The sequence below is a fragment of the Pseudacidovorax sp. DMC4 genome (assembly GCF_056314265.1).
The window spans coordinates 224537-334692 of the sequence record NZ_JBQUYR010000004.1; the positions used below are offsets into that span (position 1 = coordinate 224537).

Genomic DNA, 110156 nt, shown 5'->3' on the forward strand with positions numbered 1-110156 from the left:
CCTGGCCGAGCGCTTCGAGCTGGTCGTCAACGAGGACGATTCGATTCTTTCTGCCGAACAGATCTCAGCGCGTGCGCAGGGCTGCCACCTGCTCTTCGTGACGGCCACCGAGCCGGTGACGGCGGAGGTCATGGCCGCGTTGTCGCCCACGCTGGCCGTGGTGGCCACGCTGTCGGTGGGCCACGACCACATCGACCTGGTCGCCGCCCGCGCCCAAGGCGTGCAGGTGCTGCACACGCCCGACGTGCTCAGCGATGCCTGCGCCGAGATCGCGCTGATGCTGCTGCTCAATGCCTGCCGCCGCGGCTTCGAGGCCGACCGGCTGGTGCGCAGCGGCGCCTGGCAGGGCTGGGCACCCACCCAGCTGCTGGGCATGGGGCTGGTCGGGCGGCGCCTGGGCATCTTCGGCATGGGCCGCATCGGCCGCGCCATCGCCGAACGCGCGCGGGCCTTCGGCCTGACCATCCACTATCACAACCGCTCGCGTCTCGTGCCCGACCTGGAGGCGGGTGCCACCTACCACCAGACGCTGGAAGCCATGCTTCCGGACATCGACATCCTCATGATCGCGGCGCCGGGTTCGCCGGCGCTCAAGGGCGTCCTCGATGCGGAGCGCCTGGCACGTCTGCCGGCGGGCGCGGTGGTGGTCAACATCTCCCGCGGCGATCTGATCGATGACGAGGCGCTGATCGATGCGCTGCGCCGTGGCCACATTCGCGGCGCGGGGCTCGACGTGTTCGCCAACGAGCCCCACGTGCATCCCGGCTACCGCGGGCTCGACAACGTCTTCCTCTCGCCGCACATCGGCAGCGCGACCCACGAAACGCGCGACGCCATGGGCTGGCTGCTCATCGACGGCATCGAGGCGCTGCGCGCCGGCCGCACGCCCGACAACCTTCTGCGCTGATCCCTTTCATTCCAAGCACGCCCCATGAAGCTCCAACACACTCAACTCTTCCGCCAGCAATGCCTCGTCGGCGGCCGCTGGGTCGACGCCACCGACGGCGCCACGCTGACGGTCACCAATCCGGCGGACGACAGCACGCTTGGCACGGTGCCGCGACTTGCCAACACCGACGTTCGTGCGGCCATCGATGCGGCCAACCAGGCCCTGCCCGCGTGGCGCGAGACCAGTGCCAAGGAGCGCTCGCGCCTGATGCGACGCTGGTTCGACCTGTGCATGGCGCACCAGGACGACCTGGCCATGATCCTCACGCTGGAGCAGGGCAAGCCGCTGGCCGAGGCCAAGGGCGAGATCGCCTATGGCGCCAGTTTCATCGAATGGTTTGCCGAAGAGGCCAAGCGCGTCTACGGCGACGTGATCCCGGCCGCCAGCATGGACCGGCGCATCGTGGTGCTCAAGCAGCCGGTGGGTGTGGTGGCGGCCATCACGCCGTGGAACTTTCCCAACGCGATGATCACGCGCAAGGCCGGCGCCGCGCTGGCGGCCGGCTGCACCATCGTCATCAAGCCCGCTTCGGCCACGCCCTACTCGGCGCTGGCCCTGGCCCAACTGGCCATGGAGGCGGGCATTCCGCCGGGCGTGCTCAACGTGGTGACCGGCTCGGCCTCGACCGTGGGCGGCGAGCTGACGGCCAACCCAGTGGTGCGCAAGCTCTCCTTCACTGGCTCCACCGAAGTCGGCAAGACCCTGATGGCGCAGTGTGCGGGCACGGTCAAGAAGGTGTCGATGGAGCTGGGCGGCAATGCGCCCTTCATCGTCTTCGACGACGCGGACCTGGACGCCGCGGTGGCCGGCGTGATGGCCTCCAAGTTCCGCAACGCGGGGCAGACCTGCGTGTGCGCCAACCGCATCTTCGTGCAGTCGGGCATCTACGAGCGCTTCACCGCCCTGCTGCGAAAGGCGGTGGAAGCGCAGGTGGTGGGCAACGGCCTGACGCCCGGCGTTCAGCTGGGGCCGCTGATCGACGACGCCGCCGTGGCCAAGGTGCGCGAGCACATCGACGATGCCGTGGCCCTGGGCGCGAGCATCGTCACGGGCGGCACGGCGCACCCGCTCGGTGGGCGCTTCTTCACGCCCACCATCCTGGCCGAGGTGTCGCCGAAATCCCGGCTGATGCAGGAAGAGACCTTCGGCCCGGTGGCACCGCTGATCCGCTTCGAGACCGACGAAGAAGCCGTGGCCATGGCCAACGACACGCCCTTCGGCCTGGCCGCCTACTTCTACACGCAGGACTACGCCCGCGCCTGGCGCGTGGCCGAGGCGCTGGAGGTGGGCATCGTGGGCCTCAACGAAGGCCTGATCTCCACCGAGCTGGCGCCCTTCGGCGGCATCAAGGAATCGGGCGTGGGCCGCGAAGGCTCCAAGTACGGCGTGGACGACTACGTCGAGATCAAGTACGTGTGCGCCGGCGGCTTGGGCCGGCCGCTGCCGCGCTGAGCATGACTCCACATCGCATCGACAACCAAGGAGACATCCAATGAGCGACAGGAAGATCGGCCTGATCGGCGTGGGCCTGATGGGCCACGGCATCGCCACCAACATCGTGCGTCATGGCCATTCGCTGGCCGTGCTGGCGCATGCGGGAAACCAACCGCTGGACGCCCTCGAGGCGGCAGGGGTGCGCATCGTGGGCAGCGCACGGCAGCTGGCGGCCGAGGTCGACGTGCTGCTGCTGTGCGTCACCGGCTCGCCGCAGGTGGAGGCCGTGCTGCTGGGCGACGACGGCGTGCTGCAGGGGCTGCGGCCCGGCGGCATCGTCATCGACTGCTCCACCGCCATCCCGTCGTCCACCGAGCGTCTGGCCGGCGTGGTGGCCGAAGCCGGCGGGCGCTTCATGGACGCCGCCATGACCCGCACGCCCAAGGAGGCTGCGGAAGGCCGGCTCAACCTGCTGGTGGGCGCGGAGACCGCACTGTTCGACGAATGCCGCCCGCTGCTGGCCTGCTTCGCCGAGAACATCACGCACTGCGGGCCGGTCGGGTCCGGCCACCGCATGAAGCTGCTGCACAACTATGTCTCGCTGGGCTCGGTGGCGCTGATCGCCGAGGCAGCGGCCTGCGCGCAACGCGCGGGTGTGGCGGCCGAGGTGTTCATCGACGTGCTGGCCAAAGGCGGCGGTGGCGGCACGGCGCTGGAGCGGCTGCGCCCCTTTCTGTTGTCGCAAGACCCGAGCGGGCTGCGCTTCAGCATGGCCAACGCCTTCAAGGACCTGGGCTACTACGCCACCATGGCCCGCGACAGCGGCGCTGCCGGAACGATTGCCGAAGGCGTGCGGCAGACGCTGGAGGCGGCCGTGGCGCATGCCGGCGGTGAGCGGCTGCTGCCCGAACTGGTGGCCGTGCTGGCCAAGCGCGAATCGACCTGACTTCAAAGGAGAACGAGAACCCATGTCCCCCTATCGGATCGCCACCATCGACGGCGACGGCATCGGCCCCGAGGTGTGCCAGTCGGCCACCCGCATTCTTTCGGAAGCCTGCGGCAGTGCACTGCTGGACTTCGTGCGCTGCGACGGTGGCGCGGCCCATTACGCACGCACCGGCCAGGTGCTGCCCGACGACACCTTCGCGCTGTGCCGCGATTCCGCGGCCATCCTGCATGGCGCTGCAGGGCTGCCCGGTGTGACCTATCCCGACGGCACCGAGGTCGGCAACGACCTGCACCTGCAGCTGCGCTTCCGGCTCGACCTGTATGCCAACGTGCGGCCCGTTCGGCTCTGGCAGGGCGTGAAGTCGCCGCTGGCCGGCTGGCAGGCCGGGCAGATCGACTACGTGATCGTGCGCGAGAACACCGAGGGCCTGTACGCCAGCCGCGGCGGCGGCATCAACCTGCGCGGGGAGGTGGCCACCGACACCATCGTGGTCACCCGCAAGGGCGTGGAGCGCGTGGCCCGCTTCAGCTTCGGCCTGAGCCGCAAGCGCCAGGGCGCGCCGCGCGACGGCAAGCGGCGGGTGACCGTCTGCGACAAGGCCAACATCCTGCGCAGCTATGCCTTCTTCCGGGCGGTGTGCGAGGAGGTGGCCCGCGAGCATGAGGACGTCGAGATCGACTACGCCTATGCCGACGCGATGACGGTCCACCTGGTCAAGCGGCCCGACTTCTACGACGTGATCGTGGCCGAGAACATGTTCGGCGACATCATCTCGGACCTGGGGGCCGCCACCATCGGTGGCATGGGGCTGTCGCCCTCCGCCGAGCTGGGCGAGCACCATGGCCTGTTCCAGGGTGCCCATGGCTCGGCACCCGACATCGCGGGGCAGAACCTGGCCAGTCCGCTGGCCACCATCCTCTCGGGCACGCTGATGCTGCACTGGCTCTCGGAGCGCCATGGCGACGAGCGGCTGGCCGTCGCGGCCCGCCGTGTCGAGACGGCCGTCGGCGAGGTGCTGGCCCATGGCGACGCGGTGCCGCGCGACCTGGGCGGCACCGCAAGCTGTACCGAGGTGACCGAGGCCGTGCTGCGCCGCATGGCGCGGGCGCTCGACTGAGCCATCGCCTTTCACTGTCAAAACAAGAACGGAGACCTTTCATGCGCAAGACCCCCATCCTTTTCCTGGCCGCGGCCCTGACCTGCCTGGCGAGCGCACCGACGCGCGCGGAGGGCGCGCCCATCACCATGATCGTGACCGTGCCGCCCGGCGGCTCGTCCGACGCGTTGGCGCGGCTGGCCGCGACCGCGCTGGGCAACCGGCTCAAGCAGTCCGTGGTCGTCGAGAACGTCACGGGCGCGGGCGGACTGGTCGGCATGCAGCGCTTCCTCAAGGCCAGGCCCGACGGCAGCACGCTGCTGTTCATCAACCAGTCGCTCACCATCCTGCCGCACCTGTACAAGCAGGCCGGCTACTCGGCCGTCGCCGACGTGGCGCCGGTCGGCATCGTGGCCAAGGTGCCGATGGTGCTGTCGGTCAGCAATGCCAGCGGCATCCAGGACCTGTCCAGTCTGATCGGCAAGATGAAGAGTGCGCCCGGCACGCTCAACTTCGGCTCGGGCGGACCTGGCACCACGGCCCACTTCGCGGAGGCGCTGTTCCTGCAGCAGGCGGGCGTCCAGGGGCAGCTCGTCCAGTACCGCGGCACCGGGCCTGCGCTGACCGACCTGATGGCCGGCACCATCCATGCCGTGATCGACCAGACCGTGACGATGCTGCCGCTGCACAAGGACGGCCGCGTGCGCGCCCTGGCGGTCTCGTCGGCGGCGCGGGTACCCCAGGCGCCCGACGTTCCCACCTTCGCCGAGGCAGGCCTGCCTGCCTTCGATCTGGCGATCTGGAACGGCGTGGTGGCGCCCAAGGGCACGCCGCCCTCGACGCTGCGGCGCATCGAGCAGGCACTGTCCGACGCGGTGGCCGAGCCCGAACTGCGTGCCCGCCTGGAAAGCCTGGGTGCGCAGGCCCCCACGGCCCAGGAGCGCGGGCCCCAGCACCTGCGCCAGTTGATCGAGCAGGATGCGGGCCGCGTGGAGGCCCTGGCGAAGACGGGCGTCTTCGTGGCCAACTGAGGGCATCCACCCGGCGCTCGAAACGAAAAAAGCCCCGCGGCGTCTGACCGCGGGGCCGTGGGTCCGCTGCCGCAAGGGCAGCGGATGCCTGTCGGGGAGGTCTATTCCTCGACGAAGGCCTCTTCGCGCTTGGCCTTCACCGCCGGCAGCAGCACGATCACCAGCAGCAGGGCGGATGCCGCCAGCAGGCTGGCCGAGATGGGCCGCGTGACCAGCACGCCCCAGTCGCCGCGCGACAGCAGCAGGGCGCGGCGCAGGTTCTCTTCCATCATCGGCCCCAGGATGAAGCCCAGCAGCAGTGGCGCCGGCTCGCACTTGAGCTTGAGGAAGGCATAGCCCACCACGCCGAACACCGCCACCATCCAGACGTCGAAGGTGTTGTTGTTCTCCGAGTACACGCCCACCGCGCAGAACAGCACGATGGCCGGGAAGAGCCACTTGTAGGGAATGGTCAGCAGCTTGATCCACACGCCGATCAGCGGCAGGTTCAGGATGATCAGCATCAGGTTGCCGATCCACATCGAGGCGATCAGGCCCCAGAACAGTTCCGGGTTGCTGGTCATCACCTGCGGGCCGGGCTGGATGTTGTGGATGGTCATGGCGCCCACCATCAGCGCCATCACCGGGTTGGGCGGAATGCCCAGCGTCAGCAGTGGGATGAAGGAGGTCTGCGCACCGGCGTTGTTGGCCGACTCAGGGCCCGCCACGCCGCGGATGTTGCCCTTGCCGAAGGCCACCTCGCCCGGGGCGCGGCGCATCTTCTTCTCCAGCGTGTACGACGCGAAGGAGGACAGCAGCGCGCCGCCGCCCGGCAGGATGCCCAGCGCCGAGCCCAGCGCGGTGCCGCGCAGCACGGCGGGCGTCATGCGCTTGAAGTCGGCCGCCGTGGGCCACAGGCCCTTGACCTTGGCCGTGAACACCTCGCGCTGCTCGGCCGGCTGCGACAGGTTGCCGATGATCTCGCCATAGCCGAACACGCCCATGGCGATGGCGATGAAGCCGATGCCGTCGGTCAATTCCGGAATGTCGAAGCTGTAGCGGGCCACGCCCGAGTTGACGTCGGTACCCACCAGGCCCAGGGCCAGGCCCAGCAGGATCATGGTGATGGCCTTGAGCAGGGAACCGGAGGCCAGCACCACGGCACCGATCAGGCCCAGGATCATCAGGCTGAAGTATTCGGCCGGGCCAAACTTGAAGGCCAGCTCGGTCAGCGGCGGCGCGAAGGCGGCCAGGATGATGGTGCCCACGCAGCCCGCGAAGAAGGAGCCCAGGCCCGCGGCCGCCAGTGCCGGCCCGGCCCGTCCCTGCCTGGCCATCTGGTAGCCGTCGATCACCGTGACCACGGACGACGATTCGCCCGGCAGGTTGACCAGGATGGCCGTGGTCGAGCCGCCGTACTGCGCCCCGTAGTAGATGCCCGCCAGCATGATCAGCGCCGACACCGGTGGCAGCGCATAGGTGGCCGGCAGCAGCATGGCGATGGTGGCGACGGGGCCGATGCCCGGCAGAACCCCGATCAGCGTGCCCAGCAGGCAGCCGACGAAGGCGTAGACGAGGTTCTGGAAGGTGAAGGCGACGCCGAAGCCGATCGCCAGGTTGTTGAAGAGGTCCATGAGGCCCGTGTTCTTGTATGTCTCTGGAGAAAGGGGATCAGGCGATGAACGTGGGCCAGACCGGGAACTGCAGCTTGAGCGCGACGACGAAGGCGAGGTAGCTGCCCACCGCCAGGATGGTGGCCAGCACCAGCGAGGACTTCACGCTGAAGTGGTCGCCCGCGAGGTTGGCGATGAAGGTGAGCGCATAGATGGCCACGATCAGCCCCATGGGCGGCAGGCCGATGCTGGGCAGGCCGCCCAGCAGCACGCCGAAGGCCAGGTTGGCGCCGATGATGAAGACGAGCGGCCGCCAGGCGATGCGGCCGATGGGCTCGCCGTCCTCGGTGTCCACCGTCATCGCCTTGAGCGTGATCAGCGTGCCCATGATGGCGATGAGCACGCCGACGATGAGCGGAAAGTAGCCCGGGCCCATGCGGGCGCCGTCGCCCACCGTGTACGAGGTGGCGCCCCAGGCGAACGCCACGCCGAAGGCGCAGAACAGCGCGCCCGAAAAGAAATCTCTCTGACTCTTGATCTTCACCCTGCAGGTCTCCTTGATCGTTGATGAGCAATCCGCGCACGGCGGAGGGCCCGCCACAGAGGGCGGGAAAGCGCGGGCGATCGTAGGAAAGGGGGCGTGCGCCGTGGGTTACCGAAACATTGCCATTCAGCAATGTGGGCGCGGGGAAAGGGCCGCTGGCTGAGCCGTCTGGGCTTCAGACGTGCAGGATGCGGTCGCTGTAGAGCGCCACGAGCGGGTCGTGCGTCAGCAGGTGCATGGGTTCGACCAGGGCCTGAGCCACCAGCAGTCGGTCGAACGGGTCTTTGTGGTGAGAGGGCAGCGTCTCCACCTCGATGATGTGCTCGGGCTTGATCGGCAGGAGCTGATAGCCCGCGTCACGGAAGTAGGCCCATGCCTCCTCGCTGCTGACCGGCATGTCGCCTCGGCCGAGCGAATGCTTGATTGCGATCTCCCACAGCGATGCAACGCTCACCCAGACGGTGGCGCGGGGTGACACGATTCGCTCGCGCGCAGCGGGAGAAAGGCGCGGGCTGTCGGCGATGGCCCACAACGCAATGTGGGTGTCCAACAGCAGGTTCAAAGCTTGGTCTCGCCAGCGAACAAAGCGGCCACTTCGGCGTTGTGCGCATCGATCGAGTCCGGCACCTCGAACTTGCCCTTCGCGACACCGATGCGCTTTTGCACGATGGGCTGGTCCACGGGAACGAGCTTGGCGACCGGCCGCCCATGGCGAGCGATGACGATCTCGCTTTCCGCGCCGGCCTCGATGGCCTCGACCAGCCGCGACAGCGACGATTTGGCTTCGAACATGTTGACGGGCTGCATAGGGTGGGTTCCTGGTTAGCTAACCTTAGTCTAAATTGCCGTTTGGCGCTCTACAAGCGCCGATCATTCGTGGTGCAGCGGCTGGACCGGCAACACCAGCCGCATCCGCAACCCCGGCTGCGCGCCCTCGGCCACCAGACGCCCGCCGTGCAGGGTGGCGACGGCGCGCACGTTGGCCAGGCCCAGGCCGTGGCCGGGGAGCTCGGGCTGCAGGCGGGTGAAGCGCTCGCCGATGCGGGCCAGGTCGGCCTCGGGCACGCCGGGGCCGTCGTCCTGCACGTCGACGATGGCCTGGCCGGCGGCCATCGCGGTGCCGAGGCGCACGGTGCAGCCGGGGCCGCCGTACTTCAGCGCGTTGTCGACCAGGTTGGCGATGGCACCGGCCAGCAGGTCGCGGTCGCCGTCCACCCAGGCTTCTTCCGTGGGTTCGCGCAGCAGCCGTGCGCCCTGGCTGTCGGCGACGGCCTCGTACAGCTCCGCGACGTCGTCGGCGATGGTGTGCAGGGCCACGGGCGCGAAGGCGCGGCGGCGGGCGCCGGCCTCGGCCTCGGCGATCTGCAGCAGCTTCTGGAAGACGGTGCCCAGCTCCTGCAATTCGTGCACGGCGCGGTCGATGGCCTCGCGCCGCGCGTCGTCGCCGGTGCCTGGCGCCTGCGCCGCCTGCAGACCCAGCAGGGCGCGCGTGAGCGGCGTGCGCAACTCGTGCGCGATGGTGTTGGAGACATGGCGCACGCCCTCCATCAGTGACTCGATGCGGTCGAGCATGGCGTTGATGTCCTGGCCCAGGCGCGCGAACTCGTCGTCGCCCGATGCCATGTCCACTCGCTCGGCCAGCCGGCCTTCCTCGGCGATGCGCCCGGCCGTGAGGCGTACCCGGCCCACGGCCTGCTCCAGTTCCTGGCGGAACACGAACACGCCGCCCACCAGCAGCAGCAGCGCGATCAGGCCCGCGGCGGCACTGGCGCTGACCACCAGCGATTCAAGCGCCTCCTGGTCGCCCAGGTCGTGGCCGACCACCAGCAGCGCGTCGCCCGGCAGGCGACGGACCGCCAGATAGCCCGTGATGGCGCTGCCGCCGCGCAGGGCGCGCTGCTGGCCGTCGCGGTTGCTGGCGGCATCGGCGGGCGGCGCATCCAGGTTGCCGGCCAGGCGCGTGCCGTCGGGCTGCCACAGGCCGTAGAGCTCGGTGTCGGACTGCCGGCCGTCGGCCAGCGCACGGCCGATGGCGGCAACGACGGCGTCCAGGCCCTCCTGCTCGGCGCGTGCCAGCATCTGCGTGGTGGTGGTGCCCACCTGTCGCGCAATGCGCTGGTGCAGCACGCCCACCGTCTGCAGGTACACGATGGCCAGCGCCGCCATCATGGTGATGGCCACGAGCACGGCGTACTGGAAGGCGAGCCGGAAGCCCACCGAGGCCCACAGGCGGCGCCAGGCGCCCATCAGGCGGAAGACTCCCCGGGCTCTGGCGCCGCCAGGCGGTAGCCCACGCCGCGCTCGGTATGGATCAACGGCGGGCCGCCGGCGCCGTCGAGCTTGGTGCGCAGACGGCTGATCTGCACGTCGATCACATTGGTCTGCGGATCGAACTGGTAGTCCCACACGGCTTCGAGCAGCATGGTGCGGGTCATGACCTGGCCCGCGTTGAGCATCAGGCAGGCGAGCAGGCGGAACTCGCGCGGCTGCAGTGCCACCGGCTTGCCGCCGCGCTCGGCCTTGCGCGTGCCCAGGTCCAGCCGCAGGTCGGCCACCTGCAGCACGCGCTGCTCCGGGCCTGGCCGGGCGCGGCGCACCAGGGCCTCGGCGCGCGCCGCCAGTTCGGAGAAGGCGAAGGGCTTGGCCAGATAGTCGTCGCCGCCGGCCTTGAGGCCGCGCACCCGCTCGTCCAGCGCGCTCAGGGCACTGAGCACCAGCACCGGCGTGCGCAGGCCCAGGTTGCGCAGCGTGCCCAGGATGGCGAGCCCGTCGATGTTGTTGGGCAGCATGCGGTCGAGGATGACCAGGTCCCAGGCCTCGCCCGTGGCGCGCGCCAGCGCATCGGCGCCGTCGCGGCTGATGGCGACGGTGTGGCCCATGCGGCGCAGGCCGTCGGCGATGTAGCGGGCGTTGGCCTCATCGTCCTCGACGAGCAGGCAGCGCCAGGGCAGGGTCTCGCTCATCGGGGCAGCTCGGCGCCTTCGACCATCAACCGCAGCCGGCGCACGCCCTGCCATTCGTCGGCGTCGAGCCGGAAGGCCAGGCGCACGCGGGGCGGCAGCGGCTCGGTCTGGCCGAACCAGATGCCGTCCACGGGCTGGCCGGCCAGGCGCAGCTTGAGCGACAGGTGCTTCTCGCCCACCAGCCGCTGCGAGACGACCTCGACCTCGTCGCTGAAGGTGGGCGGCGCAAAGCCCTGGCCCCATACCTCGCGATGCAGCGTGTCGACCAGCTCCACACGCAGGTACTCGCGGGCGATGGGGCCGTCGGTCTCCAGCCGGCGCGTGAGCGTGGCGGCATCCAGCCATTCGGCCGCGACCTGGGCCAGCGCCCGCTCGAACACCGGGAACTGCTCGCGCGCGATGGTGCAGCCGGCCGCCATGGCATGGCCGCCGAAGCGCAGCAGCACGCCGGGGTGGCGCTTGGCCACCAGGTCCAGCGCATCGCGCAGGTGAAAGCCGGGGATCGAGCGGCCCGAGCCTTTGAGCTCGTGCGACTTGCCCTCGGCGCCGCTGGCCGCGAAGACGAACACCGGCCGGTGGTGCCGGTCCTTCAGGCGCGAGGCCACGATGCCCACCACGCCTTCATGGAACTCGGGGTCGAACACGCTGATGGCGGCGGGCATGCCGGCGGCGGATTGGTCCTGGCCCTCCACGGCCTGCTGCATGCCGAACAGTGACTCGGCCAGCCGGATGGCCTGATCGCGCATGCCGCCCTCGATGTCGCGGCGCTCCCGGTTGATGCCGTCGAGCAGCCTGGCCAGCTCGTCGGCACGGCCGGGGTCGTCGGTCAGCAGGCATTCGATGCCCAGCGTCATGTCGGCCAGCCGGCCGGCGGCGTTGATGCGCGGGCCCAGGGCAAAGCCGAAGTCGAAGGTCGTGGCCACCTCGGGCCGCCGGCCGGCGGCGCGGAAGAGGGCGGCCACACCCGGCGGCATGGCACCGGCGCGGATGCGGCGCAGGCCCTGGGCCACCAGGCGGCGGTTGTTGGCGTCGAGCCGCACGACGTCGGCGACGGTGCCCAGGGCCACCAGCGGCAGCAGAGCATCCAGCTTCGGCTGTTGGACACCCGGAACGTTCCAGGCGCCGCGCGCACGCAGCTCGGCGCGCAGCGCCAGCAACACATAGAACATGACGCCCACGCCGGCGATGCTCTTGCTGGCGAAGTCGCAGCCCGGCTGGTTGGGATTGACCAGCACGTCGGCGGCCGGCAGCTCGGCGCCGGGCAGATGGTGGTCGGTCACCAGCACCGCGAGGCCCAGCGCGCGCGCGCGGGCCACGCCCTCCACGCTGGCGATGCCGTTGTCCACGGTCAGCAGCAGTTCGGCACCGGTGGCGGCCACGCGCTCGGCGATGGGCGGCGTCAGGCCGTAGCCGTCGGTCACGCGATCGGGCACCAGGTACTGCACCTGGCGCGCGCCCAGCAAGCGCAGGCCGCGGATCGCCACCGCACAGGCCGTGGCGCCGTCGCAGTCGTAGTCGGCCACCACGCAGATGCGGCGGTCGGCGGCGATGGCGTCGGCCAGCAGGCGTGCGGCGGCATCGGCGCCGCGCAGGCCGGCGGGCGGCAGCAGGCGGGCCAGGCCGTCGTCCAGCTCGTCGGCCGAGGCCACGCCGCGGGCGGCATACAGGCGCGCCAGCAGCGGATGCAGGCCGGCCTGTTCCAGCGCCCAGGCGGTGCGCGGCGGCACATCGCGGGGAATGATCTTCACAGCGACTCCAGCACGGTGGCGACCTCGGGCGCGCGTTGCAACCAGCGCTGCAGCAGGCCGCGCTGGCCCTGGTAGCGACGGGCGGCGCGGTCGCCGCACAGGGTCAGCGTCACGGGCTCGCCGGCCCGGCTGCGGGCCAGCCATTGCGCGATGGGGCCGGCGTCGAGCGCGGCCCAGGCGGCGGCCCAGGCCTCGCCATGGTCGTCCAGCGCAGCGGGCCGCAGGCGCTCGTCCACGGCGGGCTCGGCGGCCGGCGGATGCACGACCGCCGCGCGGCCGGTGCCGCTGAACCACAGCGAATTGACCAGCAACTGGCGGCGTTCGCCACGCGCGTCGTTGACCGGGTGGTTGTAGAGCAGCATCTGCATCTCGTTCTGCAGCCGCCGCAGCGTGCGGGCGCCGTCGGCCATGGGCAGCCAGGCCTCCAGCGGCTGGCCGATGGCACGGTCGAGCGAGGCCGTGGGCAGCTGGTCGAACACCGGTCCGCTGGCCAGCCAGGTGCCGGGCGCGTCGGTGGCGAAGAGATGGATGTCGTCCTCTTCGAAGAAAGGCCGCACGGCGGCCAGCAGGGCCTGCGATTCGGCCGGCTGCACGCCCAGGTGCGAGGGATCGATCAGCACCACCTCGCTCATGCCGGCCTGCCAGTGGCACAGCGTGACCCAGGCCCAGGCCTGGTCGGTAGCGCCGGGCAGGCCGGCGCGTCGGGCCGCCTGCGCGGCCCAGGGCAGGGTGCCGTCGGCGGCCGGGGGCAGGCCCAGCGCGGCGGCGCGGGCGCGCTCGTGCGGCGGGGTGAGGCTCTGCTCTTCCTGCACATCGGCCGCGGCCTCGGGCAGGCGGGCGAGCAGGGCGGCCAGGTTGGGCAGCTTCAGGCCGGGCAGGGCGGCCTGGCAGGCAGGCGTGCTGCGCCCGGCGAAGGGGACGATCAGGTGCAAGGGGGAGGAGGAAGCGGGATGCGCGTCGGCGGAAGGCGACATGCGCCGTATTGTCGCGTCCGACGCGGGGGCTCGCGGGCCAATGCCACAATGCCCGGCCCGGCTTCCCGGGGGCTTCCGGCGCCATGCGGCGCTGTCTTCGCATCCATGGCTCTTCCCTACGAACTGCAGCTGGGCTGGCGCTACACACGCGCTGGCCGGGCCACCCGCCGCAACGGCTTCATCTCCTTCATCTCGGGCGTTTCGATGGCGGGCATCGCGCTGGGCGTGGCCGCGCTCATCATCGTGCTGTCGGTGATGAACGGCTTCCAGAAGGAGGTGCGCGACCGCATGCTGGGCGTGGTCTCGCACATCGAGATCTTCTCGCGCGACGGCCAGGCGCTGCAGGATCTGCAGCCCATCATGGACGCGGCCCGCAAGAATCCGCAGGTCATCGGCGCTGCGCCCTTCATCGCCAGCCAGGCGCTGGTCGCCCGCGGCGAGGACATGAAGGGCGCACTGGTGCGCGGCATCGAGCCCAGGCTCGAGCCCGAGGTCACCGACTTTTCGAGCACCGCGCAGAAGGGCGCGCTCGACCGGTTGGTGCCTGGCCAGTTCGGCATCGTGCTGGGCGCCGAGCTGGCGCGCCAGCTCTATGTGCGCGACGGCGACCAGGTCACGTTGATCGCCCCGGGCGGCCAGGTCACGCCGGCCGGCGTGGTGCCGCGGCTCAAGCAGTTCACCGTGGTCGGCACCTTCGATTCGGGCCACTACGAGTACGACTCGGCCCTGGCCATGATCCACGAGCAGGACGCGGCCAAGGTCTTCCGCCTCGAAGGGCCCACCGGCATCCGCCTGAAGCTCAAGGACCTGAACCAGGCCCGCGAGGTGGCCGACGAGCTGGCCAAGACGCTGCCGGGGCAGTTCCTCATCCGTGACTGGACGCGCCAGAACAAGACCTGGTTCTCGGCCGTGCAGGTCGAGAAACGCATGATGTTCATCATCCTCACGCTGATCGTGGCCGTGGCCGCCTTCAACCTGGTGAGCACGCTGGTGATGACGGTGACCGACAAGCGCGCCGACATCGCCATCCTGCGCACGCTGGGCGCGAGCCCGAAGAGCATCATGGGCATCTTCGTGGTGCAGGGCGCCATGGTGGGCGTGATCGGCACCTTCGCCGGCCTGGGGCTGGGCCTGCTGGTGGCCTACAACATCGACATCATCGTGCCGGCCATCGAGCGGCTGCTGCACACGCACTTTTTGCCGCAGGACATCTACCTCATCAGCCGCATGCCCAGCGACCCGCAGCGCAGCGACATCATGCCCATCGCCATCATCTCCCTGGTGCTGGCCTTCGTGGCCACGCTCTACCCCAGCTGGCGCGCCAGCCGTGTGAACCCGGCGGAGGCGCTGCGCTATGAGTAAGGCCCCCACGCTTCCTGCTTCGCATGGTGCGCTGCCCCCCGAGGGGGCGCTGCCCGCCTTGGGGCGGCCCGGCGACGGGCACCCCGCCGTCGTGCTCAAGGCCCGCGGCCTGACCAAGCGCTTCCACGAAGGCCGCATCGACCTCACCGTGCTGCACGGCGTGGACCTGGACGTGCGCGCCGGCGAGACCATGGCCATCGTCGGCGCCTCCGGCTCGGGCAAGAGCACGCTGCTGCACCTGCTGGGCGGCCTCGATTCGCCCAGCAGCGGCACGGTGGAGCTCAAGGGCCAGCCCATGGGTCGGCTGGACGCGGCGGCCCAGGGCCGGCTGCGCAACCAGTACCTGGGCTTCGTCTACCAGTTCCACCATCTGCTGCCCGAGTTCAGCGCGTTGGACAACGTGGCCATGCCGCTGAAGATTCGCCGCGAGGCGCCCGAGAAGGCCGCCGAGGCCGCCCGCGCCACGCTGACGGCCGTGGGCCTGGGCCAGCGCCTGTCGCACCGGCCGGCGGAGCTGTCCGGCGGCGAACGCCAGCGCGTGGCCATCGCCCGTGCCCTGGTCACCCAGCCCGCCTGCGTGCTGGCCGACGAGCCCACCGGCAACCTGGACCGCAGCACGGCCGACACCGTGTTCGCGCTGATGCTGCAACTCGCGCGCGAGCGCGGCACCGCCTTCGTGATGGTGACGCACGACGAGACGCTGGCCGCACGCTGCGATCGCGTGCTGCGGCTGGTGCAGGGGCGGTTGGCGGACTGACGGGCGCTCCGGTATGCGCGCGGCTCAGCGGACTTTTAATCCGTTGGTCGCCGGTTCGAATGCGGCTTCCAGGTGAATGCGAAACCGATGGGAAGGCCGCCGCTGTGTGCGCATTTGCGCAAACTTGCGCAATGTTGTGTAGAGTTGCGCGATGTCAAGCGACGCGGTCATCAAACAGCTCACGGCCGATGGTTGGTATCTGGTTAACACGGTCGGATCGCATCGCCAATACAAGCATCCGACGAAGCCGGGCAAGGTCACGGTCCCGCACCCTAAGAAGGACCTGCCGATCGGTACCGTCAAAAGCATATTGAAACAGGCTGGACTTTGAGTCCTGGGACTATCGAAGGAACGACGATGCTCTATCCCGTCTACGTCCACAAGGACAAGGACAGTGCCTTTGGCCTGACCTTCCCCGATCTTCCAGGCTGCTTCGCCGCCGCAGACGAGTCCGCCGACATTCCCAGTGCAGCGCAGGAGGCCGTCGAGGCCCACTACGGCAGCGACGCTGACCCCATTCCCGCGCCCACGGGCGTCGATCAGTGGGCAGGCAGCAAGGCCTTCAAGGGCGGCTTCTGGATGCTGGTGGACATCGACCTCACCAAGGTGCGCGACAAGGCCGTGCGTGTGAACGTGAGCATGTCCGAAGCGCTGCTGCAGCGCATCGACCAGTACGCGAGCCAGCGCCGCATCTCGCGCTCGGCGTTCCTGGCTGCGGCCGCAGAGCATGAGATGGCCGAGCGCGAGAACTGACGGTGGAGTCGGACGCTGTGAGGCACTCAGTCCCTGGCCTTGCTCCGCTCCAGCAGTAAACCCCGCAGCGTCTCCATCAACGGCGACCACGCCGACCCCGGCCGCGACAGCAGCACCACCGCCCGCGGGATGCGCAGGGCCGCCACCGGCAACTGCGTGAAGCGCTCGGCCGGCGCCAGCTGCATCAGCGAGCGCGGCAGCAGCGTCACCAGGTCGGTGGCGGCCAGCACCGTCAGGTTCATCTCCGACGAGAAGGGCACCTCGACCACGATCTGCGGCGCGGGCAGCCCCTGCCGCGCGTAGACGGCCTCCACGGTGCGGTAGGCGAAGGAATGTTCGGGCCCGAGCATCCAGCCGTAGCCGGCCACGTCCTTCAACGTCGGGCGGGCCAGACGTGTCAGCGGATGCCCCACCCGCACCAGCGGCAGCAGCGGATCGCTGTCGACCTTGGTGCGCTCGGCCGGCAGCGGCATGCCTTCGTACGCGGGCACCAGGGCCAGGTCCAGCGTGCCGTCCTGCACCTGGGCGGCGAGGGCGTCGGAGCGGTCCACGCGCATCTTCACGCGCAGGCCCGGCCGCATGACCAGCATGGGCCCGAGCACCGCCGCCATGCGGTTGCCGCCGGTGGTGTCGGTCACGCCCAGGCGCAGCAGGCCGGCCTGGCGGGCGCGCATCTCGTCGGCCAGCAGCACCGTGTCGGCATATTCGGCCTGCAGGCGCCGCATCTGCTCGGCCACGCGCAGGCCGGCCGAGGTCAGCCGCACGCCGCGCACGCTGCGCTCGAAGAGCTGCAGGCCGAACTCGCGCTCCACCCGCTGCATGGCCTTGGTCAGCGCCGACTGCGTCACGCCCTGCTCCTCGGCGGCGGCCGAGAGCTGGCCGTCGCGGGCCACGGCAAGGAAGTAGCGGATGTCCTGGAGGGAGAGATTCATTCCTGGCGTTCATGGCAAGGCGGGGGATCGGGAATGCTAGAAGACGCCGCCGTGTCATGGATTGCAGGCCATCGAATCCCTTCCGCTCCCCATGGCTTCCCACGCTTCTCCCCACATCGTCCTCATCGTGGCCGACAACCTCGGCTGGGGCGAACTCGGCTGCTATGGCGGCGGCGCCCTGCGCGGCGCGCCCACGCCGCGCATCGACGCCCTGGCCCGCCAGGGCCTGCTGCTGCAGAACTTCAACGTCGAGAGCGACTGCGTGCCCACGCGCTCGGCCCTGATGTCGGGCCGGCATCCGATCCGCACCGGCTGCCTGCAGTCCGTGCCGCCGGGCCTGCCGCAGGGCCTCACGCGCTGGGAGGTGACGCTGCCGCAGCTGCTGTCGCAGGTCGGCTACGCCACCGCCCATTTCGGCAAGTGGCACCTGGGCGATGTGGCCGGGCGCTTTCCGTCGGACCGCGGCTTCGACGAGTGGTATGGCATCCCGCGCACCACGGACGAGAGCCAGTTCACTTCTTCCGTGGGCTTCGACCCCAGCGTGGTCGATCTGCCCTACATCATGGAAGGCCGTGCGGGCGAGCCCTCGCGCGAGGTGAAGCTCTACGACCTGGAGGCACGCCGCGGCATCGATGCCGATCTGGTGGACCGCTCCTGCGCCTTCATGCAGCGCCATGTGGCGGCGAACCGGCCCTTCTTCCTGTACCTGCCGCTGGTGCACCTGCACTTTCCGACGCTGCCGCATCCGGACTTTGCCGGGCGCACCGGCAATGGCGACTTTGCCGACTCCATGGCCGAGATGGACCACCGCGTGGGCCAGATCGTCGACGAGGTGGAGCGCCTGGGCATTGCCGACAACACCCTGTTCATCTTCTGCAGCGACAACGGCCCGGAGTTCCGCGCGCCCTACCGCGGCACGGCCGGCCCCTGGCGCGGGACGTATCACACGGCCATGGAAGGCAGCCTGCGCGTGCCCTTCATCGCGCGCTGGCCGGGCCGCATCGAGCCGGGCCGCGTGAGCAACGAGATCGTGCACGTGACCGACATCTTCACCACCCTGGCCGCCGTGGCCGGTGCCGAGTTGCCGCAGGACCGGCCCATCGACGGCGTGGACCAGCGGGCCTTCCTCTTCGGTGAGCAGCCGAAGTCGGCGCGCGAGGGCTTTCTCTTCTACATCAAGCAGGAGTTGCGCGCGGCCAAGTGGCGCGACTGGAAGCTGCACTTCTACTGGGAGCCCGAGGTCAACCAGGGCCAGGGCAAGCTGGAGTCGCCCTACCTGTTCAACATCACGCGCGACCCCAAGGAAGAGACCGATGTGCTGGTCTTCAACACCTGGGTCATGGGCCCGGTGCTGCGCATGATCCGCGACTTCAACGCCAGTGCGGCCGCGCATCCGCACACGCCGCCCGGCCAGCCCGATCGCTGAGCCGCACCCCTCGAACAACTTCCGGAAGCAAGCCCATGACCACCTCCACTGGCCGCCGCCACCTCCTGCGCCTTGCGGCGTTCGCCGCCACCACGGCCCTCGCCCTCGGCGCCCATGCCGAGCAGCCCTGGCCCGAGGCCAAGCCCATCACCTGGATCGTGGGCTTCGTGCCCGGCGGCTCGGTGGACGTGCTCACGCGCGCCTTCGCCAAGGCCGTGTCCGACCAGATCGGCCAGTCCATCGTGGTCGACAACGTGCCGGGTGCCTCGGGCGCGCTGGCGCTCAAGCAGGCGGCGCGCGCCAAGGGCGACGGCTACACGCTGGTGACCGTGCCGGGGCCCGTGCTCTTCGGCCAGAAGCAGCCCGAGGTGGGCCGCGAGCTGCAGGCGGTGGGCCTGCTGTCGCAGGGCCCCATCGTGCTGGTGGGCGGTGCGGGGCTGGCGCCGACGGACCTGACGTCGCTGATCGCCGCGATGAAGAAGAACCCGCAGCAGTGGGACTACGCCAGCTCGGGCATCGGCACCGGCCAGCACCTGGCCGGCGAGCTGTTCAACCAGATGGCCGGCACGCAGATGCTGCATGTGCCGTACAAGGGCGGCGGCCAGGCGGTGGTGGACATCGTCGGTGGTCAGGTCAAGCTGGGCATGCTGGGCGTCACGCCCGTGCTGGCGCAGATCAAGGCGGGCCAACTGCGCGCCTATGCCGTCACCACGCCCTACCGCATCCCCAGCCTGCCCAATGTGCCGACCATGAGCGAGGCCGGGCTCAAGGGCTATGAGGCCACGCAGTACTTCGCCGTCGCTGCAGCCAAGGGTGTGCCCGAGCCGGTGGTGGCGCGGCTCAATGCCGCCATCGCCAAGGCGGCCGAGAACCCCCAGGTGAAGGCGGCTCTGGAAGCCGGCGGCCAGTTGCCGGGCCACATGTCGCCCGCCGAGGCGGAGAAGTTCGTGCAGGACAGCCTGCGCAAGTTCGGCGACGTGGCCACCAAGGCCCACATCGTGCTGAACTGAGTGGGCCGGGCCGCTTGGGGTCGCGCCTCAGCCGCCGACCCAGGCCTGGACCTCGATCTCGACCCGCGCGCCCTGGTAGAGGGCTGCCTGCACGCACGAGCGCGCAGGCAGCCCTTGTGTGAAGTGCCGGGCGTATTCCTGGTTGAACGCGGCGAAGTCGCCGAGGTCGGCCAGCCAGATGGTGGCGCGCACCACATCGGCCATGCGGGCACCGCAGTCGGCCAGGTTCTGGGCCACGCGCTCGAGCACGGCGCGCGTCTGCGCCTGGATGTCGCCTTCGATGATGCGGCCCTGGGCATCCATGGGCAGCACGCCCGAGACGAACAGGAAGCCGCCGGCGCGCACCGCCTTCGAGAAGGGCACCGGCAGCGGGGTGGGAAAGCGTTCGATGGGCATCGTGGTTGCGCAGTGCCTCAGTGGGACGGGGCCGCCTGGCGGCGGATGACCTGACCCTGGCGCGCGTCCGTGTGCCGGCCGCCCTGCCAGGTGATGGCACCGTTGACGATGACCGCCTCGATGCCTTCCGCGGGCCGCGTGGGCTCGGCATAGTCGGCCGCGTCGCGCACGGTGCCGGCATCGAAGACCACGATATCGGCGGCCTGGCCGGCTTCCAGCGTGCCCCGGCCGTGAAGCCCGAAGTTGCGGGCCGTGAGCCCGGTCATCTTCCAGACGGCGGTCTCCAGCGGAAACAGGCCGACGTCGCGGCTGTAATGGCCCAGCACGCGTGGGAAGGTGCCCCAGAGCCGAGGATGCGGCTTGCTGCCGACGGGGATGCCGTCCGAGCCGATCATGGTGTCGTCGAAGGCCAGGATGCGCTGCACATCGCCCTCGTCCATCAGGAAGTAGATGGCGCTGCCCGGCTGCAGCCGGCGCGCGGCCTCCACGCGGTCCACGCCCCAGTCGCGGGCGATGTCGTCCAGGTCGCGGCCGGCGCATTCCGGATGCGGCAGGCTCTCGGCGATCAGCACGCGGCCTTCGAGCATGCCTCGGTCCGCGCGGATCATGGTCGAGCCCGCCGTGTAGGGATAGCAGTCGAGGCAGACGCGCTGGCGCTGCATGGCCTCGCGGATGAAGGGCAGCGTGACCTGCGACTTGCCGAAGTTGGGCGTGTTCTGCACCTTGTGGTGGGAGACGACCACCGGCACGTCCAGCGCGCGGCCGATGCGGAAGGTCTCTTCCAGCGAGGTCATCACCTGGTCGGACTCGTCGCGCATGTGGGTGACGTACAGGCCCCCGGTGGCGGTGAGCGGCCGGCAGACTTCGATGATCTCTTCGGTGGTGGCCTTCACCGCGGGCGGATAGAAGGTGCCGGTGGAGACGCCGATGGCGCCTGCGTCCATCGCTTCCTGCACCAGCGCGCGCATGCGTGCGATCTCCTCGCCGTTCGCTTCGCGGTCCAGTGCCGGCATGGTGACGGCGCGCAGGGTGGAGTGGCCGACCATCGCGGCCACGTTGACCGACGAGGGGCGGGCACGCAGCGCATCCAGGTAGTCGGCGAAGCGGGTGAAGCGCTCCTCGGCGGGCACGTCGATCAGGTTGAGGGGCATGGGCAGGTCCATGTCCCGCCGCAGCGGCGCGGCGCTGATGCCGCAGTTGCCGGCGATCACGGTGGTGACGCCCTGCGAGACCTTGAACGGGATCTGCGGCTGCGACAGCACCGCCTGGTCGTCGTGCGTGTGCGAGTCGATGAAGCCGGGCGCCACGATGCGCCCCGTCGCGTCGATCTCCTGGGCGGCCCGATGGTCCGCCAGATCGCCGATGGCGCTCAGGCGGCCGTCGCGCACCGCCACGTCCGCGCGAAAGCGGGGCGTCCGGCGGCCGTCGATGATGGTGCCGCCGCGGATGATCAGGTCGTGGTCACGGGTGCTGTCGGTCATGGTGTGGGGCAGTGATGGCGGAGGGTCAGCGGAAGTGGCAGGCCACCTGATGGCCGTCGCCACGGGACGTGAGGGCGGGCGCCTGCTCGGCGCACAGCGGCTGGGCCAGTGGACAGCGCGTGTGGAAGCGACAGCCCGACGGCGGATGGGCCGGGCTCGGTGGATCGCCCTGCAGCAGGATGCGCCGTGCCGGCGTGCGCGGGTTGGGCACGGGCACGGCTGACAGCAGGATCTCGGTGTAGGGATGTCGCGGCTGGGAGAAGACGGCATCGCGCGGGCCGATCTCGACGATGCGGCCGAGGTACATCACCGCCACGCGGTGGCTGATGTGGCGCACCACGGCCAGGTCGTGCGCGACGAACAGGTAGGCGATGCCGAATTCCGCCTGCAGGTCCATCAGCAGGTTGACCACCTGCGCCTGCACCGACACGTCGAGTGCCGAGACGGGCTCGTCGCAGACGATGAGCTTGGGGTTGAGGGCCAGCGCGCGGGCGATGCCCAGCCGCTGGCGCTGCCCGCCGGAGAACTCGTGCGGGTACTTGGCCGTGGCCTCCGGCCGCAGCCCCACCTTCTCGAACAGCCAGCGCACCCGCTCTCGCCGCGCGGCGGCGGAGGACATGCCGAAGTTGCGCAGCGGCTCGGCCACGATCTCGCCGGCACGCAGGCGCGGGCTCAGCGAGGCATAGGGGTCCTGGAAGATGATCTGCACGTCCCGCCGCCGCAGGCGCATCTGCTCGGGCGACAGGGCGAGCAGATCCTCGCCGTCCAGTCGCACCGACCCCGAGGTCGGCTCGATCAGGCGCATCACCGACTTGGCGGTGGTGGTCTTGCCGCAGCCCGATTCACCCACCAGCGACAGCGTCTCGCCGCGTGCGATGTCGAACGAGACCTCGTCCACCGCCTGCACGGGCGGTCTGGGGCGCGCCAGCCAGCGCCGCGGCGACACATAGTGCTTGCGCAGGGCATGCACCGACAGAAGAGGCGCTGCGCCGGCGTTCGGAATCGCGCTCGTGGCGGTGGCAGTCATGCGGCGGGCTCCAGGGCATGGGTCGGCAGGCGTGCCTCCTGCACGGCAAAGCAGGCGACGGCGTGATCGCCGCCTTCGCGCATCAGGGGCGGCACCTCGTTGCGGCAGCGGTCGGCGGCCCACGGACAGCGCTCCGCGAAGGCGCAGCCGCGCCTGGGCGCCTGCGGCGAAGGAACCAGCCCGGGGATCTCGGTCAGACGTGCGCTGTGCGTGTTCATCGCGGGCATCGATGCCATGAGCGCACGCGTGTAGGGATGCAGCGGCCGGTCGAAGAGATCGACCACGTCGGCCTCTTCGACGGTGCGGCCGGCATACATCACGACCACGCGGTGGCAGCTCTCGGCCACGACGCCCAGGTCGTGCGTGATCATCACCACGCCCATGCCGAGCTCCTGTTGCAAGCGGCGGATGAGGTCGAGGATCTGGGCCTGGATCGTCACGTCCAGCGCCGTGGTGGGCTCGTCGGCGATCAGCACCTCGGGATTGCAGGCCAGCGCCAGCGCGATCATCACCCGCTGGCGCATGCCGCCCGACAGCTGGTGCGGGTACTCGTGCACGCGGCGTTCGGGCTCGGGAATCTGGACCAGCCGCAGCATCTCCACGGCGCGCGCCAGAGCCTGCGCGCGGCCTGCGCCCTGGTGCAGCTGCACCGTCTCGGCGATCTGCCGGCCCACGCTGAGCACCGGGTTCAGCGAGGTCATCGGCTCCTGGAAGATCATCGAGATGCGGTTGCCGCGGATGGCGCGCATCTGCTTCTCGCTCAGGGTCAGCAGGTCGGTGCCGCGCAGACGCACCTGGCCGCGGATGCGGGCCGGTGGCGTGGCCAGCAGCCGCATGATCGACAGGGCCGTCACGCTCTTGCCGCAGCCCGACTCGCCCACCACGCCCAGGGTCTGGCCGGCGCGCACGGTGTAGCTCACGCCGTCGACGGACCGTGCGGGGCCGGTGAGCGTGTCGAAATGGGTGTGCAGGTCCTGCACTTCCAGCAGGGTCTCGCCCACCGGCAGGCGGGGCTGGGGGGAAGCGGCTGTCATAGCTGGCGGGCCAGGCGGGGGTCCAGCGCGTCGCGCAGGCCGTCGCCCAGCAGGTTGATGGCCAGGACCGTGGCCGCCAGCAGCAGCCCGGGATACAGGATGATGTGGAAGGCCACGGCGACGAAGTTGCGGCCCTCGGCCATCATGTTGCCCCAGCTCGGCGTGGTGGAGGGCACGCCCACGCCCAGGAAGGACAGTGAGGCCTCGATGAGCACGGCAGAGGCTGCGACGAAGGTGGCCTGGACCACCACCGGCGCGACCATGTTGGGCAGCACATGCCGCACCAGGATGGTGGGTAGCCGTGTGCCCACGGCATGGGCGGCCTCGACGAACAGCTGCTCGCGCAGCGTGAGTGCCAGCGATCGCACCAGCCGGACCACGCGCGGAATCTCTGGAACGGTGATGGCGACGATCACCGTCGTCAGGCTGGCGCGCGTGATGGCCATCAGCGCGATGGCCAGCAGGATGCCCGGGATCGCCATCAGCCCGTCCATGACGCGCATCACCGGCCCCTCGGCCCAGCGCACGAAGCCCGCCACCAGGCCCAGGAACACGCCGGCCACCGTCGCCAGCACGGCCACCGACAGCCCGACGAGCAGGGAGACGCGCGCGCCCCACACCGCCCGGCTGTAGACATCGCGGCCCAGGGCATCGGTGCCGAACCAGTGCTCGGCCGACGGCGCCTGCAGCCGCGCCAGCGGATCGATGTCCTGTGGGTCGTAGGTGGCGAGCCATGGCGCCGCGAACGCGAGCATCACCATGGCCACCAGCAACAGCGCCCCCAGGATCAGCGTCGGGTGCTTGCGCGCCCAGCGAAAGCGCGGCACCTTGAAGGGAACGTCGGCACCTGCGTTCGGTGGCGACACGCCCGCGGCGGAAGCCGTGGAGCTCATTTCATTTCTCCTGAGTGCTTCGCATGAAGCCGGCACGCGAACATCCCTCGAATGGCCGCGGAGCAGGCCAAGCCAGGGCGCCCGAGGAACTGGCTTTGCCAGGCCTCTGGGCGCGCCCCCCTCCAAGCCGAAGGCGCAAGAGAGGGGGGAGCCGCGAAGCGGCATGGGGGGTGTCTCATCTCAATACCTGATGCGAGGATCGAAGAGCCGATAGCTCAGATCGATCAGCAGGTTGATCAGCACATACACCCCGGCCGACAGCAGCAACACGCTCTGGATGACCGGGTAGTCGTGCCGCTGCACCGAATCGACCACGAGCCGGCCCACGCCGGGCAGTGCGAACACGGTCTCGGTGACCACCACGCCGCCGATGAGCAGCGCGATGCCCATGCCGACCGTGGTCGCGATGGGCACGGCCGCATTGCGCAGCGCATGCCCCAGCACCGGCAGCACGCCCAGGCCCTTGGCGCGGGCGGTGCGGATGTAGTCCTCCTGCAGCACTTCGAGCACGGTGGCCCGGGTCATGCGCGTGATGAGGGCGATGTACACCAGCGCCAGGTTCAGGCAGGGCAGCGCGAGCGAGCGCAGCCAGGGAAGGACGCCCTCGGAGAGGGGCACATAGCCCTGCACCGGAAACCAGTCCAGCCGCACCGCCAGGCCATAGATGAGCAGGTAGCCGACGAGGAAGGCCGGAACGGAGAAGGACAGCACCGCGAACACCATCACCAGCCGGTCGATGAAGGCACCCGCCTTCCAGGCGGCCAGCGTGCCCAGCGGCACGGCCAGCAGCAGCGTGAGGGTGATCGTGAGCAGCGCGATCGACAGCGTGGGCTCCAGCCGCTGGGCCAGCAGCTGCGTGACCGGCACCTGCGTGAAGATGGAGGTGCCCAGGTCGCCCGTGGCCAGGCGGCCCAGCCACAGCGCGAACTGCCGCCACAGCGGCTGGTCCAGGCCGAGCGCGGCGCGCAGGCGGGCGATGTCGTCCGCCGTGGCCAGGTCGCCGGCGATCAGGGCCGCAGGATCGCCCGGCGACAGGTGGATTAGCAGGAAGACGACCACCGCCACCACCGCCATCACGGGCACGGTGGCCGCCAGGCGCCGCAGGATGTAGCCCATGCCGTATCAGTCCCCGTGCGTCACTTGTCGAGCTGCCAGACCAGCGGCAGACCGCCGCTGAGCTTCTCGACACCCTTGAGCTCCTTGCGGGCCGCGATGGCGGGCGAGTACTGGCCCACGTTCACGTAGGGCAGGGCCTCCCAGGCGCGGGCGTGGAAGGCGTCGAGCGCCTCCTTGCGCCGGGCCGGGTCGGTGGCCTTCAACCAGGCCATGCGCAGTTCGTCCAGCTTCTGATCGCAGGGCCAGCCGGGCAGGCTGTTGCCGCAGGCGGCACTGAGGTAGGCGTTGGTGATCGGCGAATCGGCGTCGAAGCCGCCGGCCACGGTCACGTACATGCTCCAGCCGCCGGCGTCCGGTGCCTCGCGCTTGGCACGCCGGGCGCCGATGGTGGCCCAGTCGGAGGTCTGCACGTCGACGTTCATGCCCAGGCTGCGCAGCGTCTGGACGGCCATCAGGCCTTCGGCATTGAGGTAGGTGACGTCGCTGGGCAGCAGCAGCACCACCTTCTCGCCCTTGTAGCCTGCGTCGGCGAGCATCTTCTTGGCCTGGGCCAGGTCGGGCGTGCGGAAGGGCTCGGCACCGGCGAAGCTCTCGTTGGGCCCGCCGCAGAGGAAGAAGCTCACGCAGCTGGTCAGGCGCATGTCGCGCGGGTAGCCCATCGCCGCCATGAAGCGTTCCTGGTTCACCGCCTTGGCCACCGCCTGGCGCACCTTGGGATTGTTGAAGGGCGGATGCAGCTGGTTCATGACCATCCAGCCCTGCCAGGAGCCCGAGGCCTGCACCTTGACGTTGGCGTCCGCACGCAGCGGCAGGATGTAGTCGGGCGGCACCTGCTCGATGAGGTCGACCTCGCCCTTCTGCAGTGCCGAGATGGCGCTGTTGGCGTCGGGCAGGTACAGCCACTCGACGCGGTCGAAGGCCGACTTCTTGCTGCCCGCGAGGTTGCTGGCGGCCTCGGTGCGTGGCACGTAGTGCGGGTTGCGCACGAACACCGCCTTGTTGCCCGGTACCCATTCATCGCGCTTGAACACATACGGGCCCGAGCCCAGCACCTCGGAGATCGGCGAGGTGGTGGGCAGCTTGGCCAGCCGCTCCGGCATGACGACCGGCGGGAAGCCCGAAGGCTTGGAGAGCCCTTCCAGCACCAGGCCGAAGGGTTCCTTGAGCGTGAGCGTGAAGGTCGTGGCGTCCACCGCCTTCCACTCGGGCGAGGAGATCGCCGTCATCGCGCGGCCGATGCTGTCGCGCCCGGTCCAGCGCTGCATGGAGGCCACCGCGTCGGCGGCGGTCACGGGGCTGCCGTCCGAGAACTTGAGGCCGGGCCGCAGGGTGAAGGTCCAGAGCCGGCCATCCTTCGAGGTGCTGTACTTGTCCACCATCTGCGGCTTCGGCACGCCCTTGTCGTCCAGGCCGAAGAGCATGTCGTAGACCATGTAGCCGAAGTTGCGGGTGATGTAGGCCGTGGTGAAGGTCGGGTCCAGGATCTTCACGTCGGCATGGGCCACGACCTTCAGCGTCTTGGTCTGGGCCAGTGCGGGCAGGCTGCACAGGCTGGCGGCGGCACCCAGGCTCAGGGCGGCGAGAGAGGCAAGCAGTCGTCGTTTCATCGTGGGGACTCCGGAAGGCGGGGAGGACGGGGGAATGCGGACAGGAAGGAGGGACGGGCGCGTCAGTCGAGTGGCCACTTGGGCCGGCGCACCTTGCGGTAGGGCAGGGTGCGCAGATCGAGCGTCACGGCGCCGGGCGCGGCCGCGTAGATCACATGCCGGCCCACCTTCGAGAAGGAGGCCTGGAAGTGCTGCGACGACTTGACCACCACGATCTTCTTGGCGGCCAGGTCGCAGCCGAGCTGGGTGAAGGCATCGGTGCCCATGGCCTGGTTGCGCAGCGTGATCAGCAGGATCTCGATGCCCGCGGTCTCGACCAGCGCGCTGTCTCCGACCGGAAAGGGCGCGCCGCCCAGGCCGGTCATCACCATCTCGGGCATCACGGCCTTGACCGTGCAGTCGAGGTCCAGCGGGTCGCCGGACAGCGGGCCGATCTTGCCGCCGATGCGAAGGGCCAGCCGCGCGCCGGCGCCGGCCTCGAAGGCGATGCGCGCGGCGATGGGGTCCCACATCGGGCCGATGGCCGCGTTGCCGATGCCGCGTTCGAGCATCCGCCGCAGGATGAAGGTGGAATCGCCGGCCGCGCCGCCGCCCGGGTTGTCGGCGCCATCGGCAATGATCACCGGCCCGCCGTCGAAGGCCAGGGCCTCGTCCAGCGCGGCGTCGATGGCCGGATAGGACACGGCGAGCGCCTCGCGCAGGCCGATCAACTCGTCCGCCAGCTGGCGTGCCAATGCCTGGGCCTTGGCGGCGTCCCCATCGGCATAGACCAGCAGCTTGGTGCCCATGTCCGGCACGTCGCCCCAGGCAAAGCCGTGCGACACCGAGATGGACAGGATGCCGTCCCTGCCCTCCAGCGCCTGGATGCGGTCCACGAAGCCGCGCGCCGGCTGCCGCGAGGTGTGCATGGTGACGATCATGTCGCAGTCCACCACCGCGGCCACGGGCCGGACGCGGCCCTGCACCTGGGCGGCGCACAGGTCCACCAGCTCGAAGGCGCGATCGAGCACGTCGGTGTGGGGATATTCCTTGTAGGCGATCAGCAGGTCGGCGTTGTCGACCATGGCTGCGGTGAGATGGTTGTGCGGGTCCAGCTCCGCGCCGACCACCACGCCGGGGCCGACGATGGCCCGAACGCGCGCCAGCAGGTCGCCCTCGCAGTCGTCGTAGCCGTCGGCGACCATGGCGCCGTGCAGGCCCAGCACGACCATGTCCACCGGGAGCGCCGCCTGGAGATCGGCCAGCAGCTCATCGCGGAGGCTTTCGTAGGCCTGGCGCGTGGTGGTGCCGCTGGGCTGGGCTGCGGCCACCATGCCTTCCTTCAGGATCCAGCCGGCCTCCTTGCCGCGCAGCCGCGCGGCCCACAGCGGGCCGGCGAAGAACACCATGGTGTCCGGGTGCTCGCCGGCCTTGAAGTAGCCGCGGTCACGGAACGACGCCATGCCCGTGGGCATGGGGGCGAAGGTGTTGGTCTCGGTCGCCAGGCAGGCGCTGAAGACGCGCAGAGGGGTCATGGCAGTGGGCTTTCAGGCAGTGGACGCGAGGCGCAGGCGCCGGGGAGAGAGCATGTCGGCCGTCAGGCCGAAGGCCGCCAGGTGGGCCGGAATGGGCAGGCCGCGCAGGAGGGCGGCACAGGCCTCGCCCATGGCGGCCGAGGTCTGGATGCCGTAGCCGCCCTGGGCTGCAAGCCAGAAGAAGTCCGGCGCCTCGGCGTCGAAGCCACCCACGAGGTCGCCATCGGGCACGAAGGAGCGCAGCCCGGCCCAGGTTCGGCTGGGCCGCCGGATGTGCAGCGTGGTCATGCGCTCGATGGCGTCGATGGCCAGGGCCACGTCCAGCTCTTCGGGCTGCACGTCGTGCGGAAGCACCGGATCGGCATTGGCGGGCGAGCCCAGCAGCACGCCCGCATCGGGCTTGATGTACCAGGTCTCCGATGCGGCGATGGTCATGGGCCAGTCGTGCACGGTCACGCCCTCGGGCGGTGCGAAGGTGAAGGCGGTCCGGCGCCGCGGCTGCAGGCCCAGGCCCGGCAGCCCGGCAAGCGCCGCCACCTCGTCGGCCCAGGCACCGGCCGCATTGACCAGCACGGGCGCGCTGCACCGGTGGCTGCCCGCCTGGACATGCCAGCCGTCGCCCGTGCGCTCGATGTGCCGCACCGGGGCATCGCAGAGCAGCTGCGCGCCCTGGCGCCGCGCGCCGCGCAGATAGCCCTGGTGGATGGCATGCACGTCCATGTCGGCGGCGTCGGGTTCGAGGACGGCGCCGATGACTTGCTCCGGCCGCAGCACGGGCACCAGCGCACAGGCCTCGCTGGCATCGAGCCTGCGTGCATGCGGGTTGGTGGCGCGCAGCACGTCCCACCATTCCTCCAGCGCGGCTTCGTCGCCATGGGTGCCCAGCACCATGGCGCCGCGCGGCGTGAGCAAGGGGTGCTCGGCGAAACCGGCGGGCGGCGCATCGAAGAAGGGACGGCTGGCCCGCGTGAGCGTGCGCACCTGATGAGTGCCGTAGCTCTCCATGAAAAGCGCAGCCGACCGCCCGGTCGCGTGGTAGCCGGGCTGCGACTCGGCCTCCAGCAACAGCACCCGGCCATGCGGCGCGAGCCAGTAGGCCACCGACGCGCCTGCAATGCCGGCCCCGACCACGATGAAGTCGGCCGTCGAGCAGGCGGCGGTGGAGGGTGAGGTGTCGGACGGCATCGCTGAAGTCTAGGAACAAATTTGCGTATACGCAAAAAGATTCTGGCGCCGTTCCCAAGAAATTGGTGCAGACCCTGATCTCTGATTTGCGCTTACGCAAATTGCGGGCCAAGGGTGAGCCGGCTTGCTGTCACAATCCGCGGCAACCCGCCTTGCCCATGAAAGAGCCGCGCCCTCGCACCCCGGCACCACGTCCTGCCGCCAACACCCTCGATCGCGAAACCTTCGGCCGCCGCCTGCGCGCCGCGCGCAAGCAGCTCGGCTGGACGCTGGCCCAGCTGGCCGAGCGCTCGGGGGTATCGATCCCCACCATCTCGCGTGCAGAGCGGGGGCAGCTCGCGCTGGGCTACGAGAATTTCGCCGCGCTGAGCGAAGCGCTGCAGATGGACATGGGCGAGATGTTCTCCAGCGCCCACACCAAGGCGGCGCAGTTCAGCGGACCTCTGGTCACGCGGGCCGGGGAGGGGGTGGCCTATCGGGGCGAGAGCTTCGTCTACGAATTCCTCAACTCCAGCGCCGTCGGCAAGAAGATGATCCCCGTGCTCGGCACCGTGTGCGCGCGCCGCTTCAACGGACCGGAGGACTTCGCGCGGCATCCGGGAGAGGAGTTCGTCTATGTGCTCAGCGGCTCGGTAGACGTGTACTTCGAGACCGGACAGACGGTGAGCCTGGTCAAGGGCGACTCGCTCTACTTCGACAGCCGCATCGGGCATGCCTATGTCAGCACCAGCCGCCAGCTGGCGCGCACGGTGGGTGCGATGACGGCGGAGAGCGATTCGATGCAGCGCGCACGCAGCCTGACCGTGCTGCCGGACGACGGCGGCGGCGCTACAGCAGCCCGGGAATGAAGCGCCGGGTGCGCTTCATGTACGCGCGGTAGGGCTCGCCGAAATAGGCCAGACATTCCTGCTCGTCGCGCAGCGCAGTGACGATCAGCAACGCGGTGGCCGCCAGGCCCAGGCCCACGGTCAGCGGCGTGAGGTGCTTCAGCGTCGCGCCCCAGGCCAGCATGATCAGCGCGGTGTACATGGGGTGCCGGATGTGGCGGAACAGGCCGGTGGTCACCAGGCGCGAGGTCTTCTCGAAGCCCAGCAGGTGCTCGTCTCGCCGTGCCTCGGTGGGCGCACCCTCGCGGCGCAGCTGCCGCCAGGCGGCCAGCGGCAGGACGATGGAGCCGAACAGCAGCACCCACGACAGCAGCTGCCGCGGCGAGAACGGGTCCACGGCCAACACCGCGCGGTTGAGCAGCGCCACGACCAGCGTGCATTCCCAGGCGAAAAACCGGTAGAAGCCGTGCGAGTGCGGATGCCGCAGCGCGCCGCGCGACACCCAGGCGATGGCGGCGCTGCCGAGGACGAAGACGGTGAGGTCGCGCATCGACTCGAATCTACACGCCGGCCGCGCGCGTTGGGCGGCCGGTGCTCGGCCGTTCAGGGTGCCGAGGAGCCCCGCACCACGAGCGTGCCCGGCAGCAGCAGTTCGCGCGCCGGGCCTTCCAGGCCCTGCATGCGCTCGATCAGGCAGGCGGCCGCGGCGCGGCCGAGTTCGTCGGTGGGCTGCGCCAGCGTGCTGAGGCCCGGGCCCACCAGCGAGGCCCACTCCGGCTCGTCGAAGCCGACGAAGCCCAATTCGGCGCCGAACTCCCATCCCAGTTGCCGAACGGCCTGCGCCACGCGCAACGTGACCACCGAATTGCCCGCCACCACGGCGGCGCGGCGCGGCGTGCGGGCCCGCTTGCGCAGGGCACGCAGCGCATCGCGCAGGGCTTCGTCGCCACCCTCGGCCATCTCGAACACCTCCCCATGCACCCGCGGCGAGGCCTGCGCATGCGCCTCGAGGCAGTCTCGGAAGGCGGCCGTGCGCTCGCGCCGGGTGCTCACGCCCTGCTGCGGCTCGGTCACGTACAGCAGTTCGCGCCAGCCGCTGCCGACCAGGTGGGCGCAGGCCTCGGCCATGGCGGCGCGGTTGTCGATGGAGACGAAGTCGGCCTCCAGCCCGTCGTGCCGGCGGTCCACCAGGACGGCCGGCTTGCCGTGGGCGGCGATGGCCTCGACCACGCCCGCGCCGCGGCCCAGGGTGTTGAGGATGAAGCCATCCACCTGGTAGCCGGCCAGGGCGTCGATGGCTTCGCGCTCGCGGCCCGCCTCGTTGCCGATGTTGAACAGCATCACCAGGTAGCCCGCGTCCTTGCAGGCCTTCTCGGCGCCGCGCAGCACGGCCACCGAGAAGGGGTTGGTGATGTCGGCCACGATCAGCCCGATGAGCCGCGAGCGGCCATGGCTGAGCGCCTGCGCCATCGGGCTGGGCACATAGCCCAGTTCGGCGATGGCGGCCTCGACGCGGGCCGCGATGTCGGGGCTGAGCAGGCGTTCGCGGTGGTTGAAGAAGCGCGACACCGTGGCCTTGGACACGCCCGCCACGCGCGCGACGTCCGAGATGGTGGGGCGGCCCGGCCGCACGGCCGGCGGCGGTGTGTTCATGAAGCCGCAGTGTCGTACACCGCGGCGGGGCGGCGACCCGCCAGCGCATCGAGCAGGTTGCTCACCGCGAGTTCGGCCATGCCATGGCGCGTCTCGTGGGTGGCCGAGCCGATGTGCGGCAGCGGTGTCACCTTGGGGTGGGTGCGCAGCGGCGAATCGAGCGGCAGCGGCTCGCGCGCGAACACGTCCAGGCCGGCGGCGCGCAGGTGGCCGCTGTCCAGCGCCGCCAGCAGGGCCGGCTCGTCCACGGTGGCGCCGCGGCCGCCATTGATGAAGATGGCGCCGGGCTTCATCTGTGCGAGCAGGGCGGCATCGACCATGCCGCGGGTCTGGGGCGTGAGCGGCAGCATGGCGACCACGAAGTCGGCGCGGTCCAGCAGCTGGGGCAGCGGCGTGTGATGCGCGCGGCCCTGCAGCTCGGGCGCCTGCGTGGCCAGGTCGATCGGGCGGCGGGCGTGATAGAGCACCGGCATGCCGAAGCCCAGCGCGGCACGGCGTGCGATGGCCTGCCCGATGCGGCCGAAGCCCAGCAGACCCAGCGTCTTGCCATGCACGTCGAAGCCGAAGAGGTCTTCGCCGATGTTCCTGTCCCAGCGGCCTTCGCGCACCAGCGTGGCGAGTTCGACCACGCGGCGGCTGGTGGCCATCAGCAGGGCGAACACGGTGTCGGCCACGGTCTCGTCCAGCACGCCGGGCGTGTGGGCCAGCACGATGTTGCGGGCGTGAAGGGCGGCCAGGTCGTAGTTGTCCACGCCCACCGACACGCTGGAGACCACCTCCAATTTCGGCGCGGCAGCGATCACGGCGGCGTCGATGGGAAAGCTGGAGCCGATCAGGCCTTGCGCCTCGGGCAGGGCGGCATCGAAGGCGGCACGGTCCTTCTTGGGGTCGGCGAAGCTGACGTCGTGCGCCGCCTGCAGGCGCGCCATCTGGTCGGGCGGCAGCGCGCGGAAGACCAGGACCTTCTTGCGTGCGTCGCTCACAGGCCGGCCTCCTGCAATTGGGCCCGCGTGGGCAGGCCTTCGGTGTCGCCCAGCACCTGCACCGCGCGGGCGCCGATCCAGGCGCCGCGGCGCACCGCCTCGGGCACGCTGCGGCCTTCGAGCAGGGCGCTGACCACGCCGGCCGCGAAGCCGTCGCCGGCGCCCACGGTGTCGATCACTTGGTCGACCGGAAAGCCCGGCACATACGCGCTGCCCGCCGTGGCACTGTCGTAGTAGGCACCGTCGGGGCCGAGCTTGACAACGACCAGCGAGGCGCCAGCCTCACGGTAGGAGCGCGCGATGCCCTCGGGCGTGGCCTCGCCGGTGAGCAGCCGGCCTTCCTCCAGGCCGGGCAGCACCCAGTCGGCCTTGGCGGCCAGCGCATTGATGCACGTGCGCATGCGCTCGGTGCTGCCCCACAGCGTGGGCCGCAGATTGGGGTCGAAGGAGATGCTGCGGCCGGCGGCGCGCATCAGGTCCAGCGTGCGGTGGGCGGTGGGCAGCGTGGTCTCGGAGACGGCGGCGAACACGCCGGTGGCATGCAGGTGCCGCGCGGCGCAGAGCCAGGCCTCGTCGATGTCCTCGGGCCGCATCTGGCTGGCGGCCGAGCCCTTGCGGTGGTATTCGATGGGCGGATCGCTGCCGTCGGTGACGCGGCCCTTGAACTGGAAGCCGGTGCGCTGCGTGGCGTCGCACACCACATGCGAGCAGTCGATGCCTTCGGCCTGCATAGTGGCCAGCAGCGCGCGGCCCATGGAGTCGGTGCCCAGCCGGCTGGCCCAGCCCACCTTCAGGCCCAGGCGCGCCAGGCCGATGGCCACGTTGGTCTCGGCGCCGGCGCTGCGCTTGTGGAAGAGCGTGGCCTGCTCGATGGGGCCGGGCTCGTCGGCCACCAGCAGCAGCATGGCCTCGCCGAAGGTGGCGACGTCGAAGGTGGGGGCGGTGGTCATGCGGGACGGTTCAGCGAAGGCTCGGGCTGGGGTGTTCAAGCGGCGGTGCGCAGCTGGCGCAGGGCAGCGATCTCGGCGCGGGTGACGGCCGTCAGGTCGTCGCCGATCAGCGGGTATTCGATGGCATGCGGCACATCGGCCGGCAGGGCGCGCAGCACGGCGCGCCAGGGTGCGGCCGATTCGGCCAGCGGCACCGCGACCCACTTGTCGGGCCGGCGCTGCACGCCCTTGGCATGCACGTAGCACACGCGGTGGGCCAGGGCGCGGGCGGCCTCCAGCGGGCATTCGCCCAGCCAGTGCCAGTTGCCCATGTCGAAGGTCATGCCCAGGTCCAGGCCGGCGGCCTGCTGGGCGTCGAAGAAGGCGAGCAGCGCGTCGAGTGTGCCGGCGGTGGGCGTCTGGTCGTTCTCGATCACCAGCTCCACCGGCGTGCGGGCCAGGGCCTCGCGCAGTGCGTCGAGGGAGTCGCGGCTGCGCGTGGCGTGGAAGCCGCCGATGGCCATCTTGAGGCGTGGCGCGTCCAGGGCCACCGCGCGGGCCAGACCGGTCTGGAGCGCGGTCGTGTCGAGCTGCCCGTCGGCGGTCCAGAGGCCTTCGGGGCTGGAGTAGACCGCGGCATGGCCCTTGAGCGCCGCCAGTTCCGACGCGGGATTGCGCAGCAGCTCGCCGCGCACCTCGACGCTGTCCACGCCGGCTTCGTAGGCCAGGCCCGTGGCCCAGGCCTGGCCATGGCGGCCCACCTCGGCCGCGCCGAAGGAGGAAAGAGAGATCAGGACGGAGAGCATCGTGTCAGTGACCGGACGTCAGGATCTGGCCCAGGAACTGCCGCGTTTTCTCGTGCTGCGGATTGCCGAAGAAGGCCTCTGGCGTACCCTGTTCGAGGATCTGGCCGCTGGCCATGAAGATCACGCGGTCGGCCACGCTGCGGGCAAAGCCCATCTCGTGGGTGACGCACAGCATGGTCATGCCGTCGTCGGCCAGGCCGATCATGGTGTCCAGCACTTCCTTGACCATCTCCGGATCGAGCGCCGAGGTCGGCTCGTCGAACAGCATGATCTTGGGCGCCATGCACAGCGCCCGGGCGATGGCCACGCGCTGCTGCTGGCCGCCGGAGAGCTGGCTGGGGTACTTGTTGGCCTGCTCGGGAATGCGCACCCGCGTCAGGTACTTCATGGCCACGGCCTCGGCCTCTTCGCGCGACATGCCGCGCGAGCGCATCGGTGCCAGTGTGCAGTTCTGCAGGATCGTGAGGTGCGGGAACAGGTTGAACTGCTGGAACACCATGCCCACTTCCGCGCGCACGGCATCCACGTTCTTGCCGCCGGCCGTCAGCTCGATGCCGTCGACCGTGATGCGGCCCTTCTGCACCGTCTCCAGCCGGTTGATGCAGCGGATCAGCGTGGACTTGCCCGAGCCCGAGGGCCCGCAGATGACGATGCGCTCGCCGGTGCGCACCGACAGGTCCACATCGGTGAGCACCTGGAACTCGCCATACCACTTGCTCACCCCTTCCATGCGGATGATGGGGTCGCCCAGTTCATGGGGCGCGGCCACGCTGCTGTTCATCGTTCGGCTGCCTTGTGCGTTCGGAAGAGGGAAAAACCAATCAGGAGTTGGGCAGGGCCGGGAAGTCGGTGCCCAGCCACTTCTGGTAGAGCTTGTTCAGCTCGCCGTTCTTCCTGTTGCGCTCGACGAACTCGTCCAGCGTCTTCTTCAGCTCGGGCTGGCCCGGGCGCATGGCGATGCCCATGACCTGCTGGCGCAGGTTGAACTTGTTCTCGAAGTTGCTGCCGGCGCGCTTGGCGATCTGCGCCGCCACGGTGGTGGAGCAGCCGATGGCATCGACCTGGCCCGACATCAGTGCCTGCATGGCCGAGGCGTCATCGTCGAAGCGGCGGATCTCGGTGCCCTCGGGCGCCACGGCCGTCAGCGACACGTCCTGCGTGCTGGCGCGGGCCACGCCCACGCGCTTGCCCTTGAGGTCGGCGGGCGACTTCATCTCGACCTTGCTGCTGCCGTACAGCACGATGGTGGCGGCGGCGTAGGGCACCGAGAAGTCCACCTGCTTGGCGCGCTCGGGCGTGACGGCCAGCGATGCGATCAGCAGGTCGACCTTGTTGGTCAGCAGGAAGGGAATGCGGTTGGGACCGGTGACGGGCACGATGTTGGCCTTCACGCCCAGGTCCTTGGCCAGCAGCTTGGCCACGTCGGCGTCGTAGCCGTCGGGCTGGTTCTTGGCGTCGGTGGTGCCGTAGGGTGGAAAGTCCACCAGCATGCCGATGGTGATCTCGCCCTTCTTCTTGATGTCGGCCACGGACTGGGCCGAGGCCAGGGGAGCGAAGGCGGTGGCGCAGGCGGCCAGGCCCAGTGCCAGGGCGGCGCGGCGGTGCAGGCTGAGGTTCATGGAGGTCTCCTTGGGTTGAGCGTGACGGGGGTGAAGAGAGGGGGCGCAGTCAGCGGGCGAGCGCCCGCGCGCGGCGGCGCTCCATGTGCGCGGCCAGCAGCGACAGCGGCCAGCAGATGACGAAGTACAGCGCGGCCACGGTGCTGAACACCTCCAGCGGCTGGAAGGTGGCGTTGTTGATGATCTGGCCGGCGCGGGTGATCTCGGTGAAGCCGATGATGGCCGCGAGCGACGTGCCCTTGATGATCTGCACCACGTAGCCCACCGTGGGAGGCAGCGCGATCTTGAAGGCCTGGGGCAGCACCACGTCGCGCAGCCGGGCGGTGTACGACAGGTTGAGTGCCATGGCCGCTTCCCACTGGCCGCGCGGAATGGCCTGGATGCAGCCGCGCCAGATCTCGCCCAGGAAGGCGGCACTGTTGAGGATGAGCGCCGCGCCCGCGGCGATCCACGGGTTGATGTCCAGCCCCAGCACCGGCGCGCCGAAGAAGATCAAAAACAACTGCAGCAGCAGCGGCGTGCCCTGGAAGACCTGGATGAACACGCCCGAGGCGAAGAGCGCCGCGCGGTTCTCGCTGGTGCGGGCCAGCGCGACGATGAGCCCCAGGATGGCGCCGCCCACGAAGGCGATGGCCGACAGGGCCAGCGTCCATTGGGCCGCTTCGAGGATGAAGAGGAATTCGGGAAAGCCGAAGGTACGCATGGTGGTCGTCTCCTGGTGCTGCCTTCAGCGGCGGTCGGGGTAGTGCAGCACGCGCTGGTAGATCAGCTTGAACAGCAGCGAGAAGAGCAGGGCCAGGCCCAGGTAGATGGCGGCCACGACGATGTAGATCTCGAAGCTGCGGAAGGTCTGCGACTGCAGCGTGGCGGCCACCGAGGTGAGGTCGTCGGCCGAGATCACCGACACCACGGCAGAGCTCAGCATCAGCAGGATGAACTGGCTGGTCAGCGCCGGATAGATGGCCTTGAGCGCGGGCTTGATGATGATGAAGCGGAAGATCTCCCAGCCCTTGAGGTTGAGGGCGCGGCCCGCCTCGATCTGCCCCTTGGGAATGGACTCGATGCCGGCGCGGATGATCTCGGTGGCGTAGGCGCCCAGGTTGACCACCATGGCCGTCAGCGCCGCCATGTACGGCGACCAGCGCACGCCGATGACCGGCAACGCGAAGAAAAAGAAGAACAGCTGCACCAGGAAGGGCGTGTTCCGGATCACCTCGATGTAGGCGTTGATCAGGAAGCGCAGCGGCGCCGGGCCGCTGGTCTTGCCCCAGGCGCACACCACGGCCACGGCAAGACCCAGCAGGGTGGCGGTGAGGGAGAGCTGCACCGTGATCCATGTGCCCTTGAGCAGCAGGGGCCAGGCGGCGAGCACGGCATCGAACTGGAACTGGTAATTCACGGGCGTGGGGCGCGTGGGTGCGCCGGTGTGTCTCCGATGACGGAAATTATGAAACCGGTTTCAGAGATTGTGTTCAGGGTTTGCCCTGAGGCAGCCCGAGTCCAAGTGACCATGCGCCGGCCGCCGTCTGCAGTTGAGCCGACTTCTCCGGTCCCGGCACGGCGGCTAGGATGGCCGCGTGATCTACCGACTCATCTATGCCAGCCGCGCCCGGGCCTTCCGCTCGGACGATGTGGCGGGCATCCTGCGGCAGTCGCGCGACAACAATGCCGCGGCCTCGATCACCGGTGCGCTGTGCCTGCTGGATGGCGTGTACATGCAGTACCTGGAAGGCCCGCAGGCCGCGGTGGAGCGCCTCTACAGCATCATCCTGGCCGACGACCGGCACCAGCAGGTCAAGTTGCTCGATCGCGGCCCGGCCCCGGCGCGGGTGTTCGCCGACTGGTCGATGGCCCTGCTGGATTGGGACGAGCGCATCCGCGCGGTGTTCCTGCTGCACGGCATGCCCCATCCGCTGGACCTCTACGCCACGCCTTCCGATCACGCGGCGGCGCTGTTTGGCGCACTCGCGCGCACGCCGGGCTGGGTGGCGCTGTAGGCAAACTTCCTTGCCGCGTCATCGCTAGATCATCGGCACGCCGCCAGTGACGGCAATCGTGGCGCCCGAGATGTAGCTGGCCTCGTCCGAGGCCAGCATCACGTAGGCCGCTTGCAGTTCCTTGGGCTGCGCGGGGCGCTTCATCGGCGTCTGTTGCCCGAATTTGGCCACCTGCTCGGGCGACATCGTCGAAGAAATGAGCGGCGTCCACACCGGGCCCGGCGCCACGCAGTTCACGCGGATGCCCTTCTCGGCCAGCAACTGGGCCAGCCCGCCGGTGAGGTTCTGGATCGCGCCCTTGGTCGCGGCATAGGCCACCAGCGTGGCATTGGGCTTGTCGGCATTGATCGACGCGGTGTTGATGATCGACGCGCCCGGCTTCATGTGCGGCACCGCGGCCTTGGCCAGGAAGAACATGGCGAAGACGTTGGTGCGGAAGGTGCGGTCGATCTCCTCTTCGGTCAACTCGTCGAGCGACTTGTGGCTCATCTGGAAGGCGGCGTTGTTGACCAGCACGTCCAACCGCCCGAACTGCTGCACGGCCGCATCCACCAGCGAGCGGCAATGCGCCTCGCTGCGGATGTCGCCGGCGATGGCCAGGCATTGACGGCCTTCTTTCTGCACCCACTCGCGGGTGACGCGGGCATCGCTTTCCTCTTCCTCCAGGAAGGAGATCAGCACGTCCGCGCCTTCGCGCGCGAAGGCCAGGGCGACGGCACGGCCGATGCCGCTGTCGCCGCCGGTGATCAGCGCCACCTTGCCCTGCAGCTTGGCGCTGCCGCGGTAGCTGTCGGCGCCGAAGTCGGGCTGCGGCGTCATGCGCGACTCGAGGCCGGGCGGCTGCTGGGGCGGCGTGGAGGCCTGGGGCGTGGGTTCAGTCATTGGAAGGCTCCTGGCGGGGCGGTGGGGAAGGGGAAGGAGAAGGCGGCGCGCCCTCGAAGAGCACGCGCCAGGTGTCCGGCGCCTCGACCTTCCACGTCTCGCGCAGCTGCTGCAGCAGCACCTTGTGCCGTTCCTCGCCCTGCGAGGCCGAGCAGTCCGCAGGCACGATCGGGTTCAGCTCGCGCATGCGCGCGTCCGACACGGACATGAGCACGCACTGGTCGCTGGAGACACCGGCGAGCACCAGCCGTTGAACCTTCAGGTGCTGCAGCAGGAACAGCATGGGGGTGCCATGGAAGATCGAATGCTTGGGCTTGAGCACGAAGTAGTCGTGCACGTGCGGGCGCATCAGTCGCGTGATCTCCGCGCCCGACCCGTCCTGGGCCAGGGCCGCATCGATCAGCGAGCGGAAGTCCGACCGCCAGCGCCCGCGGTTGTCGTTGGCATAGATGACGGGCACACCGCGGTCGCGGCAGGCCTGGGCCAGCGCCGCGATCTCGGTGGCCACGCGCTGGGCATGCGGCAACAGGTGCTCGGCGTCCGGAAAGTCCCAGCCACTGATCATGTCGATGATGACCAGCGCCAGGCCGCCCGGCGCCGGCGCATCCGCGTCGCGGCCCTTGCTCACTTCTTCTTGGCCGCCGGTGGCGGGGTGACGCCGGCGCCCAACTCGGCACCGGTGGTGGGATCGATGTCGGTGCGCGACTGCGTGCGCGTGGCCATGGCACGCACCAGCTCCGCATCGCCCTCGGGCAGTTCGACCGAGGCCCAGCCGGTGCGGCCGTCGACCGGTCCCGAGTCCTGCGTCATCGGCACGAAGTCCCAGTCCGGCCCTTCGTTCCACGGACCCCTGACATCGGCCTCGCCCTTGGACATGCGGAAGTACACGCTGGTGAAGCGCGGGTCGCCCGGCAGCTTGCCCGGCGGGAAGTTGGGCTCGATGCTGTAGAGCGCCTTCTCGAAGGACTTCTGGTGCGCCACCTCGCGCGTCATCAGGAAGGTGAGGGCGTCCTTCACGCCGGGGTCGTCGGTGAGGTTGATGAGCCGCTCGTAGACGATCTTGGCGCGGGCCTCGGCCGCGATGTTGGAGCGCAGATCGGCCGTGGGCTCGCCGATGGTGTCGACATAGGCCGCCGTCCAGGGCACGCCCGCGGAGTTGACCAGCGGCGCGCCGCCACCATAGAGCACCTGCGTGAGATGGCTGTCATTGCCGGCGCCGGTGATCGAGCGATACATCTCGCCCTGCTCGTCGATGCCCTCGGCCAGTCGGCCCTTGGCGCCCTTGTTGAGCATGCACACGATGTTGCCGATCACCTCCAGGTGGCTCAGCTCTTCGGTGGCGATGTCGAACAGCATGTCCTTGCGTCCGGGATCGTCTTCGGCCACGGCCTGGGTGAAGTAGCGGCAGGCCGCAGCCAGCTCGCCCTGTGGGCCGCCAAACTGCTCCAGCATGAGGTTGGCGAGGCCGGGGTTGGGCATGCTGACGTGCACGGTGTATTGCAGACGTTTGTTGTGCGAGAACATGAAGAGGACTCCTGTGGGGGGATGGGTTTGAAAGGGGCCCGCTGATGCAGGGGCTCCAGCGCACAGCGTTCGCGTGCTGCCTCCAGGACCGTGTAGGTGGAGGCTCAGCTCGGGGTGGGAGCGCACAGCCGGGCCTGGAAGGCGTACGCGTCGGGGCGGGCTTGCGGGGCATCTCGCGAGTTCGGCGCGGGGGCAGCCCGAACTCTTCCTACATCGCCAGGGCCCCTGGCGCCCAGAGTGGTGGCATCAACATCCCGCAAGGACGCGCTCTTATGAACCCCGAATCTGGCAAGGCTCCTGGCGTGGACTTGTCACGCGAATCAGCGGCCGGCGAGGAGGACCCGGGTGCCTCCCTCGACGGCTTCGCTGCGGACGGCAGTGCGACGCACGCACCTTCTTCGCCTGCACCCATGAACCTGTCCATGACCTATGCCGCCGAGCACCTGATGGACTGGTTGCGAGATGCCCATGCCATGGAGGAGCAGGCAGAGCTGCTGCTCCAGACGGCGTGCGACCGCCTGGGCAGTCACCCCGTGCTCAAGGCCAGGTTGCAGGCCCATCATCAGCAGACCCGGGAGCAGGCGCGAATGCTGAGCGAGTGCATCCACCGTCGCGGCGGCAGCACTTCCGGGGGCAAGGAGGTGGCAGGCAGGATGAGTGCAATGGTGCAGAGCCTGAGTGCCCGGCCGGCCAGCGACGAGGTGATCAACGTGGCGATGACCTGCTATGCCTTCGAGCACTACGAGGTGGCCACGTACCGTGTGATGGTGGCCGTGGCCGAGATGGCGCAGGACCCCCAGACCCGTCACGTGTGCGAGGAAATTCTGCGCCAGGAGGAAGCGACTTCCGGATGGCTGGCCGAGCACCTCGGGCGTACTCACGCAGGAGTTCCTTGCGCTGTCGAAGAATGCCGGCGGCGACGACAAGCGGTGAATCCGGCAGTCGTGGCGTGGGCCAGGTCCACAGCCGAAGCGCGCGTTCACGGGAGCGCACCGTGTGAGGAGCAGCTCAGCGCGCGGGTGGCGCCTGGCGACCCTTGCGTGTCTTGCCAGGCCACGGCGGTGGTTCGGTGTTGGGATTGGGCCGCATGGATTCGCGCACGCCCCAGGGTGCTGAGCCGTCTTGTTCCGCGGCCTCGGCGTCCTGACGCTTGTCCATCATGCGCTCATGCGGTCCCGGCTTGACGGTGTCTCCATCCGGATAGCCTTTGGCGGGGCCCAGATTGCCCGCGGCGCCGTCGGTGGTCGGTCGGGTGCCCTCGCCGTTGTCGGTGATGCGTGTGGTACTCATGGTCGCAGGCTCCTGGTGTGAATGCGCGCAGGACTCAGCGAAGGCGAAGCGCTGCGCATGTGCAGCGCCTGACCGTTCGGAGATCCGGCGCCCTGAGGAAGCTTCAGGTTGGCCCGCAGCCTCCTCCGGGCGTGTAGGCGCGGGAGGAGCCTGCCGTGCGCCTGGACACCACAACCCTGGAGCGCACACCGCTTTGCGGCGATTCCTACCGCCTGGGTCGACCGGGTGGCACAACCTGCATGGCTCTCCGCTTCGCTCGTCATCCCGTCTTCACGCCGGGCAGACGCTGGAGCGGGCCCGCACCGTTCAAGGACAACGCCATGAATCCCAACGAAGACCGCCGCCGTGCTCCGCCCCAGGGTGTGGGTGAGGATCCCGTCCGCACGCTGGACGGCCATAAGCGCCCCGACGAACAGACGCCGCCAGAGCAGATCCCCATGCCGGTTGCGCCGGTCGTTGGCGACGCACGGCACCCGCCCACCACGCAGCTGGACCAGGACACATCGCCCGCTGGCGACCGCGGCGACGGGGCACATCGCCATGCCGAGGATCTGCGTCAGGTCAGCGGGGTACCGGACGCCTGAGCGTCACACCTCTTCCGTTCGGGCTGAGCTTGTCGAAGTCGCGGCGGTGAGCATCCCAAAAGGCCTTCCCGTCACGCGGGCTTCATCGCGTCTGGGCCGGCTTCGGCGCCTGATTCGTCTCGGTGGTGCGATTGCGCGATTCGGCCGCACGCTGGCCGCCGAGTCCACCCGGCTGTCCCACCCCGATCTCACGGCCATGGCCGCTGCTCGCCTCGGGTTGATCCGGGTTGGTCCGCCGGCCTTCAGTCCCGCTCGTCGGCGCTGCGCTTTGCGGGGGGCGACTGGCCGGCGGAGGCACGGCGCGGCCCGTCGAACCCGGCGTGGCGCTGCCCTGGGGATTGCCGCGCGGGTTGCCGGAGCTCTGCGCCGCCGCTGGCAGGCCGGCCGCCAGCGCCCCCATCGCAACTGCCGCTGCGGCCCAGCGTTCAATGCACGCCATGACCACCGCCCTGGCGCTGCTGTTTCTGGTTGCCACTGCCTGCATGGTCCTCGCGGTCATGGCGGCTCTCGGGCGTACGCCGGCCTTCGTTGCGCGGCGTGGGGCGCTGCTTGCCAGTGGCGTTGTGCTCGGTGTGGCCGGGACGTCCGTTCTGTGAATTCGACATGGAAATGCTCCTTGGGTCGTGGGCCCGCCGTCCGGGGCTCGGGCGCCGCCGACCTCGGCGGCTGGGGGCGGGTCCGTTCAGCTTATGGAGCTGCCAACGGCCCCATGTCGGACAAGGACGGGCCCATCGTCAGCGGGCCGGGGCGAGCTTCGCCTTGCGGCTGCAAGGCTTGCGGCAACACTTGCTGCAAGCGATGAGGCCCGGTCGGCTGCGGGCCCAGCCAGCCGGCCTACATGTCGCCAACACGCAGCTTCTTCTTTCATCCTCAAGCGGATGGCGCGGCATGGGAGTTGCCAGTACACCGTCATGCAGAGCACCCTTCATGCGGCCTCCGCGCCCACTTCCGCCTTTTCGCTGTCTTCCCGCCTCCCGCGCGCCTTGCAGCCGATTCGTGTCGGCGTGGTCGACGACCACCCGGTCGTGCGCACCGGCCTCAAGGCGCTGTTCGGCGCCGAGGACGACCTGCAGATGGTGTGGGAATGTGACCGGGCCCGCGGGCTGGCCCGCGAGCTGATCGCGCAGCAGCTCGATGTGCTGGTGCTCGACCTGGTGATCCCGGGTTCGAACGTGCTCGACGAGGTCGTCCGCTTGCGCATGCAGGCGCCCGATGTGGGCCTGGTGGTGTATACCGGGTTTGCGGCGGAGCAGTACGCCTGCACGCTGGTGCGCGAGGGCGTGCGGGCCCTGGTCGACAAGGAAAGCGATCCGCACGAACTGCTGCGGGCCGTGCGTGCCGTCGCGCGCGGCGAGCGCCACATGTCGCCCACCATGGCCAACCTGCTGCTGGAGCACTGTGTGCCCGCCGAGGGCCGCCACGAGGAGCCGCTCACCCGCCGCGAGCTGCAGGTGCTGCTCAAGCTGGCTCAGGGCTGCGACCTGCAGCAGGCTGCTTCGTCGCTGTGCCTGTCGGTCAAGACGGTGGGCGGCTACCGGACCCGCGTCCTGGAGAAGCTGGGCCTGCGCTCCAACGGCGAGATGACGCTCTATGCCATCCGCCACCAGCTGATGGAGTGAGAACGGCGCCGCTCGGCCGTGCTTCACCGGGCCGTGCGCGCCGCTGGCGAGTCAGATGGGCGGATCGTTGCGTCCCGAGGCCAGGGCGGCCAGCCGGGCCCGGAAGGCCGCGAACAGCTCGTTGAGCTTGCGCACCTGCCGCGCGATCACGCCTCGGGCCTCTTCCTGCAGCACCGGGTCGTCGGTGGCCCCGAGCAGTTCGGTGGCGGCGGCCATGGCGCTCAGCGGTGAACGCGCGTCGTGGTCGAACTCGCGCAGCAGCGCCTGCTGCGGCGACTCCGGCGGCGCAGGTGGGGTGGACGGCGGGGAGCGAGTGGTCATGTCAGTCTTCCATGGCGCTGTGCGCCACCCGCCTCGCATGAAATTGGCGCGGCGACACAAATTGGATGGCCGCGGAGCGGGCCAAGCCAGGGCATCCGAGGAACTGGCTTCGCCAGGCCCCTGGGTGCGCCCCCCTCCAAGCCGAAGGCGCCAGTGAGGGGCTGAGGGCCGCGGCTCCGAGCCTGCCTGCGCCGGCTTGGACGTGCCCGAAGAGCAGCCGCCTCCGGCGGCCGCCCGGAGCATTGGAGCGGCATGGCGGGTGTCCTCACCTGAGCAGCCGACGCTTGGTCGCGTAGTAGGTCAACTCGCTGTTCGAATGGAGGTCCATCTTGGCCATGATGCGGGCCTTGTGGGTGCTGATCGTCTTGGCCGACACGCACAGGGCGTCGGCGATGTGGGCCGGGCTCTCGCCCTGCGCGAGCTTCAGGAAGATCTGGAACTCGCGCGGCGTGAGCGCGTGGTGGGGCGCCGCCTCGCTGGTCTGGATGCTGGAGCGCTGGGCCAGCACGCCCGCCATGTCCGAGGTGATGTAGCGCCGGCCGGCGTATAGCGCGCGGATGGCGGCCAGCACCTCGGAGGGGTCGCAGTCCTTGCCCAGGTAGGCCCGGGCGCCGTCGCGCAGCAGCGCGGGGCCGTAGTGCTCGGCCGGGTAGCCGGTGTAGACCATCACGGCCACCCCCGAGGCGCGTTCGCGCAGGGTGGTCATGAGGTCCAGCGCACTGTAGCCCGGCATCATCAGGTCCATGATCAGCACGTGGGGGCGCACGTCCAGCGCCAGCGCGCGCGTCTCGCGGCCATCGCTCGCCTCGCCCACCACGCTCATGTCGTCGCAGGACGAGAGCAGGGCCCGCAACCCCGAGCGCACCACCGGATGGTCGTCGGCAATGCCGACCCGGATCACGTGGGTGCTCCCGCGCGGCGCGGCCACCGCGCAGGTGCGCAGGGGGTGCCGGGCGAAAAGGCAGAGGGTGGAAGGGGTGTGCCGAAATCGGTGGTTCTGGAAAGTCTCACCCCCAAGACAGCGCAACGGATGTGCCACGCTCGAACGGCGCTTATTTAATAAATAAGTGTTAATTTCTGAGGGATTCTTGGGGTGAATCGGCAGTCCTTGCCGCAATTTCTGCATCCGTCCGACAGCGGGAGGACGCGGGCTGCGATAGCGTGCGGGCCTGCGCGAAGGAGTCCGCGCCGCATCGCCCGTGCCCGACCGCGGGCCGCCGCCAGAAAAGCACATCCGAGGAGTGGAATGGGACGAGCACTGATCGTCGAGGACGATGAGGACGTGGCACGCATGCTGGCGGCCCTGGTGGCGCGCGAGGGTCATCGCGTCTCCACCTGCGGCACCCTCGCCGATGCGCGGCGTGCGCTGGTGGTCTCGCCGCCCGACCTCATGCTGCTGGACGTGCACCTGCCCGACGGCAGCGGCTTCGAGTTGCTCGAAGCGGCCCAGGCCAGCACGCACGACATCGAGGTGGTGCTGATCACCGGGCAGGCCAGCCTGGAGACCTCGATCCGGGCGCTGCGCCTGGGTGCGGCCGACTACCTGGTCAAGCCTGTTCAGGCGCAGCAGCTGCGGCACCTGCTGTCGCGCCTGATGCGGCCCTCGCGGCTGCGGGCCGAGGTGGCAGAACTGACCGAGACCTGGCGAGAGACCGGCCGCTTCGGCGCCCTGATCGGACGTTCCGAGCCCATGCAGAGCGTCTACCTGCAGATCGCGCGTGTCGCGGGCTCGGCGGCGACGGTGTTCATCCAGGGCGAAAGCGGCACCGGCAAGGAACTGGTGGCCCGCGCGGTGCATGACCTGAGCCGCCGCCGCGAGCAGCCCTTTCTGGCCGTCAATTGCGGCGCGCTGTCGCCCCACCTGATCGAGAGCGAGATCTTCGGCCACGAGCGCGGCGCCTTCACCGGGGCCGAGCGCCAGCACCGCGGCTTCTTCGAGCGGGCGCACGGCGGCACGCTCTTCCTCGACGAAGTGACCGAGATGCCGGCCGAGCTGCAGGTCAAGCTGCTGCGCGTGCTGGAGTCGGGCACCTTCATGCGCGTGGGCTCCACCGAGCTGCAGCAGACCGACGTGCGCATCATCGCGGCCACCAACCGCGACCCGCATGCGGCCGTGCGCGCCGGCGTGCTGCGCGAGGACCTGCTCTACCGCCTCAATGTCTTTCCCATCATCCTGCCGCCACTGCGTGCCCGCGGCGACGATGTGGAACTGCTGGCCCTGCACTTTGCGCAGCAACTGCGCGTGCAGGAGGGCCTGGGCCGTCGCTTCACCCCCGAGGCCCTGCGCAAGCTGCGCGCCTACCACTGGCCCGGCAACGTGCGCCAGCTGCGAAATGCCGTGCAGCGCGCCTGGGTGATGAGCGTGGACGGCTGGCTGTCCGACGAATGGATGCCTCCGGGCGCGGCCGACTCGTCGGCCGAGCTGGCGGCGGCCTCGGCGCCCATGCCGCTGGAGCCGCTGCAGGCCCAGGCGCAGGTGCAGGTGGCAGCTGCACCGGGCTGGATATCCGTGCCCGTGGGCACATCGCTGGCCGAGATCGAGCGCCAGGCCATCGTGGCCACCTACCTGCATTGCGACCGCCACAAGGAGCGCGCGGCGGCGGTCCTCGGGATCAGCCTGAAGACGCTCTACAACCGCCTCAAGGCTTACAGCCTCTGAGCCGGCATGGCGGCAGGCTTGGCGGGCCCGCCCCACCATCCACCGAGAGGAACCGCATGGACGAACCTGCCCGCTCCCACGCCCCTCCGCCCGGCCCTCCTGGCCCGCCCGCTGCCACCGGTTCAGCCGATGCGGCCGCGGCCGGCCAGCGCGTGCGCGAGCTGGAGCGCGAGATCGAGGCCCTGCAGCAGAGCCATGGCGAACTGCTCAACCTGCTCGACGCCACCGCCATCGCGACCGTCTTCCTCGACCGCGAGCTGCGCGTGGTGCGCTACACCCCGGCGGCCTGCGCCCTGTTCCGCTTCATTCCCGGCGACCTGGGCCGGCCGCTGTCCGACCTGGCCACGCCGCTGCGCTATGCCGGCCTGATGGCCGACGCCGGCCGCGTGCTGCGGCACCTGACGCCCGTGGAGCGCGAGGTGGAGGCCGGCGCCGGCATCTGGTACCTGGCCCGTGTGCTGCCGCACCGCACCGGCGAGGGCCAGGTGGCCGGCGTGGTGCTGACCTTCGTGGACATCAGCGAGCTGCGGCTGGCGCAGCGGGCCCTGCGCGAGTCCGAGGCGCGTTTCGGCGCCATCGTCAACCAGGCCTCGGTGGGCGTGCTGCAGGCCGACGAGGCGGGCCGCATCTTCTTCGTCAACCGCCACTACGCGCGCATGCTGGGCTACGACGAGGGCGAACTCGTCGGCACCCTGCTGATGGAGCTGATCCACCCCGAGGACCGTGCCGCCAGCATGGAGCGCACCGAGCGGCTGCTGCGCGACCACCAGCCCTTCCAGATCGAGAAGCGCTGCCTGCGCAAGGACGGCTCGGTGCTGTGGATGCACAACAGCGTGGGCCTGCTTGACGCCCAGGGCGACGCCACGCCCTCGCTGGTGGTCGTCAGCACCGACATCGGCGAGCGCCGCCGTGCCGAGGACGCCTTGCGCGCCAGCGAGGAACGGCTGCGCCTGATCGTGGAGAACGCGGTCGAATACGCCATCTTCTCCACCGACCTGCAGGGCCGCATCACCGGCTGGAACACCGGCGCCGAACGTCTGCTGGGCTATTCGGAGCCCGAGGTCGCGGGTCGCTTCGCCGACCTGGTCTTCACCGAGGAGGACCGCGCCTCGGGCGCGCCGCGGCTGGAGCTGCAGGCCGCGGTGCGCGAGGGCCATGCCATGGACGACCGCTGGCATGTGCGCAAGGACGGCTCGCGCTTCTGGGCCAGCGGCGCGCTCATGCCCATGCGCGGGCCCGATGGCCTGGTGGGTTTCGTCAAGATCCTGCGCGACCAGAGCCAGCAGCGCGCCGCGCAGCAGGCCCTGGAGGCGGCCAACCGCAGCAAGGACCGCTTCCTGGCGGTGCTGTCGCACGAGCTGCGCAATCCGCTCGCCTCCATCCATGCGGCGGGCACGGCACTGGCCGAGCCGGACCTGCCCGCGCCGGAGCGCGGCCGTGCCACCGACATCGTGCGGCGCCAGGCACAGACCATGAAGGTGCTGCTCGACGACCTGCTGGATGTCTCCAGCCTGCGCCTGGGCCGTATGAACCTGCGCAAGCGCTGGGTGCCGGTGCGCGTGCTGGTGGAGGCCGCGGTGGAGTCGACGCGCCACGGGCTGGACGATGCGGCCCATGCGCTGGCGGTGTCGGTTCCCGAGCCGGAGCTGCAGCTCTTCGTCGACCCCGTGCGCATGAGCCAGGTGCTGTCGAACCTGCTGACCAATGCCGTCAAGTACACGCCCGACGGCGGACGCATCGCGCTCGACGTCGCGCGGCACGGTGGGGAGCTCGTCTTCTGCGTCAGCGACAACGGCATCGGCATGGAGGCCGGCGTGGTCGAGTCGATGTTCGAGATGTTCGCGCAGCGGCCCTCGGAGCTGCGGCCCGGCGCCGGCGGGCTGGGCATCGGCCTTGCGCTGGTGCGCAGCATCGTGGAGCTGCACGGCGGCCGCGTCAACGGCGACAGCACGGGCCCGGGCCAGGGCTCGCGCTTCACCGTGGCCGTGCCCATCGACGGGCTGCCCGGCGAGGTGCGGCCCGATCCGCAACCGCCCGCGAGTCTCGCGGACGCCGCCGCCGCGGCGCGCCTGCCGCGGGTCCTGCTGGTGGACGACAACGCCGACGCGGTCTGGCCCATCGCGCGGCTGCTGGGGCTGCGGGGCTTCGACGCGCACGTCGCGCTGTCGGGCGGCGAGGCGCTGACCCAGGTGGTCCATGCGCCGCCGGACGTGCTGGTGCTGGACATCGGCATGCCCTCGCCCGACGGCTACGAGGTGGCGCGGGCGGTCAAGGCCATGCCCGACGCGCAGGACGTGCGGCTGATCGCCGCTACGGGATGGGGGCAGCCCGACGATGTGGAGCGCACGCGCCGCGCGGGCTTCGATGCCCACCTGGTCAAGCCGCTGGACCTGGACGAACTCGTGGCGGCGCTGCGGCGGCTGTGCCCCGGCACCTGAGCCGCGCGGCACCTGCGGCGCGCGGCCGACAAGGGCGGCTGTTGCGCGCCGACGCGGTGCGCGTGCCTGCGCACGCAGGATGGGTGTCCTGGCCGCCTTTGCTGCGGACCGCAAGGAAACACTCGGATGGATTGGATCGGTCTGCTTCAATGGCCCGCGTTCGCGGCCTCGGTGATCTCGGCCTGGCTCGTGGCTTCGAACGACAAGCGTCGGCGCAACACCGGCTTCTGGATCTTCCTGGCCAGCAACGTGATGTGGGCAGCCTGGGGCCTGCACACGCAGGCCTGGGCCCTCATCGCGCTCCAGCTGTGCCTGGCCGTGATGAACGTGCGCGGCCTGCGCAAGACCGAGACGGGCGGCAAGGACGATTGAGCGGCCGGGCGGCGAGGGCGGTGGTGGCCCGGCCCGTCCGGCCCGTTCAGCGCGAAGGCGCGGCGGAGGCCTCGATGAACTGCAGTTCGACAGCCGGCTCGCCGGGCCGCACGCCCAGCGACTGGTTGGCGGCCTCCTGCGCGCAGAGCAGGACGTCGATGGCCAGGTCCTCGGCCTCGCTGAGCGGGCAGTCGCCAGTGGCGCCCGACTGCTCCCAGTCGGCCAGCTTTTCCATGGCCTGCCAGGCGAACTGCGGCGCCACCCGTGTCACACGAAAGACGTCATGTGCGGCCTCCAACGCCGTGCTGTGCTGGGCCAGCGTGCCGTCGGGCACGAGGACCTGCATCATCACGGCGGGGCGGGTGGTGGCGGCGGTGCTTCGGGCGTCCATCCCCGTATTGAAGCACGAGCGGCTGAACGTCAGGCGACTTCCTGTAGCGCCTCGCCCACGGCGTTGATCAGGCGGTCGATCTCTGCACGCTCGGTGATGAAGGGCGGCGCCAGCTGGATGGTGTCGGCGCCGTAGCGCACGTAGAAGCCCTTCTTCCAGCAGGCCATGGCGATTTCATAGGGCCGCTTGGCCGGCTCACCGGGCACCGGCGCGATGGTGATGCCCGCGGCCAGACCGAAGTTGCGGATATCGGCCACATGCTTTGCGCCCTTGAGGCTGTGCACCGCGGTCTCGAAATAGGGCGCCAGTGCCTTCACGCGACCGGGGCCGTCCTCGGCGATCAGCAGGTCCAGCGCGGCGATGCCGGCGGCGCAGGCCACCGGGTGGGCCGAGTAGGTGTAGCCATGCGGGAACTCCACCAGGTAGTCGGGGCCGCCCGCCGCCATGAAGGTGTCGTAGATCTCCTTGGTGGCCACCACGCCGCCCAGCGGCTGCACGCCGTTGGTCACCTGCTTGGCGAAGTTCAGGATGTCGGGCGTCACGCCGAAGGCCTCGGCACCGGTCATGGCGCCGGCACGGCCGAAGCCGGTGATGACCTCGTCGAAGATCAGCAGGATGTTGTTCTGCGTGCAGATCTCGCGCAGGCGCTGCAGGTAGCCAACGGGCGGGATCACGACGCCGGCCGAGCCGGAGAAGGGCTCGACGATCACGGCGGCGATGTTCGACGCGTCGTGCAGGGCGATCACGTCCAGCAGGCGGTTGGCCAGCTCCACGCCGCCCACCTCGGGCATGCCCTTGGCGAAGGTGCCCATGGCGGGCTGGGTGTGGGGCAGATGGTCGGCCTCGACGCCCTGGCCGAAGGTTTTGCGGTTGCCGCCGATGCCGCCGACGGAAATGCCGCCGAAGTTGACGCCGTGGTAGCCCTTCTCGCGACCGATCAGGCGGGTCTTGGTGCCCTGGCCCTTGGCGCGCCAGTAGGCCCGGGCCAGCTTGAGCGAGGTGTCCGCCGACTCGGAGCCCGAATCGGTGAAGAAGACGTAGTCCAGGCCCTTCGGCATCAGGTCCTTGACCTTGTTGGCCAGCTCGAAGGACAGCGGATGCCCGAACTGGAAGGCCGGCGAGTAGTCCAGCGTGGCCACCTGGCGGGCCACGGCCTCGCTGATCTCGTTGCGGCAGTGGCCCAGGCCCGTGCACCACAGGCCCGACAGGCCGTCGAAGATCCTGCGGCCGTCGGCGTCGGTGAAGTACGCGCCCTTGCCGCTCACGATGATGCGCGGGTCGGCCTTGAACTGGCGGTTGCCGGTGAAGGGCATCCAGTGGGCTTCGAGCCAGGCGGCGTCGGTGCGTACGGCGGAGGCCGGGGCGGGAGAGGCGAGGGTGGAGCTCATGGTGGCGGTGGGAAAAGTTCGGGGATGGGCGTGATTGTGGCGATGCCGATACTGGCGAAAATGGACATTCATCACTGTTCACTTGACGATCCATGCAAGCAAGAAAGTCGCGTGCCGCCGCTCCCGCTGCATCGCCGCCGCCCGTGAGCAAGGTCAAGCCGAGGCCGACAGCCGCGCCGGCTGCTGCCGCCGCCGACGAGGCCCGGCCGCGCGGCCGGGCCGTGCTCGGCCAGGTCAGCGACATGGATCTGCGCCTGCTGCGCGTGTTCAAGGCGGTGGTCGACTGCGGCGGCATGACGGCGGCCGAGCTGGAACTGAACATCGGCACCTCCACCGTCAGCCGCCACGTCAAGGACCTGGAGACGCGCCTGGGCCTGACGCTGTGCCGGCGCGGGCGCACCGGCTTCGCGCTGACGCCCGAAGGGCAGAAGGTCTACGAGCAGACGCTGGGCCTGCTGGCGGCGGTGGACACCTTCCGCGGCGGCATCGACGAGATCCACGGCCGCATGGGCGGCGAGCTGGAGGTGGCGCTGTTCGACAAGACGGCCAGCAACCCGCAGGCCCGCATCGGCGAGGCGATGGCACTCTTTGCGGAACGCGCGCCCAGCGTGTCGCTGAACGTGCACGTGGCTTCGCTCAACGCCATCGAGCGCGGCGTGATCGACGGCCGCTTCCATGTGGGGGTGGTGCCGGCGCACCGGGCCTCGCAGAGCCTGGCCTATGCCGACCTGTTCGGCGAGACGATGCAGCTCTACGCCGGCCTCGGCCATCCGCTGTTCGAGGCCGACACCGCCGCGCTGGACTGGGCCGACCTGCGCCGCCATGCCTTCGCCGGCCTGGGCTACCACTCGCCCAACATGGAGCTGAGCCACCGCGCGCGCCTGACGCGCCGGGCCACGGGCTACGACCAGGAGGCGATCGCGCTGCTGCTGCTGTCGGGCCGCTACCTGGGCTTTCTGCCGGACCATTACGCGGCCGGCTTCGAGCGCGAGGGCCGGCTGCGGGCACTGGCGCCGCAGCGTCTCGTCTACGACTGCCGCTTCGTCGGCGTGTGGCGCCGCTCGCCGCAGCCGGCGCGGGCCACCGCGCTCTTCGCGCAATGCCTGCAGGAGGCGCACGCGGCGGCGGGCTCGCCCCAATGAAAAAGCCGGCCACGCGGGACGGCTTGCTCAGCCGTGCGGGACGGGCCCGCGCCGTCCCTTATTCGGGCTTGACGCCCGCGCTGCGCAGGCTGTCGCCCCAGCGCTGGGTCTCGCGCTGCACGAAGCTGCGCACTTCGGCCGGCGTCATGTTGCCGGCCGTCACGCCCTGCTCGGCGAAGCGCGTCTTGACCTCGGGGTTGGCCAGCACGGTGCGCAGTTCCTTCTGCATGCGCTCCTGCACGGCGGCGGGGGTGTTGTGCGGGGCCATGAGCGCGAACCAGGTCGTCATCTCGTAGCCCGGCACGCCGGCTTCGGCCAGGGGCGGCAGGTTGGGGAAGATGGGCGAGCGGGCGGCCGAGGTCACGGCCAGGGCACGCACCTTGTCGGCCTTGATGTGGGGCGAGGCCGAGGGGCTGGTCTCCAGCGCCATCTGGATGTTGCCGGCCAGCAGGTCGGCCATCATGGGCGCGCCGCCCTTGTAGGGCACGTGTGTGATGTCGGTCTTGGTGATGGCACGGAACAGTTCGCCGGCCAGGTGCTCGGTGCTGCCGGGGCCGGCCGAGCCGTAGTTGAGCTTGCCCGGATTCGCCTTGGCATAGGCGATCAGTTCCGGCACGGTCTTGGCCGGCACCGACGGGTTGACGATCAGCACGTTCGGCGTGGTGCCGATCAGGCCGATGGGGTCGAAGTCGCGGCCGAAGTCGTAGGGCAGGCTCTTGTACAGCGCCGGTGCCACAGCGTGGGCGATGGCGGCCATCAGGAAGGTGTTGCCGTCCGGCGTGGCGCGGGCGGCGATGCCGGCGCCCAGGGTGCCGCCGGCACCGCCGCGGTTGTCCACCACCACCGGCACGCCCAGTTGCGTCGACAGTTTCTGGCCCACGATGCGTGCCAGGATGTCGTTGGTACCGCCGGCCGCGAAGGGCACGATGAGGGTGATCGGCTTGGAGGGCCAGTCGGCCGCCGCGGCAATGCCGGCAGCGCCGGTCAGGGTGGAAAAGGCCAGGGCGCTCAGCACGGCGCGGCGGGAGATCGATCGCATGGTCGGCGGGTCCGGAGAGGAGAGAGGGAGAGAGAAGGAAAGGCGCCGGCGCAGACAAGCACGGCGCGGGCCGGGCCACCGCGTGCGGCGGCCGAGCCTGGGAATGCTCAGCGCGCGCCGCCCTTGGTCATCGGCACCAGGCCGGTGGAGCGGATGACCTCGGCGTTCTCGGGCGTGGCCAGGAAGCGCAGGAAGCGCGTGGCCTCCTCGCGGCGCGGGCTGCTGGCGACGATGGCGGCGGAGAACTCGGTCACGTACTGCACGTCGGCGGGCAGGTCGCCCACGATGTCGATGCCATGCACCGGCAGCAGTTCGCTGCGCTGCTGGCAGCCGAAATCGGCCTCCTTGGACGCGATGATCTCGCCCACCGGCGTGGCGGGGATCTTGCGGCCCTTGCCGCGCATCTGCTCGGCGATGCCCAGCTTGGGCAGCATCTCGCGCTCGATGTATTCGCCGCTGGCGCTGTCGGACCAGGCCACCGAACGGGCATTCAGCAGCGTCTGGCGCAGCTTGTCGACGGTGCCGATGTCGGGGCGCGGTGCGCCCTGGGGCACGGCGCAGGCGATGGTGGAATCGGCCAGCACGACCTTGGAGCCCGGCACCAGCTGGCCGGTGGCCATCAGCTTGTCGAGCGCATCGCCGACCATGATGACGACGTCGATGGGTTCCTTGCGGTCCAGGCGCTGGGGAATGGCGTTCTTGGTGGCGCCCATCGACGGGCCCCACTGCGAGTCGACCGCGTGGTCGGGCTGCTTCTGCCACTCGGCCACCAGCTTCTTGTAGGCCGCCGCGAAGCCACCGGAGGAGACGACGGTCAGGGGTTCGGCCAGGGCCGTGCCGGTGAAGGCGAGGAAGAGGGCGGCGCAGGCGAAGCTTCGCTTCAGGCTTGTCTCGGTCATGTTCTTGGAGGATGGGTTGAAACCGGCCGGCATCGTCGGCGTCCCGCGTTGTTACGACAAGTGCAACGTTCAATACACTTGTTGCGTGCCACGCATCAATTTCGATCTCCAGCAGCTGCAGGCCTTCGTGGCGGTCGCCGACCGAAGCGGCTTTCGGGCAGCAGCAGAAGACCTTCACCTCTCGCCCGCCGCGCTCAGCCGCCGCGTGGACCGGCTTGAGCAGCTGCTCGGCGCACGTCTCTTCGAGCGCACCACGCGCGACGTGCGTTTGACTCGGGTGGGCGAATCCTTCCTGTCGCGGGCACGCCTGGTGCTTGACGACCTGGAGGCCGCGGTGCTCGGCGTGCACGAGATCGCCGCGCGCCATGCCGGCCGCCTCTCCATCGCCTGCGTGCCGACGGTGGCGACGGCGCGCATGCCGCAACTGATCGATGGCTTCAGCCGCCGGCTGCCGCAGGTACGGGTGCGGCTGATGGACGGCGGCATGGACGAAGTGGCGGCCGCCGTGCGCACCGGCGAGGCCGATTTCGGCCTGGGCTTCAGCGGCGTGACCGACCCCGCGCTGAACTTCGAGCCCCTGCTGGAAGAGCGCTACGTGCTGGCCGTGCGCCGCGACCATCCGCTCGCGCGCAAGCGCTCGCCCAACCTGGCGATGTTCTCGGGCGAGCGATGGGTGGCGGTGGCGCGCACCAGTGGCAACCGGCGCCTGCTCGATGCCGGCCTGGGTGCCGACCAGCGTCCTCCGCCGGCCTGGCTGGAAGTTGGCCATGTGAGCGCGCTGCTTGCAATGGTGGAGGCCGGCCTTGGCGTCGGCCTGGTGCCCGAGCTGGCCCTGCCCGTGCGCGATCCCAGGCTCAAGGGACTGCACCTGGCGGACGTGCCCTTGACCCGGCGCATGGGGGTGCTGACGCTGGCGGGTGCCACGCCGTCGCCGCTGGCGCAGCGCTTCCTGTCGCACCTGCGTACGGCTTGGTGCGAAGCGCCGGCGCGCGCCGCGAAGGCTGGCGACTCGGCCTCCGGTTGATCCAACTCAAACAGGCGGCGAAAGCAGCGGGCGCCGCATCGACATGCGGTGGACTCAGGTCAAGAATCCTCCGTTCCTCGTCTTCCGCGCCCCGGCGCCGGCCCCGTGCCCATCGAGCTCTACCGCGACGCGCAGCATGCCTGCCTGATGTTCACCGACCTGGTCCGCGACGGCGGCGAGGCGGTGCAGTGCAACCAGTTCCTGCTGATCGACCAGGGCGTGGGCGCGATCATCGACCCGGGCGGCAACATCGCCTTCAATGAGCTCTTCCTGGGCATGACGCGGCACTTCCAGCCGAGCCGACTGAGCTACCTGATCGCCTCGCATGCCGATCCCGACATCATTGCCTCGCTCGACCGCTGGCTGACGACCACCTCGGCGCAGTTGGTCATCTCGCGAATCTGGGCACGCTTCGCGCCGCATTTCGCCAAGAGTGGGAAGACGGCGGACAGGGTCCTGCCCGTGCCCGACGAGGGCGGCCGGCTGAAGCTTGGCGGCAGCGAACTGTGGCTGCTGCCCGCGCACTTTCTCCATTCCGAGGGCAACTTCCAGTTCTACGACCCGGTCAGCCGCATCCTGTTCTCCGGTGATCTGGGCGCCTCGATGGTGGGCGGTGCCGAAGCGCAGGCGCCGGTCACCGACTTTGCCCGTATCCGCCCGCACATGGAGGCCTTCCACCGCCGCTACATGGTGTCCAACAAGGTGATGCGGCTGTGGGTGCGCATGGCGCGCCAACTGGACATCGCGCTGCTGGTGCCGCAGCACGGGGCGCCGCTTGCCGGGCCGGCCATTGGCGCCTTCCTGGACTGGGCCGAATCCCTGCAGTGTGGGATCGACCTGCTGGGGCAGGACGCCTACCTCATGCCGGTGGGCGTGCTGGGGTAGGCGTCCTGCATCGCGTCAGGCGGCGGCCTGATCGCCTGCCTCGGGGCGGATCTTTCCGGCCTCCACGTACTGGTCGTACTGCAGGCGCGGCATGGCGGTGGTGCCGACGGTGCCGGGCTCGGCTTCCCACGACAGGGTGACGCTGTCGTCGGCTTCCAGGATCTCGACCCGGCCTTCCGGGATCTCGATGGGCGCGCCGTCGCCGGGCGTGAAGGTGACATGGCCATGGATGGTGGCAAATTGGGGCATTCGTTTCTCCTCGGACGATGGTTCGGGCGGGCCTTCCACTGCGACCCGCCTCACTGCGGATTGCATCAGGGCCGGGGCGGGCGGCCGTGTCGGACGGCGGCGCATGCTGCGGCGCGGCAGGGGCGAATTCGCGCGCTGGCGGCCTGCCGCCGATGGGTCTGCCGACGCGGATCAGGCCTCGATGAACAGCGCCGGATCGACCATCGTCCGGTTGAGCATCACGCCCCAGTGCAGGTGCGGCCCCGTCACGCGGCCGGTGGCGCCGACGGCGCAGAAGGCGTCGCCCGTGGCCAGGCGGTCGCCCACCTTGGCGTCGATGCGGCTGAGGTGGCAGTACATGCTCAGCAGACCGCCACCATGGTCCAGCCATACCGTGCCGCCGTTGAAGAAGTAGTCGCCCGTGTCGATCACCCGGCCGGGCAGCGGTGCGCGCACGGGCGTGCCGGTGCCGGCGGCGATGTCCATGCCGCTGTGCGGATTGCGGGCCTGGCCGTTGAAGACGCGGCGCAGGCCGAAGGAGCTGGAACGGCGGCCGGGCACCGGCACCGCCATGGCCAGCTCGGCGGGCAGCGGGTCGCTGAAGGTGGCCATGACGCCGGCCTGGTGGTCGCGCTCGCGTTCGTAGCGGGCCTGGTCCGCGGCGGAGAGGTCGACGGTCTTCGGCGCCACGGTGAGGCGCTGCTCGGCATAGCGCTTGGGCGCGATGGCATAGGGGATGCGGCGGCTGCCGCCCGCCTCGCCGACCCGCACATGGGCCTCGCCGGGCTGCGCGGCCAGCGGAATGCCGACGATGGCCGTCCAGGCGATGGCGTCGCCCACCACCAGCACGGGCAGGCCGGCTTCCGTCGTGACGCGCGGACGCTGATTGGCAGGGCCCAGCGGCAGGCGCGCCACGCCGCCCGGCACCTGCGATGCATGCGGCCACACTCCCGGCTCGGGCCCGGCCGATACAGGCCGCGCGGCGTGCGTCGCAAAGGGAGTGAACAGAGGCAGGGCACACAGGCCCAGCAGCGTGCGGCGGCGGTTCGGGAATCGAAAGTCTTGGATCATGGGCGGGATGGACAGGCGAGCGGCCTGGCGGCCTGGCAGGCATGGAGCCTACCTGTCTGCGATACCCTTGCGGGCGCCTGCGTTCCTTCCTGTGTCCATGTCCACGCCACTTCGCCGGGTTCTGCTGACGGGCTTCGAGCCCTTCGGGGGCGATGCCCTCAATCCTTCGTGGGAAGTGGCCCGCGCGCTCGACCGCGAGGTGCTGGCATCCGGCGTGGTGGTCGAATCCGTCTGCCTGCCCTGCGTCTTCGACGACGCAGTGGCCCGCCTGGACGAGCACCTGGCCGCAGGCGCCCCGCCGCTGTTGGTCGTCGCGCTGGGCCTGGCCGGCGGGCGGGCGGGCATCACGCTGGAGCGCGTCGCCATCAACATCGACGACGCCCGCATTGCCGACAACGCGGGACGCCAGCCGGTGGACCGGCCCGTGGTGCCTGGCGCCCCGGCCGCCTACTTCTCGACCCTGCCGATCAAGGCCATGGTGCGGGCGCTGCAGGCCACGGGCCTTCCTGCCGCGGTGTCGAACACCGCGGGCACCTTCGTCTGCAACCACCTGTTTTTTGCGCTGATGCACCGGCTCGCCACGCGCCTGCCGTTGGCGGGCGTGCGTGGTGGTTTCGCGCACCTGCCCTGGTTGCCTGCGCAACTGGCCGAGCACGCCGGCGAGCCGGCCCTGGCGCTGGGTGAGCAGGTCGAGGGCGTGCGCCTGATGCTGCGCACCGCACTGCACGTCGACACGGACATCGTGGAGGGCGGCGGCACTCTGCATTGAGCCGGCCGGACCGTTGCGCGGCGTTGGATGGACCGCTGTGCCTGCGGTGGTGCGTCGCCGCTCCCGGTCCCTGGCCGCGCTCAGCGCGCCCCGTCGTGGTCCGCCGCGGCCCGCGCCAGGGCCATGGCCCAGAAGCGCGACAGCGCCCGCGTCGGCTGCTTGTGCCGGTGCAGCACCAGGTGACATTGCCGCCGCAGCGGCGGCAGCGCGGTCTGCAGCGCCACGAGCCGGCCGGCGGCCAGCGCCTCCTGCACCACCCAGCGCGAGAGGCAGGCCACGCCCAGCCCTTCCACCGCCGCCTGCTGAATCGCCTCGGAACTGCCCATTTCCAGGCTGCGCGCATGCGCGCCCAGGTGCGGCAGCAGCAGCTGGTCGGTCACCTCGCGGGTGCCGGAGCCGGGCTCGCGCAGCAGCCACAGCGACTCGCGCAGGCGGCGCGTGGGCACGCGCGCTGCATTGTTCGCGGTGCCGAAGGTGCCGGGCGCGGCGACCAGCACCATCTCGTCCTGAAGCCAGGGCGTGCTGGCCAGGGCGGGCAGGCGGTTGGGACCTTCGATCAGGCCCACGTCCAGCTCGAAGGCGGCCACCGCCTCGCAGATGGCCTCGGTGTTGCCGATGCGCACGCGCGCCTGCCAGCCGGCCGGCGCGGCCTGCAGCTGCGCCCCCAGAAAGTCGCGCAGCAGCGCCGGCAGAACATGGTTGCCCAGCGTGGTGCTGGCGCCGATGCGCAGCGCCAGCGCGTCGGCGTCGCCGCCGTCGTGGGCCAGGCGCTCGATGTCGGCCGCGGCGTCCAGCAGCGCCAGGGCGCGCGGCAGCACGCGGCGGCCATCGTCGTTGAGCACCAGGCGCTTGCCGTTGCGGTCGAACAGGCGCAGCCCCAGCAGGCGTTCCAGCTCGTTCAGGGCCGAGCTGGTGGCCGACTGCGACAGCGCGATGGCCTGGGCCGCCGCTGCGGTGCTGCCCGCCTGGGCAACGGCGGCAAAGACGCGCATCTGACGCAGGGTGAGGTGGGGCATGTCCATGGGCGGGGATCTCCATCGAGCGATCCAGTCGCTCGATCCTAGCCAGATTACCCGTTGGACGGGTCGAAGGCCGGTGCCTAGAGTCGATGCCATTCCCACTGACACAGCGGCTTGCCATGAACACCGAGGTCCATCCCCATCCTGCATACGCCTTGCCGGCCGCAGCGCCGGTGTCCTGGGGCGCGCGCCATCTGCCCGGTCTGGCCCTGGCCGGACTGCTGGCCGCCGGGGGCATGGTGCTGGGGCAGATCCCGGCGCTGGCGCACAGCGGTCTGAGCGCGCTCACGCTGGCCATCGTGCTGGGCATGGTCGCCGGCAACGGGGTGCCGGCGCACTGGCATGCCCGGCCCGGGCCGGGCATCGGCATGGCCAAGCAGCAATTGCTGCGGCTGGGCGTGGTGCTCTACGGCCTGCGCCTGACGGTGCAGGACATCGGCCACGTCGGCCTGGCGGGCGTGCTGGTCGACGCGCTGATGCTGGCTTCCACCTTCGGCATCGCCTGCTGGGTGGGCCTGCGCTGGCTGCGCATGGAGCGCGAGACGGTGATGCTGATCGGCGCCGGCAGCGCGATCTGCGGCGCTGCCGCCGTGATGGCGACGGAGCCGGTGGTGCGCGGCCGCCCCGCGCAGGTGACGGTGGCCGTGGCCACGGTGGTGGTCTTCGGCACGCTGGCCATCTTCACGTACCCGGCGCTGTATGCGCTCAACCAGCACTGGGCACTGGTGCCCGGGGGCCAGCACGGCTTCGGCCTCTACGCGGGCGCCACCATCCACGAGGTGGCGCAGGTGGTGGCCGCCGCGCGCGGCATCGGCCCCGAGGCGGCCGACACGGCGGTCATCGCGAAGATGGTGCGCGTGATGATGCTGGCGCCCTTCCTGCTGATGCTTGCCGCCTGGCTGGGCCGGCGGCCCGAAACCCGCCATGCGGGACACGGCGCGAAGCCCGGCGACTGCACGGCCCCCGCCGCACGCCTGGCCGTGCCCTGGTTCGCCTTCGGCTTCGTGGCGGTGGTGCTGCTCAATTCGCTGCACTGGTTGCCGGCCGAGGCCGTGCAGGCGGCCAACGCGCTGGACAACCTGCTGCTCGCCATGGCGATGGGCGCCCTGGGCTTCAGCACGCGGCTGGGCGCCATCCGGCAGGCCGGTCCCCGGCCGCTGCTGCTCGCCGCCGTGCTGGCCCTCTGGCTGGTGGTGGGCGGGGCGGTCATCAGCCGGCTGGTGCTGGGCAGCTGATCCGGTTCGCGGCAGGCGCACCGGCTGCGCCGCGTAGCGCAGGCGACGACGGCTCGTCCGCCGGGCGGGCACACTGGGCGCGGGCTTCGGCATGAAAGCCCGCCGCTCGCCGGGCACGGCCTTCCGGCGGCGGAACGCCAACAACCAGGAGACACGTATGACCCTCCCTTCCTCCCTTCGAATGTCTGCCCTTTGCCTCGCGGCGCTGGGTGGCGCCGCCCAGGCGCAGAACGCCGGCAGCTTCCGCGATTCCGCCCAGTCGGCTTCGCGCTACGCCGAGGCCAGCCTCGCCGCCACCGGCGACTGTGCGCGGCTCGGCCAGCAGGTGACCTCGGTCGAGGGCACGCGGCTGACCGTGCTCAGCGCCACCGTCACGCCGGCCGCGCAGGGCGTGCCGGACTTCTGCCGCATCGTCGCCATGCTCGACCCTGAGGTGCTGGTCGAGGTGGCGCTGCCCCTGCGCTGGAACGGGCGGCTCTACATGCGCGGCAACGGCGGCTATGCCGGCGAGCGCATCGATGCACCCAGCCGCGTGGCCCTGCGCGACGAGGCGCTCAAGCGCGGCTTCGTCGCCGCGCAGACCAACACCGGCCACGATGCCATCGCGCAGCCGCTGGGCAGCTTCGCGCAGAACGACCTGGCCAAGCTGGTCGACTACAGCTTTCGCGCCGTGCACCTGACGGCGCAGGCGTCCAAGGACTTGGCCGCCGCCTTCTACGGACGCAAGCCCGCCAAGTCGTATTTCGACGGCTGCTCCACCGGCGGGCGGCAGGGCCTGATGTCGGCGCAGCGCTATCCGGCCGACTTCGACGGCATCGCCGCGGGTGCGCCGGTGCTCAACTTCACTGGCACGATGTACGACTACGTGTCGTACGCGCCGCTGATCGCCAAGGCCGGCTTCACCGGCGCGCAGCTGTCGCAGATCGGCCGCGCCATCATGGCCAAGTGCGATGCGGTGGACGGCCTGAAGGATGGCGTGATCACCGACCCGCGCCGCTGCGTCATCGACCCAAGGGCGGACTTCCCGGGCCTGAGCGAGGCGCAGGTCGCCGCGCTGGAGGCGGTGCACCGGGACATGCAGCACAAGGGCCAGAGCGTGTTCCCGGCCTGGCCCTGGGGCTCGGAGGCGCCCGACGCCAGAGGCACCAGCGGCTGGGCGGAATGGTTCGTCTCCATGCCGCAGGCCCCGGCCGCGACCTCGGGCGCGCAGGCCCTGCCGCCTGGCGAGACCCGCCAGAGCGCCTATGCCCAGACCTTCCTGCGCTACTTCGCCGACCAACCGGCGAGCCGGCCCGATGCCGACTGGCGCAGCTTCGACCTGGACCAGGGCTTCCGGTCCACCGGGTTCATCAGCACGCTGGTCGATGCGCGCAACCCCGACCTGAGCGCCTTTGCGGCCCGCGGCGGCAAGATGATCACCTACCACGGCTGGGCCGATCCGGCCCTCAATCCGATGATGAGCGTGGGCTACCACGAGGAGGCGGCGCGCGCCACCCCCAAGCTGGACGACAGCTACCGCGTGTTCATGGTGCCCGGCATGCAGCACTGCGGCGGCGGTGACGCCCCGAACGTGCTCGATGCCGTCACTGCCGTGATCGACTGGACCGAGACGGGCCGCGCGCCGGCCGCGCTGCTGGCCACCCAGCGCCGAACCGACGGCAGCGAGCGCAGCCGGCCGGTGTGCGCCTTTCCGCAAGTCGCGCAGTACCTGGGCGGCGATGTGGACAAGGCGGCCAGCTTCGCCTGCCGGTGAGCGTTGGCCAGGGCGCCGCCGATCAGCAGCAGCGCCCCTTGCCCCCGCCGTAGCGCGCCTCCAGCCGTTCGCGGAAGAACTCCTCGTAGCTCATCGGTGCGCGGTCCGGATGGGTCTGCGCCATGTGCGACAGGTAGGTGTCGTAGTCGGGCAGGCCCACCATCAGCCGCAGCGACTGGCGCACCGAGCGGGCGATATAGCGCCCGGTCTCGGGCAGGGTGGCGAGGCTCACCATGGCGCGCACGTGCCGGTCAATGGGCGCCGGCCGCACGCGCGCCCGCGGCCATCGGCTCGTAGGGCGTCTCGTGCACCGTCGGCCGGTTGGCCGCGCGGGCCGACAGGCAGGCGCGCACGGTGTAGACCAGCACGCTCAGCACCACGAACATGAAAAGGGCGCACAGCCCCGCGTCCAGCCGGTCGTTGAACACGATGCGGGCCATGGCCTCGGGCGTCTTGGCGGGCGCGACCAGCACGCCGTTGGCCAGGCCCTCGGTGTAGCGCGCCGCGTGGGCCAGGAAGCCCACCTTGGGGTCGGACGAGAAGATCTTCTGCCAGCCGGCCGTCAGCGTGCAGGCCAGCAGCCACACCGCCGGCGCCGCCGCCACCCAGGCATAGCGCTCGCGCTTCATGCGGAACAGCACGACCACGCCCAGCATCAGCGCCACGGCGGCCAGCATCTGGTTGGAGATGCCGAACAGCGGCCACAGGGTGTTGATGCCGCCCAGCGGATCGACCACGCCCTGGTACAGGAAGTAGCCCCAGGCCGCCACCGTCAGCGCGGTGGCCAGCAGGTTGGCCGGCAGCGAGTCGGTGCGCTTGAGCGCGGGCACGAAGCTGCCCAGCAGGTCCTGCAGCATGAAGCGGCCGGCGCGCGTGCCGGCGTCCACCGCCGTCAGAATGAACAGCGCCTCGAACAGGATCGCGAAGTGGTACCAGAAGGCCATCATGGCCTGGCCGCCGATCACCTGGTGCAGGATGTGCGCCATGCCCACGGCCAGCGTGGGCGCGCCGCCCGCACGGCCCAGGATGGTGTGCTCGCCCACGTCCCGGGCGGTCTGCGCCAGCATGTCGGGCGTGACCACGAAGCCCCAGCCGGAGATGGTGGCCGCCGCTTGCTGGGCGGTGCTGCCCACCAGTGCGGCGGGGCTGTTCATGGCGAAGTAGATACCCGGCTCGATGCAAGAGGCCGCCACCAGCGCCATCACCGCGACGAAGGACTCGGCCAGCATGCCGCCGTAGCCGATGAAGCGCGCATGGCGCTCGTTGTCCAGCATCTTGGGCGTGGTGCCCGAGGAGATCAGGGCATGGAAACCCGACACCGCGCCGCAGGCGATGGTGATGAACAGGAAGGGGAACATCGAGCCCGACCACACCGGGCCGTTGCCATTGGCGAACTGCGTGAGCGCGGGCATCTGCAGCTGCGGCATCACGATCACGATGCCGATGGCCAGCGCCACGATGGTGCCGATCTTGAGGAAGGTCGACAGGTAGTCGCGCGGTGCCAGCAGCAGCCACACCGGCAGGCTGGCGGCCACGAAGCCGTAGCCGATCAGCATCCAGGTCAGGGCCTTGCCGTCGAAGGTGAACATCGCGGCCCAGGTGGCGTTCTCGCTCACCGCCTGGCCGCCGAAGATGGCGGCCATCAGCAGCACGAAGCCGATGGCCGACACCTCGCCGATGCGGCCCGGGCGGATGTAGCGCAGGTACAGGCCCATGAACACCGCCACCGGCACCGTGGCCGCGACCGTGAAGGTGCCCCAGGGCGATTCGGCCAGCGCCTTCACCACGATCAGGGCCAGCACCGCCAGGATGATGATCATGATCATGAAGGTGCCGAAGAGGGCGATCATGCCGGGCACCGCGCCCATCTCCTGCTTGACCAGGTCGCCCAGCGAGCGGCCGTCGCGGCGGGTGGAGATGAACAGCACGATGAAGTCCTGCACCGCGCCGGCGAACACCACGCCCGCCAGCACCCACAGCAGCCCGGGCAGGTAGCCCATCTGCGCCGCCAGCACCGGGCCCACCAGCGGGCCGGCGCCCGCGATGGCCGCGAAGTGGTGGCCGAACAGCACGTTCTTGTCGGTGGGCACGTAGTCGAGCCCGTCGTTGTGCCGGTGCGCAGGCGTCTTGCGCGAGCCGTCTAGCCCCAGCACCTTGTCGGCGATGAAGAGGCTGTAGTAGCGGTAGGCGATCAGGTAAGTGCAGACGGCGGCGGTCACGACCCACAGGGCGTTGACGCTTTCGCCGCGCGTGAGGGCGACGGTGGCCAGCGCGAAGGCGCCGACGACCGCCACCACGAGCCACACGAGGTGGCGGCGGAGGCTTTGCATGTGCGTTGTCTCTCGAGGGTGAAAACCCATCGAGTGTCGGAAGCGGCGCCGGGCGGCGCATCCGTTGCAGTGCGTGGGAAGTCCGCGAGGGATTGCCTAAGGGACAACCCTGGTGCGCTGTGCGAGGCCTTCAGCGGCCGTCCGGGCCGAACTGCCGCGTGTGCTCCACCGCATAGCGGATCAGCTCCGCCTGCCCCTCGATCCCCAGTCGGCGCTTGATGCTCTGTCGGTGCGCGTCCACCGTGCGCACCGACAGGCCCAGCTCGCGGGCGATCTGCTTGCTGGATTCGCCGCGGCCGATGGCCGAGAGGATCTCGCTCTCGCGCGGGGTGAGCAGCGGCCGTGGCGCCTGGTTGCGGAACAGCTTTTTCGACACCGCCGGGCTCAGGAAGGTGCCGCCGGCCGCCACGGCCTCGATGGCGGCGACGATTTCCGAGGCCGGCGCATCCTTGAGCACGTAGCCCTGCGCGCCGGCCTGCAGCGCGCGCTGCACGTACTCGGGGTTGTCGTACATGCTGAGCATGACGACGTGCGGCGGCGTGGGCCGGGCGAGCAGCAGGGCGGCCAGCTCGATGCCGTTCAGGTCCTTCATGCCGACGTCGACCAGCATCAGGTCCGGCCGCGCGGCATCGACCTGGGCCAGGGCCTCGGCCGCGCTGCCGGCTTCGCCGACGATGCGCAGGCCCGGCAGCGCCTCCAGCCGGGCGCGCAGGCCATCGCGCACCAGCGGATGGTCGTCGACCAGGAACAGGCGCACGGGCGTCTCGGGGTTCATGCGGAGATTTCCTTGAAGGTGCGCGGTAGCTCGGCCGTGACGGTGGTGTGCCCGGGGGCGGACTGCAGGCGCAGCCGTCCGCCGACGGCTTCCATGCGCTCGCGCATGTGGCGCAGGCCCAGGCCGCGGTGCGGGTCGGCCTGCGCGGCCTCGACGTCGAAGCCCAGGCCGTCGTCCTCGACCGTCAGGCGCACGCGGTCGGGGCTGAAGTGCAGGCGCAGGTCGGCGTGGGCCGCGCCAGCGTGCTTCTGGACGTTGGTCAGCGCCTCCTGCGCGATGCGAAAGAGGGCGGTCTTGGCCTCCGCCGGCAGCTCGCCGGCTTCGCCGGTGACCTGCAGCGCGACCGTGGGACCTGCGCCGCCGGCTTCGTCCACCAGGCGCTCCAGCGCGGCGGGAAGGCCCAGGGTGTCGAGCAGCGCGGGCCGCAGGCGGTGCGAGATGTGGCGCACTTCCAGCAGTGCCTCGCCCAGGCGCTGCAGCGCTCGCGTTAGCAGCGGCGGGACGGGTCGGCCCTCGCGCTGCAGACCATCCACCGCCGATTCGACCAGCAGCTTGGCCGACACCAGCGTTTGGCTGGTGCCGTCGTGCAGCTCGCGGGCGAGGTGGGCGCGTTCTTCCTCCTGCGACTGCACCACGCGCCGCGCCAGCTGGCGCAGCTTGGCCTCGGCCACGCGGTGCTCGCTGAGGTTAAGCAGCAGCCCCCCGGCACTCACGGCCGCGAGCGAGAGCATGGCGATGGCGGCGATCCACAGCAGGGTGCCGCTGACGTTGCCGCTGGTCTGCTGGTCCAGCGCGTCGAGCGTGGCCTGGATGTCGTCCAGGTACAGGCCCGTGCCCACCATCCATTGCCATCGGTCCAGCGCCTGCACATAGCCCAGCTTGGGCGCCAGACCGCCTGCCGAGGGCTTGCGCCATTCGTATTCGACGTAGCCGCCGCCGGCCCGCGCGCGGCCGATCAGGTCGCGGATGGTGTAGCGGCCCTGCGAATCGCGCAGGTCCCACAGCGACTGGCCCACCAGCTCGGGCTGGCGCGAATGCATCAGCACGTGGCCCTGCAGGTCGTAGACGAAGAAGTAGCCGTCGTTGCCATAGTCCAGCGTGCCCAGCAGGCGCAGCGCCTCATGCTGTGTGGGTGCGTCGTCGCCGCGCTCGTAGAGCGGGCGGATCACGCTCAGGCCCAGGTCCACGTAGCTGCGCAGCTCGCCGCGGCGCTGGGCCATGTGGCTCTGCTCGATCAGCAGGCGCTCGCGGCGGTGCAGGTCGCGCGACTGGTGCTGCAGGCCGAAGGCGACCAGGCCCAGGGCCGCGAGCAGCGGCAGCACGGCCAGGGCGATGATCTTGGTGCGCAGGGTCATGGGCGGCGGCGGCCGGGCGGCGGGGTGCGGCGCGCCGGGGCTGGATCGGAAGCGTCGGGCCGGTGGCCCGCGCTGCGCGGGCTGGACGGCCGCCGCGGGCCCGCGGGCCGGGACCCAGGGGCACCACCACTGCCCCCGGGGCGTGGCGGTCGGGGCACCGGCGCATCGAGCACCGGCGGCACCTCCAGCGCCTCCCAGGTGCCGGCCGCCAGTCCGTCGAGCACGAAGGGGCCGATGGCGACGCGGATCAGCCGCAGCGTCGGCAGGCCCACCGCCGCCGTCATGCGCCGCACCTGCCGGTTGCGGCCCTCGCGGATGGCCAGCTCGATCCAGTCGGTGGGAATGTTCTTGCGCTCGCGGATGGGGGGCTCGCGGGGCGGCAGCTGCGGCGGTGGATCGAGCCGGCGCGCGCGTGCCGGCAGCGTTGGCCCGTCGTTGAGGACCACACCGTTTCGCAGCTGCGCCAGCGCCTCGTCGGTGCAGATTCCCTCCACCTGCACCCAGTAGGTCTTCTCCATCTTGTGCCGCGGATCGGCGATGCGCGCCTGCAGCGGGCCATCGCTCGTCAACAGGAGCAGCCCCTCGCTGTCGGCGTCGAGCCGGCCGGCCGCATGCACGCCGGGCAGGTCGATGAACTCCTTGAGTCCGCGCCAGCGTCCCTCTGGCGTGAACTGGCTGAGCACGCCGTAGGGTTTGTGGAAGCGGATGAGGCGGGGCGATGGCGCAGTCATGGACGGCGGCGAGCATAGCCCCGCCTTCAAGTCCGGTCGTCGCCATGGCGCAATCGTCCGCAGCCATCCTCGCGACGAAGCGCCTTGAGGCGCCGGGGCGTCAGCTCAAGTCCCGCAGGCGTGCATCCATCAGCGCCGAGAAGCGCGAGAACCACACCGCATTGGCCGGCGATGGATGCGGCAGCGCCGCGAGCGTGATGGGGTGCGTGACGCCGCCGTGCGCGTAGCCGACCTCCAGCGTGCGGGCATAGCGTTCGTCGCCCAGCGCCCAGAAGTCGTCGAGGGCCGTATCCACCGCTGCAGGCTGCCCGATGCCGAACCAGAAGAAGGCCTCCCGGCCCAGCGCGATCACGGTGCGCCGGCCATCGCGGCCTTGCCACAGGTCGATGAGCAGCTCCGCCATCAGCGGCTGGAAGCGCCGCTTGATCGCCATCGACCAGGCCTTGTTGCCCACGGGCTTGTAGGGCGCCGTGTTGAGCCAGAACACGCCTGAGCCGGCGCGGATGGACGCATCGAAGTCCGGCGCCGGCGCGTTGGCTCCGTGCCGCTGCCGATGGAGCGCCGCGCGCACCAGTTGCCCGCCCTTGCCGAGGAAGGGCTGCCCGTGCTGCGCCTCGGTGCGCCCCGGGTCGCGGCCGAAGATGCACAGCGCCGCATCCCGCGGCCCCAGGCCGATGACCGGATCGCGCCAGTCCCGGCCGGCCGATTCGTAGGCCTCGCGGTCGATACCCGGTAAGTCTTCAGCCAACTGCCGGAAGCTGGCGTGCTGGGCCGGCGATAGCGTCGCGTCCGTCATCGTCACGGATCAAGAATCAGCGGGCGAGGGATGCGGCATCGCGCATGGTGCCGCGTCGTCGGCCAGGAATGACGACACGTCGCGCGTGGCACTCGTGTCCCGCGCTGCCGGCAAACCGTCTTCACCAGCAAACGGTGAGCGCTGCATGAATTCAAGCAGCGACTCCCGCGTCGGCGGCGCACGGTCCAAGCCTTGCGCAGAGGCTGCATGTGCCACCGACTTGCCAGGGACCGGCTCTTCGCTCATTTCCCCCAGCTGTCTTTCAACCCGCTCGTACGGTTGAACACCAGCCGCCCCTCGGCCGAGGCCTTGGCGTCGACCACGAAATAGCCCAGGCGCTCGAACTGGTAGTTCGTCTCCGGCGCGGCGCCGGCCAGACCGGCTTCGACGTAACCCTGCACGGTGCTCAGGCTGGCGTCGTTCAGTTCGTCGGCGATGTTGTCGGCGCTGCCGGGCTGCTCGGTCTTGAAGAGGCGCTCGTAGAGGCGGATCTGGGCCGGCACGGCGTCATGGGCACCCACCCAGCCGATCACGCCCTTGACCTTCACGCTGTCGGCACCGGGCGTGCCGCTCTTGGTGTCGGGCAGGACCTCGGCCAGCACCTGGGTCACGCGGCCGTCGGCGTCTTGCTCGAAGCCAGTGCACTGCACCACGTAGCCGTACTTCAGGCGCACCTTGTTGCCTTCGACCGGCTGGCCGGCGGCGTTGGTGTGCGGCGGGAAGAGGCGGCGGTAGCCCTTCTCGGGCACGGCCATGAAGTCCTCGCGCTCGATCCACAGCTCGCGGCCGAAGCGGAAATGCCGGTGGCCCGCAGCCTCGTCATGCGGATTGACCGGGGCGGTGCAGGGCTCCAGATGGCCGGCGCCCATGGCGCTGTCCCAGTTGGTGATCACGAGCTTGAGGGGATCGAGCACGGCCATGGCGCGCGGCGCCACAGGGTCGAGCGCATCGCGCAGCGCGGCTTCGAGCGCGGCGTACTCGGTCCAGGCGCCACCGGACTTGGTGGTGCCGCTGCGCTCGCAGAAGAGCTTGAGCGCCTCGGGCGTGTAGCCGCGGCGGCGCAGGCCGGCCAGCGTGGGCATGCGCGGGTCGTCCCATCCGTCCACATGGCCTTCCTCGACCAGCTGGCGCAGCTTGCGCTTGCTGGTGATGACGTGGGTGACGTTGAGCCGCGCGAATTCGTACTGCCGCGGCGGCGGGGCGGTGAGCAGGCCGCCTTCGATCAGGCGGGCCATCAGCCAGTCGTAGAAGGGGCGCTGGTCCTCGAACTCCAGCGTGCAGATGCTGTGGGTGATCTGCTCCAGCGCGTCCTCGATGGGGTGCGCGAAGGTGTACATCGGGTAGATGCACCACTGGTCGCCCGTGTTGTGGTGCGTGGCGCGGCGGATGCGGTAGAGCGTGGGGTCGCGCAGGTTGATGTTGGGGCTCGCCATGTCGATCTTGGCGCGCAGCACGGCGGCGCCGTCGGGCAGCTCGCCGTTCTTCATCTGGCGCAGGCGGGCGAGGTTCTCTTCCGGGGTGCGGCTGCGGAAGGGGCTGTCGGTGCCGGGCGTGCCGAAGTCGCCGCGGTTGGCGCGCATCTGCTCGGGCGTCTGCTCGTCCACGTAGGCGTGGCCGGCCGTCACCAGGTGCTCGGCCGCGCCGTACATGAAGTCGAAGTAGTTGCTGGCGTAGTAGATGTGGTCCTGCGCGGTGCCGGGCTGCGCGGGCATGTCGGCCAGGGCGGTGGAGTAGCCCATCCACCGGATCGCCTCGCGGATGGAGTCGACGTACTCCTGCTCTTCCTTCTCGGGGTTGGTGTCGTCGAAGCGCAGGTGGCACACGCCGCCGTATTCCTTGGCCAGCTCGAAGTTCAGCCAGATGCTCTTGGCATGGCCGATGTGCAGGTAGCCGTTGGGTTCGGGGGGGAAGCGGGTGCGGATCTTCGCCGGATCGGGCATGCCGGCCTGGTGGTAGGGCCCGTCGCCCGGGCCACCGCCCCAGCGGCGCGAGTCATAGGTGCCCTGTTCCAGGTCGGCTTCGATGACGTGGCGCAGGAAGTTGCTCGGGGCGGCCGGGGCCGCGGACGCGGCAGCCTGCTTGCCGCCGTTGTTCTTGTTGTCGCCGTGCGGGGCAGTGGGAGAAGTCATCGGGGAATTTTATGGGTGGCCCGGCGTCGATGGTTTCGCCGCGCTGCAGCGCAAGTGGCCTCCACGATGCCGGAGGGGTTACGTCTGGCAACCAACGTCACGTTCACGGGTGAACCTTTCCGGGGCATCGGCCGTTCTATGGGTCAGGTGGACGGCAGTTTTGCGAATGCCCTCCTTCCCCAGTTTTTCCAGGAGATCGAGATGAATGTCTCTCGCACGGGCTTCTTCAAGTGGGCGGCGGCTGCCGCCGTTGCAGCGGGTGCCCTGTTTGCCGCATCGTCGGCCAGCGCGCAGGTGAGCTGGTCGCTGGGCGTGTCGGTGCCGGGCGTGGCCGTGGGAGTGGCGGCGCCGCCGCCCGCGTACTACGGCCCGCCGCCGGCCTATTACGTGGCCCCGCCCGCACCGGTGTATTACCGGCCGCCGCCGCCGGTGTACTACCGTCCGCCCCCGCCGGCGGTGGTGTACGAGCCGGCGCCGGTCTACTACGGCCCGGGGCCTTACTACTACCGCCACCATCACCACTGGCGCTGAGGGCAGTGGATCGGCTTCACGGCCGGTCCATGCCGCGAATCGAGCCGCCTTTCCGCCTGCCGGAAGGCGGCTTTTTCGTGGGCGCTGCGTACTTTTCGGGCCTGTTCGCTACATCGCCCGGAACAGCGGCGCATAGAGCCGGCTCACCGGCAGCGGCTCATTCGGCCGGCCGCGCAGCGTCAGCTGCATGCGCCCCGCCTCGTCGCGATGGACGGCGTCGACGGCGTCGGCCCGCACCACCACCGCGCGGTGGATCTGCCAGAAGCGCTGCGGATCGAGCTGCGGCAGCAATTGCTTGAGCGGCGTGCGGATCAGGTGCTCGGCATCGGCCGTCAACACGCGCACGTATTTGTCGGCCGCCTCGAAATACAGGACCTCGTCCACCGGCACCATGCGCACGGTCGACCCGCCGGCATTGCTGGCCGCGATGAATTTGAGCGGCGCCGATTCGCCGCGCGGCGGGGAGGCGGCGCCCAGCAGGTCGCGCCACTGCGCCAGTGCCTGCTGCGGCAGGGCCGCGGGCGCGGCCAGGCGCTCCTGCAGCCTGGCGACGGTGCGGGCGAGCCGCTGCGGCTGCACCGGCTTCATCAGGTAGTCCAGCGCCTGCGCCTCGAAGGCGCGCGCGGCGTATTCGTCGTAGGCGGTGACGAAGACCAGTTGCGGCATCGGCGCCTCGTCCGAAGGCCAGCGTTCGGCGACCTCCTCGACGGCGGCCAGTCCGTCCTGACCGGGCATGCGGATGTCCATGAACAGCACGTCGGGGCGCAGCCGCAGCGCCTCTCGGGCGGCGCTCAGGCCATCGCCGACAACGGCCGTCACCTGCAGGGCGGGCCAGGCGCGGGCCAGTTCGACCTGCAGGGACTGGGCGAGCAGCGGTTCGTCTTCGGCGATCAGGGCGGTGGGCATCGGCAGGGCGTGGTCAGGCGGAAGCAGGCAGGGGCAGGGTGACGGTGGCACGGGTGCCGCCGCCGCGCGGTGAGCTCAGCGTGAGCGTGCCGCGCTCGCCATGCAGGGTGCGCAGGCGCTCGCGCACCTGGGTGAGGCCAAAGCCGCCCTTGGAGGTCGCGCCAGTGTCGGAGGGCGGCGAGCCTGCGCCCTCGGCGAGCCCGCCGTCTGGTGTCGCGGCCAGGCCGGCACCCGTGTCGATGACGTCGATGACCAGGTCGTCCGCCTCGCGCCGGGCCAGCACGCGGATCTCGCCGCCTTCGACCTGGGGCTCCAGCCCGTGCCGGATGGCGTTCTCGACCAGGGGCTGCAGCAGCAGCGGGGGCACTGGCACCTCGCGCAGCTCGGGCGGCAGGTCGAGCGTGCAGCGCAGGCGCGGCCCCATCCGCACGGCCATCAGCGCCAGGTAGTCGGCCAGGCGGTCGAACTCCTGCGACAGCGGATGCAGCGTGCTGCGCGAGCCGCCCAGCGTGGCGCGCAAATAATCGTTCAGGCGGTCCAGCATGGCGACGGCGCGCTCGGGGTCGGTGGCGATCAGCACGCGCAGGTTGGCCAGGGTGTTGAAGAGCATGTGCGGCTCCAGCTGGGTCTCCAACAGCTTGAGCCGCGCCTCGCTGGCATCGCGGGCCGCCGCGGCAATCTCGGCGGCCATGGCGGCCGACTTGCCTTTGGCGTGGAAGTAGAAGGAGCCGATGGCGCCGGCCGCCACCGTGATGTACAGGCCGATGATGTTCTTGTTGGCAGGCCCGGCGTCGCTGTCGCCGGGGCCGATCAGCCAGTAGGCCACCTCGTCGCCCACGTAGAAGCCCACCAGGATGCCGCTCACGGTGAGGACCATGCCGCGCCAGCCCTTGGGCCAGCCACGGCCGCCCTCGGGGTTGCCATGGCAGTGGCGCGGATCGACCAGATAACGGCCGGCTTCCATCGTGGCCCAGCAGATCGTGCCGATGCACACCGAATAGACGAGCTGGATCAGGTAGCTGCGCGTGGGCCACATCAGCGTGGTGAACACCGTCACCACGCAGCACAGGGCCAGCACATGCAGGTAATGGCGCAGGAGGCTGCGCAGCAGGACGGTCATCGGCGAGGCGCCGTGGCCCGGCGGCCGGCCTCCAGGTGCTGCATCCGCGGGCTCGGTCATGGCGCCGGCAGTGGTGGCACGATCGCGACGTCCGTCGCGGGGCCGCTCGGCGGGGGGGGCGCGGGCATGGCCGGTGTGGCCAGCCTTGCATTGCGACGCAGCTCTTCCGTCGTCTCGCCGCCCCCGGGCCGCCATCCCGGCGGGCGCCACAGGTAGCCCAGCGCCTCGCCCACCGACTTCGCCCCGCGCAGGTCACGCCACAGTGCGCGCCAGCCGTCGAGTTCGATGGCCAGCAGGTTGTACGAGGTCTGCGGCTTCACCAGGCCGTAGCGCGGCTTCACGTCCTGGCGTTCGGCGATGTAGGTGCCGAACAGGCGGTCGAACACGATCAGCACGCCGCCGTAGTTGCCGTCCAGGTATTCGAGGTTCGACGCATGGTGCACGCGGTGCGCCGAGGGTGTGTTCAGCACCCATTCCAGCGGGCCCAGGCGCGGGATCCAGGTGGCATGGATCCAGAACTGGTAGAGCAGGTTGAGCGTGAACATCAGCAGGATCAGCCGCGGCGGCGCGCCCAGCAGCGGGGCGAGCAGGAAGAAAGCCAGGACGCCGGTGAGCTTGCCCGTCCAGCCGAAGCGGTAGGCCGCCGACAGGTTCAGGTCGTTGGGCGAATGGTGGATGGAATGCGTGCACCAGAACCAGCGCACGCGGTGTGCCGCGCGGTGGTACCAGTAATAGCAGAACTCCTGCAGCAGGAACGCTGCCACCCAGCCCGTCCAGTGGTCCAGCGGCAGGGTGAACAGCCGGTGCGCATACAGCCAGTCCATCCAGCCCACCCAGAAGGCCAGCGGCAGCAGCCAGCGCAGCGGGTATTCGCGCACCAGGAAGTCGACCACCGACAGCCCGGCGGACTTCCAGTCGTAGGCCGGCCCCAGCCCGCGGGTGTGGCGCCACGACAGTACCGCGGCCTCCAGCAGCGAGGCGACCAGCACCGTCACGACGGCGAACTTCAGGATGAGCAGAAGAACGGGCATGGTGGCGCGCTCCGGACGAGGTGTTGGGGAAAGGCCGCCGGCGCTGCGCTCAATCCATCAGGGCGTAGGGGCCGCCACGCTGCAGCGCGCGCTGATAGGCCGGCCGTGCGTGGATGCGTTCGAGCCACGCCATCAGCTTCGGCCGGCTGCCGTCCAGGCCGGCCCGGGCGCGGGCAGCTTCGACCGGGAAGCTCATCTGGATGTCGGCCACGCTGAAGTACGGGCCGGCGAACCAGTCGCGCTGGGCCAGTTCCGACTCCATGAAGTCCAGATGCTGGCGCAGTTGCGGCTGCACGAAGCTGGCCATGGCCTTGTCGGCGATGCCGCGGGCGATGGGCTTGACGAAGAAGGGCATCTTCGCGCCCTTGATGCGGTTGAACACCAGCGTGAGCAGCAGCGGCGGCATGGCCGAACCCTCGCCGTAGTGCAGCCAGTAGCGGCAGCGCAGGGCCTCGGGGCTGCCGGCCTCGGGCAGCAGGGCGCCCGCGGGGTAGCGCTCGGCCAGCGTCTCCAGGATGGCGCCGGATTCGGCGAGCACGCTGCCGTCGTCGAGCGTGACGACCGGCGCCTTGCCCAGGGGATGCACCCGCTTGAGCTCGGGCGGCGCCAGCATGGTGGCCGGGTCGCGCTTGTACTGCACGATCTCGTAGGGAAGCTGGAGCTCTTCCAGCAGCCACAGCACGCGTTGGGAGCGGGAATTTTCGAGGTGGTGAACGGTGATCATGGGGCGCGATGTTGCCTCAGAAAGCATGCGGGGATGGGGCGTCAGCGGCCGGTGCGGGCCAGCCGCTCCCGCTCGCGTTGCACCATGTGTGCCATCACCGGGTTGCCGGGCGCGAAGACCCACACGCCCAGGCCGTGGAAGAACAGGCCCAGGCCCCAGCCCAGCAGCGGAAAGACCGCCCAGTGCCGGCCCTGCGCCAGCGACAGCACGATCAGTCCGAGGTTGACGAGCGCATAGACGGCGGCGTGGGCGAACCAGCCGAGCTTGGCCCGGGCACGGCGATGCGCCAGGGCATCCAGGGAGGCGGAAGACGGTTCGGGGCGCATGATGGATCCGCTTCAATCGTGTGGACGGCGATCAGGCCAGCGATGCCGTGCGGTCGGCGCTGATCGCCAGGCGCCACAGGCGCAGGGCGCCGCCTGCGAAGATGCCGCTGAACAGGCCGTACAGGGCGCTGATGCCCAGGGCGAAGCCGCTGTCCTGCGCCAGGCCGGGATGGAAGACCAGCGTCACGCCGACGACGTACTTGGTCAGGAAGATGCCCATCATCCGCACCAGCGGCCAGGGGCTGCCGGGCAGCAGGAACTCGCGCAGTTCGGGGTCGTACTGGGTGCGCGGCGACAGCGGCCGCGCCTGCATCCAGAAGCCGCTGGCGGCGGCAGCGACCACCCAGGCCACCAGGGCCAGCAGGCCAGCCTGCGAATGGCCGAAGGCCGAGGCCACGCCATAGAGCGCGAAGCCGACCAGCGCCAGCGGCAGCACGGTGACGCCGGCCAGGCTGACCTCGCGCGTCACCAACTGGCGCGCGCCGCGCCAGGCCAGCAGCGCGAAGACGGCGAACACCCAGGTGGGGGTGTGGGCGACGATCTGGAAGAGCATGGAATCGGTGAGCATGGAAACTCCTTGAGTGAGGTCAGGTGGATGAGGGCCGCCGGCAGGCAGGCTGCGATGGGATGGGACTGTGCCGGCGGCCCGGGCCCGCCGCCACCAGCCTGCGATGAACGGCGCCAGCGCGGCGCGAACGGCCGGATGGCGGCGCCAACGGCAGCCGGCTGCGCCGCACACCGACCCTCCTGAAGTCGCCCGACGGGGCGCCGACCGACAGCCGCGAGGCTTTACCACCGCTTTACGGTCGCTCCCACATCGCAGCTACGATTTCCCGCTCTACTCGCGGCACGCCCAGCCGCTCGCTTGCCACGCATCCATGGACCCTCGCCACACTCCCCCTTCCGAGACTTCGAACGCCGCAGAGCCGGTGGTGCCGCCCGCGCGGCCTCCGGGGCGGCGCAGCCGCTGGCTGGGGGGCGCGGCGGTGCTCGTGCTGGTGGCCGGCCTGGTGGGACTGGGCTGGTACCTGGTCCACCGTCCGGCGGCCGAAGGCAGCGCCGGCGTCGGCGGGCCACCGGGCCGCGGCGGGCCTGGAGGCCCCGGGGGGCCCGGCGGTCCGGGAGGGCCAGGTGGCGCGGGCGGCGGCTTCGGCAGCGTCACCGTGGGCAATGCCGTGGTGCGCAGCATGCAGTTGCCGATCACGCTCGACGCACTCGGCACGGTCACGCCGCTGGCGACCGTCACGCTCAAGCCGCAGGTCGGCGGCGTGCTGACCGAGGTGCTGTTCACCGAGGGCCAGACGGTGCGCAAGGGCCAGCTGCTGGCCCGCATCGACCCACGCCCCTACCAGCAGGCGCTGGACCAGGCGCGCGGGACGCGGCTGCGCGACGAGGCACAGCTCGCCGCTGCCCGCGTCACGCTGGAGCGCTACCGCACGCTGCTCTCGCAGGACTCCATCGCCCGCCAGGACGTGGACACGCAGGCCGCGCTGGTGCGCCAGCTCGAAGGCACGGTGGTCAGCGACAAGGCCGCCGAGGCCAGTGCGCAGCTCAACCTCGACTTCACCCGCATCACCGCCCCGGTGGCAGGCCGCATCGGCCTGCGTGCCGTGGACCCAGGCAACTACGTGGCGGCCAATGCGACCACGGGCGTCGCCGTCATCACGCAGATGAACCCGATCGACGTGCAGTTCTCGGTGCCGCAGGACCGTGTGCCCGACATCCAGGCGCAGCAGGCCACCGGGTCCAGGCTGCCGGCCACGGCGCTGGACCGCACCCGCAGCGATGTGCTCGATCAGGGCGTGTTCTCCACGCTCGACAACGTGGTCGACGTGGGCACCGGTACCGTCAAGGCCAAGGCCCGCTTCGACAACACGCAGGCCAAGCTCTTTCCCAGCCAGTTCGTGAACCTGCGGCTCACGCTGCGCACGGTCGATGCGCTGGTGGTGCCGGTGACCGCGGTGCGCACCGGGCCCACCGGCCCTTATGTGTATGTGATCCGCGACGACCGTACGGTGGAGGTGCGGCCCGTCAAGCGCGGCGAGTCCACGCCGGAGGTGATCGCCATCACCTCCGGCCTGCAGGCCGGCGAGAAGGTGGTGACCGAAGGCGGCGACCGGCTCAACGACGGCTCACGCGTTCAACTGCAGGGCGAGCGCCCGGCCACCGGCCCACGCCAGGGCGTGCAACGCCGCCGCGGGGCCGAGGGTACGGGCGCGCCCGCCGCAGGTGCGTCGGCGCCGCAGGCCGGGGCATCGGCGCCCGCTGCCGGCGCGCCTGCGTCCGCCGCCGCCTCGCCTGCGCCCGCATTGCCCACGCCCGAGCAGCGCCAGCGCATGCTCGACAGTGCCCGCGACAACCCCGAACGGCTGGCCCGCATCCAGGCGATGCTCGACGGCCTGGACAAGGGCGATCCCGAGGCCATCGAGCGCTGGCAGCGCCTGCAACAGCGTCGGCGCGAAGGCGGCGGTGGTGGCGGCAGCGGTGAAGGCCGATGAATCCCTCGCGTCCCTTCATCGAGCGGCCGGTCGCCACCGGGCTGCTGATGCTGGCCATCGTGCTGGCCGGCCTGGTGGGCCTGCGCTTCCTGCCGCTGGCGGCGTTGCCGCAGGTGGACTACCCGACCATCCAGGTGCAGACGCTGTATCCCGGCGCCAGTCCCGAGGTCATGAGCCGCACCGTCAGTGCGCCGCTGGAGCGCCAATTCGGCCAGATGGCCGGCCTCAACCGCATGAGCTCGACCAGCGCGGCGGGCGTGTCCATCGTCACGCTGCAGTTCGACCTGGACCAGACCCTGGACGTCGCCGAGCAGCAGGTGCAGGCCGCCATCAACGCGGGCGGTTCCTTCCTGCCCACCGACCTGCCGGCGCCGCCGGTCTATGCCAAGGTCAACCCGGCCGATGCGCCCATCATGACGCTGGCGGTCACGGCCGACACCCTGCCGCTGACCGAGGTGCAGAACATCGTCAACACCCGGCTGGCGCAGAAGATCAGCCAGGTCAGCGGCGTCGGCCTGGTCACGCTGGCGGGCGGCCAGCGGCCGGCCGTGCGCATCCAGGCCAACACCCAGGCCCTGGCCTCGGCCGGCATCGGGCTGGACACGCTGCGCAACGCCATCGCCGCGGCCAATGCCAACGGCGCCAAGGGCAGCTTCGACGGGCCGCAGCGCGCCTACACCATCAATGCCAATGACGCGCTGCTCACCGCGGCCGACTACCAGAAGCTGATCGTCGCCTGGAAGAACAACGCGCCGGTGCGCCTGGCGGACGTGGCCCGCGTGGTCGACGGCGCCGAGAACGCACAGCTGGGCGCCTGGGCCGGCCTCAAGGACGACAAGCCCCAGGCCAACGGAGCGGGCGACGGCACGCTGCGCCAGTCCATCATCGTCAACGTGCAACGCCAGCCGGGCGCCAACGTGATCTCGACGGTGGACGCGATCCGCGCCCGCCTGCCCGAGCTGCAGGCCGCCATGCCGGCCAATGTGCGGGTGGAGGTGCTGTCCGACCGCACTTCCGGCATCCGCGCCTCGGTCGAGCATGTGCAGATGGAACTGGTGCTGGCCGTGGTGCTGGTGGTGCTGGTCATCTTCCTGTTCCTGCACAGCCTGCGTGCCACGATCATCGCCAGCATCGCGGTGCCCATCTCGCTCATCGGCACGGCCGGCGTGATGTACCTGCTGGGCTACTCGCTCAACAACCTGAGCCTGATGGCCATGACCATCGCCACCGGCTTCGTGGTGGACGATGCCATCGTGATGATCGAGAACATCGCCCGCAAGCTGGAGGAGGGCGAGCCGCCCTTCAAGGCCGCGCTCGACGGCGCCTCGCAGATCGGCTTCACCATCATCTCGCTGACGGTGTCGCTGATCGCGGTGCTGATCCCGCTCCTGTTCATGCAGGACGTGGTGGGCCGGCTGTTCCGCGAGTTCGCCGTCACGCTGGCCATCACCATCCTGATCTCGGCCGTGGTCTCCCTCACGCTGGTGCCCATGATGGCCGCGCGCTGGCTGGAGCCCGAATCGAAGAGCGGCGGCCGGCTCGGCCGCACGGTGCAGCGCTTCTTCGACCGCGTCATCGCCCGCTACGACGTGGGCCTGGGCTGGGTGCTGCGCCACCAGGGCCTGACGCTGGTGGTGGCCGTGGCCACGCTGGCGCTCACGGCCCTGATGTACGTGGTCATCCCCAAGGGCCTGTTCCCCACGCAGGACACCGGCCAGCTCAAGGCCCGCATCGAGGCCTCGCAGGACGTGTCGTACGAGCGCATGGCCCAGCTGCAGGAGCGCGCGGCCGCCGTCGTGCTGGCCGATGCCGATGTGCAGAGCGTGAGCTCGGTGGTCGGCGTGGACGGCGCCAGCAACATGGCCCTGAACACCGGCAGCATGCTGATCAACCTGCGCCGCAGTCGCGATGCGCAGGACGTGGTGATGAACCGGCTGACGCAGGCGGTGCGTGCGCAGGTGGCGGGCGTCAAGCTCTACCTGCAACCCACGCAGGACCTGACCATCGATGCCGAATCCGGCCCCACCGAATTCCGCGTGGCGCTGGAAGGTTCGGACACCGCCACCGTCAACGACTGGGCGAAGAAGCTGGTGGCCCGTCTGGGCAACGAGCCGCTGGTGCGCAATGCCACCACCGACGCCGGCGCGCAGGGCCTGGCTGCCTATGTGGACATCGACCGCAACACGGCCTCGCGCCTGTCGGTCACGGCCAGCTCGGTGGACGATGCGCTCTACAGTGCCTTCGGCCAGCGCATCGTCTCCACCATCTTCACCGAGACCAACCAGTACCGGGTGATCCTGGAGGCGCAGCGCGAGGGGCTCGATTCGCCCCAGGGCCTGGGCAGCCTGCAGCTGCGCACCGGCGGCGGCACGGCCACGCCGCTGTCGGCCTTCGCCACCGTGCGCGAGCAGCCGGCGCCGCTGCAGATCACGCGGGTGGCGCAGTACCCCGCGGCCACGGTCGGCTTCGACACCGCGCCGGGTGTGGCGCTGGGCAAGTCGGTGTCGGCCATCCGCGCCGCAGCCAATGAGATCGGCCTGCCTGTCGGCATCAACCTGCGCTTCCTGGGTGCGGCCGGGGCCTACGAGAACTCGCTCACCAGCCAGCTGTGGCTGATACTGGCCGCGGTGGTGTGCGTGTACATCGTGCTCGGCGTGCTGTACGAGAGCTATGTGCACCCGATGACCATCCTCTCGACGCTGCCCTCGGCGGGCGTGGGCGCGCTGCTGGCGCTGATGCTCACTGGCAACGACCTGGGCGTGATCGGCATCATCGGCATCATCCTTCTGATCGGCATCGTCAAGAAGAACGCGATCATGATGATCGACTTCGCCATCGACGCCGAACGCAACGAGGGCAAGCCGCCGGAAGAAGCCATCCGCCAGGCCGCGTTGCTGCGCTTCCGGCCCATCCTGATGACGACACTGGCGGCGCTGTTCGCGGCGGTGCCGCTGATGCTGGGCTTGGGTGAGGGCGCCGAGCTGCGCCGGCCGCTGGGCCTGTCGATCTTCGGCGGGCTGGTGCTGTCGCAGCTGCTCACGCTGTTCACCACGCCGGTGATCTACCTCGCCTTCGACCGGCTGGGCCGGCGCTTCTCGCGCCGACGCCGTGACGAGGATGACGGCGACGGTGGCGCCACGGTCCCTGCGCCGGAGGCCCGCGCGTGAACCTGTCGCGCCCCTTCGTGTTGCGGCCGGTGGCCACGGTGCTGCTGACGCTGGGCATTGCGCTGGCGGGCATCCTGGCCTTCTTCAAGCTGCCGGTGTCGCCACTGCCCAAGGTGGACTTCCCGGTCATCAGCGTCAGTGCCAGCATCGCCGGCGCCAGTCCCGACACCATGGCCAGCAGCGTGGCCACGCCGCTGGAGCGGCGGCTGGGCGTGATTCCGGGGGTGAATGAGCTGACCTCCACCAGCTCGGTGGGCTCCACCCGCATCACGCTGCAGTTCGACCTGGACCGCGACATCGATTCGGCCGCGCGCGAGGTGCAGGCCGCCATCAATGCGGCCCGCGTCGACCTGCCCGCCACGCTGCGCAGCAACCCGACCTACCGCAAGGCCAACCCGGCCGCGGCGCCGGTGATGATCATCGCGCTCACCTCCAGGACGCGCACGCCCGGGCAGATCTACGACACGGTCTCCAACATCGTGAGCCAGCGCCTTTCGCAGGTCGAGGGCGTGGGCGACGTGGAGATCGGCGGTGGCTCGCTGCCCGCCGTGCGGGTGGAGCTGGAGCCCTTCAGTCTCAACCGCCTGGGCATCAGCACCGAGGACGTGCGCGCGGCCATCCAGGCCAACAACGCCAACCGGCCCAAGGGCGTGATCGAGAGCGAGGACCGGCGGCTGCAGATCTACACGCCGTCCCCGGGCCTGCGCGCGGCCGACTACCGCGATCTGGTGATCGCCTGGCGCAACAACGCGGCGGTGCGCCTGAAGGACGTGGCCGAGGTCATCGACAGCGTCGAGAACACGCGCACCCTGGGCCTGTTCAACGGCCAGCCGGCCATCGTGGTGCTGCTGCGCGCCCAGGCCGACGCCAACGTGATCGAGACGGTGGACGCGGTGCGCGCGCTGATCCCCGAACTCAAGGCGCAGCTGCCGCAGGACATCGACGTGCAGGTAGCCTCGGACCGGACGGCCTCCATCCGCTCGGCCCTGCACGAGGTCGAGTTCACGCTGATGATCTCGGTCGCGCTGGTGGTGCTGGTGGTGGGGCTGTTCCTGCGGCGTGCACGGGCGACCATCATCCCGACCGTGGCCACGGTGGTATCGCTACTGGGCACCTTCGGCGTGATGTACCTGCTGGGCTTCTCGCTCAACAACCTGAGCCTGATGGCCCTGACGGTGGCCACCGGCTTCGTGGTGGACGACGCCATCGTGGTGCTGGAGAACACGCAGCGGCACATCGAGAACGGCATGGGCCGGCTGCAGGCGGCGCTGCAGGGTGCGCGCGAGGTCGGCTTCACCGTGCTGTCCATCAGCCTGTCGCTGGTGGCGGTGTTCATTCCGCTGCTGTTCATGGGCGGTCAGGTGGGCCGTCTGTTCCATGAGTTCGCGGTGACGCTGTCGGTGGCGGTGCTGATCTCGCTGGTGATCTCGCTCACCACCACGCCCATGATGTGCGCGGCCCTGCTGCGGGCGGAGGGCTGGTACCAGCGCCGCCCGCCCGGGCCGCTGGGCCGCCGCTGGGCCCCGGTCAGCGCCTGGCTGGGCCGCCAGGGCGACCGTCTGTGGGGCGGCATCCTTCGTGGCTATGCCCGCAGCCTGGACTGGGCGCTGGCCAGCAAGACCATCGTGGTGATCTCGCTGCTGGCGGTGATCGGCCTGAACGTCTACCTGTTCGTCCATGTGCCCAAGGGCTACTTCCCGCAGCAGGACAACGGGCAGATCAACGCCGGCCTGCGGGCCGACCAGAGCATCTCGTCCGTCGCGCTGTCGGCCAAGCTCAAGCAGGCGGTGGACATCATCAAGGCCGACCCGGCGGTGGACACGGTGGTGGGCTTCACCGGCGGCACGCGCGCGGGCGGCGGCTTCATGTTCGTCAACCTGAAGCCGCTGGCCGAACGGGGCGTGAAGACGCAGGTGGTGATCGACCGGCTGCGGCCGCAGCTCAACCAGCTCACGGGCCTGCGGGTCTTCCTCGGGCCGGTGCAGGAGCTGCGCATGGGTGGGCGCTCCAGCAATTCCACCTACCAGTACACGCTGCGCGCCGACAACATCACCGACCTGCGGGCCGCCTCGGCCAAGCTGGCCGCGCGCATGGCAGAGCTGCCGCAGCTGGCCGACGTCGACGGCGAGAGCTCCAACGACAACGGCGTCGAGACCTTCCTGTCGGTGGATCGCGACGCGGCCGCACGGCTGGGCGTCAACACCACCGCACTCAACAGTGCGCTCTACAACGCCTACGGGCAGCGCTCGGTGGCGACCATCTACAACGACCTCAACCAGTACTCGGTCATCATGGAATGGGCGCCGCGCTTCCAGACCTCGCCGCTGGCGCTGAAGGACCTGTACGTGCCCTCCACGCTCAGCAGCACGACCAACGCGGACGGCAGCACGGGCAGCACCTCGCTGCAGGCGAACACCGACACCAGCACCGGCACCTCGACCACCACCTCGGCCAACCCGGGGCAGCGCGGCGCTTCCACCGGGCAGGCGCTGGCGACCAGCACCACGACGCTGGTGCCGCTGTCGGCCTTCGCCACCCTCAAGGAGCGGGCGGTGCCCAGCGCCATCAGCCACGAGGACACCGAGCTGTCGAGCACCATCTCCTTCAACCTGCCCGACGGCGTGACGCTGCAGGAGGCACAGGCGGCCATCAAACAGGCCGAGAACGACGTGGCCCTGCCCATCAACGTGCGTGGCAGCTTCGGCGGCACGGCGCGCGCGGCGCAGCAGAGCGGCAACCAGCAGGCGCTGCTGATCGTCGGGGCCATCGTGGTCATCTACATCGTCCTGGGCATCCTGTACGAGAGCCTGATCCATCCGGTGACGGTGCTCACCACGCTGCCCTCGGCGGGCGTGGGTGCGGTGCTGGCGCTGCTGATGCTGCGCATGGACCTGTCGATCATGGCGCTGATCGGGCTCTTCCTGCTGATCGGCATCGTCAAGAAGAACGCCATCATGATCATCGACTTCGCGCTGGAGGCGCAGCGCCAGCGCGGCCTCACGGCCACCGAGGCGGTGCGCGAGGCCAGCTTGCTGCGGCTGCGGCCCATCCTCATGACCACGCTGGCCGCCATGCTGGGCGCGCTGCCGCTGGCCATCGGCTTCGGCGTGGGCTCGGAGCTGCGCCAGCCCCTGGGCGTGACCATCATCGGCGGCCTCGTCGCCAGCCAGCTGCTCACGCTGCTCACCGTGCCCGTCATCTATGTGCTGATGGACCGCCTGCGTCCGGGCGGTGGCCGCGTGCCGCCCATCGGCATCCACGAACACGCTCCCACCCGATGAAGACCCGCCTCGCCCCTTCTGCCTTCCTCGCGCGCCGGCAGCTGCTGCTGGCGGCGCCGGCAGCCGTCCTGCTGGCCGGCTGCGCCGTGGGGCCGCGCTACGCGCCGCCGTCCGATGCCGCCCCCATGGCCTTCAAGGAGGCGCCGGCCGTGGCCGGCTGGTTGCCCGCCACGCCGGGCGACACGCTGGACAAGGGGCCGTGGTGGAAGCGCTTCGACGATGCCCAGCTCGATGCGCTGGCCGAGCGCGTGCAGTTGAACAACCAGAACATCGCCGTTGCCGTGGCCGCCTACAGCCAGGCCCAGGCGCTGGTGCGCGAGCAGCGCGCCTCGCTGCTGCCGTCGCTCACGGCCAGCGGCAGCGGCCGCCGCAGCGGGCCTGTCCGGAGCAACAGCGGCACGTCGCCGTCCAACAGCTTCTCGGCCGGGCTCACGGCGAGCTGGGACGCCGACCTCTGGGGCCGCCTGCGCCTGTCGGTGGAAAGCGCCAGTGCCAGCGCGCAGGCCAGTCAGGCCGACCTGGCGGCGGCCCGGCTGTCGGCCACGGGCGCGCTGGCCACCAACTACCTGCAGCTGCGCGCGACGGATGCCGAGATCGCGCTGCTGGATCGCACGCTCGAAGGCTACGAGCGCTCGCTGACCATCACGCGCAACCGCTACCAGGCGGGCATCGCGGCGCAGACCGACGTGCTGCAGGCGCAGACCCAGTTGGTCAGCGCGCGTTCGGACCGTGCGGGCCTGGTGCGCGACCGGGCCGTGCTGGAGCATGCGATCGCCGTGCTGGTGGGCGTGGCGCCCGCCGACTTCCGCATCGCGCCGCAGGCCGACTGGCTGCCGGTGGTGCCCGCGGTGCCGCTCAGCCTGCCGGCCGAACTGCTGCAGCGCCGGCCCGACATCGCGGCGGCCGAACGCGCGATGGCGCGGGCCAATGCGCAGATCGGCATCGCCCGCAGCGCCTACTTTCCCAGCCTCAATCTCACGGCCTCGGTCACCGGCAGCGCGAGCCGGGTGGGCGACCTGTTCAATGCCTCGAACCTGCTGTGGGCGCTGGGCCTCTCGGCCGCGCAGACGGTGTTCGATGGCGGCGCCATCGCGGCCCAGGTGGATGCGGCCGGCGCCACCTACCAGGGCGCGGTGGCCAGCTACCGGCAGACCGTACTGACTGCCTTCCAGGCGGTGGAGGACCAGTTGAGCAATGCCGCTGCGCAGGCCGAGCAGGCCGTGCTGCTGCGCCAGGCCTCGGAAGCCGCGGACCTGACGGAGCAGCAGATCCTCAACCGCTACCGCGCTGGCCAGGTGAACTACACCGACGTGGTGACGGCCCAGGCCTCGGCCCTGAGCGCGCGGCGCAGCCTGCTCAATGCCCAGCTGTCGCGGCAGGCCTCGGCGGTGGCGCTCATCCAGGCGCTCGGGGGTGGGTGGGAGGCCGACTGGTTGCGCACGCCGGTAGCCGCGCCGTCCGCACTCCCTGGGGCCACGCGTTGAGCCGGAACTGAGGCTCGCCATGAGCAGACGGTTGCGCGCTGCACCGCTGCGTGGCCTGAGTTCTCCCAGTTCACCTCAAGGTTGCTTTCGAGAATCGGCCTAACATTCCTGCCGCCCGGCATTTGACCGGGCCCGCTGCTGCAGCCCCGCGGCGGCGAGATTCATCAGGGAGTAGGGCAATGAATGAACGAAATGCCGGCGCGACGGCGAGGGTGTTGCCGTGGCTGATGCTGGCGCTCACCCTTGCAGGCTGCGCACCCAGTCGCATTGCGTGGCGCAATGCATCGCCGCAGGACGAGGAGCAATGGCGCCGCCAGCAGAAGCTGCAGCAGCAGCCCGACTGCAGCGTCGCCTTGTGGGGAGATTCCATCCTGCACGGCGCGCACAACGGCGCCCATCGGCTGGCCGAGCCCCCGGCCGCCATCCTGAAGCGACTGCGGCCACTCTATGCCGTGGAGGACAACTCGGTGCCGGGCGACAGCGCCTACGCGCGCCAGCCGCAGTTCGAACGGCTCACGCTGCAGGCCCGCATCGTGGTGCTGCAGTACGGAATCAACGACGCCGGCCACCGCTATCCCTATGAGCCGTCCTTCCGGGCGATGGTGGCGCATGTGAAGGCCGAGGGGCGCACGCCGCTCATCACCGGGCTGTCGCAGGTGATCGGCGCAATGGCGGGCCGCGACGAGAACGACGCCATCGCCCGCCGCATCGCTGCCGAGACCGGCAGCGTGTTCGCCGACTGGGGCGCGGTGCGCTTCGATCCGGCCGACATGGCCGACGGCGTGCACCCGGGGCCGCGCTATGCCGAGCGGCTGACGGCGCAGCTGGCGAAGGCGCTGGACCGCGTGGCGCCCGAGTGCGCCGCGTCCGGCGCCTGAGCGCGCCGATCACACCCCGCGGCGCGCCAGGCGATCAGGCCGCCGCCAGCTCCGCCGGCCGCTGGCTGCGCAGCCAGCGCTCCAGTTCGGCCGGCGGCATCGGCCGGCCGAAGTGGAAGCCCTGCAGCTCGTCGCAGCGCGCGGCATGCAGCATCTGCGCATGCTCGGGTCGCTCCACGCCTTCGGCCACCACCCGCAGGCCCAGCGTGTGGCCCAGGCCGATGATGGCCCGCGCGATGGCCAGTTGTGCCGGGTCCTCCAGCATCTGCTGGACGAAGGAGCGGTCGATCTTGAGCTTGTCGATGGGGAAGCGGTTGAGGTAGTTGAGGTTCGAGTAGCCGGTGCCGAAGTCGTCAATGGACAGCGTCAGCCCCAGCGCCTTGAGGGCGTGCAGCTGGGCCATGGTCTCCTCGGCCGTCTCCATCAGCGTGGACTCGGTCAGTTCCACCTCCAGGTGGGCGGGGTTGACCTGGTGGCGGGCCAGTGCCGTGCGCAGCACCTCGGGCACGCCGCTGGTGCGCAGCTGCACGGCCGACATGTTGAGCGAGACGGTCAGCTCGCCCAGCCCCGAGCGGCGCCAGGCATCGTGCTGGGCGCAGGCCTGCTGGATCACCCAGTCGCCGAGCGCCACGATCTGTCCGCTTTCCTCCGCGATGGGAATGAACTCGGCCGGCGGAACGGCGCCCAGCTCGGGGCTGTGCCAGCGCAGCAACGCCTCCACACCGATGGTGCGGCCCGAGCCTGCCTCGATGCGCGGTTGGTAGGCCAGCCACAACTCGCCGCGCTCGATGGCGTGGCGCAGGCAGGACTCGACCTGCTGGCGCTGTTGCGCACGGGCGTTCATGGCCGGCGTGAAGAAGCGGGCGGTGTCGCGGCCGCTGGACTTGCTGTCGTACATCGCCATGTCGGCATGCCGCATCAGCGTGTCGATGTCGGCGCCGTCTTCCGGGTACATGGCCATGCCCACGCTGCACGAGACGTAAAGGCGCGAGCCGTGCACCTCGTGCGGCTCGCGTACGGCGGGCAGGATGCGCTGCTCCACCACCGCAGCCAGGTCGTCGCTGCCGCGCACACCGTCGAGGATGACCATGAACTCGTCGCCGCCCAGGCGGCTGACCGTGTCCACGGGCCGCACCGAGTCGGCGAAGCGCTGCGCCACCGAGCGCAGCAGCGCATCGCCCACATGGTGGCCCAGCGAATCGTTGATGTTCTTGAAGCGGTCCAGGTCGATGAAGAGCACGCCCACGCCGCGGCCGGCGGACTGCGCCCGGTCGATGGCCTCGCGCAGCCGCTCGGCACACAGGGAGCGGTTGGGCAGGCCGGTGAGCACGTCGTGCAGCGCCAGGTAGCGGATGCGCTCCTCGCTGCGCTTGCGGTCGCTGATGTCGATGGAGGTGAAGATGTAGTGCGAGATGCGGTCCGGCCCGTCGCGCACCACGCTGGCCACGATCCAGGCCGGGTAGGCATGGCCGTCGCGGCGGCGCATCAGCACCTCGCCCTGCCAGGCGCCGCGCTTGTCCAGCGCCGGCCACAGCGTGCGCAGGTGGGCGCCGTCGTCGGCCAGCAGCAGGGCCGGGCTCTGGCCGACCAGGTCGGCCAGGTCGTGCCCGGTGCCGCGGCACAGCGCGTTGTTCACGGTGATGATGTCGTGCTCGGCATTGATGATCAGGATGCCTTCGGACGAGGCCTCGAACACCTTGGCCCACAGCTTGAGACGCTGCTCCATGTGCTTGAGCTGGTTGATCGGCGTGAAGGCGGTGAGCATCGCCTCCTGGCCCTGGTAGTGGATCAGCCGGGCCGACAGCACCGCCCAGCCTGGGGCGCCGCCGCCCTGCCAGCGCACCTCGAATTCGTCGACGGCGCGGCGGTCGGCCAGCTGCTGGAAGAAGCGGGCGCGCACGCCCGGCTCCAGCCCCTGGGCCCACGGATCCTGCGAGCGGCCGCCCAGCCAGGCCTGCGCCGGCGCATTGGCGTTGAGCACCTCGTGGCCCGGGATGGCCGTGACCATCAGCGGGATCGGGATCGATTCGACCAGCTCGCGCTGGGCATCCGCCGCCCGCGCCGAGGCCGCCAGCTCCTGCTGGATGCGCCGTTCGCGGTCGAGCTGGGCCAGCATGTCGTTGAAGCCCAGGACCAGGCGGCCGATCTCGTCGTTGCTGTGCCAGCTGGCGCGCAGCGTGTGGTCGCCGGTGCGGCGCACGGTGTCCACCACGTCCGACAGGCGGCGCAGCGGCCTGGAGATCTGCCGCGCCACATAGAACACCGCGCTCAGGATCAAGAGCAGCAGGAACAGCGCCGTGCCCAGGTGCAGCCACATGCGGGTGAAGAAGCCGTGTTCGCGCACGGCGAGCAGCGTGCTCATCTCGCGGCTGGTGGCGCTCCAGGCCTCGTCCAGCCGGGCGAACAGCGCCTGCTGGGCGGGGTCGAAGGCGGCCAGCGGTGCGCTGTCCTGCTCCTGGGCCGCGCGGGCGGCGCGGCGGAAGTCCTCGATGGCGGCCAGCAGCCGGCCGCGGGAAGCATCCAGCGCGCCGGCCAGCGGGCCGCGCGCCGCGGCGAAGGCCTCGCCGTAGTCGCTGCGGATGGCGGCGGCCACGGTGTCGAGCCGGCCCTCCAGGATGAAGAAGCGCGTGTTCGATTCCGTCCGCTCCAGGGACGTGCGGGTCTGGCGGTGGGCGACGAGCTGGCTGCGCATGGCCGCGCCCAGCTCCATCAGCTCCGGAAAGCGCAGCAGCAGCAGCGACATCGTGTAGTAGCTGTCCAGGTCCGGATCGAGGATCAGGTTGGACTGGTTGCCCACGCGCGTGACCAGCGCCCGGCCGCTCTCCAGCGCCTGCCGGGCCGTGGCATCGCGCTCGGGCTGCGGCGCTCGCCTCCAGGCCTGCGCGTCCTGACGGAAGTGGCGGCTGGCCTCGGCGCTTTGCATGCCTTCGCCCCAGTGCCGCTCGACGCGCGCCAGCGTGGCGTCGTCCGCCGCCCGCGCGCCCTGCCAGCCGGCCAGTGCCATGAGGGTGGGCCGCACGCCGTCGATGTAGGCCGTGCCCGCGGCTTCCTTCCGGCCGAAATCGATGGCGATGAACTTCTCGTTGATCAGGATGCCGCTGATGAAGATCACCGCCGTGAGGTCCAGCAGGTAGATCACCAGGAGCTTGCGGCCGACGCTGAGCCGTCCGAGGCGGCGCGAAAGAAAGTTCAACATGAGGGATGCTTTGGACACAATTTCTTGCAAATTGCGTGCCGCGGTCTTGCCCCATGCTGGTGCATCGCCGACGCCCGGTTGCACCACCGGGCGCCCGAGGGACGTGTCAGCGCGACATGTACAGCTGCGGATCGACCGCCACACCCTGGCGTCGGATCTCGAAGTGCAGGCGGCTTTCTTCGCCCGCATCGCCGTCGTCGATCTCGGCGATCACCTCGCCCTGGCGGACCATCTGCTGCTCGCGCACGCGGATGTTGCGCACATGGGCATAGGCGCTGATCACCTGGCCGCCGTGCTCCACGATCACCGTGCGGCCGTAGCCCGCCAGCTCGGTGCCCACGAACGCCACCTTGCCGTCGGCGGCCACGGCCACCGGATCGCCGGCATGGCCGGCGATGTCGACGCCCTTGTTCTGCTCGCCATCGAAGGCCTGGAGCACGGCGCCGGGTGCTGGCGCGGCGAAACGCGGCATCTCGCCGGGCGTGGCGCTCAGGGCGGCAGCGCCGGCCGCGGCCGGGGCGGCGCGGCGGGCGACCGAACGGCCTTTCTTGCCGGGGGCTGGACGGCCCCGCGCGCTCGTCCCGCGGGTGGCCTGCGCGGGTTTGGCCCGCCCGGCGCTGCGTGCCGGCGCGGCCTGTCTGGACTTGGAGGCGGCCGGCTTGGAAGCGGCGGGTTTCGCCGATTTGGCCGGCGTGTGACTGGCTGGGGCGGCCATGGCGAGGCTGGCCGCGAGCATCAGGCTGCCGCCCAGCAGGGCGGCCCAGCCCGCCGACAGCGGGCGCGGCGGCCGCGGGCGGCGGCGCAGCAATGAAATGGGATTGAACATGGGGCGCTTGGAGCGATTGGCGGGCCGAGGGTTCAGGGTCGCGCGGTTCGGGGGCGCGCGCGACGCATGCGGGATGTTCTCAGGCCGAGGCACCGGCGACCTGCGCCGCGAGCGCCGGGTGGCGGGCCAGCACGGCCTCGCGCGGACCGGCATCGGCCACCCGCCCGGCCTCCACCAGCACGACGGTGTCGAAGCGGCCGAGCAGGGCCAGCCGGTGGATGGAGGCGACCACGCAGGCCTGCGGGAAGGCGGCCGAGAGCCGATCGAGCACCTGGGCCTCGGTGGCGGCGTCGAGGGCGCTGGTGGGCTCGTCCAGCAGCAGCAGGGAGCTGCCGGCCGCGGCCAGCGCGCCGCGCGCCAGGGCGAGGCGCTGACGCTGGCCGCCGGAAAGGTTGAAGCCGCGCTCGGTGAGCGGGCTGTCCAGGCCCTGCGGCAGGCGAGCCAGCACTTCATCGAAGGCGCTGGCCGCGGCGGCGGCCTGCAGCTCGGCGTCGGGCCGGGCGTCGCCGAAGTCCAGGTTCTCGCGCACGCTGGCCTCGAAGACCTCGGCCTCCTGCGGAATCAGGGTGGCCATCTGGCGCAGGCTGGCCCAATCGGCCGGGCGGCCGTCCCGCAACAGCGTGCCGGCCTGGGGCGCATACAGTCCGGCCAGCACGCGCAGCAGCGTGCTCTTGCCGCCGCCGCTCGGGCCCACCAGCGCCACCCGGCTGCCGCGCCGCAACTGCAGGTCGATGCCCTGCAGGCCATGGCCACGGCTGCCGTCGGCATAGCGCCACTGCATCGCCTCCAGCGAAAGCGTCGCCCAGGCGGCCTGCGCATCCACAGGCGGCACGGGCTGCGACGGGTCGCCCGGCGCGTCCCAGATCGGCGCGGCGCTGCCCCAGTCGGTGTGCATGCGCGCAAAGCTCTGGAAGTTGGCCGCCATCGAGCCCACCACCGACGCCGCCTGCTGCGCATACTGGTAGATCATGAACACGGTGCCCAGCATCACCGGCTGGCCGGGCACGCGGTTCTGCCACACGTACTCCATGACCAGCGCCCAGGTCAGGCCCAGGCCCAGCAGGTCGACGGTGAACCACTTGCCCTCGTTGACCACCACCGCCCGCTTGAGCGGCGCCGACACCGCGCCCATGCGCCGGCCGAGCAGCCGGCGCGAGGCCGCCTGCAGCCGCAGGCCGATCACCGTGCCGGCATTGCCGATGAAGTCGAACAGGGCGGCGGCGTAGCGCCGGTCGGCATCGTTCTCGGCGCGGGCCAGCTGCATCAGCGTGCGGTCGAAGCGCACGATGACGACCGCGATGGCGACGAAGCCCGCCAGCGCGATCAGCCCGCTGGCCGGCGCCAGCAGCGCCAGGGCCACCAGCGGACCGATGAAGCTGAAGGCGTTCTGCACGTAGACGAACTGGTTCTGCGTGAAGTCGGACAGCGCGCGGCTGGCCTGATGCACGCGATGCTGCAGCTCGCCGGAATGGTGGCCATCGCGCCACACCAGCGGCGCGGCGGCGATGCGGGCATAGAGCTGGTCGGCCACGCGCTCGCGCACGCGCAGGCCCACGTTGCGCTCCAGCACGCGGCCGGGGCCGTGCAGCATCCACGAGACGAGGTAGATGGCCAGCAGCAGCAGGATCCAGCGGCCCGAGCCGGCGATGTCGCCGCGCTGCAGCGTGTCGATGGCGCGACCGGCGAGCCAGGGCAGGGTCAGGCGGATGAGCTGCGAGGCCGAGATGAGCGTCGTCGCGCCCACCAGGTGCGTGCGCACGCCCGCGGCATGACGCCATAGCGCCTGGTAGAGCTCGCGGACGGCGCGGGCGGGGGACGACGTTGCCATCGCCGCGGGGCCTTACTTCAGCGGGATGGGCGTGCCCCGGTCCACCGGCACGGCGGTGACCGCATTGGTGGGCGAGCCGTCGATCAGCTTGTCGGAATAGGTGAGGTAGACCAGCGTGTTGCGCTTGGCGTCGACCATGCGCACCACGCGCAGTCGCTTGAACAGGATCGACTGCCGCTCGCTGTAGACCTCTTCCTGCTGCGGCAGCGGTTGGGCGATGGCGATGGGCCCGACCTGTCGGCAGGCGATCGAGGCCTCGGCCTTGTCCTCGGCCAGGCCCACGGCGCCCGACAGGCCGCCGGTGCGGGCGCGCGACACATAGCAGGTCACGCCCGTGACCTTCGGATCGTCATAGGCCTCGACCACCACCTTGTGGTCCGGGCCGATGAGCTTGAAGGCCGTGCTGACTTCGCCGACCTTGGTGTTCTGGGCGTGGGCCAGGCCGGCACCGGCCAACAGCAGCAGGGGCAGGAGCAACGGTGCGCGCATCACTGGATGTCCAGGGTGTGGAACTGGAAGCGGCCGGCGCGCCGGTCCTCGAAGAAGCAGCGGAGCGCCTCGCGCACGGTGCGAAAGGCGATCTCGTCCCAGGGGATTTCGTCCTCTTCGAACAGGCGGGCTTCGATGGTCTCGTGGCCGGGGTCGAAGCGGTCGCTCTGCAGCTCGGCGAGGTAGAACAGGTGGACCTGGCCGACGCGCATCACGTTCATGAGGGCGAAGAGCTCGCCCATCTTGAACTGCGCCCCGGCCTCTTCGACCGTCTCGCGGGCGGCGCCGTCGGCGGTGGTCTCGCCCAGCTCCATGAAGCCCGCCGGCAGTGTCCACTTGCCCCAGCGCGGCTCGATGTTGCGCTTGCACAGCAGCACGCGCGTGCCCAGCACCGGCACCGTGCCCACCACGTTCAGCGGGTTCTCGTAGTGGATGGTGCCGCAGGCCGGACAGACGGCGCGCTCGCGCGTGTCGCCGTCGTCGGGAACGCGGTAGACCACCGCGGTGCCGCAGGCCTTGCAGTGCTTGATGCGGGGTCGCTCGAACATGGGGCGCCGGCTCCTCGGTGGCCGATCAGGCGATGCGGACCGACAGGCGCGGCAGGCCGGCCACCTCGCCCTCCAGCAGGTCGCCCTGCACGACCGCGGCCACGCCCTCGGGCGTGCCGGTATAGATCAGGTCGCCGGGCTGCAGCTCCCAGGCGGCCGACAGGTGCTCGATGGTCTCGGCGATGTTCCAGATCAGCTGGCTCACGTTGCTGCGCTGGCGGTCGGTGCCGTTGACCTGCAGCGAGATCGCGGCCTTCTCGATGTCGCCCGCCTCGGCCTTGGGCACGATCGGGCCGATGGGCGCGCTCTGCTCGAAGCTCTTGCCGATGTCCCAGGGACGGCCCTGCTTCTTCATGTCGTTCTGCAGGTCGCGGCGGGTCATGTCCAGGCCCACGGCGTAGCCGAAGATGTGCTTGTGGGCGTCGGCCGCGGCGATGTTCTTGCCGCCGGTGCCAATGGCCACCACCAGCTCGATCTCGTGGTGCAGGTTCTTGGTCAGCGTGGGGTAAGCCGCGGTGCCGGTGGTGCCGGCGTCGACCACCACGGCCGCGTCGGCCGGCTTCATGAAGAAGAAGGGCGGCTCGCGGCCGGTGAAGCCCATCTCCTTGGCATGCTCCTCGTAGTTGCGGCCGACGCAGTAGATGCGGTGTATCGGGAAGCGCGCGGCGCTGCCCGCCACGGGAACCGACACCACCGGTGCCGGCGCAAAGACGAAATCCTGGGAAGCCATGGAGACTGCTCTTGGGAGGGTTGGGGAAGGGAAGGGCGAGTGTGCCAGAGGCGGCGCCGTCGTATGCTCGGCGACCATGACCAAGCTGCACAACTACTTTCGCTCCTCGGCCTCCTTCCGCGTGCGCATCGCCCTGCAGCTCAAGGGCCTGGCCTACGACTACGTGCCGGTGCACATCGCCCGCGGCGACCACAAGACCGCGCCGTATGCGCAACTGTCGGCCGACCAGCTGGTGCCGCTGCTGGAGACCGACGACGGCCAGCACTTCTCGCAGTCCATGGCGATCATCGAATACCTGGACGAGCTGCATCCCGAGCCGGCCCTGCTGCCGCGCGACGCGGCCGCCCGCGCCCATGTGCGCGCGCTGGCGCAGTCCATCGCCTGCGAGATCCATCCGCTGAACAACCTGCGCGTGCTCAAGTACCTGGTGCGCGAGCTCAAGGTGAGCGAAGAGGCCAAGAACGACTGGTACCGCCACTGGGTGCGCGACGGGCTTGTCGCCTTCGAGCGCCAACTCGCCGCTTCGCCTGCAGGCCGCTTCTGCTGGGGCGACACGCCCACGCTGGCCGACTGCTGCCTGGTGCCGCAGATCTTCAATGCCCGCCGTTTCGACAGCGACCTGTCGGGCCTGCCGCGCACCATGGCGGCGTACGAGGCCTGCATGGAACTGCCGGCCTTCCAGGCCGCGCAGCCGTCGCAGTGTCCCGACGCGGAATGAGCCTCGGATCGACGGCCGGAGCGCGGGCATGCAACTGATTTGCCCCGACTGGCCGGCGCCGCCTGGCGTGCATGCCCTGTGCACCACGCGCGACGGCGGCGTGTCCGGAAGCGCGCAGGGTGGCGGCTGGGCGGGCCTGAACCTGGGCACGCATGTGGGCGACGACCCGGCGGCGGTGGCCGAGAACCGCGCCCGGCTGGCTGAGGCCGCCGGCGTGCGCCCTGTCTACCTGCAGCAGGTGCATGGCACGGCCTGCGCGCCGCTCGACGCGACAAGCCCGGACGGTCTCGAAGCCGATGCCTGCACGACCGCCGAGCCCGGCATCGCCTGCACGATCATGGTGGCCGACTGCCTGCCGGTGCTGCTGACCGATGCGATGGGCCGGCGCGTGGCCGCCGCCCATTGCGGCTGGCGCGGCCTGGCCGCAGGCGTGCTCGACAGCGCCTGCGCTGCTTTCGACGCTGGCAGCGAATTGCTGGCCTGGCTCGGGCCCTGCATCGGTCCGACGGCCTTCGAGGTGGGGCCCGAGGTGCGCGTGGCCTTCCTGGCACGCGACGAAGGCGCTCACGCCTGCTTCGTGCCGGGCGCCGCCGAGGGCAAATGGCTGGCGAACCTGCCGGCCTTGGCGCGACGCCGCCTGGCTGCGCTGGGCGTGCGGGACGTGCATGGCAACGACGGCAGCGCCGCCTGGTGCACCGTCGGCAATCCCTCAGTCTTCTTTTCGTACCGGCGCGATGGGCGCGTCAGTGGCCGTTTCGCGGCCCTCATCTGGCGGGATTGAAGCGCCCGGCTGCACGGGCCGCGCGTTCGCCCCCTCTGCCGCGGCCTCCCGCGCGCGCCGGGCCCGACGCCGCGCCGGCGTGGCGAGGATGTAGCCCACGATCCCCATGGGCAGCAGCCCGTACAGCACGAAGGTGACGATGGCGCCGAGCAGGCTGCCGTTGGTGGCCGTGGCCTCGGCCACGGCCATCATCACGGCCACGTAGAGCCAGGCGATCACGACGAGATGGAGGAACACGGGTCGGCTTTAGAGGTAGGCTTTCCGGGGGAAGAGGGGTCTCGAAAATGCAGGATACTCCGCCGGACCATCCGTCAGGTGAGGCACCGGAGACTCCATGAACCAGCAAGACGCGAAGGCCCAGATGAACGCCATGTTCGGGCCGTTTCAGCAGGCATTGACCGATGGTTGGGGCAAGGCGATGAGCGCCTTCGGCCAGCTCGGCAATGGCGGCAGCTTCGGCGGCGCCGCGCAGCCCGAGTTGCCGCGCTTCTCCTTCGACCCGGGTCGCCTGCAGGCCATCCAGCAGCAGTATGTGGAAGAGGCCGGTGCCCTGTGGCGCCAGGGCCTGTCGGTGCCGCCGCCGGGCGACAAGCGCTTCGCGGGCGAAGGCTGGGCCGCCAATCCCATGGCCGCCTTTTCGGCCGCGGCCTACCTGCTCAATGCCCGCACCCTGCTGGCCATGACCGAGGCGGTCGAGGCCGACGCCAAGACCCAGGCCCGGCTGCGCTTCGCGGTCGAGCAGTGGATGGCGGCTTCAGCGCCCAGCAACTTCCTGGCCTTCAATGCCGAGGCGCAGCAGAAAGCCCTCAAGACCCAAGGTGAGAGCATCGCCCGCGGCATGCAGAACCTCATGCACGACATGCGCCAGGGCCATGTCAGCATGACGGACGAGAGCGCCTTCGAGGTGGGCCGCAACGTGGCCACCACCGAAGGTGCCGTGGTGTTCGAGAACGAGCTGTTCCAGCTCATCGAATACAAGCCGCTGGGCGACAAGGTGCACGAGCGTCCGCTGCTGCTGGTGCCGCCTTGCATCAACAAGTTCTACATCCTCGACCTGCAGCCCGACAACTCCCTGGTGCGCCATGCCGTCGAGCAGGGCCACCGCACCTTCGTCGTCAGCTGGCGCAATCCCGACGAGTCGCTGGCCCACACCACCTGGGACGACTACATCGAGAAGGGCGCCATCACCGCCATCGGCGCCGTACAGGCCATCAGCGGCCAGGACAAGCGCGGCGGCAAGATCAACGTGCTGGGCTTCTGCGTGGGCGGCACCATCCTGGGCACGGCGCTGGCCGTGCTCGCGGCGCGCGGCCAGAAGCCGGCGGCCTCGGTCACCTTCCTGACCACGCTGCTGCGCTTCGAGGACACCGGCATCCTTGACGTCTTCATCGACGAGGCTTTCGTGCGCTTCCGCGAGATGCAGATGGGCCAGGGTGGCCTGATGCCCGGCGCCGACCTGGCGGCCACCTTCAGCTTCCTGCGGCCCAACGACCTGGTCTGGAACTACGTGGTGGGCAACTACCTCAAGGGCGAATCGCCGCCGCCCTTCGACCTGCTGTACTGGAACAGCGACGCCACCAACCTCCCGGGCCCCATGTACGCCTGGTACCTGCGCAACACCTACCTCGAAGACAAGCTTGCCGACAAGGACGCGGTCACGGTCTGCGGCGAGAAGGTGGACCTGGGCCGCATCGACATCCCGGCCTACATCTACGGCTCGCGCGAGGACCACATCGTGCCCATCGGCGGCGCCTATGCCACCACGCAATTGCTGTCGGGGCCGATGCGCTTCGTGATGGGCGCCTCGGGACACATCGCCGGCGTGATCAATCCGCCCGCCAAGAAGAAGCGCAGCCACTGGCTGCGTGAGGACGACAGCTTTCCGCCCACGCATGCCGAGTGGCTGGAAGGCGCCACCGAATACCCGGGCAGCTGGTGGACCGATTGGGACGCTTGGCTCAAGCGCCATGCCGGCAAGCAGGTCCCCGCACCCAAGGCCTATGGCAACGGCGCGGCCTACAAGGCCATCGAGCCGGCGCCGGGCCGCTACGTCAAGGCCAAGGCCTGATCCCTTTTCCTTCCCAACGATTTCACTGAAGAGAGAGCACCATGGAAGACATCGTCATCGTCTCGGCCACCCGCACCGCCATCGGCAAGTTCGGCGGTTCGCTGGCCGGCATCCCGGCCACCGAGCTGGGCGCCATCGTCATCAAGGAAGCCCTGGCCCGTGCCAAGGTCGAGGCCGGCCAGGTGGGTGAGGCGATCATGGGCCAGGTTCTGGCCGCCGGTGCCGGCCAGAACCCGGCCCGCCAGGCCTGGCTCAAGAGCGGCGGCGCCAAGGAGACGCCGGCCCTGACCATCAATGCCGTCTGCGGCTCGGGCCTGAAGGCCGTGATGCTGGCCGCCCAGGCCATCAACGCCGGCGACAGCGAGATCGTGGTGGCCGGCGGCCAGGAAAGCATGAGCCTGGCGCCGCACGTGCTGCCCAACTCCCGCAACGGCCAGCGCATGGGGGACTGGAAGCTGGTCGACACCATGATCGTGGACGGCCTGTGGGACGTGTACAACCAGTACCACATGGGCATCACGGCCGAGAACGTGGCCAAGCAGTACGACATCAGCCGCGCCGCCCAGGACGAACTGGCCCTGGCCAGCCAGCAGAAGGCGGCGGCCGCCCAGGACGCGGGCAAGTTCAAGGACGAGATCACCGCCGTCAACATCCCGCAGAAGAAGGGTGACCCGGTGGTCTTCAACGCCGACGAGTTCATCAACCGCAAGACCAGCGCCGACGGCCTGGCCGGCCTGCGTCCCGCCTTCGACAAGGCCGGTGGCGTCACGGCGGGCAATGCCTCGGGCCTGAACGACGGCGCCGCCGCCGTGGTGGTGATGAGCGCCAAGAAGGCTGCCGCCCTGGGCCTGACGCCATTGGGCCGCATCGCCAGCTTCGCCACCTCTGGCCTCGACCCGGCCATCATGGGCATGGGCCCGGTGCCGGCCTCGAAGAAGGCGCTGGAGCGCGCCGGCTGGAAGGCCGCCGACCTGGACCTGCTGGAGATCAACGAAGCCTTCGCCGCCCAGGCCTGCGCCGTGCACAAGGAAATGGGCTGGGACACCAGCAAGGTCAACGTCAATGGCGGCGCCATCGCGCTGGGCCACCCGATCGGCGCCTCCGGCTGCCGCATCCTGGTGACGCTGCTGCATGAGATGGCCCGCCGCGATGCCAAGAAGGGCATCGCTTCGCTGTGCATCGGCGGCGGCATGGGCGTGGCGCTGACCATCGAGCGCTGAACCCCGGCGCCGCCGCTGGCCCCAAGGCCGGCGGCGCCACCCTCCCACAAGGCCCGGCATGTCCGGGCCTTGTGCTTTCAGGGCGCGGACATGTCGCCCGCGAAGCTGAATCCGGGCGCGTGCGACTGCTGCTTGCTGTGGTACATCGCGCGGTCGGCGGCGCGCAGCAGTGCGTCCAGGCTGTCGCCGTCCTGCGGGCGGCAGGCAATGCCGATGCTCATGCCGACGCGCAGGCCCTGGCCTTCCCAGTCCACGGGCAGGGCGGCCTGGCCGAGCAGGCGCTGCGCCAGGGCGGCAAGCGCATCGCGATGGGGATCGCCCGCGACCAGCAAGGCGAATTCGTCGCCGCCTAGGCGGGCCACCAGGTCCGAGTCGCGCACCGACTCGCGCAGGCGGCCGGCCAGCGCCGCGAGCACGGCGTCGCCGGCCGCATGGCCGTGGCGGTCATTCACTGCCTTGAAACCGTCCAGATCCAGCAGCAGCACGGCGAAGGGGCGCCCCTCGCGCAGCCACCGATCGGCCTGCACCTCCAGGCCGGCACGGCTGGCCACGCCCGTGAGCGAGTCGGTCCGCAAGGCGTCCACCAGCTCCAGGTTGTGGGCGGCCAGCGCCTGTTCCGAGCGCAGCACCAGCCGCAGGCGCGAAGCGGCTGCCACGGCGAACACGACCAGTTCGAGCACCAGCGCACCTTGCGTGAGGTTCATGTGACCGGGCTTCCAGTCGATCAATCCCCAGCTGGCGAAGACGATGGCCCCCACGGTCAGCAGCAGCAGGGCCACGCCCACGCAGTACAGCACTGCGGGCCAGTAGCGGCGCCGCCCCGCCACGATCGCGCCGGCGAGCAGGACGGCCGAGGCGAGCACCACCGACGCCTGCACCAGGTTGAAGGTCAGCAGCGGATGCGGCCCGAAGAGGCCGTACACGGCGGCCACGCCCAGCGCAGCCAGCAGGGCGACCACCAGCCGGTCGAGCCACGGCGCAAACTGCCGCAGGTTGAGCAGCCGTCGCCCGAACTGCAGCTTGCAGATCGCCCACAACGCCGGCATGAGCGTGTAGGAGACGCCCGCCGCTGCCGGCCAGTTGGCGAAGGGGTAGCGCAGCAGGTGCCCGTTGAAGCCGGCGATGGCACCGAGCGCGCACAGGCAGGACAGCAGGTAGTAGACGTAGATGGCCTCGCCGAAGACCAGCAGCAGCACCAGGCCGTACACCAGCAGGCCGATGAGGATGCCGTAGCTGATGCCGTCGAACATGCGCTTGTCCTGGGTGGATTCCAGGTAATCGGCGGTGCGCCAGACGCGCATGTCGTAGACGCGGGCGAAGGTGGATTCCGCCCGCACATAGACCGTATAGGGCTGCGCGTCGGGCAGGTGGAAGCGCCAGGCCATCTGTTCGGACGAGGCCTGGCGCGTGCGCCAGGGATGCCGCATGCCCGTCACCACGGGCTCGGCCAGCGCATGGCCGTCGGGCGCGAAGGGGCCGTAGAACCGCATCTCGTGCGTGGAGACCGAAGGGACCAGCAGCAGCCATTCCTGCGGCGCGTCGGCCGGATCGGCCAGCCGCAGCTGGAACTTGAACCACAGCACCCGATCGGCCTCGCGGCCCCGCAGCGGATCCTCCGGCAACATGAAACGCGACTGCCACTCGGGCCGGCGCACCTCGTCGAGCGTGAGCGTGCGGCTGGTGTCGTCCAGCACCTGCAGGTGCCAGGCCAGGGGCAGACCGCCGGCCTGGCGGCCGATGGCCGCGGGCGCCAGTCGCTCGGACGGCGAGGGGACGATGCCCTGCGCCACGGCCCAGGCCGCCAGGCCCAGCCACAGCAGCGCGCCGAGGCACAGCCTGCGCCAGTGGCGTGCGCCTGCCGCGGCGCCGGGCCTCATGGGGCGCCGGCCCCCAGCAGACGGGCGAGCATCCGGATCGCGCTGGCGGCGTCCTCGGCCAAGGGCGTGGCGCCCGTGAGCATCAGGTTCAGCCGCTGTTCCCGGCCCTCGACCTCGGTGCCGTCCGCCTGCTCGCGCAGCACGCCGTGGCTGTCGGTGCCGCAGGGCCGTGCGGCCTGGACCCGGTCGGCATAGCTGCCCGCCGGCACGCCGTAGGCGACCACCGGCTTGTCCAGCGCGATGGCGAAACCGACCTCGAAGACCGTGCCCGAATCGGGCTCCAGCCCGCGGAAGCACTGCAGGTTTGCGATCACGCCGCTGCAGCTGTGGATCAGGTCGATGTTGCCCTGGTAGATGCGGCGGGCCTGCTCGTCGTCGCCCACGGCACCGGCCAGGTCGATGTGGGCATCGGAAGGCGCCACGCCTTCCAGGCCGCAGGCGCTGCACAGCCGCTTGAGTTCGCGGAACACGGCCGGATGGTCGGGCCGGAAGATGTCCGGGCCCGCCAGGTAGACACGCGGGCGCAGGGGGTCTGCATTCATCGCGCGCATTTTCGCGGTCCGACGTGCGTTTGGGGATGACGAAGACCATAAGCCGTGCTGATGGCTGCCGCCGCAGACGCGATGGCCGCGGCCTCGGGCGGCCACCTAGCATCGGTCCATGCCTGTTGCCGCCTCCTTGCCGACGATGACCGCGCCCGAGGCTGGCGGCGACACGCCCTCGCTGGCCCCCATCGGCATCCTGGGCGGCATGGGGCCGCTCGCGACCCTGGACTTCATGCACAAGGTGCTGGCCGCGACGCCCGCCCGCTGCGACCAGGATCACCTGCCGCTGCTGGTCAGCTCCATCCCCCAGATTCCCGACCGGACCGCCGCCTTCCTGGGCGAGGGCGTGTCGCCGCTGCCTGCGCTCGTGGACAGCGCCAGGCGGCTGGCGGATGCGGGCGTTCGGCTGCTGGTCATGCCGTGCAACACGGCGCACCTGTGGTTCGAGCCGCTGCAGGCCGCGCTCGGCCTGCCGATGCTCCACCTGGTGGATGTCGCGTTGGACGAGGCTGTGCGGCAGGCCCCGCCCGGGGCCGCGCTCGGTCTGCTGGCCACGCCGGCCACGCTGGCGTCGGGCCTGTACGTCCGGCGCGCCGGCGCCTCCGTCCACTGGCAGATGCCGACGCCGGACGAACTGGCACGGTGGGTGGTGCCAGGCATCCAGGCCATCAAGGCCGGCGATCTGGCACAGGGCGAAACCTGCCTGCGTCAGGCCGCCCAGGCCCTGGCCGACCGCGGCGCGCGCATCCTGGTGCTGGGCTGCACCGAGATTCCGCTGGTGCTCGATGCCGCTCGTGCCGGGTTGCCGGTCATCGATGCAACGGCCGCCCTGGCGCGGGCCACGGTGGCCTGGGCGCTGGCACAACGCGCAGGTGAACCGGTGCGGCAGAAGGCGTCGGCCTGATCCCGCCCGCGTCGACGAGCCCGCCGCTGCCCGGTCCTGCCGGCCTTCCGGCCCTGCGTGGGTACAGCCGACCGCTCAGCGAGGCTCGGCGGTGACGGCCCGCAGCGCCTTCAGGAAGTCGGCCACCGGCCGCGGCGAGCGCACGCCTTGCGGCAGCAGCGCCCGCACCTCCACCGCGATCTCCGGCAGCAGCGTGCGCACATGCAGGGCCTCGTCACGCCGGGCCTGGGCGGTGAAGGAGTCGACGATGGCCGGACCGAAACCCTGTTCGGCCAGCACCAGCGCGATGTGGTGCGTCTGCACCGTGATGCCGCCCGTGGGCGCCACGCCCAGCCGCGACCATTGTTCGGCCAGCATGGTGCCGATGGGGTCGCGCTCGTCGATGCGGATGATGGGGCTGCGCAGCACCTCGTCCAGCGCCACGGTGGCGCGGGTGTCGGCCCCGGCATGGTCCACCCGCGAGACGCACACCAGCCGGCCGCTCGCGATGGCCTCCTCGTGCAGTGCCGGATGCGGCGCGCTGCCGTAGACGATGCCCACGTCGCCCTCGTGCAGCGCCATGGCCTGCGCGATCTCGCGCGAATGCAGGGTGCGGATGGTGACCGGCATCTCGGGATGGCGGCGCTTGAAGACGGCCAGCGCATCGGGCAGCGCCCGCACCGCGAGCGAGGGCACGATCAGCACCCGTAGCGGCGTACCTTGGTCGCGTCCGAGCGCCAGCGCGACGCGGCGCACCCGCTCCAGCTGTGCCATCAGCGGCTGCACCTCCGCATACAGTGCCTGCGCCTCGGCCGTCGGCACCAGCCGGTTGCGTTGCCGCGTGAAGAGGGCATAGCCCAGCTGGAGCTCGGCATGCTGCAGCGTCTGCGTGGCAGCTGGCTGCGTCACATGCAGCAGCCGCGCGGCGGCGCTCACGCTGCCCGTCAGCATGACGGCGTGGAAGACCTCGAGGTGCTTGAGTTTCATCGGCGGACGCAGCGGACGCCGGGCGGCCGCTCAGCCCCGCTCGTAGGTCACGAAGGCAAAGCGCAACCCCTCGAGCGCGGAGCTGACGTGTGATTCACGCGCCGTTTCGCTCCAGCCGGCATCGAGCACCGGCGCGAAGGCGTCGCCCTCGTAGTCGCGGTCGATTTCCGTGACGACGGCGCGCCGGGCCATGGGCGCGGCCTCGGCGTAGAGCTGGGCCCCGCCGATCACCCACAGTTCCGGCGCATCGCCGGCGGCGGCGATGGCCTCGGCCAGGCTGTGTGCGCGCACGGCGCCCTCGGCCTGCCAGGCCGCCTGCCGCGTGACGACGATGTTGGTGCGGCCCGGCAGCGGCCGGAAGCGCGGCGGCAGCGAATCCCAGGTACGGCGGCCCATGATGACCGGGCAGCCGCGGGTCTGCGTGCGGAAGTGCGCCATGTCCTCGGGCAGGTGCCAGGGCAGGGCGTTGTTCCGGCCGATGACGCCGTTGGCGGCGCGGGCGTAGATCAGGTTCAGGCGGCCCTTCGACATGGCAGCGCCTGGATCAGACCGCCACCGGCGCCTTGATGGCCGGGTGCGGGTCGTAGCCCTCGAATTCGAAGTCCTCGAACTGGTAGTCGAAGATGCTGGCCGGCCGGCGCTTGATGCGCAGCGTCGGGTAGGGCCGCGGCTCGCGCGAGAGCTGCAGCGCCACCTGCTCGGCATGGTTGCTGTAGATGTGACAGTCGCCGCCGGTCCAGATGAAGTCGCCGACTTCCAGGTCGCACTGCTGCGCCAGCATGTGGGTCAGCAGCGCATAGCTGGCGATGTTGAAGGGCACGCCAAGGAAGATGTCGGCGCTGCGCTGGTAGAGCTGGCACGACAGGCGCCCCTCGGCCACATAGAACTGGAAGAAGGCGTGGCAGGGCATCAGCGCCATCTTCGAGAGCTCGGCCACGTTCCAGGCACTGACGATGATGCGGCGCGAGTCGGGGTTGGTCTTGAGCTGTTCGACCACCTGGGCGATCTGGTCGATGTGACCGCCATCGGGCGTGGGCCAGCTGCGCCACTGCACGCCGTACACCGGGCCGAGGTCGCCGTCCTCGCGCGCCCATTCGTCCCAGATGGTCACGCCGCGCTCGCGCAGCCAGTTGTTGTCGGACGAACCGGCCAGGAACCACAGCAGCTCGTGGATGATGGACTTGAGGTGAACCTTCTTGGTGGTCACCAGCGGGAAGCCTTCGCGCAGGTCGAAGCGCATCTGGTGGCCGAACACGCTCTTGGTGCCGGTGCCGGTGCGGTCGCTCTTGAAGACGCCATGCGTGTCCACATGGCGCATGAAGTCTTCGTACTGGGAGCGGATGGGGTGGGTGTCGGCGCGGGTCATGGGGCGGTCGCAAAAGCAGGCCGGATTCTAGAAGGCGCCCTCCGGGCGCGCGTCGCCCGCGCCGGGATCAGTGGTCGGCGCTGATGACAGTGCGCGCAGCCGTTGCCGGGCGCTGCCGTCCGGGTCGACCGGTTGCTGGTTCTTCGCCTGCAAGTAGTGATGGGTGAAGACGTCCAGGTAGGCGTCGAGCACGCAGGCCGCCAGCGGCTCGTCGGCGAGTTCGAGGCACAGCGCTGCGACCTCGCTGGTGCAGAGGTGGTGCTCGTGGCAGGTCTGGCGCAGGCGGTACTGGGACGACTTGGTCGGCGACAGGCTCAGCACCGGGAAGGCATCGAGGTACGGGCTGCGTCTGAACATCTTGCGCGCCTCGGTCCATGTGGCGTCCAGCAGCACGAAGAGCGGGCGCCGACCGTCCTCACCGTTCGCCGCCGCAGCCGGAGGCACGGCTTCGACCACACGCTCGGGCGCGGCGTACTGGCCGGGAAACACCACCAGCGGCTGCCATTGCGGGTCGCGCAGCAGCGCCAGCAGGCCCGGGTCGGGCTGCGTCCGCGTCCAGCCGAAGGCGAAGGTGTCGGGCACCACGTCGGCCACCAGCCAGCCTGTGTTGGTGGGCTTGAGCGGCTCGATGTCGGCCATGAGCAGGCACACGCCCGCGCGCACGGCCAGCGCCGGCCGCAGGGCGCACATGCAGTGGCTGGGCACCAGGCGGCAGGCCGGACAACGCTCGCGCTTGAAGCCGCCGCGCGCCATGAAGGGCTTGGTGCTGCGCGCGAGACGGTCCGCACGCAGGCGGGCGACGGCATGGGGCATGCAGGAGTGTCCCAGGCTCCGGGTCGCGCAGGCGTTCAGGCGGCCAGGACCCGGCCCGGATTGAGCAGGCCCTGTGGGTCCAGCGCCGACTTGATGGCACGCATCATGCCCAGCGCCACCGGCGACTTGTGCTGTTCGAGCGTCTGGACCTTCAGGCTGCCGATGCCGTGCTCGGCCGAGAAGGAGCCGCCGAACTTCTGCACCTGGGCGTAGACCATTTCGTTCACCCGCTTCTCCTGTTCGCGCAGGAAAGCCTTGGCATCGCCTTCGGCGGGCGCCTGGACGTTGTAGTGCAGGTTGCCATCCCCCAGGTGGCCGAAGTTGACCAGCCGCACACCCGGAATCTCGCGCGCCAGCAGGGCGTCGGTCTCGGCGCAGAAGGCCGGGATGCGCGACACCGGCAATGAGATGTCGTGCTTGATGTTGAGCCCCTCCTCGGCCTGGGCCAGCGGAATGCTCTCGCGGATGTGCCAGAGCTCGTGCGCCTGCGACAGGTTCTCGGCCACCACGGCATCGGCCACGGAGCCGGATTCGAAGGCCGATTCGAGCAGCGATTCGAAGCGGGCGCGGGCGTGTTCCTCGGATTCGCTGTCGGAGTTCTCCAGCAGCACGAAGTAGGGATGGCCGTCGCCCGCCTCGTCGGCGAAGGGCACGCGTAGCTGCGGCATGTGCCGGCGCACCAGGCTGAGGGCGAAGCGGCCCATCACCTCGAAGCCCGTCAGGCCTGCGCCCAGGTGCCGCTGGGCCTGGCCCAGCAGCTGCACGGCGTCCTCGAAGGAGCCCACCGCCGCCCAGGCCGTGAGCCGCGCCGCCGGCTGCGGAAAGAGTTTGAGCGTGGCGGCCGTGATGATGCCCAGCGTGCCTTCGCTGCCGACCATCAGGTCGCGCAGGTCGTAGCCGGTGTTGTCCTTGCGTAGCCCGCTGCTGCCGTCCCACACCTCGCCCTGGGCCGTCACCACCTCCAGGCCGAGGCACAGCTCGCGGGCATTGCCATAGCGCAGCACCTGGGTGCCGCCCGCGTTGGTCGCCAGGTTGCCGCCGATGGTGCAGCTGCCTTCGGCGGCCAGGCTCAGCGGGAACAGGAAGCCGGCCTTGGCCGCCGTTTCCTGCAGCACCTGCAGCACGCAGCCGGCCTCCACGGTGATGGTGAGGTTGGCCGCGTCGATCTCGCGCACGCCGGCCATGCGCGCCAGGCTCAGCACCACCTGGCTGCCGCTCTCGTCGGGGATGGAGCCCACCGCCAGGCCGGTGTTGCCGCCTTGGGGCACGATGGCCGTGCCGGCGGCGGCGCAGGCCTTGACCACGGCCGCCACCTCGGCGGTGCTGCCGGGGCGCACGACGGCCAACGCCTTGCCGCGGGCCCGCTTGCGCCAGTCCTGTTCGTAGGCGGTGAGGTCGCCGTCGGTCAGCACATGGGCGGCGCCGACGATGGCGCGCAGCGATTCGATCAGGGCAGGGGTTGTCATGGTTTCAGGAAGTCGATGGATCGGCAGCGCGCATCCGCTGGCCGGCCCGCAGCCGCAGGCGCACATGCCAGGCGCAGGCCACGAAGAGCAGCAGGCACAGCGCGATCTCGATGCCCGCGAGGGCGCGGCTCGTCGGCAGCGTGTCGCTCCAGGCGCGCACCACGCCTTCGGTGAAATAGAGCCAGATCATCAGGCTCAGCCAGCGATAGGTGTACAGGCGCCACTTGAGCAGCCCCGCCAGCGGAACCAGCAGGGGCAGCACCTTGAGCGCCAGCCAGCTGCCGCCGGGGCGCAGCGGCGCCAGCCAGAGCTCCCAGGCCAGGCCCAGCCCGATGAGCCCCAGCAGGCAGCCCACCGCCAGCACGCGCGTGGCGACGACGGAGGCCGAGGGAGGGGCGGAGGACGTGTTCAAACCGGGGGGAGGAAAAGAGGCCGCGGCAGACGGGCGCGGCGGGGGTGTCGAAAGGCGGTGGCATGATACCCAGCATGATTCGCCATCGGCTCTGGAGGGATCTCACGCGCTTTCCGTGGCGCAGCACCGCGGCGGTGCTGGGCGAGCGGTTCCGCGACGATCGGCTGGCCCTGACGGCCGGCAGCCTCACCTTCACCACCACCATCGCCCTGGTGCCCTTCTTCACGGTGGCACTGGCGTTGTTTACCGTCTTCCCCATCTTCGCCACGCTGCAGGACCGGCTGCAGCGCTGGCTGGTGCAAAGCCTCATCCCCGAGAACATCGCGCGCCAGGTGCTGGGCTACCTGACGCAGTTCGCCGGTGCGGCCAGCGGGCTGGGCATCGTGGGCCTCGGGGTGCTGCTGATCACGGCCATCGCGCTGATCCTGACCATCGACAAGACGCTCAATGGCATCTGGCGGGTGCAGCGGCCGCGGCCCCTGGCGCAGCGGGTGCTGATCTACTGGGCCTCGATCACGCTGGGCCCGCTGCTGCTGGCGGTGAGCCTGTCGACCACGGCCTACGTGTTCAGTGCCTCGCGCGGGCTGATCGGCGAGTCTGGGCTGAACCTGCGCTGGCTGTTCGATGGGGCGGAGTTCCTGCTGCTGGCGCTGGGCATGGCCTCGCTCTACCACTATGTGCCGAACACACAGGTGCGCTGGGCCCATGCCTGGGCGGGTGGCCTGTTCGTCGCGGCGGCCATCGAGGTGGCCAAGCGGGTGCTGGCCTGGTATCTGAGCTTCGTGCCCACGTACTCGGTGCTCTATGGCGCCTTCGCCACCGCGCCCATCCTGCTGATCTGGATCTACACCGCCTGGGTGATCGTGCTGCTGGGTGCGGTGATCGCGGCCTATTTGCCGATCCTGCTGTCTGGCGTGGCCCGGCGCGGTGGTCGGCCGGGCTGGCCCATGCAGCTCGGCATCGAGGCGCTTCGCCTGCTGGCCCAGGCCCGCAAGGGGCCCGCGCGCGGGATGGGGGTGCAGGAGATGGCCAAGCGTCTGCGGGCCGACGTGCTGCAGCTGGCCCCGGTCATCGAGGCGCTGGTATCGCTCGACTGGGTGGCGCCGCTGGCCGAGGAGCCGGCGAGCGGCGATCCGCGCTACGTGCTGCTGGTCGACCCGTCCGTCACGCCGCTGGCGCCGATGGTCGAGGCGCTGCTCCTGCCTCGCAAGCCGGTGCTGGAGCCGATGTGGGAGCGGGCCCCGCTGGCGCGCCTGACGCTGGCCGACGCGCTGGCGTCGGAGCGCTCGCCGGGCTCTGCCGAAGGCATCCCGCTGGCGGGTGGTGTGGGCACCTGAGTGTCCGCGGCCGCGTTCGGGCGGCTTCCCTGCGCTGTCCCGATCAGAGCTTGACGCGCCCCGCCCAGATGTCCCGGTACATCACCCAGTCGCCCATGAAGCTGTAGAGCGGCCGCTTGAAGGAGGCCGGCTTGTTCTTCTCGAAGGCGAAGTGGCCGACCCAGGCGAAGCCATAGCCCGCGAAGAGCGCGCCCAGCAGCCACCACGGGTTGGCCGTGACCACCAGCACCGCCAGGCTGGCCAGCGCAAGCGTGGAGCCGATGAAATGCAGGCGCCGGCAGGTGCGGTCTGCATGCTCGCTCAGGTAGAAGGGGTAGAACTCGGCAAAGCTCGAGAACTGGCGCGGATCGACGGCGGCACCGGCCGGCGTGCGCGTGGCGGCGGGGGAGGGATTCATCGCAGTCTCCTGTCGCCTCGGAGGGCGTTGCCCATAATAGCGACGGCCTTTTCCGTGGCCAAAGCCCCTTCCCAAGACCCTGACGCCCGCACCGTGACCGACGCCCCCGCAGCCGATTCCACCTGGGCCGTGTGCCTGTGCGCCGAATGGTGCGGCACCTGCCGTGACTACCGCCCCCTGTTCGCCGAGGCCCAGCGCACGCATCCGCAGCTGCGCTTCGCCTGGGTCGACGTGGAGGACCATGCCGACCTGGCCGACGAATTCGACGTCGAGACCTTTCCCACGCTGCTGCTGGCGGGGCCGCAGGGCGTGCACTTCCTGGGCCCGATGCTGCCGCACGCCGGCACCCTGGCGCGCATGCTGGAGTCGCCGCCCGCGGCCCGGCCCGCCGATGCCGCGGTCACCGCGCTGCTGCAGGCGCTGGCGGCGCGGCAGGACGATGCCTTCGCCGTCGACGGGGCGTGACGGGCCTCAGATTCACTTCATCC

At 70.4% G+C, this 110156-nt stretch carries 106 protein-coding genes and 2 pseudogenes (1 of these 108 cut by a window edge); 38 read left to right on the forward strand and 70 right to left on the reverse strand.

Going from position 1 to position 110156, the window contains the following annotated elements:
- The 5 genes in view from ACT54X_RS09740 to ACT54X_RS09760 are tightly spaced (at most 41 nt apart) and all read left to right on the forward strand, a layout consistent with a single transcriptional unit that may run on beyond the window.
- Nucleotides 1–907, forward strand: partial view of a 2-hydroxyacid dehydrogenase gene (locus tag ACT54X_RS09740; RefSeq protein WP_476346270.1) — the 3' portion only. It extends 65 nt beyond the left edge of the window; 907 of the gene's 972 nt are visible here — the last part of the coding sequence; its start codon lies beyond the left edge, outside the window; it ends in the stop codon at nucleotides 905–907.
- Between the two features lie 24 nt (nucleotides 908–931).
- Nucleotides 932–2401 carry an NAD-dependent succinate-semialdehyde dehydrogenase gene (locus ACT54X_RS09745; protein WP_476346272.1) on the forward strand — a complete coding sequence of 490 codons (1470 nt, stop codon included), beginning with the start codon at nucleotides 932–934 and terminating at the stop codon, nucleotides 2399–2401.
- Nucleotides 2402–2441: 40 nt separating this feature from the next.
- The gene (locus ACT54X_RS09750) at nucleotides 2442–3329 is read left to right on the forward strand and encodes an NAD(P)-dependent oxidoreductase (RefSeq protein WP_476346274.1); all 888 of its coding nucleotides are present in this window, start codon (nucleotides 2442–2444) and stop codon (nucleotides 3327–3329) included.
- Nucleotides 3330–3351: 22 nt separating this feature from the next.
- Nucleotides 3352–4449, forward strand: coding sequence for an isocitrate/isopropylmalate dehydrogenase family protein (locus ACT54X_RS09755; RefSeq protein ID WP_476346276.1), 1098 nt, complete (start codon nucleotides 3352–3354; stop codon nucleotides 4447–4449).
- 41 nt (nucleotides 4450–4490) lie between these two features.
- Nucleotides 4491–5459 carry a Bug family tripartite tricarboxylate transporter substrate binding protein gene (locus tag ACT54X_RS09760; RefSeq protein WP_476346277.1) on the forward strand — a complete coding sequence of 323 codons (969 nt, stop codon included), beginning with the start codon at nucleotides 4491–4493 and terminating at the stop codon, nucleotides 5457–5459.
- Nucleotides 5460–5560: 101 nt separating this feature from the next.
- On the opposite strand, the gene ACT54X_RS09765 is transcribed toward ACT54X_RS09760, so the two are convergent.
- The 8 genes from ACT54X_RS09765 to ACT54X_RS09800 form a co-directional block, all read right to left on the reverse strand.
- The gene (locus ACT54X_RS09765; RefSeq protein WP_476346279.1) at nucleotides 5561–7072 is read right to left on the reverse strand and encodes a tripartite tricarboxylate transporter permease; all 1512 of its coding nucleotides are present in this window, start codon (nucleotides 7070–7072) and stop codon (nucleotides 5561–5563) included.
- A 37-nt stretch (nucleotides 7073–7109) separates the two neighbouring features.
- Complete coding sequence (locus tag ACT54X_RS09770; RefSeq protein ID WP_017761087.1) at nucleotides 7110–7595, reverse strand: tripartite tricarboxylate transporter TctB family protein; 486 nt, start codon at nucleotides 7593–7595, stop codon at nucleotides 7110–7112.
- A gap of 175 nt (nucleotides 7596–7770) precedes the next feature.
- Entirely contained in the window at nucleotides 7771–8157 is a 387-nt protein-coding gene (locus ACT54X_RS09775) for a type II toxin-antitoxin system VapC family toxin (protein WP_294367291.1), read from the reverse strand.
- Nucleotides 8154–8402 carry a type II toxin-antitoxin system Phd/YefM family antitoxin gene (locus ACT54X_RS09780; protein WP_294367293.1) on the reverse strand — a complete coding sequence of 83 codons (249 nt, stop codon included), beginning with the start codon at nucleotides 8400–8402 and terminating at the stop codon, nucleotides 8154–8156. The genes ACT54X_RS09775 and ACT54X_RS09780 overlap by 4 nt, the downstream gene beginning before the upstream one ends.
- Nucleotides 8403–8465: 63 nt before the next feature.
- On the reverse strand, nucleotides 8466–9842 hold the full coding sequence (locus tag ACT54X_RS09785; RefSeq protein ID WP_476346282.1) for a HAMP domain-containing sensor histidine kinase: 1377 nt from the start codon (nucleotides 9840–9842) through the stop codon (nucleotides 8466–8468).
- A complete protein-coding gene (locus ACT54X_RS09790; RefSeq protein ID WP_294367297.1) occupies nucleotides 9842–10558 on the reverse strand; it encodes a response regulator transcription factor in 717 nt (238 codons plus the stop codon). Before ACT54X_RS09790 ends, ACT54X_RS09785 begins: the two co-directional genes overlap by 1 nt.
- A complete protein-coding gene (gene recJ / locus ACT54X_RS09795) occupies nucleotides 10555–12306 on the reverse strand; it encodes a single-stranded-DNA-specific exonuclease RecJ (protein ID WP_476346284.1) in 1752 nt (583 codons plus the stop codon). The genes ACT54X_RS09790 and recJ overlap by 4 nt, the downstream gene beginning before the upstream one ends.
- Nucleotides 12303–13280: a hypothetical protein gene (locus tag ACT54X_RS09800; protein ID WP_476346286.1), complete on the reverse strand. Its 978-nt coding sequence runs from the start codon at nucleotides 13278–13280 to the stop codon at nucleotides 12303–12305. The genes recJ and ACT54X_RS09800 overlap by 4 nt, the downstream gene beginning before the upstream one ends.
- Before the next feature lie 105 nt (nucleotides 13281–13385).
- Here ACT54X_RS09800 and ACT54X_RS09805 point away from each other — a divergent pair, with 105 nt between their 5' ends.
- From ACT54X_RS09805 to ACT54X_RS09820, 4 genes are all read left to right on the forward strand, one after another.
- Complete coding sequence (locus ACT54X_RS09805) at nucleotides 13386–14642, forward strand: lipoprotein-releasing ABC transporter permease subunit (protein ID WP_294367303.1); 1257 nt, start codon at nucleotides 13386–13388, stop codon at nucleotides 14640–14642.
- On the forward strand, nucleotides 14635–15399 hold the full coding sequence (gene lolD, locus ACT54X_RS09810; RefSeq protein ID WP_081682451.1) for a lipoprotein-releasing ABC transporter ATP-binding protein LolD: 765 nt from the start codon (nucleotides 14635–14637) through the stop codon (nucleotides 15397–15399). Before ACT54X_RS09805 ends, lolD begins: the two co-directional genes overlap by 8 nt.
- A 151-nt stretch (nucleotides 15400–15550) precedes the next feature.
- The gene (locus tag ACT54X_RS09815) at nucleotides 15551–15730 is read left to right on the forward strand and encodes a type II toxin-antitoxin system HicA family toxin (RefSeq protein ID WP_294367307.1); all 180 of its coding nucleotides are present in this window, start codon (nucleotides 15551–15553) and stop codon (nucleotides 15728–15730) included.
- Between the two features lie 26 nt (nucleotides 15731–15756).
- The gene (locus ACT54X_RS09820) at nucleotides 15757–16152 is read left to right on the forward strand and encodes a type II toxin-antitoxin system HicB family antitoxin (RefSeq protein ID WP_294367308.1); all 396 of its coding nucleotides are present in this window, start codon (nucleotides 15757–15759) and stop codon (nucleotides 16150–16152) included.
- Nucleotides 16153–16178: 26 nt separating this feature from the next.
- Here the strand turns inward: ACT54X_RS09820 and ACT54X_RS09825 are convergent, their stop codons facing one another.
- A complete protein-coding gene (locus tag ACT54X_RS09825; RefSeq protein WP_476346290.1) occupies nucleotides 16179–17084 on the reverse strand; it encodes a LysR family transcriptional regulator in 906 nt (301 codons plus the stop codon).
- A gap of 91 nt (nucleotides 17085–17175) precedes the next feature.
- Here ACT54X_RS09825 and ACT54X_RS09830 point away from each other — a divergent pair, with 91 nt between their 5' ends.
- On the forward strand, nucleotides 17176–18510 hold the full coding sequence (locus tag ACT54X_RS09830) for an arylsulfatase (RefSeq protein WP_476346292.1): 1335 nt from the start codon (nucleotides 17176–17178) through the stop codon (nucleotides 18508–18510).
- A gap of 35 nt (nucleotides 18511–18545) precedes the next feature.
- Nucleotides 18546–19520 (forward strand): Bug family tripartite tricarboxylate transporter substrate binding protein, encoded by a 975-nt coding sequence (locus ACT54X_RS09835; protein WP_476346294.1) that lies wholly within the window; start codon nucleotides 18546–18548, stop codon nucleotides 19518–19520.
- Between the two features lie 27 nt (nucleotides 19521–19547).
- Here ACT54X_RS09835 and ACT54X_RS09840 read toward each other — a convergent pair whose 3' ends face one another.
- The 9 genes from ACT54X_RS09840 to ACT54X_RS09880 all read right to left on the reverse strand — a co-directional run bounded on the left by ACT54X_RS09840 (nucleotide 19548) and on the right by ACT54X_RS09880 (nucleotide 29773).
- Nucleotides 19548–19916 (reverse strand): RidA family protein, encoded by a 369-nt coding sequence (locus tag ACT54X_RS09840; protein WP_294367316.1) that lies wholly within the window; start codon nucleotides 19914–19916, stop codon nucleotides 19548–19550.
- 17 nt (nucleotides 19917–19933) lie between these two features.
- Entirely contained in the window at nucleotides 19934–21397 is a 1464-nt protein-coding gene (locus ACT54X_RS09845; protein WP_476346296.1) for an N-acyl-D-amino-acid deacylase family protein, read from the reverse strand.
- Between the two features lie 25 nt (nucleotides 21398–21422).
- Complete coding sequence (locus ACT54X_RS09850; RefSeq protein ID WP_476346298.1) at nucleotides 21423–22424, reverse strand: ABC transporter ATP-binding protein; 1002 nt, start codon at nucleotides 22422–22424, stop codon at nucleotides 21423–21425.
- A complete protein-coding gene (locus ACT54X_RS09855; protein ID WP_354318337.1) occupies nucleotides 22421–23458 on the reverse strand; it encodes an ABC transporter ATP-binding protein in 1038 nt (345 codons plus the stop codon). Before ACT54X_RS09855 ends, ACT54X_RS09850 begins: the two co-directional genes overlap by 4 nt.
- The gene (locus ACT54X_RS09860; protein WP_476346300.1) at nucleotides 23455–24351 is read right to left on the reverse strand and encodes an ABC transporter permease; all 897 of its coding nucleotides are present in this window, start codon (nucleotides 24349–24351) and stop codon (nucleotides 23455–23457) included. Before ACT54X_RS09860 ends, ACT54X_RS09855 begins: the two co-directional genes overlap by 4 nt.
- Nucleotides 24352–24531: 180 nt before the next feature.
- Nucleotides 24532–25467, reverse strand: a complete 936-nt coding sequence (locus ACT54X_RS09865; protein WP_294367325.1) for an ABC transporter permease — start codon at nucleotides 25465–25467, stop codon at nucleotides 24532–24534.
- 20 nt (nucleotides 25468–25487) lie between these two features.
- Nucleotides 25488–27074: an ABC transporter substrate-binding protein gene (locus ACT54X_RS09870; RefSeq protein ID WP_294367327.1), complete on the reverse strand. Its 1587-nt coding sequence runs from the start codon at nucleotides 27072–27074 to the stop codon at nucleotides 25488–25490.
- Between the two features lie 62 nt (nucleotides 27075–27136).
- Nucleotides 27137–28579: a M81 family metallopeptidase gene (locus ACT54X_RS09875; protein WP_294367626.1), complete on the reverse strand. Its 1443-nt coding sequence runs from the start codon at nucleotides 28577–28579 to the stop codon at nucleotides 27137–27139.
- Nucleotides 28580–28600: 21 nt separating this feature from the next.
- Nucleotides 28601–29773 (reverse strand): NAD(P)/FAD-dependent oxidoreductase, encoded by a 1173-nt coding sequence (locus ACT54X_RS09880; RefSeq protein WP_294367329.1) that lies wholly within the window; start codon nucleotides 29771–29773, stop codon nucleotides 28601–28603.
- Between the two features lie 158 nt (nucleotides 29774–29931).
- Between ACT54X_RS09880 and ACT54X_RS09885 the strand changes: the two genes are divergently transcribed.
- A complete protein-coding gene (locus ACT54X_RS09885; RefSeq protein ID WP_294367331.1) occupies nucleotides 29932–30621 on the forward strand; it encodes a helix-turn-helix domain-containing protein in 690 nt (229 codons plus the stop codon).
- On the opposite strand, the gene ACT54X_RS09890 is transcribed toward ACT54X_RS09885, so the two are convergent.
- From ACT54X_RS09890 to ACT54X_RS09930, 9 genes are read right to left on the reverse strand one after another with little or no spacing between them, the layout of a single operon-like run.
- The gene (locus tag ACT54X_RS09890; RefSeq protein ID WP_294367333.1) at nucleotides 30602–31150 is read right to left on the reverse strand and encodes a methyltransferase family protein; all 549 of its coding nucleotides are present in this window, start codon (nucleotides 31148–31150) and stop codon (nucleotides 30602–30604) included. The two genes, ACT54X_RS09885 and ACT54X_RS09890, sit on opposite strands and share 20 nt — an antisense overlap.
- A gap of 53 nt (nucleotides 31151–31203) precedes the next feature.
- The gene (locus tag ACT54X_RS09895) at nucleotides 31204–32253 is read right to left on the reverse strand and encodes a LacI family DNA-binding transcriptional regulator (protein WP_294367334.1); all 1050 of its coding nucleotides are present in this window, start codon (nucleotides 32251–32253) and stop codon (nucleotides 31204–31206) included.
- Nucleotides 32250–33236: a 2-hydroxyacid dehydrogenase gene (locus tag ACT54X_RS09900; protein ID WP_294367337.1), complete on the reverse strand. Its 987-nt coding sequence runs from the start codon at nucleotides 33234–33236 to the stop codon at nucleotides 32250–32252. Before ACT54X_RS09900 ends, ACT54X_RS09895 begins: the two co-directional genes overlap by 4 nt.
- Complete coding sequence (locus tag ACT54X_RS09905) at nucleotides 33233–34186, reverse strand: sugar kinase (protein ID WP_294367339.1); 954 nt, start codon at nucleotides 34184–34186, stop codon at nucleotides 33233–33235. Before ACT54X_RS09905 ends, ACT54X_RS09900 begins: the two co-directional genes overlap by 4 nt.
- A gap of 35 nt (nucleotides 34187–34221) precedes the next feature.
- On the reverse strand, nucleotides 34222–34971 hold the full coding sequence (locus ACT54X_RS09910; RefSeq protein WP_294367342.1) for a sugar phosphate isomerase/epimerase family protein: 750 nt from the start codon (nucleotides 34969–34971) through the stop codon (nucleotides 34222–34224).
- Nucleotides 34972–34975: 4 nt separating this feature from the next.
- Nucleotides 34976–35752, reverse strand: coding sequence for an amino acid ABC transporter ATP-binding protein (locus ACT54X_RS09915; RefSeq protein ID WP_294367343.1), 777 nt, complete (start codon nucleotides 35750–35752; stop codon nucleotides 34976–34978).
- A gap of 40 nt (nucleotides 35753–35792) precedes the next feature.
- Nucleotides 35793–36590, reverse strand: coding sequence for a transporter substrate-binding domain-containing protein (locus ACT54X_RS09920; protein ID WP_294367346.1), 798 nt, complete (start codon nucleotides 36588–36590; stop codon nucleotides 35793–35795).
- Between the two features lie 49 nt (nucleotides 36591–36639).
- Entirely contained in the window at nucleotides 36640–37293 is a 654-nt protein-coding gene (locus ACT54X_RS09925) for an amino acid ABC transporter permease (protein WP_294367348.1), read from the reverse strand.
- Between the two features lie 24 nt (nucleotides 37294–37317).
- Complete coding sequence (locus ACT54X_RS09930; RefSeq protein ID WP_017761095.1) at nucleotides 37318–37989, reverse strand: amino acid ABC transporter permease; 672 nt, start codon at nucleotides 37987–37989, stop codon at nucleotides 37318–37320.
- A gap of 178 nt (nucleotides 37990–38167) precedes the next feature.
- On the opposite strand from ACT54X_RS09930, the gene ACT54X_RS09935 reads away from it, so the two are divergent.
- On the forward strand, nucleotides 38168–38587 hold the full coding sequence (locus ACT54X_RS09935) for a BLUF domain-containing protein (RefSeq protein ID WP_294367351.1): 420 nt from the start codon (nucleotides 38168–38170) through the stop codon (nucleotides 38585–38587).
- 24 nt (nucleotides 38588–38611) lie between these two features.
- Here the strand turns inward: ACT54X_RS09935 and ACT54X_RS09940 are convergent, their stop codons facing one another.
- The 3 genes from ACT54X_RS09940 to ACT54X_RS09950 are packed head-to-tail and all read right to left on the reverse strand — an operon-like array spanning nucleotide 38612 to nucleotide 40993.
- The gene (locus ACT54X_RS09940; RefSeq protein ID WP_294367353.1) at nucleotides 38612–39469 is read right to left on the reverse strand and encodes an SDR family oxidoreductase; all 858 of its coding nucleotides are present in this window, start codon (nucleotides 39467–39469) and stop codon (nucleotides 38612–38614) included.
- Nucleotides 39462–40097 (reverse strand): cysteine hydrolase family protein, encoded by a 636-nt coding sequence (locus ACT54X_RS09945; RefSeq protein WP_476346307.1) that lies wholly within the window; start codon nucleotides 40095–40097, stop codon nucleotides 39462–39464. The genes ACT54X_RS09940 and ACT54X_RS09945 overlap by 8 nt, the downstream gene beginning before the upstream one ends.
- The gene (locus ACT54X_RS09950) at nucleotides 40094–40993 is read right to left on the reverse strand and encodes a manganese catalase family protein (RefSeq protein ID WP_294367358.1); all 900 of its coding nucleotides are present in this window, start codon (nucleotides 40991–40993) and stop codon (nucleotides 40094–40096) included. The genes ACT54X_RS09945 and ACT54X_RS09950 overlap by 4 nt, the downstream gene beginning before the upstream one ends.
- Nucleotides 40994–41439: 446 nt before the next feature.
- Between ACT54X_RS09950 and ACT54X_RS09955 the strand changes: the two are divergent.
- A pseudogene (locus tag ACT54X_RS09955) lies at nucleotides 41440–41859 on the forward strand (ferritin-like domain-containing protein); the annotation flags it as partial.
- A 142-nt stretch (nucleotides 41860–42001) separates the two neighbouring features.
- On the opposite strand, the gene ACT54X_RS09960 reads toward ACT54X_RS09955, so the two are convergent.
- The gene (locus ACT54X_RS09960; protein WP_294367360.1) at nucleotides 42002–42283 is read right to left on the reverse strand and encodes a hypothetical protein; all 282 of its coding nucleotides are present in this window, start codon (nucleotides 42281–42283) and stop codon (nucleotides 42002–42004) included.
- Between the two features lie 320 nt (nucleotides 42284–42603).
- Between ACT54X_RS09960 and ACT54X_RS09965 the strand changes: the two genes are divergently transcribed.
- Nucleotides 42604–42867, forward strand: a complete 264-nt coding sequence (locus ACT54X_RS09965; protein ID WP_294367362.1) for a hypothetical protein — start codon at nucleotides 42604–42606, stop codon at nucleotides 42865–42867.
- A 425-nt stretch (nucleotides 42868–43292) separates the two neighbouring features.
- On the opposite strand, the gene ACT54X_RS09970 is transcribed toward ACT54X_RS09965, so the two are convergent.
- A complete protein-coding gene (locus ACT54X_RS09970) occupies nucleotides 43293–43472 on the reverse strand; it encodes a hypothetical protein (RefSeq protein ID WP_294367364.1) in 180 nt (59 codons plus the stop codon).
- A 378-nt stretch (nucleotides 43473–43850) separates the two neighbouring features.
- On the opposite strand from ACT54X_RS09970, the gene ACT54X_RS09975 reads away from it, so the two are divergent.
- Nucleotides 43851–44486 carry a response regulator gene (locus ACT54X_RS09975; protein ID WP_294367366.1) on the forward strand — a complete coding sequence of 212 codons (636 nt, stop codon included), beginning with the start codon at nucleotides 43851–43853 and terminating at the stop codon, nucleotides 44484–44486.
- A 51-nt stretch (nucleotides 44487–44537) separates the two neighbouring features.
- On the opposite strand, the gene ACT54X_RS09980 is transcribed toward ACT54X_RS09975, so the two are convergent.
- Nucleotides 44538–44807: a hypothetical protein gene (locus ACT54X_RS09980; RefSeq protein ID WP_294367367.1), complete on the reverse strand. Its 270-nt coding sequence runs from the start codon at nucleotides 44805–44807 to the stop codon at nucleotides 44538–44540.
- Nucleotides 44808–45072: 265 nt separating this feature from the next.
- Nucleotides 45073–45708 (reverse strand): response regulator, encoded by a 636-nt coding sequence (locus ACT54X_RS09985; RefSeq protein ID WP_476346311.1) that lies wholly within the window; start codon nucleotides 45706–45708, stop codon nucleotides 45073–45075.
- 345 nt (nucleotides 45709–46053) lie between these two features.
- On the opposite strand from ACT54X_RS09985, the gene ACT54X_RS09990 reads away from it, so the two are divergent.
- From ACT54X_RS09990 to ACT54X_RS10000, 3 genes are all read left to right on the forward strand, one after another.
- Complete coding sequence (locus ACT54X_RS09990; RefSeq protein WP_294367371.1) at nucleotides 46054–47466, forward strand: sigma-54-dependent transcriptional regulator; 1413 nt, start codon at nucleotides 46054–46056, stop codon at nucleotides 47464–47466.
- Nucleotides 47467–47522: 56 nt separating this feature from the next.
- A complete protein-coding gene (locus ACT54X_RS09995; protein WP_294367373.1) occupies nucleotides 47523–49904 on the forward strand; it encodes a PAS domain S-box protein in 2382 nt (793 codons plus the stop codon).
- A 126-nt stretch (nucleotides 49905–50030) separates the two neighbouring features.
- Nucleotides 50031–50276, forward strand: coding sequence for a hypothetical protein (locus tag ACT54X_RS10000; RefSeq protein WP_294367375.1), 246 nt, complete (start codon nucleotides 50031–50033; stop codon nucleotides 50274–50276).
- A 46-nt stretch (nucleotides 50277–50322) separates the two neighbouring features.
- Here the strand turns inward: ACT54X_RS10000 and ACT54X_RS10005 are convergent, their stop codons facing one another.
- Both ACT54X_RS10005 and aptA read right to left on the reverse strand, forming a co-directional pair.
- Complete coding sequence (locus ACT54X_RS10005; protein ID WP_294367377.1) at nucleotides 50323–50667, reverse strand: hypothetical protein; 345 nt, start codon at nucleotides 50665–50667, stop codon at nucleotides 50323–50325.
- Nucleotides 50668–50696: 29 nt separating this feature from the next.
- Complete coding sequence (gene aptA / locus ACT54X_RS10010) at nucleotides 50697–52055, reverse strand: omega-aminotransferase AptA (RefSeq protein ID WP_476346314.1); 1359 nt, start codon at nucleotides 52053–52055, stop codon at nucleotides 50697–50699.
- Between the two features lie 242 nt (nucleotides 52056–52297).
- On the opposite strand from aptA, the gene ACT54X_RS10015 reads away from it, so the two are divergent.
- A complete protein-coding gene (locus tag ACT54X_RS10015; RefSeq protein ID WP_476346415.1) occupies nucleotides 52298–53197 on the forward strand; it encodes a LysR family transcriptional regulator in 900 nt (299 codons plus the stop codon).
- Nucleotides 53198–53255: 58 nt separating this feature from the next.
- Here the strand turns inward: ACT54X_RS10015 and ACT54X_RS10020 are convergent, their stop codons facing one another.
- Both ACT54X_RS10020 and ACT54X_RS10025 read right to left on the reverse strand, forming a co-directional pair.
- Nucleotides 53256–54236: a Bug family tripartite tricarboxylate transporter substrate binding protein gene (locus ACT54X_RS10020; RefSeq protein WP_294367380.1), complete on the reverse strand. Its 981-nt coding sequence runs from the start codon at nucleotides 54234–54236 to the stop codon at nucleotides 53256–53258.
- A gap of 107 nt (nucleotides 54237–54343) precedes the next feature.
- Nucleotides 54344–55135 (reverse strand): substrate-binding domain-containing protein, encoded by a 792-nt coding sequence (locus ACT54X_RS10025; protein ID WP_294367382.1) that lies wholly within the window; start codon nucleotides 55133–55135, stop codon nucleotides 54344–54346.
- 85 nt (nucleotides 55136–55220) lie between these two features.
- Between ACT54X_RS10025 and ACT54X_RS10030 the strand changes: the two genes are divergently transcribed.
- Nucleotides 55221–56159, forward strand: coding sequence for a LysR family transcriptional regulator (locus ACT54X_RS10030; RefSeq protein ID WP_476346317.1), 939 nt, complete (start codon nucleotides 55221–55223; stop codon nucleotides 56157–56159).
- Nucleotides 56160–56264: 105 nt separating this feature from the next.
- Nucleotides 56265–57044: an oxygen-binding di-iron domain-containing protein gene (locus tag ACT54X_RS10035; protein ID WP_294367386.1), complete on the forward strand. Its 780-nt coding sequence runs from the start codon at nucleotides 56265–56267 to the stop codon at nucleotides 57042–57044.
- Nucleotides 57045–57059: 15 nt separating this feature from the next.
- Here ACT54X_RS10035 and ACT54X_RS10040 read toward each other — a convergent pair whose 3' ends face one another.
- Both ACT54X_RS10040 and ACT54X_RS10045 read right to left on the reverse strand, forming a co-directional pair.
- Entirely contained in the window at nucleotides 57060–57293 is a 234-nt protein-coding gene (locus ACT54X_RS10040; protein ID WP_294367388.1) for a hypothetical protein, read from the reverse strand.
- Between the two features lie 171 nt (nucleotides 57294–57464).
- Nucleotides 57465–58343 carry a peptidoglycan DD-metalloendopeptidase family protein gene (locus ACT54X_RS10045; RefSeq protein WP_476346319.1) on the reverse strand — a complete coding sequence of 293 codons (879 nt, stop codon included), beginning with the start codon at nucleotides 58341–58343 and terminating at the stop codon, nucleotides 57465–57467.
- 97 nt (nucleotides 58344–58440) lie between these two features.
- On the opposite strand from ACT54X_RS10045, the gene pcp reads away from it, so the two are divergent.
- Entirely contained in the window at nucleotides 58441–59112 is a 672-nt protein-coding gene (gene pcp, locus ACT54X_RS10050) for a pyroglutamyl-peptidase I (protein ID WP_476346321.1), read from the forward strand.
- Nucleotides 59113–59192: 80 nt separating this feature from the next.
- On the opposite strand, the gene ACT54X_RS10055 is transcribed toward pcp, so the two are convergent.
- Entirely contained in the window at nucleotides 59193–60134 is a 942-nt protein-coding gene (locus ACT54X_RS10055) for a LysR family transcriptional regulator (RefSeq protein WP_476346323.1), read from the reverse strand.
- 116 nt (nucleotides 60135–60250) lie between these two features.
- On the opposite strand from ACT54X_RS10055, the gene ACT54X_RS10060 reads away from it, so the two are divergent.
- Nucleotides 60251–61366 carry a YeiH family protein gene (locus ACT54X_RS10060; protein ID WP_476346325.1) on the forward strand — a complete coding sequence of 372 codons (1116 nt, stop codon included), beginning with the start codon at nucleotides 60251–60253 and terminating at the stop codon, nucleotides 61364–61366.
- 181 nt (nucleotides 61367–61547) lie between these two features.
- Nucleotides 61548–63119 (forward strand): tannase/feruloyl esterase family alpha/beta hydrolase, encoded by a 1572-nt coding sequence (locus ACT54X_RS10065; RefSeq protein WP_476346327.1) that lies wholly within the window; start codon nucleotides 61548–61550, stop codon nucleotides 63117–63119.
- Between the two features lie 22 nt (nucleotides 63120–63141).
- Here the strand turns inward: ACT54X_RS10065 and ACT54X_RS10070 are convergent, their stop codons facing one another.
- From ACT54X_RS10070 to ACT54X_RS10100, 7 genes and pseudogenes are all read right to left on the reverse strand, one after another.
- Nucleotides 63142–63354, reverse strand: a complete 213-nt coding sequence (locus ACT54X_RS10070; protein WP_476346328.1) for a YbdD/YjiX family protein — start codon at nucleotides 63352–63354, stop codon at nucleotides 63142–63144.
- Between the two features lie 16 nt (nucleotides 63355–63370).
- Nucleotides 63371–65449, reverse strand: coding sequence for a carbon starvation CstA family protein (locus tag ACT54X_RS10075; RefSeq protein WP_476346330.1), 2079 nt, complete (start codon nucleotides 65447–65449; stop codon nucleotides 63371–63373).
- 130 nt (nucleotides 65450–65579) lie between these two features.
- Nucleotides 65580–66224: a response regulator gene (locus ACT54X_RS10080; protein WP_476346332.1), complete on the reverse strand. Its 645-nt coding sequence runs from the start codon at nucleotides 66222–66224 to the stop codon at nucleotides 65580–65582.
- Nucleotides 66221–67579, reverse strand: coding sequence for a cache domain-containing protein (locus tag ACT54X_RS10085; RefSeq protein WP_476346334.1), 1359 nt, complete (start codon nucleotides 67577–67579; stop codon nucleotides 66221–66223). Before ACT54X_RS10085 ends, ACT54X_RS10080 begins: the two co-directional genes overlap by 4 nt.
- Before the next feature lie 182 nt (nucleotides 67580–67761).
- Nucleotides 67762–68310 (reverse strand): annotated as a pseudogene (locus ACT54X_RS10090) (pseudouridine synthase); the annotation flags it as partial.
- A 100-nt stretch (nucleotides 68311–68410) separates the two neighbouring features.
- Entirely contained in the window at nucleotides 68411–69106 is a 696-nt protein-coding gene (locus ACT54X_RS10095; RefSeq protein ID WP_476346417.1) for a uracil-DNA glycosylase family protein, read from the reverse strand.
- A 242-nt stretch (nucleotides 69107–69348) separates the two neighbouring features.
- On the reverse strand, nucleotides 69349–71235 hold the full coding sequence (locus ACT54X_RS10100) for a glutamine--tRNA ligase/YqeY domain fusion protein (RefSeq protein WP_294367412.1): 1887 nt from the start codon (nucleotides 71233–71235) through the stop codon (nucleotides 69349–69351).
- Between the two features lie 201 nt (nucleotides 71236–71436).
- Here ACT54X_RS10100 and ACT54X_RS10105 point away from each other — a divergent pair, with 201 nt between their 5' ends.
- Nucleotides 71437–71766 carry a hypothetical protein gene (locus tag ACT54X_RS10105; RefSeq protein ID WP_294367414.1) on the forward strand — a complete coding sequence of 110 codons (330 nt, stop codon included), beginning with the start codon at nucleotides 71437–71439 and terminating at the stop codon, nucleotides 71764–71766.
- Between the two features lie 108 nt (nucleotides 71767–71874).
- Here the strand turns inward: ACT54X_RS10105 and ACT54X_RS10110 are convergent, their stop codons facing one another.
- From ACT54X_RS10110 to ACT54X_RS10135, 6 genes are read right to left on the reverse strand one after another with little or no spacing between them, the layout of a single operon-like run.
- On the reverse strand, nucleotides 71875–72672 hold the full coding sequence (locus ACT54X_RS10110) for a LytR/AlgR family response regulator transcription factor (protein WP_294367418.1): 798 nt from the start codon (nucleotides 72670–72672) through the stop codon (nucleotides 71875–71877).
- Nucleotides 72673–72685: 13 nt separating this feature from the next.
- Nucleotides 72686–73852: a sensor histidine kinase gene (locus ACT54X_RS10115; RefSeq protein ID WP_476346337.1), complete on the reverse strand. Its 1167-nt coding sequence runs from the start codon at nucleotides 73850–73852 to the stop codon at nucleotides 72686–72688.
- Nucleotides 73849–74823: a sterol desaturase family protein gene (locus tag ACT54X_RS10120; RefSeq protein WP_476346339.1), complete on the reverse strand. Its 975-nt coding sequence runs from the start codon at nucleotides 74821–74823 to the stop codon at nucleotides 73849–73851. Before ACT54X_RS10120 ends, ACT54X_RS10115 begins: the two co-directional genes overlap by 4 nt.
- 49 nt (nucleotides 74824–74872) lie before the next feature.
- Nucleotides 74873–75547 (reverse strand): glutathione S-transferase family protein, encoded by a 675-nt coding sequence (locus ACT54X_RS10125; RefSeq protein ID WP_294367424.1) that lies wholly within the window; start codon nucleotides 75545–75547, stop codon nucleotides 74873–74875.
- 41 nt (nucleotides 75548–75588) lie between these two features.
- Nucleotides 75589–75873 carry a 2TM domain-containing protein gene (locus ACT54X_RS10130; protein ID WP_294367427.1) on the reverse strand — a complete coding sequence of 95 codons (285 nt, stop codon included), beginning with the start codon at nucleotides 75871–75873 and terminating at the stop codon, nucleotides 75589–75591.
- A 31-nt stretch (nucleotides 75874–75904) separates the two neighbouring features.
- Nucleotides 75905–76441, reverse strand: coding sequence for a DUF6622 family protein (locus tag ACT54X_RS10135; protein WP_294367429.1), 537 nt, complete (start codon nucleotides 76439–76441; stop codon nucleotides 75905–75907).
- A 310-nt stretch (nucleotides 76442–76751) separates the two neighbouring features.
- Here ACT54X_RS10135 and ACT54X_RS10140 point away from each other — a divergent pair, with 310 nt between their 5' ends.
- From ACT54X_RS10140 to ACT54X_RS10160, 5 genes are all read left to right on the forward strand, one after another.
- Nucleotides 76752–78371, forward strand: coding sequence for an efflux RND transporter periplasmic adaptor subunit (locus tag ACT54X_RS10140; RefSeq protein WP_354318298.1), 1620 nt, complete (start codon nucleotides 76752–76754; stop codon nucleotides 78369–78371).
- Nucleotides 78368–81538 (forward strand): efflux RND transporter permease subunit, encoded by a 3171-nt coding sequence (locus tag ACT54X_RS10145; protein ID WP_476346342.1) that lies wholly within the window; start codon nucleotides 78368–78370, stop codon nucleotides 81536–81538. Before ACT54X_RS10140 ends, ACT54X_RS10145 begins: the two co-directional genes overlap by 4 nt.
- Nucleotides 81535–84819: an efflux RND transporter permease subunit gene (locus ACT54X_RS10150; RefSeq protein WP_476346344.1), complete on the forward strand. Its 3285-nt coding sequence runs from the start codon at nucleotides 81535–81537 to the stop codon at nucleotides 84817–84819. The genes ACT54X_RS10145 and ACT54X_RS10150 overlap by 4 nt, the downstream gene beginning before the upstream one ends.
- A complete protein-coding gene (locus ACT54X_RS10155; RefSeq protein ID WP_476346346.1) occupies nucleotides 84816–86303 on the forward strand; it encodes an efflux transporter outer membrane subunit in 1488 nt (495 codons plus the stop codon). Before ACT54X_RS10150 ends, ACT54X_RS10155 begins: the two co-directional genes overlap by 4 nt.
- 179 nt (nucleotides 86304–86482) lie before the next feature.
- Complete coding sequence (locus ACT54X_RS10160; protein ID WP_476346347.1) at nucleotides 86483–87181, forward strand: SGNH/GDSL hydrolase family protein; 699 nt, start codon at nucleotides 86483–86485, stop codon at nucleotides 87179–87181.
- Nucleotides 87182–87215: 34 nt separating this feature from the next.
- On the opposite strand, the gene ACT54X_RS10165 is transcribed toward ACT54X_RS10160, so the two are convergent.
- The 6 genes from ACT54X_RS10165 to ACT54X_RS10190 all read right to left on the reverse strand — a co-directional run bounded on the left by ACT54X_RS10165 (nucleotide 87216) and on the right by ACT54X_RS10190 (nucleotide 94798).
- Complete coding sequence (locus ACT54X_RS10165; RefSeq protein ID WP_476346349.1) at nucleotides 87216–90377, reverse strand: EAL domain-containing protein; 3162 nt, start codon at nucleotides 90375–90377, stop codon at nucleotides 87216–87218.
- Nucleotides 90378–90483: 106 nt separating this feature from the next.
- Entirely contained in the window at nucleotides 90484–91203 is a 720-nt protein-coding gene (locus tag ACT54X_RS10170; RefSeq protein WP_476346351.1) for a murein hydrolase activator EnvC family protein, read from the reverse strand.
- A gap of 79 nt (nucleotides 91204–91282) precedes the next feature.
- Complete coding sequence (locus ACT54X_RS10175; RefSeq protein WP_476346353.1) at nucleotides 91283–93031, reverse strand: ATP-binding cassette domain-containing protein; 1749 nt, start codon at nucleotides 93029–93031, stop codon at nucleotides 91283–91285.
- 12 nt (nucleotides 93032–93043) lie between these two features.
- Complete coding sequence (locus ACT54X_RS10180) at nucleotides 93044–93520, reverse strand: CreA family protein (protein WP_476346355.1); 477 nt, start codon at nucleotides 93518–93520, stop codon at nucleotides 93044–93046.
- A complete protein-coding gene (locus ACT54X_RS10185) occupies nucleotides 93520–94068 on the reverse strand; it encodes an NUDIX hydrolase (RefSeq protein ID WP_354318290.1) in 549 nt (182 codons plus the stop codon). Before ACT54X_RS10185 ends, ACT54X_RS10180 begins: the two co-directional genes overlap by 1 nt.
- Before the next feature lie 25 nt (nucleotides 94069–94093).
- Entirely contained in the window at nucleotides 94094–94798 is a 705-nt protein-coding gene (locus ACT54X_RS10190) for a fumarylacetoacetate hydrolase family protein (RefSeq protein WP_354318289.1), read from the reverse strand.
- 76 nt (nucleotides 94799–94874) lie between these two features.
- On the opposite strand from ACT54X_RS10190, the gene maiA reads away from it, so the two are divergent.
- Nucleotides 94875–95516, forward strand: coding sequence for a maleylacetoacetate isomerase (gene maiA, locus ACT54X_RS10195; RefSeq protein WP_354318288.1), 642 nt, complete (start codon nucleotides 94875–94877; stop codon nucleotides 95514–95516).
- Between the two features lie 28 nt (nucleotides 95517–95544).
- On the forward strand, nucleotides 95545–96297 hold the full coding sequence (gene pgeF, locus ACT54X_RS10200; RefSeq protein ID WP_476346358.1) for a peptidoglycan editing factor PgeF: 753 nt from the start codon (nucleotides 95545–95547) through the stop codon (nucleotides 96295–96297).
- Here pgeF and ACT54X_RS10205 read toward each other — a convergent pair.
- Nucleotides 96226–96534 (reverse strand): hypothetical protein, encoded by a 309-nt coding sequence (locus tag ACT54X_RS10205; RefSeq protein WP_476346360.1) that lies wholly within the window; start codon nucleotides 96532–96534, stop codon nucleotides 96226–96228. The genes pgeF and ACT54X_RS10205 overlap by 72 nt on opposite strands.
- Nucleotides 96535–96631: 97 nt before the next feature.
- Between ACT54X_RS10205 and phaC the strand changes: the two genes are divergently transcribed.
- Nucleotides 96632–98365: a class I poly(R)-hydroxyalkanoic acid synthase gene (gene phaC / locus ACT54X_RS10210; protein ID WP_294367448.1), complete on the forward strand. Its 1734-nt coding sequence runs from the start codon at nucleotides 96632–96634 to the stop codon at nucleotides 98363–98365.
- A gap of 41 nt (nucleotides 98366–98406) precedes the next feature.
- Entirely contained in the window at nucleotides 98407–99585 is a 1179-nt protein-coding gene (locus ACT54X_RS10215; RefSeq protein WP_294367449.1) for an acetyl-CoA C-acetyltransferase, read from the forward strand.
- A 77-nt stretch (nucleotides 99586–99662) separates the two neighbouring features.
- On the opposite strand, the gene ACT54X_RS10220 is transcribed toward ACT54X_RS10215, so the two are convergent.
- Together ACT54X_RS10220 and ACT54X_RS10225 are read right to left on the reverse strand one after the other, a co-directional pair.
- Nucleotides 99663–101462: a sensor domain-containing diguanylate cyclase gene (locus ACT54X_RS10220; RefSeq protein ID WP_294367450.1), complete on the reverse strand. Its 1800-nt coding sequence runs from the start codon at nucleotides 101460–101462 to the stop codon at nucleotides 99663–99665.
- Nucleotides 101459–102004: a nucleoside 2-deoxyribosyltransferase gene (locus ACT54X_RS10225; RefSeq protein ID WP_294367452.1), complete on the reverse strand. Its 546-nt coding sequence runs from the start codon at nucleotides 102002–102004 to the stop codon at nucleotides 101459–101461. Before ACT54X_RS10225 ends, ACT54X_RS10220 begins: the two co-directional genes overlap by 4 nt.
- Before the next feature lie 118 nt (nucleotides 102005–102122).
- On the opposite strand from ACT54X_RS10225, the gene cuyB reads away from it, so the two are divergent.
- On the forward strand, nucleotides 102123–102911 hold the full coding sequence (gene cuyB / locus ACT54X_RS10230) for a cysteate racemase (protein WP_294367454.1): 789 nt from the start codon (nucleotides 102123–102125) through the stop codon (nucleotides 102909–102911).
- Nucleotides 102912–102986: 75 nt separating this feature from the next.
- Here cuyB and ACT54X_RS10235 read toward each other — a convergent pair whose 3' ends face one another.
- From ACT54X_RS10235 to ACT54X_RS10260, 6 genes are read right to left on the reverse strand one after another with little or no spacing between them, the layout of a single operon-like run.
- Entirely contained in the window at nucleotides 102987–103877 is an 891-nt protein-coding gene (locus tag ACT54X_RS10235) for a LysR family transcriptional regulator (protein ID WP_294367456.1), read from the reverse strand.
- Between the two features lie 30 nt (nucleotides 103878–103907).
- On the reverse strand, nucleotides 103908–104408 hold the full coding sequence (locus ACT54X_RS10240; protein ID WP_294367458.1) for a dihydrofolate reductase: 501 nt from the start codon (nucleotides 104406–104408) through the stop codon (nucleotides 103908–103910).
- A 13-nt stretch (nucleotides 104409–104421) separates the two neighbouring features.
- Nucleotides 104422–105243, reverse strand: a complete 822-nt coding sequence (locus ACT54X_RS10245) for a thymidylate synthase (protein ID WP_234196576.1) — start codon at nucleotides 105241–105243, stop codon at nucleotides 104422–104424.
- A 27-nt stretch (nucleotides 105244–105270) separates the two neighbouring features.
- Nucleotides 105271–106056 (reverse strand): tRNA-uridine aminocarboxypropyltransferase, encoded by a 786-nt coding sequence (locus ACT54X_RS10250; RefSeq protein ID WP_294367461.1) that lies wholly within the window; start codon nucleotides 106054–106056, stop codon nucleotides 105271–105273.
- 35 nt (nucleotides 106057–106091) lie between these two features.
- Nucleotides 106092–107522, reverse strand: a complete 1431-nt coding sequence (locus tag ACT54X_RS10255; protein WP_294367463.1) for an FAD-binding oxidoreductase — start codon at nucleotides 107520–107522, stop codon at nucleotides 106092–106094.
- A gap of 4 nt (nucleotides 107523–107526) precedes the next feature.
- The gene (locus ACT54X_RS10260; protein WP_294367464.1) at nucleotides 107527–107934 is read right to left on the reverse strand and encodes a DUF2069 domain-containing protein; all 408 of its coding nucleotides are present in this window, start codon (nucleotides 107932–107934) and stop codon (nucleotides 107527–107529) included.
- Between the two features lie 62 nt (nucleotides 107935–107996).
- Between ACT54X_RS10260 and ACT54X_RS10265 the strand changes: the two genes are divergently transcribed.
- Nucleotides 107997–109271, forward strand: coding sequence for a YihY family inner membrane protein (locus ACT54X_RS10265; protein WP_294367466.1), 1275 nt, complete (start codon nucleotides 107997–107999; stop codon nucleotides 109269–109271).
- 43 nt (nucleotides 109272–109314) lie between these two features.
- On the opposite strand, the gene ACT54X_RS10270 is transcribed toward ACT54X_RS10265, so the two are convergent.
- Nucleotides 109315–109668 (reverse strand): Mpo1-like protein, encoded by a 354-nt coding sequence (locus ACT54X_RS10270; protein ID WP_076510521.1) that lies wholly within the window; start codon nucleotides 109666–109668, stop codon nucleotides 109315–109317.
- 93 nt (nucleotides 109669–109761) lie between these two features.
- Here ACT54X_RS10270 and ACT54X_RS10275 point away from each other — a divergent pair, with 93 nt between their 5' ends.
- Complete coding sequence (locus ACT54X_RS10275; protein WP_294367470.1) at nucleotides 109762–110133, forward strand: thioredoxin family protein; 372 nt, start codon at nucleotides 109762–109764, stop codon at nucleotides 110131–110133.
- Nucleotides 110134–110156 lie beyond the last annotated feature (23 nt).

What these genes read in the sequence shown, in the direction of transcription:
- ACT54X_RS09745 (WP_476346272.1), top strand. Translation starts at nt 932, where the DNA reads ATGAAGCTCCAACACACTCAACTCTTCCGCCAGCAATGCCTCGTCGGC.
- ACT54X_RS09750 (WP_476346274.1), top strand. Translation starts at nt 2,442, where the DNA reads ATGAGCGACAGGAAGATCGGCCTGATCGGCGTGGGCCTGATGGGCCAC.
- ACT54X_RS09755 (WP_476346276.1), top strand. Translation starts at nt 3,352, where the DNA reads ATGTCCCCCTATCGGATCGCCACCATCGACGGCGACGGCATCGGCCCC.
- ACT54X_RS09760 (WP_476346277.1), top strand. Translation starts at nt 4,491, where the DNA reads ATGCGCAAGACCCCCATCCTTTTCCTGGCCGCGGCCCTGACCTGCCTG.
- ACT54X_RS09765 (WP_476346279.1), bottom strand. Translation starts at nt 7,072, where the DNA reads ATGGACCTCTTCAACAACCTGGCGATCGGCTTCGGCGTCGCCTTCACC.
- ACT54X_RS09780 (WP_294367293.1), bottom strand. Translation starts at nt 8,402, where the DNA reads ATGCAGCCCGTCAACATGTTCGAAGCCAAATCGTCGCTGTCGCGGCTG.
- ACT54X_RS09785 (WP_476346282.1), bottom strand. Translation starts at nt 9,842, where the DNA reads ATGGGCGCCTGGCGCCGCCTGTGGGCCTCGGTGGGCTTCCGGCTCGCC.
- ACT54X_RS09790 (WP_294367297.1), bottom strand. Translation starts at nt 10,558, where the DNA reads ATGAGCGAGACCCTGCCCTGGCGCTGCCTGCTCGTCGAGGACGATGAG.
- ACT54X_RS09800 (WP_476346286.1), bottom strand. Translation starts at nt 13,280, where the DNA reads ATGTCGCCTTCCGCCGACGCGCATCCCGCTTCCTCCTCCCCCTTGCAC.
- ACT54X_RS09805 (WP_294367303.1), top strand. Translation starts at nt 13,386, where the DNA reads ATGGCTCTTCCCTACGAACTGCAGCTGGGCTGGCGCTACACACGCGCT.
- lolD (WP_081682451.1), top strand. Translation starts at nt 14,635, where the DNA reads ATGAGTAAGGCCCCCACGCTTCCTGCTTCGCATGGTGCGCTGCCCCCC.
- ACT54X_RS09815 (WP_294367307.1), top strand. Translation starts at nt 15,551, where the DNA reads ATGTCAAGCGACGCGGTCATCAAACAGCTCACGGCCGATGGTTGGTAT.
- ACT54X_RS09820 (WP_294367308.1), top strand. Translation starts at nt 15,757, where the DNA reads ATGCTCTATCCCGTCTACGTCCACAAGGACAAGGACAGTGCCTTTGGC.
- ACT54X_RS09825 (WP_476346290.1), bottom strand. Translation starts at nt 17,084, where the DNA reads ATGAATCTCTCCCTCCAGGACATCCGCTACTTCCTTGCCGTGGCCCGC.
- ACT54X_RS09830 (WP_476346292.1), top strand. Translation starts at nt 17,176, where the DNA reads ATGGCTTCCCACGCTTCTCCCCACATCGTCCTCATCGTGGCCGACAAC.
- ACT54X_RS09835 (WP_476346294.1), top strand. Translation starts at nt 18,546, where the DNA reads ATGACCACCTCCACTGGCCGCCGCCACCTCCTGCGCCTTGCGGCGTTC.
- ACT54X_RS09840 (WP_294367316.1), bottom strand. Translation starts at nt 19,916, where the DNA reads ATGCCCATCGAACGCTTTCCCACCCCGCTGCCGGTGCCCTTCTCGAAG.
- ACT54X_RS09845 (WP_476346296.1), bottom strand. Translation starts at nt 21,397, where the DNA reads ATGACCGACAGCACCCGTGACCACGACCTGATCATCCGCGGCGGCACC.
- ACT54X_RS09850 (WP_476346298.1), bottom strand. Translation starts at nt 22,424, where the DNA reads ATGACTGCCACCGCCACGAGCGCGATTCCGAACGCCGGCGCAGCGCCT.
- ACT54X_RS09855 (WP_354318337.1), bottom strand. Translation starts at nt 23,458, where the DNA reads ATGACAGCCGCTTCCCCCCAGCCCCGCCTGCCGGTGGGCGAGACCCTG.
- ACT54X_RS09860 (WP_476346300.1), bottom strand. Translation starts at nt 24,351, where the DNA reads ATGAGCTCCACGGCTTCCGCCGCGGGCGTGTCGCCACCGAACGCAGGT.
- ACT54X_RS09865 (WP_294367325.1), bottom strand. Translation starts at nt 25,467, where the DNA reads ATGGGCTACATCCTGCGGCGCCTGGCGGCCACCGTGCCCGTGATGGCG.
- ACT54X_RS09870 (WP_294367327.1), bottom strand. Translation starts at nt 27,074, where the DNA reads ATGAAACGACGACTGCTTGCCTCTCTCGCCGCCCTGAGCCTGGGTGCC.
- ACT54X_RS09880 (WP_294367329.1), bottom strand. Translation starts at nt 29,773, where the DNA reads ATGCCGTCCGACACCTCACCCTCCACCGCCGCCTGCTCGACGGCCGAC.
- ACT54X_RS09885 (WP_294367331.1), top strand. Translation starts at nt 29,932, where the DNA reads ATGAAAGAGCCGCGCCCTCGCACCCCGGCACCACGTCCTGCCGCCAAC.
- ACT54X_RS09890 (WP_294367333.1), bottom strand. Translation starts at nt 31,150, where the DNA reads ATGCGCGACCTCACCGTCTTCGTCCTCGGCAGCGCCGCCATCGCCTGG.
- ACT54X_RS09895 (WP_294367334.1), bottom strand. Translation starts at nt 32,253, where the DNA reads ATGAACACACCGCCGCCGGCCGTGCGGCCGGGCCGCCCCACCATCTCG.
- ACT54X_RS09905 (WP_294367339.1), bottom strand. Translation starts at nt 34,186, where the DNA reads ATGACCACCGCCCCCACCTTCGACGTCGCCACCTTCGGCGAGGCCATG.
- ACT54X_RS09910 (WP_294367342.1), bottom strand. Translation starts at nt 34,971, where the DNA reads ATGCTCTCCGTCCTGATCTCTCTTTCCTCCTTCGGCGCGGCCGAGGTG.
- ACT54X_RS09915 (WP_294367343.1), bottom strand. Translation starts at nt 35,752, where the DNA reads ATGAACAGCAGCGTGGCCGCGCCCCATGAACTGGGCGACCCCATCATC.
- ACT54X_RS09920 (WP_294367346.1), bottom strand. Translation starts at nt 36,590, where the DNA reads ATGAACCTCAGCCTGCACCGCCGCGCCGCCCTGGCACTGGGCCTGGCC.
- ACT54X_RS09925 (WP_294367348.1), bottom strand. Translation starts at nt 37,293, where the DNA reads ATGCGTACCTTCGGCTTTCCCGAATTCCTCTTCATCCTCGAAGCGGCC.
- ACT54X_RS09940 (WP_294367353.1), bottom strand. Translation starts at nt 39,469, where the DNA reads ATGACTGAACCCACGCCCCAGGCCTCCACGCCGCCCCAGCAGCCGCCC.
- ACT54X_RS09950 (WP_294367358.1), bottom strand. Translation starts at nt 40,993, where the DNA reads ATGTTCTCGCACAACAAACGTCTGCAATACACCGTGCACGTCAGCATG.
- ACT54X_RS09960 (WP_294367360.1), bottom strand. Translation starts at nt 42,283, where the DNA reads ATGAGTACCACACGCATCACCGACAACGGCGAGGGCACCCGACCGACC.
- ACT54X_RS09965 (WP_294367362.1), top strand. Translation starts at nt 42,604, where the DNA reads ATGAATCCCAACGAAGACCGCCGCCGTGCTCCGCCCCAGGGTGTGGGT.
- ACT54X_RS09970 (WP_294367364.1), bottom strand. Translation starts at nt 43,472, where the DNA reads ATGTCGAATTCACAGAACGGACGTCCCGGCCACACCGAGCACAACGCC.
- ACT54X_RS09980 (WP_294367367.1), bottom strand. Translation starts at nt 44,807, where the DNA reads ATGACCACTCGCTCCCCGCCGTCCACCCCACCTGCGCCGCCGGAGTCG.
- ACT54X_RS09990 (WP_294367371.1), top strand. Translation starts at nt 46,054, where the DNA reads ATGGGACGAGCACTGATCGTCGAGGACGATGAGGACGTGGCACGCATG.
- ACT54X_RS09995 (WP_294367373.1), top strand. Translation starts at nt 47,523, where the DNA reads ATGGACGAACCTGCCCGCTCCCACGCCCCTCCGCCCGGCCCTCCTGGC.
- ACT54X_RS10000 (WP_294367375.1), top strand. Translation starts at nt 50,031, where the DNA reads ATGGATTGGATCGGTCTGCTTCAATGGCCCGCGTTCGCGGCCTCGGTG.
- ACT54X_RS10005 (WP_294367377.1), bottom strand. Translation starts at nt 50,667, where the DNA reads ATGGACGCCCGAAGCACCGCCGCCACCACCCGCCCCGCCGTGATGATG.
- aptA (WP_476346314.1), bottom strand. Translation starts at nt 52,055, where the DNA reads ATGAGCTCCACCCTCGCCTCTCCCGCCCCGGCCTCCGCCGTACGCACC.
- ACT54X_RS10015 (WP_476346415.1), top strand. Translation starts at nt 52,298, where the DNA reads ATGGATCTGCGCCTGCTGCGCGTGTTCAAGGCGGTGGTCGACTGCGGC.
- ACT54X_RS10020 (WP_294367380.1), bottom strand. Translation starts at nt 54,236, where the DNA reads ATGCGATCGATCTCCCGCCGCGCCGTGCTGAGCGCCCTGGCCTTTTCC.
- ACT54X_RS10025 (WP_294367382.1), bottom strand. Translation starts at nt 55,135, where the DNA reads ATGACCGAGACAAGCCTGAAGCGAAGCTTCGCCTGCGCCGCCCTCTTC.
- ACT54X_RS10040 (WP_294367388.1), bottom strand. Translation starts at nt 57,293, where the DNA reads ATGCCCCAATTTGCCACCATCCATGGCCATGTCACCTTCACGCCCGGC.
- ACT54X_RS10045 (WP_476346319.1), bottom strand. Translation starts at nt 58,343, where the DNA reads ATGATCCAAGACTTTCGATTCCCGAACCGCCGCCGCACGCTGCTGGGC.
- pcp (WP_476346321.1), top strand. Translation starts at nt 58,441, where the DNA reads ATGTCCACGCCACTTCGCCGGGTTCTGCTGACGGGCTTCGAGCCCTTC.
- ACT54X_RS10055 (WP_476346323.1), bottom strand. Translation starts at nt 60,134, where the DNA reads ATGGACATGCCCCACCTCACCCTGCGTCAGATGCGCGTCTTTGCCGCC.
- ACT54X_RS10060 (WP_476346325.1), top strand. Translation starts at nt 60,251, where the DNA reads ATGAACACCGAGGTCCATCCCCATCCTGCATACGCCTTGCCGGCCGCA.
- ACT54X_RS10065 (WP_476346327.1), top strand. Translation starts at nt 61,548, where the DNA reads ATGTCTGCCCTTTGCCTCGCGGCGCTGGGTGGCGCCGCCCAGGCGCAG.
- ACT54X_RS10070 (WP_476346328.1), bottom strand. Translation starts at nt 63,354, where the DNA reads ATGGTGAGCCTCGCCACCCTGCCCGAGACCGGGCGCTATATCGCCCGC.
- ACT54X_RS10075 (WP_476346330.1), bottom strand. Translation starts at nt 65,449, where the DNA reads ATGCAAAGCCTCCGCCGCCACCTCGTGTGGCTCGTGGTGGCGGTCGTC.
- ACT54X_RS10080 (WP_476346332.1), bottom strand. Translation starts at nt 66,224, where the DNA reads ATGAACCCCGAGACGCCCGTGCGCCTGTTCCTGGTCGACGACCATCCG.
- ACT54X_RS10085 (WP_476346334.1), bottom strand. Translation starts at nt 67,579, where the DNA reads ATGACCCTGCGCACCAAGATCATCGCCCTGGCCGTGCTGCCGCTGCTC.
- ACT54X_RS10095 (WP_476346417.1), bottom strand. Translation starts at nt 69,106, where the DNA reads ATGACGGACGCGACGCTATCGCCGGCCCAGCACGCCAGCTTCCGGCAG.
- ACT54X_RS10100 (WP_294367412.1), bottom strand. Translation starts at nt 71,235, where the DNA reads ATGACTTCTCCCACTGCCCCGCACGGCGACAACAAGAACAACGGCGGC.
- ACT54X_RS10105 (WP_294367414.1), top strand. Translation starts at nt 71,437, where the DNA reads ATGAATGTCTCTCGCACGGGCTTCTTCAAGTGGGCGGCGGCTGCCGCC.
- ACT54X_RS10110 (WP_294367418.1), bottom strand. Translation starts at nt 72,672, where the DNA reads ATGCCCACCGCCCTGATCGCCGAAGACGAACCGCTGCTCGCCCAGTCC.
- ACT54X_RS10115 (WP_476346337.1), bottom strand. Translation starts at nt 73,852, where the DNA reads ATGACCGAGCCCGCGGATGCAGCACCTGGAGGCCGGCCGCCGGGCCAC.
- ACT54X_RS10120 (WP_476346339.1), bottom strand. Translation starts at nt 74,823, where the DNA reads ATGCCCGTTCTTCTGCTCATCCTGAAGTTCGCCGTCGTGACGGTGCTG.
- ACT54X_RS10125 (WP_294367424.1), bottom strand. Translation starts at nt 75,547, where the DNA reads ATGATCACCGTTCACCACCTCGAAAATTCCCGCTCCCAACGCGTGCTG.
- ACT54X_RS10130 (WP_294367427.1), bottom strand. Translation starts at nt 75,873, where the DNA reads ATGCGCCCCGAACCGTCTTCCGCCTCCCTGGATGCCCTGGCGCATCGC.
- ACT54X_RS10135 (WP_294367429.1), bottom strand. Translation starts at nt 76,441, where the DNA reads ATGCTCACCGATTCCATGCTCTTCCAGATCGTCGCCCACACCCCCACC.
- ACT54X_RS10140 (WP_354318298.1), top strand. Translation starts at nt 76,752, where the DNA reads ATGGACCCTCGCCACACTCCCCCTTCCGAGACTTCGAACGCCGCAGAG.
- ACT54X_RS10145 (WP_476346342.1), top strand. Translation starts at nt 78,368, where the DNA reads ATGAATCCCTCGCGTCCCTTCATCGAGCGGCCGGTCGCCACCGGGCTG.
- ACT54X_RS10155 (WP_476346346.1), top strand. Translation starts at nt 84,816, where the DNA reads ATGAAGACCCGCCTCGCCCCTTCTGCCTTCCTCGCGCGCCGGCAGCTG.
- ACT54X_RS10160 (WP_476346347.1), top strand. Translation starts at nt 86,483, where the DNA reads ATGAATGAACGAAATGCCGGCGCGACGGCGAGGGTGTTGCCGTGGCTG.
- ACT54X_RS10165 (WP_476346349.1), bottom strand. Translation starts at nt 90,377, where the DNA reads ATGTTGAACTTTCTTTCGCGCCGCCTCGGACGGCTCAGCGTCGGCCGC.
- ACT54X_RS10170 (WP_476346351.1), bottom strand. Translation starts at nt 91,203, where the DNA reads ATGTTCAATCCCATTTCATTGCTGCGCCGCCGCCCGCGGCCGCCGCGC.
- ACT54X_RS10175 (WP_476346353.1), bottom strand. Translation starts at nt 93,031, where the DNA reads ATGGCAACGTCGTCCCCCGCCCGCGCCGTCCGCGAGCTCTACCAGGCG.
- ACT54X_RS10180 (WP_476346355.1), bottom strand. Translation starts at nt 93,520, where the DNA reads ATGCGCGCACCGTTGCTCCTGCCCCTGCTGCTGTTGGCCGGTGCCGGC.
- ACT54X_RS10185 (WP_354318290.1), bottom strand. Translation starts at nt 94,068, where the DNA reads ATGTTCGAGCGACCCCGCATCAAGCACTGCAAGGCCTGCGGCACCGCG.
- ACT54X_RS10190 (WP_354318289.1), bottom strand. Translation starts at nt 94,798, where the DNA reads ATGGCTTCCCAGGATTTCGTCTTTGCGCCGGCACCGGTGGTGTCGGTT.
- maiA (WP_354318288.1), top strand. Translation starts at nt 94,875, where the DNA reads ATGACCAAGCTGCACAACTACTTTCGCTCCTCGGCCTCCTTCCGCGTG.
- pgeF (WP_476346358.1), top strand. Translation starts at nt 95,545, where the DNA reads ATGCAACTGATTTGCCCCGACTGGCCGGCGCCGCCTGGCGTGCATGCC.
- phaC (WP_294367448.1), top strand. Translation starts at nt 96,632, where the DNA reads ATGAACCAGCAAGACGCGAAGGCCCAGATGAACGCCATGTTCGGGCCG.
- ACT54X_RS10215 (WP_294367449.1), top strand. Translation starts at nt 98,407, where the DNA reads ATGGAAGACATCGTCATCGTCTCGGCCACCCGCACCGCCATCGGCAAG.
- ACT54X_RS10220 (WP_294367450.1), bottom strand. Translation starts at nt 101,462, where the DNA reads ATGAGGCCCGGCGCCGCGGCAGGCGCACGCCACTGGCGCAGGCTGTGC.
- ACT54X_RS10225 (WP_294367452.1), bottom strand. Translation starts at nt 102,004, where the DNA reads ATGAATGCAGACCCCCTGCGCCCGCGTGTCTACCTGGCGGGCCCGGAC.
- cuyB (WP_294367454.1), top strand. Translation starts at nt 102,123, where the DNA reads ATGCCTGTTGCCGCCTCCTTGCCGACGATGACCGCGCCCGAGGCTGGC.
- ACT54X_RS10235 (WP_294367456.1), bottom strand. Translation starts at nt 103,877, where the DNA reads ATGAAACTCAAGCACCTCGAGGTCTTCCACGCCGTCATGCTGACGGGC.
- ACT54X_RS10240 (WP_294367458.1), bottom strand. Translation starts at nt 104,408, where the DNA reads ATGTCGAAGGGCCGCCTGAACCTGATCTACGCCCGCGCCGCCAACGGC.
- ACT54X_RS10245 (WP_234196576.1), bottom strand. Translation starts at nt 105,243, where the DNA reads ATGACCCGCGCCGACACCCACCCCATCCGCTCCCAGTACGAAGACTTC.
- ACT54X_RS10250 (WP_294367461.1), bottom strand. Translation starts at nt 106,056, where the DNA reads ATGCCCCATGCCGTCGCCCGCCTGCGTGCGGACCGTCTCGCGCGCAGC.
- ACT54X_RS10255 (WP_294367463.1), bottom strand. Translation starts at nt 107,522, where the DNA reads ATGACAACCCCTGCCCTGATCGAATCGCTGCGCGCCATCGTCGGCGCC.
- ACT54X_RS10265 (WP_294367466.1), top strand. Translation starts at nt 107,997, where the DNA reads ATGATACCCAGCATGATTCGCCATCGGCTCTGGAGGGATCTCACGCGC.
- ACT54X_RS10270 (WP_076510521.1), bottom strand. Translation starts at nt 109,668, where the DNA reads ATGAATCCCTCCCCCGCCGCCACGCGCACGCCGGCCGGTGCCGCCGTC.